This is a genomic window from Histidinibacterium lentulum (assembly GCF_003789055.1).
Taxonomy (GTDB): Bacteria; Pseudomonadota; Alphaproteobacteria; order Rhodobacterales; family Rhodobacteraceae; genus Oceanicola; species Oceanicola lentulus.
This window is the reverse complement of record NZ_ML119084.1, coordinates 111,294-219,024: the sequence shown is the minus strand read 5'-3', so window position 1 is coordinate 219,024 and position 107,731 is coordinate 111,294. Positions and strand designations below refer to the sequence as shown.

The following is a 107,731-nucleotide window of genomic DNA, read 5'->3' as shown; positions in this document are numbered from 1 at the left end:
CCCACGGCGAAGATCGCGGCCTCGGGGGCGCGGTGGGCGCCGCCCGCGGGCTCGCGGATGATGCGGTCGCAGACGCCCAGTTCCTTCAGGTCCTGGGCGGTGAGACGCAGGGCCTCGGCGGCCTCGCGCATCTTCTCGGCGTCCTTCCAGAGGATCGAGGCGCAGCCTTCGGGGGAGATCACGGAATAGATCGCGTGTTCCAGCATCGCCACGCGATTGGCGGTGGCGAAGGCCACGGCCCCGCCCGAACCGCCCTCGCCGATGATGACGCTCACGAGCGGCACCTTGAGCGCGAGGCAGGTTTCGGTCGCGCGGGCGATGGCCTCGGACTGGCCGCGCTCCTCGGCGCCCTTGCCGGGATAGGCACCGGGGGTGTCCACCAGCGTCACCACGGGCAGGCCGAAGCGGTCGGCCATCTGCATCAGGCGGATCGCCTTGCGGTAGCCCTCGGGGCGGGCCATGCCGAAATTGCGTTCGAGCCGGGAGCGGGTGTCGTTGCCCTTTTCGTGGCCGATCACCATGACGGGCCGCCCGTCGAGCCGCGCCAGCCCGCCCATCACCGCCTGGTCGTCTGCGAAGTTGCGATCCCCGGCGAGCGGCGTCCATTCGGTGAAGAGCGCCTCGATGTAGTCCTTGCAATGGGGTCGCTCGGGGTGGCGCGCGACCTGGCATTTGCGCCAGGGGCTGAGCCCGGCATAGAGCGATTTCAGAAGATCCGCGGCCTTGCGGTCGAGCGCCGCGGCCTCGTCCTCCACGTCCATGTCCTCGTTCGCGCGGCCCATGGCGCGCAGTTCCGCGGCCTTGCCCTCGATCTCGGCCAGCGGTTTCTCGAAGTCGAGGTAATGGGTCATGGGAGTCCGGGCGTCTGCTGCTCTGCCGCGCTATATGGCGGGGGCGGGGGGGCGATGCAACATTCGCGGGGCCTCGGCCCGGGTCAGCCGCCCTCGAAGCGCTCCGCGACGAGACGCCCGAATTCCGCGTCGAAGCGGCTGTCGGGAAAACGGTTCATGATGTAATCGACCGGCCCCAGCGGCTCCGGCAGATGCACGGTCATGGTCATCAGGTCGCCCGCACAGCTGTAGGTGGTCAGCGGGGTGAAGTCCTCGCCTCCCATGGGCGCGCCGCTCCATGTTCCGGTCGCTCCGTCCGGAGCCGTGGCCTCGACGGCGATGAGCGGCGGCTGTTCGGTATCGGAGCAGAAGCCGAGGATGCCGTCGTCGCCCCAGACCCGGCCCACGGCGGTGTGGATGCTCAGGTCCATGGCCAGGGTCGTGGTGCCGTCGTCGTCGGTGACCGTCCCGGTCATGCTCGAATGGAAGGGGAGGGTGATGTAGAGACCGCCGTCGTAGATGCTGATGCCGAGGACCGGCGAGACGCCGGGGATCGCGGCGCCGCCCTCGATCTGGCTCATGGCGCGCTCGAAGGCGGCGAAGGCGGTGTTCTCGCCGATCCAGTTGCCCACGAGGCAGGGGTCGAGGTCGGCCATCACCTCCTCGGCCGGACAGGCGCCCTGGGCCGTGGCGGCGGCGGGAAGGCACAGGGCGCTGGCGGCGAGTCTGGCGCGCATGGGGCATCCTCCGGCGCGGGGAGGATAGCACGGATCGTCGGCCGGGGCGCGGATTTTTCGCGGTGAGGCGGCGCCGGCGGGACGTCGCTCGCGCGTGCCGCGCATCGCCCCGCCCGCCGTCCCGCGGGGCGCCTGCCCGTCAGGCAGGGTCGAGGGCGCTGTCGAGGGCGCGCAGGTGGACGAGGCCCTCGGTGCCGCAGGAGAGTTTCGCGGCCAGCCTGTCGCCCGGCCCGATCACCCGCCAGAAGGGGGTCACGGCATCGGGGGTCTGTCCGTCGTCGAGCGCCTTCAGGGCGCATTCGGCCACCACGCGCAGGTAGATCGACGCGGTGACCGGGCACATGGCGTCAGCGCCTGCGCGGCGGGCGAGTTCGGTGCGCATCCGCAGGATCGTCCGGGTCTCGCCGCGGGGAATGGCGTCGATCCAGCGGCCGATCTCTTCGGGCGAGGAGATGAGCATGGTCTGTCCGGCCTTCACGCCGGCGAAATCGTTGGGGAGCGTGACGACATGGGGCGGCTTGGCCTTGCGGTAGCGGGCGGGCCAGTCGGTGGGCTTCCTTGCCATGTCCTTCCCCTGCGTCCGGTCTTTGCCGGAGATAGGACGACAGCGGTCCCGGGGGAAGTATCCCCCGGTTTTCGCAATCATGGCAGCATGTTGCGGGTCAGCGTCCGGCGATCATCTCGGACTGGCGGACGATGACCTCGGCCTGCTTGATCGAGGCGATGTCGACGAGGCGGCCCTTGTAGACCGTCGCCCCCTCGCCGCGGGCCCTGGCCTCCTCCATGGCGGCGAGGATCTCGCGCGCCTCGGCGACGGCGGCCTCGGAGGGGGTGAAGACCTCGTTGGCGAGCGCGACCTGTTTGGGGTGGATCGCCCATTTGCCGACCATGCCGAGCGTGGCGGAGCGCAGCGCCTGGGCCCGGTAGCCCTCGTCGTCGGAGAAGTCGCCGAAGGGGCCGTCCACGGGCAGCACGCCGTGGGTGCGGCAGGCGGCGACGATGGCGGCCTGGGCCCAGTGCCAGGGATCGGACCAGTGCTTCCGGCCCTCGTGGAGCATGTAGTAATTCTCTTGGGTGCCGCCGATGCCGGTGGTGGCCATGCCCATCGAGGCGGCGAAGTCGGCGGCGCCGAGGCTCATGGCCTGCAGGCGCGGCGAGGCCGCGGCGATCTCCTCCACATGGGCGATGCCGGCGGCGGATTCGATGATGACCTCGAAGGCGACGGGTTTCGTGCGGCCTGTCGCGGCCTCGATGGAGGTCACGAGCGCGTCGACGGCGTAGAGATCGGCGGCGCAGCCGACCTTGGGGATCATGATCTGGTCGAGCCGCTCGGACGCCTGTTCCATGAGGTCCACCACGTCGCGGTACCAGAAGGGGGTGTCGAGGCCGTTGATCCGCACCGAGAGCGTCTTGGTGCCCCAGTCCACGGCGCCAATGGCCTCGACGATGTTGGCGCGGGCCTGCGGTTTGTCGGAGGGAGAGACGCTGTCCTCGAGGTCGAGGTTGATCACGTCGGCGGCGGAGGCGGCCATCTTCGGAAAGAGCGCGGGGCGCGAGCCGGGGCCGAAGAGCTGGCAGCGATTCGGGCGGGCGGGCGGCGCGGGCTGGAGGCGGAAGGACATGGGCGGATCTTTCGCGAAAGGAACGGTCGTGGCGATTGGTCTTCGGGTTATATTCTTGCGCATTCGGTCACAAGCTGCTTTTGCGGGTGCAGAATGTCCCTGCCGAAGCGGCCGGGCGCGGCGCGGGTTGCACCGGATCGGGGAGCGTGATGGGGATAGGCGGGGCGCGCCTCGATCCGATCCGGGCGCGCCGGCCCCGGGTGCGGCCGGAAGCGCCCTGTCGCAGCGAGGACGATGGCCATGATCAAGACCCCCTATCTGCTGTTCCTGGGCGATGCGCCCGACCCGCTGGCGGCGAAGGTCGCCCAGGGGATCAGGGACTGGCGGCCCGAGAATGCCGTGGGCCAGCTGCGCCTGCCGGGCTGCAAGGCGGACCTGAAGCTGCCGGACATGACGCTGGAGGAGGCGCGCGGCGCCGGGGCGCAGACGCTGGTGATCGGCGTGGCGAACCGGGGCGGCGTGTTCTCGGAGAGCTGGATGCAGGTGATGGAGGACGCGCTGCAGGCGGGCTTCGACCTTGCCGCCGGGCTGCACACGCTGCTGCGCGACCAGCCGCCGCTGGTGGCGCTGGCCGAGGCGCACGGGCGGTCGCTTCATGACGTGCGGCTGCCCTCGGTGAAGTATCCCATCGCGGACGGAAGGAAGCGGACCGGCAGGCGCTGTCTGGCGGTGGGGACCGATTGTTCGGCGGGGAAGATGTACACGGCGCTGGCCATGGATGCGGAGATGCGGCGGCGCGGGATGAAGAGTTCGTTCCGCGCCACGGGGCAGACCGGCATCCTGATCACCGGCGAGGGCGTGCCGCTCGACGCGGTGGTGGCGGATTTCATGGCCGGGTCGGTGGAATGGCTGACGCCGGACAACGATCCCGACCACTGGGACCACATCGAGGGGCAGGGGAGCCTGTTCCACGTCTCCTATTCCGGGGTGACCATGGCGCTGATCCACGGCGGCCAGCCGGACGCGCTGGTGCTGAGCCACGAGCCGACGCGGACCCACATGCGCGGCCTGCCGGACTACCCGCTGCCGTCGCTGGAGGCGCTGCGGGACACGGCGCTGCCGCTGGCGCGGATCGCGAACCCCGACTGCCAGGTGATCGGCGTGTCGGTGAACACGGCAGCGCTCGGCGAGGCAGAGGCGGTGGCCTGCCTGCGCGAGATCGAGGACCGGATGGGGCTGCCGACGGTCGATCCGTTCCGGCAGGGGGCCGGGCGGCTGGTGGACGCGCTTCCCGCCTGAGGAGGGCGCGGACGCGGGGGGCGGGATCGCCTCCGGCGGGAGTATTTCGGGCCAGATGAGGAGAGGGCGCGGTGCTGACGAGCGAGGCGGGCGCGATGAGGGGCGAGGCGTGTTGCGGGCCATGCTGGACGAGGTGGCGGACCGAGGGTGTCGGTGCGGCGCGGGTCCGGCGCGGTCGGCTTCGGTCCGGGCGGATGGCGGGAGGCGCGCGGTGCTGAGGGTCGAGACCGAGAGTTTCCGGCTGGCGGAGGCCTTCGTGATCGCGCGGGGGGCGCGGACCGAGGCGCGGGTGCTGACCGTCCATGCGGGCGAGGGGCGCGGGGAATGCGTGCCCTACGCCCGCTACGGCGAGACGCCGGAGAGCGTCATGGCCGAGATCGAGAAGCTGGGCGATGTGGACCGGGCCGGGTTGCAGGAGGCTCTGCCCGGGGGCGCGGCGCGGAACGCGGTCGATTGCGCGCTCTGGGATGCGGAGGCCAAGGCGAAGGGCCTCCGGGCCTGGGAGCTGGCGGGGATCGCGGCGCCGGGGCCGGTGACCACGGCCTACTCGCTCTCGCTGGGGGAGCCCGCGGCGATGGAGGCGGCGGCGGCGCGGCACCGGGACAAGCCGCTCCTGAAGATCAAGCTGGGCGGCGAGGGCGACATGGCGCGGCTCGAGGCGGTGCGGCGGGGGGCGCCCGCGGCCCGGATCATCGTCGATGCCAACGAGGGCTGGACCGCGGAGGTCTATGCCGAGCTTGCGCCGCATCTCGTGCGGCTGGGGGTGGAGATGGTGGAGCAGCCCCTGCCCGCGGGCGAGGACGGGATGCTCTCGGAGATCGCGCGGCCCCTGCCTGTCTGTGCCGACGAGAGCTGTCATGACCGGGCCTCTCTGGCGGGGCTGAGGGGCAGGTATGACATGGTCAACATCAAGCTCGACAAGACCGGCGGGCTGACCGAGGCGCTGGCGCTGCGCGACGCGGCGCGCGAGGCGGGGTTCCGGGTCATGGTGGGCTGCATGGTGGGATCGTCGCTCGCCATGGCGCCGGCTGTGCTGGTGGCGCAGGGGGCGGAGGTGGTCGATCTCGACGCGCCGCTGCTGCTGGCGGAGGACCGCGATCCGCCGCTCCGCTACGAGGGGACGCTGGTGCATCCGCCGGAGCGGGAGCTCTGGGGATGAGCCGGGCCGAGGAGCCCAGGCGGGCGGCCGCGTCATGAGCCGGGACTGGGAGGTGCTGGAGACGCGGCTGCTGTCGGACAACTGGGCGGTGCTGAAGACGACGCGGCTGCGGCTGACGGGCCGCGACGGCGCGATGAGCGAGCAGTGGCGCGAGACCTACGACCGGGGCGACGGGGCGGTGATCCTGCCCTATGATCCCGAGCGGCGGCATGTCCTCCTGGTGCGGCAGTTTCGCTGGCCGGCGGCCTACAACGGCGAGACCGATGCCTTTCTGATCGAGGCGGCGGCGGGGCTGCTCGATGCCGACGACCCCGAGGCCTGTATCCGCGCCGAGGCGGAGCAGGAGCTGGGGCTGACGCTGGGTCCGGTGACGCGGCTCTTCGAGCTCTACTCCTCGCCCGGGTCGGTGACCGAGCGGCTGACCTATTTCGTGGCGCCCTACGGCGCCGGCGATGCCGTGGCGCGGTTCGGCGGCCTTGCCGAGGAAGGGGAGGAGACCGAGGTGCTGGACCTGCCGCTCGGGACGGCGCTCGCCATGGTGGCGGCGGGTGAAATCCGGGATTCAAAGACCGTCCTGCTTCTGCAATATGCGGCCCTGCACCTGATGCCCGAGGAGACCTCCTGATGCGCACCGTCTATGTCAACGGCCAGTACCTGCCCGAGCAGGAGGCCACCGTCTCGATCTTCGACCGGGGCTTTCTCTTCGCCGACGGCGTCTATGAGGTCACGAGCGTCCTCGGCGGGAAGCTGGTGGATTTCGACGGCCATGTCGCGCGGCTGGAGCGATCGCTGGGCGAGATGGAGATGGCGGCGCCTGCGGACCGTGACGAGCTTCTGGAGATCCACCGCGAGCTGGTGCGGCTGAACGAGATCGAGGACGGGATGGTCTACCTGCAGGTCACCCGGGGGGCGCCGGGGGACAGGGATTTCGCCTATCCCGCCGAGGAGACGGATCCGACGCTGGTGCTCTTCACCCAGTCGAAGCCGGGGCTGGCGAAAAGCCCTGTGGCGAAGAAGGGCATCCGGGTGGTGACCATCCCCGACGAGCGCTGGGGACGGCGGGACATCAAGACGGTGCAGCTTCTCTACCCGTCGATGGGCAAGATGATGGCGCTGAAGGCGGGGTGCGACGACGCCTGGATGGTCGAGGACGGGCAGGTCACCGAGGGCACGTCGAACAACGCCTACATCGTGAAGGACGGGGTCATCATCACGCGGCACCTGTCGAACGAGATCCTGAGCGGGATCACCCGCGCCGCCGTCCTGCGGTTCGCGCGGGAGGCGCAGATGCGGGTGGAGGAACGGGGGTTCACGCCCGAGGAGGCGAAGGCGGCTGACGAGGCCTTCGTGACCTCGGCCACCACCTTCGTCATGCCGGTGGTGGAGATCGACGGCGTGGCGGTGGGCGACGGCCGGCCGGGATCCGTGGCGACGCGGCTGCGGGAGATCTACCTGGAGGAGAGCCTCAAGACGGCGATCTGACGCGGCATCCGGCGGCCCCATCTCGCGCGGTCCGGAGGCCTTCACGGCCGCAGCCCGGAAGCTGCGGCCGCAGGGCGCCGCCGGGACGGGCGACTGAAGTCACCGGGCCGGCAAATGCGCGAACCGGTGCCGGGACGTCGTGGCGCAGCCTCCTGGGGGACGGCGTCTGCCAGCGATGCACGAGGATGCGTCGCCGCAGCGGGCCGATCAAGTCACGGGGGATCACGAGGTCGGGAACGCCGGGAACGGGGAAGCGTCCGCGCGCGCCGGGGGAGGTCCCGATCCGGCGCGCGCGGGCGGTATCCGGAGCGGTGCGCGGTCCGCCGCGGGATCGGCCGGTGATCCCCCGGATCGTCGTCTGGCGCCCGAGGGGTGAGAGGACCCCGAGGAGGGTGGGCGAAAGACGTCGTCCGGTCGTTGGCTGGGCTGCGCGGCCCGCTGGTCGTCCGGGCGTCAGACTGCCTCGGAACGCCCCCAGAGAGCCGAATTGCGGCGGTCCCGTCAAATTTCGGGGGCGATCGTTTCGTCGCCGGGCACAACGCGGGAGATCCGGTCCGGATTGCCGGAGCCAAGGCCGTCAATCCCGCCACAATCGTGCGAATCGGACGGAAATGACGTAAGGGCCAAAACCGGCCGGCCGTGATCAGTCCCGGGTCGGGTGGCTGGCGTCGAAGGCGGCCTGCTGCTCGGGCGTGGCCTCGGACTGGTGCCGGGCCTTCCAGTCGTCGTAGGGCATGCCGTAGAAGATCTCGCGCGCCTCGTCCTTCGACATCTTTATGCCCCGCTCGGCGGCGGCCTCCTGATACCAGCGGCTGAGGCAGTTGCGGCAGAAGCCGGCGAGGGTCATCAGCTCGATGTTCTGGGCGTCGGGGCGCTCCTCCATCAGGTGATGGCGCAGGCGGCGGAAGGCGGCGGCCTCGAGTTCGGTGCGGGTGGCGTCGTCCATGGCTCTCTCCTTTGACGGGGGCCACGATCTTCGAGAAGATCGTGGCGCGGCAAGGACTTTCTAGAAAGTCCTTGCGCCGGGGGTCTGCTTGCGGTCCGCGGCCTCCATCGCGGCGCGGGCGTCCTCGAGGATCGGGGCAAGGCGCGTGGCCCAGGCGCGCTGGCCCGCCTCGGTGTCGATGAGATCGTGACGCAGCTCGATCAGGGCGTTGGGCCGGCCGTGTTTCAGCGCATGGCGGTCCACCGCGTCGCCGGGCAGGTGCCCGGGATAGGGCTCGTTCTCGCCGGTGATGATGTCGGCCTCCTCGGCCAGGCGGTCGAGGAGCGGCCGGGAGAACCGCTCGTCCCAGGCGTGCAGGATGCCGATGTGCCAGGGCCGGGGGCGGCGGCCGCGCAGGCGCGGCGTGAAGGAGTGGATGGCGACGTAGATCGTGTCCGGGCGGCGGGCGGCGAGTTCCGCCACCGCGCCGTGGTAGGGATCGTAGAGCGCGGCCTTGCGGCGCGTCACCTCGGCGGCGTCCACCGCGCGATTCCCGGGGACGATCGTGCCGTCGTAGAGCTTCATCACCAGCGTCGGGTCGTCCTCGCCCCGGTTCGGATCGATGGCGAGTCGGGTGAAGCGCGACAGCACCGCGGGGCAGCCGAGGGCGGCGGCGAGATGGCGGGTCACGCCGGCGGCGCCGACGTCATAGGCGATGTGGCGCTCCATCTCGCCCGCCGCGAGGCCGAGATCGCCCCCCGACACCCCTGGCGGCACGCGATTGGATGCGTGGTCGCAGGTCAGGAGCCACGGAGAGGTGGCGGCCGCGGTGATGATTTCGTAGGCGTCGTGTGGCATGGAACCAGTCATCGGATCACACCGGCCATAGGCCAGTTGTCCGCGGAAGGGAATTCCGCAATAAGGCGCGGGACCCGGCCGTTAGCGATAACGACCTTCAGCCAGTGACGCAGTCCGCAAGCGTGAGACCCGAAGGAGCGCCAGCCATGAAACGCAATCGCAACGTCAAGATCGTCGCGACCCTCGGGCCCTCGTCGAGCGATGCCGACATGATCCGGGCCCTCTACACCGCCGGAGCCGACGTCTTTCGCCTGAACATGTCCCATGGCGACCATTCCGAGATCCGGGCCCGTCACGAGATCATCCGGCAGATCGAGAAGGAGGTGAACGCCCCCATCGGCATCCTCGCGGACCTTCAGGGGCCGAAGCTGCGGCTCGGGGTCTTTGCGGGCGGCTCGGAGGAGATCGAGGCGGGACAGGCCTTCCGGCTCGATCTGGACGCTACCCCGGGCGACGCGACCCGGGTGCAGCTGCCGCACAAGGAGATCTTCGACGCGCTGGAGCCGGGCGCGCATCTTCTGGTGAACGACGGCAAGATAAGGCTGAAGGTCCGGGACTGCGGCCGCGACTTCGCCGATTGCGAGGTCGAGGTGGGCGGCACGATCTCCAACCGCAAGGGCGTGAACGTGCCCGACGTGGTGCTGCCGCTGGCGGCGCTGAGCGAGAAGGACCGGCGCGACCTCGATTTCGTCATGGAGCTGGGCGTGGACTGGGTGGCGCTGTCCTTCGTGCAGCGTCCCGCCGACGTGGAGGAGGCCCGCGCCATCGTGAAGGGCCGCGCCAAGGTCCTGTCGAAGATCGAGAAGCCCGCGGCGGTCAATTCCTTCGACGACATCCTGGCCGTCTCCGACGGGATCATGGTCGCGCGCGGCGACCTGGGCGTCGAACTGCCCGTCCATGCGGTGCCGCCGATCCAGAAGCGGCTGGTGCGCAAGTGCCGGGCCGCCGCGAAGCCGGTGATCGTCGCCACGCAGATGCTCGAATCGATGATCGAGAGCCCGATGCCGACGCGGGCCGAGGTCTCCGACGTCGCCGCGGCGATCTACGAGGGGGCGGATGCCATCATGCTCTCGGCCGAGAGCGCCGCGGGCGCCTATCCTGTCCAGGCGGTCACGACCATGAACAACGTGGCGGCCGAGGTGGAGCGCGATCCGACCTACCTGCAGATCATGGCCGCGAGCCGGTCGGCCAAGCGCGCCACCGTCGCCGACGGCGTCGTCTCGGCCGCGCGGGAGATCGCCGAGGCAACCAACGTGCTCGCCATCTGCTGTTTCTCCGAAAGCGGCACCACCGCGCTCCTGACCGCGCGGGAGCGGCCGCAGGTGCCGATCATCGCCATGACCACGGTGCCGCTGACGGCGCGGGCGCTCTGCCTGACATGGGGGGTCTACCCGGTGATGACGGGCGACCTCGACCGGTTCAAGACCGCGGTGGTCTACGCGGTGCGCGCCTCGCGGACGATCCTCGGCGCGCAGGCGGAGGACAACATCATCGTCGTGGCAGGCGTGCCGTTCAACACGCCGGGCTCCACCAACATCCTGCGGGTCGCCCCCTGCGAGGAGAAGCTGATCTTCCGGCAGGAGCCGGGCTGACCGGGGGCCGCGGGGCCCTTCGCCACAATCGGCGGGACCGCGCCTTATTGTCGTCGCGATTCGCGGCTATCGTCGCGTCATGAGCAACGACGTGATGATAACCCTGGGCCTCCTCTTCGCGGCGATCTCTTTCCCCGCGATCCTGAGCGCCTTCACCCATGGACGCAGCGTGCGGTTCCCGATGCTGCTCCTGATCGGGGGCCTCGCGCTGATCGCGGTGGGTGCGAACCAGACGCCCGGCGCGTTCCAGATGGCGGACCTTCCCGACATCGTGGCCCGCGCGTTCGCACAGACGTTCAACTGACGCCCGGGGCCCGCGGGTTCGCCCGCAGGGCTTGCCAGGCCCGCTCTCCTCTTCTATACGCGCGCGCTCAGGCTGCGGCCGGCCGGTGTGGCATGCCGAGTCGCGGCGTCGACGGCAAAGGAGACCGAAATGCCCAAGATGAAGACCAAGTCGAGCTGCAAGAAGCGGTTCAAGGTGACGGCCACCGGCCGGATCAAGGCCGGCCAGGCGGGCAAGCGCCACGGCATGATCAAGCGTTCGAACAAGTTCATCCGCGATGCGCGCGGAACCACCATCCTGGCAAAGGCTGATGAGCAGATCATCAAGCCGATGATGCCCTACGCGCGCTGAAGGAGGACTGACAGATGCGAGTCAAAGGCGGAACCGTCACCCATCGTCGCCACAAGAAGGTCACCGACGCCGCGAAGGGCTATTACGGCCGGCGCAAGAATACCTTCAAGGTCGCCCGCCAGGCGGTCGACAAGGCGAACCAGTATGCAACCCGCGACCGGCACAACCGCAAGCGCAACTTCCGCGCGCTGTGGATCCAGCGGATCAACGCCGCCGTGCGCGCCCATGACGAGGCGCTGACCTATTCGCGCTTCATCAACGGGCTGAGCCTTGCCGGGATCGAGGTGGACCGCAAGGTGCTGGCCGATCTCGCCGTGAACGAGCCCGAGGCCTTTGCGGGCATCGTCGACCGCGCGAAGGCCGCGCTGGCCTGAGGGCTGCGTGATTGCCTGAGGAAGGCGCAGGCCGGGCTTCAGCCCGGCCTTTGTCGTTTTCGGGGTCGGGTGGACCGGGCTGAGGCTCGGCCCGCAGGAGTGCGGTGTCGGGGCAGGTTACCGGCGCGCCGCGCGCTCCCGGGCCGACGCCTCGAAGCGTTCCCATACGTCCATCCGGCCCTTCTGGCGTGCATCCGCCAGCCAGAGCTTCTTGCGGGCGTCCGGCGGCTCGAGATCGCGGTAGGCGCCGCCGGAGTGCTTCGGCCAGTCGAGGGCGAGGCCGAGCTTGACCATTTCGGCGGAAAGATCGCGACCGTCTGGCAGGTGGCAGCGGGCCACGGTCCTGCCGTGAACGTCGAGGCCGGTGAACTCCGCCGTGATTCTCTGTCCCCTGCAGAGCGCGATGAGCGCGGATTTCGCCTTGCGACCGTGAGGGTGATTCATCTCGGGCGCGTCGATTCCGAAGAGGCGGATCTCCGTCTTGCGGATCCGTAGGCCGTCGCCGTCGACGACATAGGCGGGTCCGTGCAAGACGGGGTGCGCCGGTGCAGGGCGGGCGGTGACGGCGGGCTGCGGATCGGGCGGGAGGGGCTCCCGCCTGCCTGAGGGGCGGGATGCAACGTGGCGTCTCCGGGCGACCACGAGGACGGCGGCCGCGGCGAGCGCGAAGAGCAGGATCGTTTCCAGAGGACGGGCCTTTCCGATCGGTGCGTCTCAGGGCCGAGGTTAAGGGCGGGGCCGGGACGCTGTCCACATGGTAAAGGGAGCCATGTCGGGAAGGCGGCATCGGGCGCGCGCCGACGGCCCCCCTGTCGCCTGGTGGCCGGATCGGATAGGCAGAGGCAAAGCGACAGTGCCGACCGGGAGAGCGCCATGCTGAAGAACGATCCTCTGGAGCAGTGGGACCGCGAGAATTTCCTGCACCCCTCCACCCATCTTGCCGACTTCGCGCGCGGCAACGTCGCTCAGCGGATCGTCACAGGGGGCGAGGGCAGCCATATCGTGGACCGGAACGGAAACCGGTTTCTCGACGGGTTCGCGGGGCTTTACTGCGTCAACGTGGGCTACGGGCGGCAGGAGATCGCGGAGGCCATCGCCGCCCAGGCGCGGGAGCTGAGCTATTACCACGCCTATGTCGGCCACGGCACGGAGGCGAGCGTGACGCTCGCCAAGATGATCATGGACCGCGCGCCGGATCACATGTCGAAGGTCTATTTCGGCCTCGGCGGCTCGGACGCGAACGAGACCAACGTCAAGCTCGTCTGGTACATGAACAACATCCTCGGCCGGCCGGAGAAGAAGAAGATCATCAGCCGCAAGCGGGGCTATCACGGCTCGGGCCTGATGACCGGCTCGCTGACCGGCCTGCCGATGTGGCACAAGCATTTCGACCTGCCGCTGCCGCAGGTGCTTCATACCGAGGCGCCCTACTATTACCAGCGCCCGCGCGAGGCGATGACGGAGCGGGAGTTCACCGCGTATCTCGTGAGCGAACTCGAGCAGATGATCGAGCGCGAGGGCGCCGAGACCATCGCCGCCTTCTGGGCGGAGCCTGTGCTGGGGACCGGGGGCATCATCATGCCGCCCGAGGGCTACTGGCCCGCGATCCAGGAGGTGCTGGAGAAGCATGACATCCTGCTGGTGGCGGACGAGGTGGTGACGGGCTTCGGACGGCTCGGGACCATGTTCGGCTCGGAGCATTACGGGATGAAGCCGGATCTCATGACCATCGCGAAGGGGCTGACATCCGCCTATGCGCCGCTCTCGGGCTCCATCGTGTCGGAGAAGGTGTGGAAGGTGCTGGAGGAGGCGGCGGATCTCACCGGCGCGCTGGGCCACGGCTGGACCTATTCGGCGCATCCCATCGGCGCCGCTGCGGGTGTGGCGAACCTCAGGCTCATCGACGAGCTGGACCTCGTCGGCAATGCCGGGAGGGTCGGCGCCTATCTCAAAACGCGGATGACCGAGGCGCTGGGGGATTATCCCAATGTCGGCGAGGTGCGCGGCGAGGGGATGCTCTGCGCGGTGGAACTGACCGCCGACCGGTCCACGCGCGCCGCGCCCGACCCGGCGGACAAGGTGACGGCGAAGGTCGTGGGGCACATGATGCAGAACGGCGTGATCGCCAGGGCGATGCCCCATGCGGAGGTGGTGGGCTTCGCCCCGCCGTTCTGCCTGACCGAGGCCGAGGCGGACGAGCTTGTGGAGAAGACCGCGGCGGCCGTCAGGGCGGTGTTCGGCGGGTAGTCCGGGAGGGCGCTGCGCGGCAGGCGCGGCGGGCCGCTGCCCCGGGGCGGGGGTCCGGGTGGGTTGGAAACCCACCCTACGGCGGTGCGGGCGGCAGGTGGGTTGGAAACCCACCCTACGGCGGCGCGGGCCGCCGCATCATCGGTTTCGTGTCAGAGGCTAGCGCAAGTAGCCGATCGCGAATGTCGGGGTGACCTGTTCGGCGGCGAGGAAGGCCGCCAGAGCGTCCGGGTCGGGCTGTCCTTCGGTCTTCGTCTCTTCGGCCGCGATGCCGCCGGTGATGAAGAGGCTGTCGATATCCTCCTGCTGGGCGCCGAGGATATCGGTGCGGATGCCGTCGCCGATGGCGAGGACGCGCGGCTCGGGCAGGGCGCCGGGCAGCTCGGCGTAGCGGCGGCGCGCGAGGTCGTAGATCGGCGGATGGGGCTTGCCGAAATAGAGGCTCTCGCCGCCCATCTCGGTATAGAGCGCGGCCAGCGCCCCGGCGCACCATTCGCGCACGCCTCCGCGGTCCACCACGATGTCGGGATTGGCGCAGAGGAGTTTCAGCCCCCGTTGCTTTGCCACGAGGAACTGCGGGCGGTAGACGGCCGGGTCGGCATGGGGATCGGCGGGGCCGAGGCAGACGATGCCCTCCGCCTCGGCGAGGGGGACCTCGGCGATCTCCACCGGGTCGTCGATCAGGGCCATGGGCGCGAAGAAGCCATGATCGCCCGGACCCTCGATGGTCCAGACCCGGCGGCCCACGGTGCCGCGGAACATCGCGGCGCGTGCGCTGTCGCCGGAGGTGGCGATGGTGTCCCAGCAGTCGGCGGGCACGCCGATCCCGGCGATCTGCCGCTCCACATCCGCTCGGGGGCGGGGGGCGTTGGTCACGAGAACCACGGCACCGCCCCGCGCGCGGAAGCGGCGGCAGGCCTCCACCGCCTCAGGGTAGGGGCGGATGCCGTCATGCAGGCAGCCCCAGAGATCGACCAGCGCGAGGTCGTAATCCCCGGCGATCTCGTCGAGGGAGGAAATCACTCGGCTCACGGGCGGCTCCTTGGTCGGGACGGGGGCCGCGCCGGGGGGCGCGGCACCGGGATCAGGTCCGCAGCGCGGGGATGATCTGCTTCTTGCGGCTCATGATGCCGGGAAGGACCACGGTGTCGCCCTCGACGGTGGTGTCGAAGCTCGCCTCCGCGATCTCCTTGACCCGATCGTTGGGCACCAGCAGCGTCGCCTCCTCGTTGAGGATGTCCACCACGAAGAGCATCACCTCGTCGGCCCCGTCCTCCTCGGCCACGGCGGGCATGGCGGCCATGAGCGCGTCCTTGCGGCCGAGCACCGAGGCGGGGGCGGTGGTTTCCAGCACCGACACGCGCAGTCTGGTGCCGCCGACCTCGTATTCCTTGGAGTCCATCCGCAGCAGTTCCGCCTCGGAGAAGGCGGAAACGTCGGATTTTGCCGCGAACATCTCGCCGGCGTAGTCGGGGATCGAGATGCCCAGCTCGGCGGCGAGCTTCTCGGCCAGGGCGCGGTCCACGGGCGTGGTGGTGGGCGAGCGGAATTCCAGCGTGTCGGACAGGATGCAGGACAGCATCAGGCCCTTGATGCCCTCGGGCATCCCGGCGGCCTTCTCGCCCATCATCTCGTGCATGATGGTGGCGGTGCAGGCGAGCGGGCGGATGGTGATGTCGATGGGGCCTTTCGTCTCGATCCCGCCCGTCAGCTTGTGGTGGTCGATGATCGAGCGCAGGTCGGCGCCGTTGATGTTGGCGGGCAGTTCCGCGGGATTGTTGGTGTCGACGACGACGCAGGGCTGGCCGTCCTCGACGTCGTCCAGCACGGGCGGCAGGTCGAAGCCCCAGCGTTCGGCCACGAAGGCGGCCTCGGTGTTGGGCGCGCCAAGGAGGCGGGCCTCGGCGGGCTCGCCGCGGACCTCGGAGAGGTACCACGCCCAGATCAGCGGGCTGCCGGTGGAATCGGTGTCGGGGGCCTTGTGGCCGAAAACGAGCGTCGTCATGGGAGTCCCTCGGCTTGACGGTTTCGTGAGGTCGCGGGCCTTATATGGTGGCCCCCCGGGCCTGTCACCCCCGGGCGCGTCGCCGCCGCTGGCGTTGCGGCAACGGGCGATGTGGTGTAGTGTCGCGTCGTTCGACCGGAGGACCCAGACAATGGATCAGCGCGTCCATACCGCCCGCCCCTGGCAGTGACGCCCCTCACCGGGGTGCGCATCTCTCCAACGGGGAGTTCCCTGACGATGATCCGGCACCTCTGAGGCCCGGCCTTCCGGGCCTGCGATCCGCCGTGCGGCGCGCCGCACGGATACCTTCTCTCTCGTCGAACGAGGTTCAGTCATGACCGTTACGTTTGTCCTGCCCGCTGTGGGCGGGCTCCTGCCGTCGTCGCCCGCATCCCTGTCGGGCCCCTCCGTCCGTGCCCCCCGGAAGCCGGGGCGCAAGTCCGGCGGAGCGACCGGCAAGCCGCCGAGGACGCTGCCCGGCCCCAAGGGGCGGCCCGCGGCGCCGAAGCCCGCGCCGATTCCACGCAGGCCCGGCCAGCGCTAGGCGGCGGCACGAGGTTCCTTGCCCCCGGCGCAGGCCGGGGCAGGGTTCGGCCCATGCGCGAGGCCGAGCTCTATCCGCCGATCAAGGCGTTTCTCGAACGACAGGGCTACGAGGTGAAGGGCGAGGTCGGCGCCGCCGATGTCGTCGCGCGTCGCGGGCAGGAGCCGCCGGTGGTGGTGGAGCTGAAGACCGGTTTTTCGCTGGCGCTGTTTCACCAGGGGGTGGCGCGGCAGGCAGCGACGGAGACGGTCTACCTGGGAGTGGCGCGGCCCGGGAAGGTTGCGCTGGAGCGCAATGTCGGGCTGGCGCGCAAGCTGGGGCTGGGCGTCCTGACGGTGCGGCCGAGGGACGGGCTGGTGGAGGTCCTCTGCGATCCCGGTCCGTTCCGGCCGAGGAAGGCGCCGAAGGCCGCGGAGCGGCTGCTTCGGGCCTTCGACCGGCTGAGGGGCGATCCCAATGCCGGCGGGGCCACGCGGCACGGGCTGGTGACGGGCTACCGGCAGGACGCGCTGGCCTGCGCGCGGTTCCTTGCCGTGCACGGGCCGAGCCGCGCGGCGAAGGTCGCGGAGTGGGCGGAGGTGCCCGCAGCGCGCCAGATCATGGCGGACAACCATTACGGCTGGTTCGCGCGGGTCGAGCGGGGGGTATACGGCTTGACCGAGGCGGGACGGACGGGGCTCGCGGATTGGGGCGACAGCGCGCCCTGAGTCAGAGCGGGGCGATGTGCCAGCCGCGCTCTTCCAGAAGCCGCAGCAGGCCTTCGTCTCCGGGCAGGTGCAGGGCGCCCACGGCGACGGCGATGCGGGTTTCCGAGGCGGCTTCGAGCCGCTCGATCCAGGCGCGGTTGCGCGAGGCGATCAGCAGCTCCTCGGTGGTGGCCATCAGCGCGTCGGCCTCGGCGGGGTCGAGGCCGGGCGTACGGTATCCGGCGATGCGGGACATCGCCCAGATCTCGGCAATGCGGCCCGCGAAATACCCGTCGAGCATGGCGACGAAGGCCTGGGTCTGAAGCTCCGGCGGACCGGCGGACAGGCGCAGCATGGCGAGCTGGTCCGACTCGGGGCTGTCCGCGAACAGGTCCAGCACGGTCTCCCAGGGTTCGAGGGCGCGGGCCTCGAGGTTCATCGCCGCGGCCTCGTCGAGCAGCATGTGATCGAGCCCGCGCCGCCCCTCGATCATGTCGGTCATGGCGCAGGGCGGGACGGCAAGCGCGATGGTCAGGTACCAGGGCCGCATCTTGGCGGCCATGAAGGCGGGCACCATGCGGGCCTCGGCGGCCTCGGCGAGGGCCTGCCAGTCATCTTCGGACAGGCGCTCGGGCAGGGTCGGGCCGTCAAGGACGAAGATGCGCTGTGGCTCGGCGAGGATGGTGGCCTCCATCTCCGCCTCCTCGGCGCGGGTTGCCTCTACATAGAGCACCTCGGCCCCGGCGAGCAGCGGCAGGGCGCGGTCCCGGAGGGGGGCGAGGCGGGGATCGTGGACATGCATCGTCCCGATCAGGTCGATGCGGCGGTCGCCGAGAGTCGCGGTCCAGAAGATGCCCTCGGGATAGGGGATCGCCGCGGTCTCGACCGCGACGGCGCGCGATTCGGCCTCGGTGAGGGTGTCGGCGAGGCTGAGTCCGTCGCAGGCGGCCAACGCGGGAGCGGCGAGGAGCCAGAGGAGGGCTGCGGCGGCTGGTCTGCTGGGGGGCATGGGCAGTCCTCGGGCGCGGCATGACGGGTCGGCAGGAGGCTAGCGGCCCAAGGCCCGGGGCTCAAGCCGGGGATCGGCGCGGCAGGCGCAGGGGCGGGATCCGCCCGGGCGGGATGGCTCAATGGCCGGGACTGGGGCCGGCGAGGCGGCTGCCGAGACGGATGAGCCACAGGCCGAGCGCGCGGCGCAGGGCCGGGGGCGCGTTGGCGGCCGGGCTCGGGACGGGACGGGCCAGATCGGCGAGCGTCGCCGGGGGCGCGATGGCGCGCGGCGGCGGCTCCGCCGGAGGCACGGGCGCGAATGAGAGCCGGCGTGCGCCGGCGAGGACCGGAACAGAGCGGGCGCGCCGGGGACCGGGCCGCTGCGGGCGTGCCGGGGGCGGGATGTCGAAGAAGGGGGGATGCATGAAAGCCTCCGTGGGTTCGGTTTCGGGATCGAGGTCGAGGGTGCACGGCAGCCGCGAAGGCGGGACGAGTTGCGGCCCCGGCCCGGAACGGGCGGGAGGGCGCAGGGCGGCGCGGTCGTGCGGATATCCTGTGCGGGTCAGGCACCACCGCAGGAGCGGCGGGCCGAGGGCAGGCCGCGTCAGCGGCGGATGGTCAATGTCCCATGGCGCATGCGGGGCCCTCCCCTTGACTCAGGATGTCGGTTCGATAGGCCCGGCGACGGGCTCCGGCAAGGGCCGGTGAGGCCCGGCGCGGGCAGTCCCGGGAACCGTTGCCGGAAGGCCGCGCCCTCGCCTGCGATCGGCGATGATTTTGCCCGTCACAAGGTGTTGACAGGTGCGGCGCGCTTGCCTAATTCCGGCGCATTAGCACTCCAACAAGGTGAGTGCTAACGATCCAACACCCAATGAGGGAGCTACGACAGATGGCTTTCAAACCGCTGCATGACCGGGTCCTGGTGCGCCGCGTCGAGTCCGACGAAACCACCAAGGGCGGCCTGATCATCCCCGACAGCGCCAAGGAAAAGCCCGCCGAGGGCGTGATCGTCTCCGTGGGCGCTGGCGCTCGCGACGAGGATGGCGACCGCATCTCGATGGACGTCAAGGAGGGCGACCGCATTCTCTTCGGCAAGTGGTCCGGCACCGAGGTGCGGGTCGATGGCGAGGATCTCCTGATCATGAAGGAGAGCGACATCCTCGGCATCATCGAGGACAGCGCGCAGGCCGCCGCGGCCTGAACGCCGCCGGCCGCACAGTCTGAAAGGACGGGGCAGGTGCTCCGTTTCCCAGTCAAACCCTGAAGTCAGGAGCAAGTCGAATGGCTGCGAAAGACGTTCGTTTCAATACCGATGCCCGCAACAAGATGCTGCGCGGCGTCAACATCCTCGCCGACGCGGTGAAGGTGACGCTCGGCCCCAAGGGCCGCAACGTGGTTCTGGAGAAGAGCTTCGGCGCCCCCCGCATCACCAAGGACGGCGTGTCTGTCGCCAAGGAGATCGAACTCGAGGACAAGTTCGAGAACATGGGCGCGCAGATGGTCAAGGAAGTGGCCAGCCGCACCAATGACGAGGCCGGCGACGGCACCACCACCGCCACCGTGCTCGCCCAGGCGATCATCAAGGACGGCCTGAAGTCGGTCGCCGCCGGCATGAACCCGATGGACCTCAAGCGCGGCATCGACCTCGCCACGAAGGCCGTCGTCGAGCACATCAAGAACGCCGCCCGGACCGTCGAGAACTCCGACGAGGTCGCCCAGGTCGGCACCGTGTCCGCCAACGGCGAGCGCGAGATCGGCCGGATGATCGCCGACGCGATGCAGAAGGTCGGCAACGACGGCGTGATCACCGTCGAGGAGAACAAGGGCCTCGAGACCGAGACCGACGTGGTCGAGGGGATGCAGTTCGACCGCGGCTACCTGTCGCCCTACTTCGTGACCAACTCCGAGAAGATGGTCGCCGAGCTCGAGGACTGCATGATCCTGCTGCACGAGAAGAAGCTCTCGTCGCTGCAGCCCATGGTCCCGCTGCTCGAGTCGGTGATCCAGAGCCAGAAGCCGCTGCTGATCATCGCCGAGGACGTGGAAGGCGAGGCCCTCGCCACGCTCGTGGTGAACAAGCTGCGCGGCGGCCTGAAGATCGCCGCCGTCAAGGCCCCGGGCTTCGGTGACCGCCGCAAGGCCATGCTGCAGGACATCGCGATCCTGACCGGTGGCCAGGTGATCTCCGAGGATCTCGGCATGAAGCTCGAGAACGTCACCATCGACATGCTGGGCACCGCCAAGAAGGTGTCGATCTCCAAGGACGAGACCACGATCGTCGACGGTCACGGCGAGAAGGCCGAGATCGAGGCGCGCGTGAACCAGATCCGCCAGCAGATCGAGGAGACGACCTCCGACTACGACAAGGAGAAGCTGCAGGAGCGCGTGGCGAAGCTCGCCGGCGGTGTTGCGGTGATCCGCGTGGGCGGCATGACCGAAGTCGAGGTGAAGGAGCGCAAGGACCGCGTCGATGACGCGCTCAACGCGACCCGCGCCGCGGTTCAGGAAGGCATCGTCGTCGGTGGCGGCGTGGCTCTCGTGCAGGGCGCCAAGGCGCTCGACGGCCTGACCGGCGAGAACCCCGACCAGAACGCCGGCATCGCCATCGTGCGCAAGGCTCTCGAGGCGCCGCTGCGCCAGATCGCCGAGAACGCCGGTGTCGACGGTTCGGTCGTCGCGGGCAAGATCCGCGAATCGGACGACCTGAAGTTCGGCTTCAACGCGCAGACCGAGGAATATGGCGACATGTTCAAGTTCGGCGTGATCGACCCGGCGAAGGTCGTGCGCACCGCGCTCGAGGATGCCTCCTCGGTTGCCGGCCTGCTCATCACCACCGAGGCGATGGTGGCCGACAAGCCGAAGAAGGACGAGCCCGCCGGCGGCGGCATGGGCGACATGGGCGGCATGGGCGGCATGATGTAAGCCAGCCTCGCCTTTCGCGAGACAGGGGGGCGCCTTCGGGCGCCCCTTTTTCGTGGCGCGAGGCAGGGGGCGTTGCGCGTCAACCCGGCCTTAAGACCGTTGCCCTAGACAGGCCGTGTCTTGAGGATGTCCGGTGGTCCGATGGTTCTCTATCGCCTGCTTCAACGCCCCTTTCCCCGAAGTTTCGTGGCCAAGGCCTTCGCCGTGGTCGGTGCGGGATTCGTGCTGCCTTTCCTGGGCATTCTCGCCTACGGGTTGCAGGCCGGCGCCGCGGCGGACCGGACGCTGATCGCGGTGGTGCTGGCCTCGGGCACGGCGGGGCTGGTGCTGGCGTTCCTCGGGATACGGGCGCTGCTCGAGCCGGTGTTCGCGGTGACCGGCGCGCTCGATCTCTGGGGCCGCAGCGGGCAGTTGCAGATCCTGCCCGAGGACTTCGGGGACGAGGTGGGTGTGCTGATGGTGCGCACCAACCGGCTGATGGCGCGGGCGCAGCGGTCGCTGGACCAGTCCCGGCGCGAACAGGACACCGATCCGCTGACCGGGGCGCTGAACCGGCGCGGGGCGGAGCGGCTGCTCCGGGATGCGCCGCCGGGCTGGCTCATGCTCATCGACCTCGACAGGTTCCACAAGGTGAACGAGCGCGCCGGCCAGGCGGAGGGGGACCGCATCCTGCGCGAGGTGGTGCAGGTCTGCTCCGACGCGCTGCGTCAGGACGACGTTCTGGCGCGCATCGCCGGAGAGGAATTCCTGGTGTTCCTGCCCGGCGCAACCCGGGAAGTGGCGGCGCGGGTGGCCGAGAGGCTGCGCCGCGAGATCGCGGAGAAGGTCACCACCCGGGGCGTGTCCCTGACCGCCTCGGTGGGTCTGGCGGCCCATCCCGGCGGAGAAGCGATCGAGGGCGCACTGGAAATCGCGGGGGCGGAGCTGGCGCGGGCCAAGGACGAGGGCAGCAACTGCGTGCGCGGCGCGGACCCTGCCCGGGCCGCGTGAGGGAGGGGGAGCTCTTCCGGCGGGTCCGGCGCGCCGGGCATGCCGCGGCTGGCCGGGTCAGGTCAGCGCAGGATCGGCTCCAGCGGATCGTAGAGAAGCTGCGCACCGGATGGCCAGGCCGCGGCGGGCAGGCTGTCGGGCTTGATCCGGAGCGCGCGGGCCTCCGCTTCGGTGACCCACCTGCGGTGGGACACGATGCCCTCGGGATCGGTCCAGGGGCGCAGCTCCGCAGGCCCTGCAAGGGTGCAGCGGAAGTAGATGTCGACCTGGTGAAAGGCGCCCTCCGGGTCGTGGAACTCGTTGACGAGGCAGGGCGCGCCCACGGCGATCTGGAGCCCCGTCTCCTCCCGCACCTCGCGGCGGAGGTTGTCGGGCAGGCTCTGGTGCGGCTCGGCGCCGCCGCCCGGCGCGCACCACAGATCGTCGCGCCCTGCATAGGCGTTGACGAGCAGCAGCCGCGTCCCGTGCATCAGGACCGCCCGGACGGCGAGGCGAACGGGCGCCCGGCTCATGGCCATGTCCGCCGCGTTGCGGGACAGCGCCGGACATCCCGGGCGATCAGGCGGGTCGAGGCTTCGGCGCGGGGGTCCCGGTCCGGTCCGGGCGAAGGGGCGGGCGGGGCCATGCGGCGGTCAGCCCGAACGGGCGACGATGCGGTTGACATGGCCCATCTTGCGGCCCGGCCTGGCCTCCGCCTTGCCGTAGAGATGCAGCGCCGCCCCTTCCGCGGCAAGGGCGGGAACCCGGGCGATGTCGTCGCCGATCAGGTTCTCCATCACCACGTCGGAATGTCGCGACCCGTCGCCGAGCGGCCAGCCGCAGACCGCGCGCACATGCTGCTCGAACTGGCAGATCGTGCATCCCGTCTGGGTCCAGTGCCCCGAATTGTGCACCCGGGGCGCGATCTCGTTGACGACGAGCCCGGCGTCGGTGACGAAGAGTTCGACCCCCAGCACCCCGATGTAATCGAGCGCATTCAGGATGCGGCCCGCGATCAGCACCGCGTCGGTGGCCAGGGCGGCGGGGACCGTCGCGGGGACGCTGGTCCGGCGCAGGATGCCGTCCTCGTGGACATTCTCGCCCGGATCGAAACAGGCCACCGCGCCGTCCGCGCCGCGCCCGCCGATCACCGAAAGTTCCGCCGAAAAGGGCACGAGCCCTTCGAGGATCGAGGGGGCGCCCCCCATGGCGGCCCAGGCCGCAGGGGCCTCGGCGACATCGCGGAGGCGGGCCTGCCCCTTGCCGTCATATCCGAAGCGCCGGGTCTTCAGGATCGCGGGCGTTCCGAGTTCCGCCAGCGCGGACTCGAGCTCTGCGAGGGAGTCCACCGGCGCGAAAGGGGCGGTGGCGAGCCCGAGGTCGCGCAGGAAGCGCTTTTCCGTCAGCCTGTCCTGGGAAACCGCGAGGGCGCGGCGTCCGGGGCGGATCGGCACCAGCGCCTCGATCGCGTCGAGGCTGGCGGTGGGGATGTTCTCGAACTCGTAGGTCACCGCGTCCACCTCGGCGGCGAAGCGGGCGAGCGCGCCGGTGTCGTCCCAGGCCGCCACGGTTTCGGCCGCCGCGACCTGGGCCGCCGGACCACCGGCCGCGGGGTCGTAGACATGGACGCGAATACCCAGCCTCGCCGCGGCGAGGGCCAGCATTCGGCCGAGCTGGCCACCGCCGAGGATGCCGAGAGTCGCGCCGGGCGGCAGTGGCTCAGCCGTCATCGAGCGGCACCTCCGGGATCGAGGCCGAGAGCGCCGCCCGCCAGTCATCGAGCCGGGCGGCCAGCGCCGGATCGGACAGGGCTGCGATCTGCGCCGCCATCAGCCCGCCGTTCATGGCCCCCGCGGGACCGATGGCCATGGTCGCCACGGGATAGCCGCGCGGCATCTGGACGATGGAATAGAGCGAATCGACGCCGCTCAGCGCCTGGGTTCGGATCGGCACGCCGATCACGGGCACCCGCGTCTTGGACGCGAGCATTCCCGGCAGGTGCGCGGCCCCGCCCGCCCCCGCGACGATGGCCAGAAGGCCGCGGCCCGCCGCCTCGGTCCCATATGCCCAGAGCCGGTCCGGGGTCCGGTGCGCCGAGACGATGCGGGTCTCGTGGGGCACCTCGAGTTCGGCGAGGATCTCTGCCGCAAGGCGCATGGTGGGCCAGTCGGACTGGCTGCCCATCACGATCCCCACCACTGGCGCCGGCATCGGACCTCCTGTCCTCCCGGCCGTTCCCGTGCCGAGGACGCGCACTATAGGGGCGAGCGACCGGCGTGCAAGTCGGGGCGACTTCCGGGGATCGGGAGCACAGGGACGTCCCATCGACCCGTGCGCAGGGCGGGACTGCAAGGCGCGAACCGGGAGCGACAGCGGGACGATGCAGGCCCGCGCGTGAGGCCGTGCTCCGGCAGCTGACGGGCGGCAATCCGGAGGTGCGGCGATCGATCGGTTCGCGGCCGGTGCGCCGACTGTCGGGGCCCGCGTCTTGCCGGCGACTGACATGGCGGGGACCGCCGTTGCGGCGACGGGGATCACATCCGGCCGTTGCGGGATTGGGCGTCGGGGCGAGCGTTGCGGACGCGCCTGTACCGGACATGGCGGGCCGGTCGCTGGTGCGGTGTAGGGGCCGCGCGCGGCGGGGACGTCGGGGGGGCGGGCCAGGTGCTGAGGCGAGGTCGCGGGTGGGGGCGCCGCGGCGGGCGATTGCGGCGGCTCCTGCGGTGTCGGGATCGGTCGCCACGACAGCCCCGCCGCGGGGCCGCACCCTTGCAGGCGCTCAGATCTGCGTGCCGGAGGAAGGCCCAGGGGGCCGGGCCCTCAGGCGATGATGTCCGGCGTGATCCTGTCCTCGAGGAGCTGGATCCGGTCCTTCAGGTGCAGCTTCTGCTTTTTCAGGCGGCGGATCGTCAGCATGTCGGACGGGCTGTTGCGCTCCTCCAGCGCCCGGATCGCCTGGTCGAGATCGCGATGCTCCTGGCGCAGGACCGAGAGTTCGACCTTCAGGACCTCGATCTGTTCCATCCGGGCGGAGGTGTTCATGGCGGCGGCGCACTCCTCTGGCGAGGCCCCGAGCATAGCGCCCGGAACGGTCCCGGCATAGCCCCCGCGACACGCGGCGGAGCCCTTGCGGCCCGCCTCGCGAGGCCCCATATTTCGCGGGCGGTCGCCGTTGCGGGGCCGAATGAAGGACAGTCGCTTACACCAAGGACATGTCGCGAATGACGAAACTCACGCTGGGGGCCCACCCGTTCCTGCTCGGCTTCGAGGAGCTCGAGCGCCTTGTCGAGAGGACCGCGAAATCGGCGGACGGCTACCCCCCCTACAACATCGAGCAGACATCGCCGACCTCCTACCGGATCACGCTGGCCGTGGCCGGCTTTTCCGAGCGCGATCTCGCGATCACGCTGGAGGACAACCAGCTGGTGATCCGCGGCCGGCAGCGCGACGACGGCGACGGTCGGGTCTTCCTGCACCGCGGAATCGCGGCGCGCCAGTTCCAGCGCAGTTTCGTGCTGGCGGAGGGCGTGGACGTGGGCGAGGCCTCGATGGAGAACGGCCTTCTGCATGTCGATCTGAACCGGCACGTGCCGGAGAGCGTTGTCCAGACGATAGAGATCCGGAGGAAGTGACCGATGGCCATTCCCAAGAGTTTCGACCAGCTCGACAATCGCATCGTGTATGTAAAACCGGTGGCGGTGGCCGACCTGCCCGACGAGCTGCGCGAGCAGGCGGGCGACCTGGAGCAGATCTTTGCCGTGCATGATGCGCAGGGCCAGCAGCTCGCCCTGGTGGCGGACCGGCGGATGGCCTTTGCGCTGGCCCGGCAGAACCACATGTCGCCGATGACGGTGCACTGACACCCCGATGTCGTGGCGCGGGTCTTGCGCCCGGGCCGCGGCTGTGACGTTCTCGGGGCCTGGCGCAGCGGAGGCGAACGTGTCGGTGCAGGCCCCTTTCGACATTGCCGGTACGCTGGTCCGGCCCGGGTCGCGGGCGCGGGTCGAATTGCCCGTGTCGGTCCTCTCGGATCACACGCCGGTAAGCCTGTCGGTGGAGGTGGTTCACGGCAGGCTGCCCGGCCCCACGGTCTTTGTCAGCGCGGCGGTTCATGGCGACGAGGTGATCGGCGTGGAGATCGCGCGTCGGCTGCTGCGCTCTCCGGTGCTTCGGGGCCTGCGGGGCACGCTGCTGGTGGTGCCGATCGTCAATTCCTTCGGCTTTCTGAACCGGTCCCGGTACCTGCCGGACCGCCGCGACCTGAACCGCTCGTTTCCGGGGAGCCCCACGGGATCGCTTGCGGCGCGGCTGGCGGATCTCTTCCTGAGGGAGATCGTGCTGCGCTGCGATCTGGGCATCGACCTCCATTCCGCCGCGATCCACCGCACGAACCTGCCGCAGATCCGGATCAGCCCGGATGACCCCTCGCTGCCGCCGCTGGCGGAGGCCTTCGGCGCGCCGGTGGTGATCACCTCGCCGGTCCGGCCCGGCACCCTGCGCGGCGAGGCGGAGCGGCGGGGGGTCGATATTCTGCTTTACGAGGCGGGCGAGGGGCTGCGGTTCGACGAGATGGCGGTGCGGACGGGCGTCGCGGGCGTGCTGCGCGTGCTGCATCATCGGGGCATGGTCTCGGCCCGTGGCATCCGGCGCCCGAAGAGCGGGCCCCTGGTGGCCACGGAGACGGTCTGGCTGAGGGCGCCGCGGGGCGGGCTCTTCCGGGCGTTCCGTGCCGATGGCGAGGCGGTGGAGGAGGGCACGCTGCTGGCGGCGGTCAGCGGGCCGTTCGGGGAGACCGAGACCGAGGTCGTGGCGCCCTTCTCGGGGCTGATCGTCGGGCGGGCGGTCATGCCGATCGTCAACGAGGGCGACGCGATCTTTCACCTCGCCAGGGTCTCGCGGCCCGACGGCGCGGGCGCGGCGCTGGAGGAGATCGCCCGCCATCACAGCCGCGATCCGCTGTTCGACGAGGACGAGATCATCTGACGCCCGCGCAGGTTTCCGCGCTCCCCCGCATCGGGCGCGGGACGCAGGCCGCGCGATCGGGTAGGATGCGGAGCACGGACCCCGGGCCGGGGCAGAGGACCACAGTCGACGATGTACGACCCCTATCTTGCCGAGATCCGGTTCGGGACCGGCCTTTCGCCGCGGCGTCAGCCGCCCGCCCGTCTGGACGACATGCTGGAGAAGCTGGCCGGGCCGGACGTCATGGCGGAGGCTTTTCCGATCCCGCGGACGGAGCGGATGCGCCCCGCGGAGGCGGAGCTTCATGCCGCGGTGCAGGCGGTGCGCCGGGCGCCGGCGGCCGGGCTCGAAGCGGCGCGCCGCGCGCGCGAGGCGCTGTTCGAGGAGGCGCGGCGTCAGCGGGACCGCGCCCTTGTCCACACGCTCCTGAGAGGCGCGCGTACGCGGGACGGGATGCGGGAGCGGCTCGTCGCCTTCTGGGCCAATCATTTCACGGTGGTGCCACGCTACGGCTCGACCCGTCACCTTGTCGCCTCTTACGTCGAGGACGTGATCCGGCCCCATGTGACCGGCCGGTTCGGGGACATGCTGCGCGCCGTCGTCCGGCATCCGATGATGCTGCATTACCTCGATCAGCACCGGTCGATCGGACCGAACTCGCAGTACGGGCGCGATACCGGGCGGGGGCTGAACGAGAACCTGGCGCGCGAGTTGCTGGAGCTTCACACCGTCGGGGCCGGAGGGCCCTATGGCCAGAAGGACGTGCGCGAACTGGCGGAGCTCCTGTCCGGGCTTTTCTCCAACACGCGGCGGGGGTTTCACTACCGCGTGATGACCGCGGAACCGGGGGCCGAGGAGGTGCTGGGACGCAGCTACGGCACTCCGGGAGGGCCGGAACGCCTGGAGCATGTCGAGGCGTTCCTCGCGGATGTGGCCGTCCATCCGGCGACGGCGCGGCATCTTGCGGGAAAGCTGGTGCGCCATTTCCTGAGCGATGTGCCCGATCCCGCAGTGGTGGACCGGGTCGCCGGCACCTGGCGCGCGACGGGGGGCGATCTTCTGGCCTGTTACGACGCGCTGCTGTCGCATCCCGCGGCCTGGGCGCCCGAGCGGCGCAAGGTGCGGCTGCCGGTCGAATATCTGCAGGCGGCGCTCCGCGCGCTCGATCCGCCGGACCGCGAGGTGCGCAACCATGAGCGGCGGATCGTCCAGGTGCGCTACCGGAGGCCGCTCCTGCGGATGGGGCAGGAGTGGGAGAACCCGCTCAGCCCGGCGGGCTTCCCCGACCGTGTGTCGGATTGGGTGACGCCGCAGGGCCTTGCCGCGCGCATCGACTGGGCGATGGAGATTCCCTCGCAGCTCGCCGATCCGCTGCCCGATCCGAGACGGCTGGCGGAGGTGGCGCTGGGGCCCTTCGCCACCGAAGAGGTGCTGTTCGCCGCGCGGGCCGCCGAGACCCGGGCCGAGGGCGTGGGGCTGATCCTCGCCTCGGCAGCATTCCAGAGGAGATGACGATGGGCATGGGGCGCAGGCAATTCCTGGTGCGCGGTCTCGCGCTGGGCTGTTCGGCGGCGGCGAGCCCGCTGGTCACGCCCGTGGCGATGGCCGCCGCGCCGTGGGAGCAGCGGCTCGTCGTGATCCTGCTGAGGGGCGCGATGGACGGGCTCGACGTGGTGCGGCCGCTGGGGGACCGGGATTTCGCCGCGTTGCGGCCGGACCTGACGGGGGCGACCGGGCACCGGGACCTCGACGGGTACTTTGCGCTCCATGAGGGGCTCGGCGCGCTGATGCCGCTCTGGCGCGCGGGAGAGCTGTCCTTTGCCCATGCGGTTTCCACGCCCTACCGGGACCGGCGCAGCCATTTCGACGGGCAGGACCTGCTGGAGGCGGGGGTGCCCGACCTCGAAAGCGGGGTGCATGACGGCTGGCTGAACCGGATGCTCGCCACCGTGCCGGGGCTGGAGCCAGAAATCGCCTATGCGGTCGAGGAACGGGCCATGCTGATCCTGTCGGGGGAGGCGCCGGTGTCGAGTTGGGCGCCCGCCGTGCGGATGCGGCTGAGCCCGGCGACGGAGGAGCTCCTGGCCCATGTCTGGCACGACGATCCACTGTTCCGGGAGGCGGGTGGGGCGGCGCTTTCCATCGCGCGCACGGTGCGCGACGGCGACGGGTCGGGCGAGGCGGTGGGGCAGGGACCCCATGTGGAGCTGGCGCGATTCGTGGCCGAGCGGCTGATGGGCGACACGCGGATCGCGTCTTTCTCGATCAACGGCTGGGACACGCACCAGAGCCAGGGGCCGCGGATCAGGCGGGTGCTTGAGGATCTCGGCGAGACGATCCTGACGCTGAAGGCGGGCCTGTCGGCGGAGGCCTGGGCGCGGACGGCGGTGGTCTGCATGACCGAGTTCGGGCGCACCGCGCGGCAGAACGGCAGCAACGGCACCGATCACGGCACGGGCGGCGCGATGGTGCTGGCCGGGGGGGCGGTGCGCGGCGGGCGGGTGCTTAGCGATTGGCCCGGGCTCGGCGAGGCCGATCTCTACAACCGCCGCGACCTGATGCCGACGCGGGACGTGCGCGCCCATGCGGGCTGGCTGCTGCGGGGTCTTTACGGTCTGCCCGGGCAGACGATCGAGGGGGCGGTCTTTCCGGGGCTGGAGCTTGGCGCCGATCCGGGGCTGCTGCTCTGACGACCTGGCTTCTTCTGGGCGCGACCGGCCGGGTCGGGCGGATGCTGCGCCGGCACTGGGCCGGGGCGCCGCCGGAGGGCGTGCACCTCGTGGCGCAGTCGCGGCGGGCGGGCGAGGGCTGTCTCGAGTGGGATCCGCTGGACCCGGACCCGCCGGTCCGGGCGGACGTGGTGCTGGCCTTTGCCGGTGTGGTGCCCGCGCCGGGGGCGGATCTGTCGCTGAACGTCGCGCTGGGGCGCGGGGCGGTGGAGACGGCGCGGCGCATCGGGGCGCGGCGGGTGCTGCTGGCCTCGTCCTCGGCGGTCTACGGGCCGGGCCGCGCGGTGGCGGAGACGGCGCCCTGCCGGCCCGTGAATGCCTATGGCGCGGCGAAGCTGGAGATGGAGGAGGCCGTGGCGGGAGCGGAGGTGGAGACCGTCTGCCTCAGGATCGGCAATGTCGCCTGGGCCGATTCGCTCCTCGGGGGGATGGCGCCGGGGCGTGAGGTGCTTCTCGACCGGTTCACCGATGGGGGCGGACCGATGCGCAGCTACATCGGGCCGCGGGAGCTGGCGCGGGTGCTCGAAAGTCTCGCCCGCGCCGAGGCGCCGCTGCCGCCGCTGCTGAACGTGGCGGCGCCGGAGCCCGTGGCCATGGAGGCGCTGCTCGAGGCGGCGGGCGCGGCGTGGCGCTGGCAGGAGGCGCCGGCCTCGGCGGTGCAATGGGTGACGCTCGACTGTGCCCGGCTTGCGGCGGTGCATCGGTTTACGGGGGGCGAGGGGAGCGCCATGGCCTTGATCGCGGAGGGAGAGGGCGTCAAGGACGCGCCATGACGCCTCTCAAACGCGCTTTCGATCTCGTCGTGGCCCTCGGGCTGGCGGTGCTGCTGGGGCCGGTGATCCTCGGCCTCGCGCTGTGGATCCGGGTGCGGGAGGGCGCGCCGGTGTTCTATGTCTCGGAGCGGATGAAGACGCCGAAGGAGGGGTTTTCCCTGGTGAAGTTCCGCACCATGACCGTGGCGGAGCGCGACAGCGGCGTCTCGGGCGGGGACAAGGCGGCGCGGATCACGCCCATCGGGCGGATCCTGCGGCGCACGCGGCTCGACGAGTTGCCGCAGCTGTGGAACGTGATCCGGGGGGACATCAGCTTCGTCGGGCCGAGGCCGCCGCTGCGGGAGTATGTGGAGCGGTTTCCGGAGCTTTATTCCGAGGTCCTGAAGGCGCGCCCCGGGATCACCGGCCTTGCGACGCTGGTCTACCACGGCCACGAGGAGCGGCTTCTGGCGCGCTGCGCGACGGCCGAGGAGACGGATGCGGTCTATGCCCGTGCCTGCGTGCCGCGGAAGGCGCATCTGGATCTCATCTACCGGGACAACCGCACGCTCTGCTGGGACATCGCGCTGATGTGGCGGACGGTGCGGCCGAAGGGGCGGGCCCGGCGCGGCTAGGCCGGGCTTCGGTTTCGCGGCTGCGGAACCGGAAGGGGCGTCGGCGGACCGCCGGGGGGGTCAGGCTTCCCCGATCGTCTGAGGGAGGCCCTGGTCGGAGGCGAGGGGCCGCGTTTCGGGCAGGGTCGCGGCCAGGACGGCCGTGGACAGCATCACCACGCCCGCGCCGAGCACGATCCAGTCGACGGCCCTGCTGCCCAACTTGTCGTCCCAGTATCTCTCGATCAGCCTGGCCATGGGGAACCTCCGGTTGCGGGGGCGCTCGGGCATCGCGCGCGGGAGCAGGCGACAGGACGACCGTGCCCCGGGAATGCGGCGGCAATGGGCCTGTGATGGGGAGCTTTGTGGCCCTCAGAGCGCGGCGTGCGCGGCAATCCGGTGCTCGAGGAGGGCAGAAAGGGTGGCGAGTTCCGGCGCGCCCGCCTGTCCGGCGGCGCGGCGCGCCATCAGCCGGTCCACGGCATCGCCGAGCGCCCGGTCGCCGGCGCTGTGGGCCAGACCGGCGAGAAAGCGCGCCACATAGTCGACCGTGCCGTCCTCCCGCGGGTCCGACAGGTGGCGGCGGGCGGCGGCGAGGTCGTCGCGCAGGGCGATGCTGTCGGGCGCGACCTCGGCCGAAGGGGCGAGACGCGGGCCGCTGGGGCGCCGGTCCGGCGGCAGCGCGGAGAGGATCGACTGCTGGAAGGCGGCGAGCGAGGTGAGGGGTTTCGGCAGGAAGGCCCGTGCGCCCGCGGCCAGGGCGCGCGGTCCCGCCCCGGGATCGCCACTGGTGGCGAGGATCACGTCGATGGGGGGGCTGGCGGCCGCCACCTCGGCCAGCAGGTCCTCTCCGGACCCGTCGGGCAGGCCCAGATCGACGAGCATGCAGGTCGGTCTGTAGATGCGCAGGTGGCGCCGGGCATTGGCAAGGCTGTCGGCCCGGCGGATGCGGGCACCGGACCGCAGGCACATCAGGCGCACGGCCTCGGAGGCGAAGCGGCTGTCCTCGACCAGAAGGACGGTCACGCCGAGGAGCGGGCGCGCGGCGGTCGGCGCGCGGTGGGGCAGCAGGTCGTCGGCGTCGGTCATGGGTCCATCCAGCGGCTGTCACGAATGCGACTCACTCTGGCGCAGGGTGGTGAATCCCGTGCTAACAGCCCGCGACCTCTGCGCGCGCCCGCTTGTGGGGCCCGCGGGCGGTGCCCATAACACCGGGACAGTCGCCAAGGAGACGCCCATGATCGGCCGCCTGAACCATGTCGCCATCGCCGTGCCCGATCTCGAGGCGGCATCCGAGCAATATCGGGGCACGCTGGGCGCCGAGGTCGGCCTGCCGCAGGACGAACCGGATCACGGCGTCACGGTGGTCTTCATCGCCCTGCCCAATACCAAGATCGAGCTGCTGCATCCGCTGGGCGAGGACAGTCCGATCCGGGGCTTCCTGGACAAGAACCCCGCGGGGGGCATCCATCACATCTGCTACGAGGTGGAGGACATCCTCGCCGCGCGCGACCGGCTGGCGGCGGGCGGCGCGCGGGTGTTGGGCGGAGGCGAGCCGAAGATCGGCGCCCATGGCAAACCGGTTCTGTTCCTGCATCCGAAGGATTTCAACGGCTGCCTGATCGAGCTGGAGCAGGTCTGATGGGGATCACCTCCGCGCTCGTGCTCTATGCCGTGATCTGGTTCATGATCCTGTTCATCGTGCTGCCGCTGCGCCTGACGACCCAGGGCGACGCAGGCGAGGTGGTGCCGGGCACGCACAAGTCGGCGCCGGCGGATTTCCGGCCGAAGCAGAAGGTGCGGGTGGTGACGATCTGGGCCACGCTGGCCTGGGTGATCATCGCGGGCACGATCTGGTCGGGCGCGATCACGGTGCGCGATCTCGACTGGTTCGACCGGATGTCGACGCCCGAGGTGGAGTTGCGCGCGCGCGAGGCGGCCGAGGATTGATCACGGCCGGCGTTGCGCGTTCCCCCTCCCTACCGCCCTTTACCCTGGGCCGATTCGGTTAAGGCTGGATTGATCGCCGATTGACTTTCGTCCGGACGTCTGGGTGTCTGGATGTCTGGGTGTCTGGGTGTCTGGGTGTCTGGGTGTCTGGGTGTCTGGGTGTCTGGGTGTCTGGGTGTCTGGGTGTCATGCATCGGTGTCGGTGACGTGCCAGCCGCCGTCAGTGCAGCGGCAGCACAGCCGCTCCGGGCGATCAGAGCCGAGGCTCCGGCCGCACCCTGATCCACAGTTCCACCAAGGCCAGATAGGGCAGGTAGAAGGCGAAGACCTGTACCCGGTCGAAGGCCCCCGTGAAGGCGTCGTTCGAGGCGGCGCCCCCCGTGGCGATCTCCCAGAGTGCGTAGTGCAGGCGGTAGAGGAACGAGGCCACGGCCAGAACGAAAAGGCGCAGCGCCCAGTTGCGGTGGCGCCGGATGTCGCGGGCCCGGGCGAAGCGGACGGTCTGGACGACGGCGAGGCCCATCAGGAGTCCGAAGAGGGCGAAGCCCGCGCTCATCGGCGGGCCGCCGATGGTACCCCGCAACGCGATGTAGGCGAGCCCGCCCAACGCCGCCACCAGCGCCGCGGCGACGGTGACGCGCCCCGCCCAGCGGTGCCATGCGGGCCAGCGGCGGCGCAGGGCGGGCACCAGCTGGAGGGGCGCGAGGATCGTGATGATCCCGCCCGTGACCATGTGCAGCGCGATGGCGCCGTTGGCGACGGGCGTCTGGCGTCCGAAGAGGCGGCTCTCGATCCAGAGCCGCTCCGTCAGGCCGCGGAGGCCCAGCTCCACCGCGTAGAGGCCGAAGGGCCAGGCCAGAAGGAGCACGAGCACCGGTCCCGCCGCCCGCGCCCATTCCCCGCGAGCGGTCACCGCGCCTTCACCCGGTGGTAGATATGGGTGAAGGTCGCCGCCCCGAGGATCGGGACGAGGAGGTTCACCAGCGGGATCGTCAGGGGCAGCGCCATCAGGCAGCCGGCGATCCAGATCGTGCCCCTGTTCCGGGCGCGCAGCGCCTTGGCGCCTGCCCGTCCCTCGCGGCGCATGGCGGCGATCTGGAAATACTCGCGGCCGAGCAGGAATCCGTTCAGGCCGTAGAAGATGAACGGACCGGCGAAAGGCACCAGCACGTAGAGCACCACCGCCGCCAGATTGGCCCCGACGAGAAGCCCGAGAAAGGCCGCCGTGTCGTTGATCACGTCGGTCCAGGGCGTCCGCGGGGCCGGCGGCAGGTCCGGATAGTGCCGCTCCTCCACCGCCTGGGCGACGTCGTCGAGGAACAGCGAGGTGATGGCCGAGGCGACGGGCACCATCAGGACGACCGACAGGAAGATCATCAGGAAGAACGACCCGACGCTGAGCAGATCGCCGATCCAGGTGATCTCGCGGTCGCCGGGCAGGTAGATCGGGTCGTTGGTCAGCGCCTCGATCGCCCACAGAAGGACCGCGTAGACCGCCACGAGCAGGGCGAAGGTCAGCGCGATCCCGAGCCAGAAGACCTTGCGAAAGCGGGGGTCGGAGAGCTGGCCCACCGCTTTCAGGAAATCGGCGAGGATCATGCCTCGACCCAGGTCGTGATCGTCTCGAGGTCGGGGCGCGGGCGGTCGGGCGGGGCGGAGGTTTCGGTGCCGAGGTGGATGAACCCGGCGATGCTCTCCCGGGGAGCAAGGCCGAGGTGGGCCTCGATGAAGCCACGGTCGTGGGCGGCCCAGCCCGTCAGCCAGTTGGCGCCCCAGCCAGCGGCCAGCCCCGCGTTCAGAAGGGCGAGGCAGACGGCGCCCGCGGAATGGATCTGCTCGATCTCGGGGATCTTCTCCGAAGGTTTCGGAGAGGCGACGACGGCGACGGCGAGATCCGCGTCGGCGAACTGGCGGGCCATCTTCTCGATGCGCTCCTCCTCCTCGCCGATCTCCGCGCCGCGGGCGGGAACGGCGGCGGCGAGGCGGGTGAGCGCCGGCTTCTTCAGCACGATGAAGCGCCAGGGTTCGAGCTTGCCGTGGTCCGGCGTGCGGGCGGCGGCGGTCAGGATCGTGCGCAGCTCGGCGTCATCCGGCACGGGCGCGGTCAGGGTCTTGGCCGGGCGCGACCGGCGGGTGAGAAGAAAGTCGAGGGCGGCGTCGTTGCGGGCGGGCATGGGCAGGGCTCCTGTCTCTTCGTCCGCTTCCAGCTACCCCGGGGAGAGGGACGTTTCCAGACGAAGCCGCGCGGGCGGGCCGTCAGCCGCGGGAGGTCACGCCCGGCGGCCCGGGGGGCTGGCCCGCGCGGCGCAGGCGGTAGACGCCCTCGGGCAGATTCAGTGCCGCGCCGAGATCGCGGACCTGCGCCATGGAGAGGGTGACCGTCACGTCCCGGTCGAGGCGGGAGTCGTACTGGGTGAGCGTCACGCAATCCTCGAAGGCATGGACGATCACGTCTTCCTTGAGGGGCGTCTCTCCCTCGTCCACGAGGGTCACCGTGGTCGCGTCGAAATCGTGCTCGATGGTGAACATGGCGTCAGACTAGCGGGGCCGGTCCCGGGCCGGAAGGGGTCGCGGACTTGCCGATTGCGTGAGGCGGGTCCGAGACCCCGTGGCCGCGGGGAGGCTTCGTGCTAGAGCTCTGGGACAGAGTTCGTTTCCCGTGATCGAGGTCAGGCAGATGCCTCTTCGTCTCTTCCTTGGCGCCGTTGCGGGCGCCGCCCTGCTCGGTCTGGCAGGCTGTGCCGGGCAACCGTTGCCGGTGCCGGAGACGCGCATTCCGGTCCCCGAGAAGGCGCCCGCACCGGTGCGCGACGCCGCCGTCGCGCTGGAGGCCCGGCGGGCCGCCATGACCTTCGTGCAGGTGGTGGAGCGCGTGGAGCCCGTGGCCGAGGCCGAATGCCGCGCGCGGGCGCCGCAGCTCGACTGCGATTTCCTGATCCTCGTCGACGACAGGCCCGGGATCCCGGCCAATGCCTTCCAGACGGTGAACGAGAGGGGGCAGCCCATCGTGGCCTTCACCCTCGGGTTGATCGCCGATGCGCGCAACGCCGACGAGCTCGCGTTCGTGCTGTCCCACGAGGCGGCCCATCACATCGCGGGCCATCTGGACCGCCAGCGCGAGAACGCCTCGGCGGGGGCGGTCGTCTTCGGCCAGCTTGCCGGGGCGCTCGGCGCGCGGACCGCGGCCGAAGTGGCGCGGGCGCAGGAGATCGGGGCGGTCGTGGGCGCGCGGAGCTATTCGCGGGAGTTCGAGCTCGAGGCGGACCGGCTGGGCGCGATCATCACCGCGCGTGCGGGCTATGATCCGCTGCGGGGGGCGGAGTTCTTCTTCCGCATTCCCGACCCGGGCGATGCCTTCCTGTCGACCCATCCGCCGAACGCCCAGAGGCTGGAGGCGGTCCGGCAGACGGTCGCGGCGCTGCAGGCCGGCGGCTGAGCCCTCAGACCGCCTGGACCGCCACGCCCCATGTGATCGCCGCGAAGAAGCAGGCCGAGGCGGCGAGCACGAAGCCGTGCCAGACTGCGTTCTGATAGCGCAGGTTCTCCCAGTGCAGGAACACCGTTCCGGCCGTGTAGAGCAGCCCGCCGGCAAAGACGAGCGTGGTGCCGCCCGCGGGAAGCTCCTGCGCCAGCGGCCAGATCAGGGCAAGGCTCGACCAGCCGAGAACGAGATAGAGGACGGTGTTGAGGCGTCCCGGCGCGCGGGCGATGAAGAGCTTGATCAGCGCCCCCGCGGCGGCCAGCGTCCAGACGATCCCGAGAACCGCCCAGGCGAAGGTAGAGCCGATCAGGGCCACGAGCGGCGTGTAGGTCCCGGCGATCTTGAGAAAGATCGCCGCATGGTCGAGCCGCCGCAAGCCGGGGCGCAGGCGTTCCCATGGGGTCATGTGATAGCAGGCGGAGATCACGAAGCTGAGGGTCATGGCGGCGCCGTAGACCGAGACCGCGGCGACCATGCCGGGCGGCCGCGCACCGGAGGCGAGCACGATCAGCAGGACCGCGCCGGTGATGGCGAAGCCCGTTCCCACAAGGTGCATCACCCCGTCCGCCACCTTCTCCGGGCGGGAATAGACGGGATAGGCGCTGTCGTAGCCGTTCTCGTAATTCCGGTTGTCCATGGGTCGAGCATATCCTTCGGAGGCGGGAATGACACCTCAACGCCGCGTCCCGGCTTGATCCTGCTCAAATCGCGCGGATGTGATCGGCTCTATGCTCTCCCCGACCCATCGGAGGTGACGGCAGATGAAGACACTAGGCGATGCGAGGGCCCATTTCTGGCTTGTGCAGGGCATGGCCCACCGGCTTGGCGCGGATCTGCCCGGGGCCTTTGCCAGCGGCGAGCTCGGCCCCGGCGAATGGGCCGGGATGATCACCCGCTGCAGGGGATGCAGCCAGCCCGGAGCCTGCCGTGACTGGCTGGACCGGACCGAGACCGCCGAGGCGGCGCCCTCCTACTGCCGCAACTCCGACCGGCTGGCGGAGCTTTCCGGCGACTGATCCCGGCGGGCCATGCGCCGCAGGTGCCAGCGATAGATCGCGGGTGCGAGGAGGCGGTCGTAGCCGAACGACGCCGTCTGGCGGACACCCGGAAGCCCGACAACCCGCGCCAGCCAGCGCCAGCGCGGCATCTGCCGCCAGAGCACCAGGAAAGCGTCCACGCCCGAGGTCACTTCGCCCTCGTGAAGCACGTAGAGCCGGCGCGCGGCGGTGTCCGCGTCGAGGCCCCACTGCGCGAGATCGGGACCATTGAGGTCGTGGAACCGGATCGGCAGGTCACGGGAGTTCGCATAGGTCCGGTAATGCCCGATCTCAAAGGAGCAGACCGGGCAGTGGCCGTTGTAGAGCACTTTGGTTTCCTGCGTCATGACCGAGAGCTAGCCCGTCACCCGCTCCCGTCGCCCCGGCGCCGGCGTCACGACCCCGTGATGTCCCCGTCATGGGCGACGCTATCTCCCGGGGCGGTCAGTCAACGGAGAGGCGGCAGGCGCCGGCCCACCAGCCCTCCCGCGATTCTGGCCGTGGGTCTCCCCGGCTTCGCGCTCGCGGTCGGAACGGAGGATGCCGCACACAACGGGGTCACGGGGGAGCGGGGCGAACCTGTCCACGCCGCCGTGCAGCAGCGCGGGACCGAGCTGCGCGGCGGCACTGGCTCCCGGGCCGATGCGAGCCTCTCGGAGCCTGTCCGGACCGGCGTGGCCGCCCGTGGCCCAGGGGCGGTCACACAACCGCGACCGGTTCGTGCGCTGAAACTTCCGGGCGGGGTCCATACGTTCCTTGCAGCAGATGATCGAAAGGAGGCGAAGATGCCCCGACGCAGAACCTTCCTGACCGCCGGCGCGGCCGCGGCCCTTGTCGCAGCGACCGGCGGCCTCGCCTGGCGTGCCGGCCGCGCCGAGGCCGCGCCCGGCGATTTTCCCCTGAGCCTGACCGAAGCGGAATGGCGCACGCGCCTGACCGAGGAGGAATTCCGCGTGCTTCGGGACCATGGCACCGAAAGGCCCTATTCGAGCCCCCTCGACGCCGAGACCCGCGAGGGCCTCTATGCCTGCGCCGGATGCGGTCAGGAGGTCTATTCCTCGGAGGCCAAGTACGACAGCGGCACCGGCTGGCCGAGCTTCTGGGCGCCGCTGAGCGAGGAGGCGATCGGGACCTCCACGGATTACAAGCTGATCTATCCCCGCACCGAGGTGCATTGCTCGAATTGCGGCGGGCACCTCGGGCATATCTTCGACGACGGTCCCCCGCCCACGGGCAAGCGGCACTGTCTCAACGGCGTGGCGCTGGAGTTCCGGCCGGCGGCGGCCTGAGGCTCAGGGGGCGAGGCGGCCCCAGAGGTCGTACTCGCCCGCCTCGTCCACCTCCACCGTGACGATATCGCCGGGAGAGAGCCCGCCCGTGTCCTCGTCGATGAAGAGGTTGCCGTCGATCTCGGGCGCGTCGGCCGTCGTGCGGCAGGTGGCGATGCCGCCCTCGTCGATCTCGTCGACGATGACCTGCTGAAGGCTCCCCACCTTCGCGGCGAGCCTTGCCTCCGAGATGGCTTGCGCCTTCGCCATGAAGCGGTCCCAGCGGTCCTGCTTGATCTCGTCCGGCACATGGTCCGGCAGCGCGTTCGAGCGGGCGCCCGCCACGTTCTCGTACTGAAAGCACCCCACCCGGTCGAGCTGCGCCTCCTCGAGCCAGTCGAGAAGGTAGGCGAACTCGGCCTCGGTCTCGCCGGGATAGCCCACGATGAAGGTGGAGCGCAGGGCGATGTCGGGGCAGACCGCGCGCCAGGCGGCGATCTCCTCCAGCGTCTTCGTCTGGGCCGAGGGACGGGCCATGCGCTTGAGCGTGTCGGGATGGGCGTGCTGGAACGGGATGTCGAGGTAGGGCAGCACCAGCCCCTCGGCCATCAGGGGGATCAGGTTGCGCACCCGGGGATAGGGGTAGACGTAGTGGAGCCGCACCCAGGCGCCGAGGGAGCCGAGGTCGCGGGCGAGGTCCTCGATATGGGCGCGGTGGCCGCGCTCCTCGGCATGGGCGATGTCGGCGCCGTAGGCGGAGGTGTCCTGGGAGATCACCAGGAGTTCCTTAACCCCGGCCTCCACCAGCCGTTCGGCCTCGCGGATCACGGCATGGGCGGGGCGGCTGGTGAGCCGGCCGCGCATGTCGGGGATGATGCAGAACTTGCAGCGGTGGTTACAGCCCTCGGCGATCTTGAGGTAGCTGTAGTGCCGCGGCGTGAGGGTGACGCCGCTCGCGGGCAGAAGATCGACGAAGGGGTCGGGCTGCGGCGGGACGGCGGCGTGGACGGCGTCGAGGACCTGCTCGTATTGATGCGGGCCGGTGACGGCGAGGACGCGGGGATGGGCGCCGGTGATGTAGTCGGGCTCGGCGCCGAGGCAGCCGGTGACGATCACGCGGCCGTTCTCGCGCAGGGCCTCGCCGATGGCCTCGAGGCTTTCGGCCTTGGCGCTGTCGAGAAAGCCGCAGGTGTTGACGATGACGGCCTCGGCGCCCGCGTAGTCGGCGGAGATGGCGTAGCCTTCGGCGCGCAGGCGGGTGAGGATGCGCTCGCTGTCCACCAGCGCCTTGGGGCAGCCGAGGGAGACCATGCCGATGGTGGGCTGGCCGGGGCGGGCCGGGTCCGCCAGCCGGAGCTTCGGCGCGAGATCGGGGCGGAGATCGGGCGGATTCTGCATCGCGGTGCTGTAGCGGGTTCGGGGCGGGTTGGGAAGGGGGCGGGGCGGGGCGTTACACGATGAAACGGGGGGTCAAGTATATGAAAAGAAAACTGAAAACGGCGAATGCGCCTCGTTGCGGGCGAAGCCGCGACGGGGTTTCCCCGGCGTGCGGGCCGGGTTAGCCTTTCCGAAAGCATCCCCGGGGCAGACTGGGGCGGATCGGGGGCACGGGCATGAATCACCTCTATTACGGCGACAACCTGACGGTGCTGCGGGAGAGCATCGCGGATGAGAGCGTCGATCTGATCTATCTCGACCCGCCGTTCAACTCGAACGCCAGTTACAACGTGCTGTTCCGGGGGCCGAAGGGGAACGAGAGCACGGCGCAGATCGAGGCGTTCGACGACACCTGGCACTGGTCGGACAGCGCGGAAGAGGCGTTTCAGGAGGTGCGGCGCAGCAACAACGCCGCGGCGGCGACGATGCTGACGGCGATGCGGCAGTTCCTCGGGGAGAACGACATGATGGCCTATCTGGCCATGATGGCGGTGCGGCTGCTGGAATTGCACCGGGTGCTGAAGCCCACGGGGTCGCTCTATCTGCACTGCGATCCGACGGCGAGCCATTACCTGAAGATCTTGCTGGATGCGGTGTTTGGGGCAAAGCATTTCTCCCAAGAGATTGTTTGGCGGAGGACCAATTCTCATAACTTCAAGGCTAAGAACTTCCATAGTTCCCACGATATAATTCTCTACTATCGAAAGGGGCTGAAGTTCACATATAATCCGCAATATGGACCATACAGTGAGGCACAGCTGTCGAGGTTCAAGAAAGATAGCAACGGCAGACTCTACAAGGCTGAGAATATGACCGTTGTATCTACGTCGGCTTCACGGAAGTTTACCTGGCGCGGAACAACGCCGCCAGACAACAGGGCTTGGGGCGCCTCCTATGAGCAATTGGAAGAATGGTGGTCAGAAGGGCGTATCCTAAAGAGAAAGGATGGAAGCCCCCGGATGGATGGGCTTGTCTACTATCTTGACGACTTGCCGGGGAAAGTTAGTGATAGTGTTTGGGACGATATAGCTCGTGTTGCGAACATAAGCGAAGAACGCCTCGGCTATCCCACGCAGAAACCCGTCGCCCTGCTCGAACGCATCGTCTCCGCCTCCTCCAATCCCGGCGACGTGGTGCTGGACCCGTTCTGCGGCTGCGGCACCACCGTCCATGCCGCCGAGAAGCTGGGGCGCACATGGATCGGGATCGACGTCACCCACCTTGCCATCGGCCTGATCGAGAAACGGCTGCGCGATGCCTTTCCCGCCGTCGCCTTTACCACCCATGGCGTGCCGCAGGATATTTCCGGCGCGCGCGACCTCGCCCGGCGCGGGCGCGAGGACGGCAAGTATTATTTCGAGTTCGAGAAATGGGCGCTCTCCCTCATCGCCGCCCAGCCCGGCAACCTGTCGAAAAAGGGCGCGGACCGGGGCATCGACGGCAATATCTTCTTCGGCAAGACCGGGCGGGCCATCGTCTCGGTCAAGGCGGGCGACAATGTCTCCGTCGCCATGATCCGCGACCTGCGCGGCGTGATCGAGAGGGAGGGGGCGGAGATCGGCATCTTTCTGACCCTGACCGAGCCGAAACGGACCATGCTGGCCGAGGCCGCGGCGGCGGGCCAGTTCGAGATGGAGGGCTTTGCCCCGGTTCCCCGGCTGCAGGTCGTCAGCGTCGAGGAGGCGCTGTCCTTGCGCGACCGCGCCGTGCGCCTGCCCGCCCGCCGCGACGACGCCTTCCGCAAGGCCGCGCGGGAGGAGGACCGGGGCGCTCAGGGGGCGCTCGATCTGTGACGGTCGCGGCAGGGGCGATGGGGGAGGTGCGCGGAGCGCACCCGACGGGCGGGGGACGGTGCGCTTTGAAGGCGGCACCCTGCGGGGTGGTGTGGCGGGGGACGGTGCGCGTTCAAAGCGCACCCTACGGGGTGGGGTGGCAGGGGCAGGTGCGCGGAGCGCACCCGCAGTGGGCCGCGGTATCGGGGGGCGCGCGGTGACGGCGCACCCCCGGAGGGCCCCGGCTCAGAGCGTGAGGATCGTGGCGCCGGTGGTCCGGCGGCCCTCGAGGGCGCGGTGGGCCTCGGCGATCTCCTCGAGGGGGAAGGTCTGGCCGATCCGGGGGACGACGGCGCCGGTGAGGACCTTGTCGAAGAGGTCGGCGGCCATCTTCTGGCAGGTCGCATAGTCGGAGATGTGGCTGAAGATCGTCTGCCGGGTCAGGAGGAGCGAGCCCATGGCGGCCAGACGGGAGATGTCGAAGGGCGGCACCGGGCCCGAGGCATTGCCGAAGGAGATCATGCAGCCCACGGGCCGCAGGCACTGGAGCGAGCCCTCGAACGTGTCCTTGCCCACGCCGTCCATCACCGCGTCGACGCCGCGGCCCTGGGTCAGCTCCTTCACCCGGGCGACGAAATCCTCTGTGCGGTAGTTGATCGTGTGGGGCGCGCCGTGCTCGGCCGCGAGAGCGCATTTGTCATCCGAGCCCGCGGTGGCGATCAGGGTGATGCCGTCGGATTTCGCCCATTGGCAGGCGATCAGCCCCACGCCCCCGGCGGCGGCGTGAAAGAGCACGGTGTCGCCCGCCGAAAGCGGCACGATCCGGCGGAAGAGGTAATGCACCGTCAGGCCCTTGAGCATGATCGCGGCGGCCTGCTCGAAGGAGATCCCGTCCGGGAGCGGGCAGACCTGGGCCGCGGGCATGACCCGCGCCTCGGAATAGGCGCCGGGGGGCACGGCGGCATAGGCGGCGCGGTCGCCCGGCTTCAGGTGCGTGACGCCCTCGCCCACGGCCTCCACCACGCCCGCGGCCTCCATGCCGAGGGGCACGGGCAGGTCGAGCTTGTAGAGCCCGGTGCGCTGGTAGACGTCGATGAAGTTGAGCCCGACCGCGTGGTGACGGATGCGGATCTGGCCCGGTCCCGGCTCTCCGACCTCTCGGTCGGTGAGTGTGAGCACCTCGGGTCCGCCGGTCTCGCTGATGATGACGGTGCGCGCCATGGTCTGTCCCTCCCTCTTTGCGCGGCGGAGCCTAGCCGCGCGCGGGCCGGCGTCCAGCGAAACCCGACGGGACGCGGGCGCAGGGAGGGTGTGCGCCGCCGGGGACGGCGGCCCGGGTCGCGCCGGTCAGCCCCTCAGCGGGGGCCGCCGGTTTCCAGCGCCGGCACGAAGACCGGCGAGATGTGGTTGCGACTGGAGATGACATCCCCAGATGTGGCACAGGCGGCCAGGAACAGGAGGCCGCACAGGGCGGCGACGATCGGGCGGGACATGCTGCTCATCCTCGTATGTGCCCCGGTTGGCCGGGGTCGATGAAGGAAGGCTAGCAGAAAAAGGACTGTGCCGCAAAGGGTTGAAGTCCCGCGCGGCGGGACTGGTGCAAGGTTGCCTCAGGGGCAGCCGTCAGCGGTAGACCTCGTCCTCGGTGGGGAAGGCGCGGGTGCGGACATCCGCCGCGTAGGCCTCGACCGCCTGTTCGATCATCGGGCCGAGCTGGCCGTAGACCTTCACGAACTTCGGCGTCCAGGGGTTGAGGCCCAGCATGTCCTCGAGCACGAGGATCTGCCCGTCGCACTCCACGCTCGCGCCGATGCCGATGGTGGGGATCGCGATGTCCTTCGTGATCTTCGCGGCGAGCGGCTCCACCATGCCTTCGAGCACCACGGCGAAGGCGCCGGCCTCGGCCACGGCGCGGGCGTCGTCGATGTGGCTGGCCCATGTTTCCTCGTTGCGGCCCTGGGTCTTGAAGCCGCCCATGACGTGGGAGCTTTGCGGGGTGAGGCCGGTATGGGCCATCACCGGGATGCCGCGTTCGGTGAGGAAGCGGATCGTCTCGGCCATGCGCGCCCCGCCCTCGAGCTTCACCGCGCCGCAGCCGGTCTCCTTCATGACCTTCGCGGCGTTGCGGAAGGCCATGTTGGGGCTTTCCTCGTAGGTGCCGAAGGGCATGTCCACGACGATCAGCGCCTTCTTCGTGCCGCGCACGACGGCGCGGCCATGCATGATCATCAGCTCGAGCGGCACGCCCACGGTGGTTTCCATCCCGTGCATCACCATGCCGAGGCTGTCGCCCACGAGGATGAAATCCGCGTGGCGGTCCACGATGGCGGCGGTATGGGCGTGGTAGGAGGTGAGCGAGACGATGGGCTCGCCGCCCTTGCGGGCCGCGATCTGGGGGACGGTGGTGCGGCGGATGCGGGTTTCCTGGCTCAAGGCGTGATCTCCGTCTGGTCGATGAGAAGGACGGCGCTGTCCCCCTGCCCGAAGCGGGCGGAGAGCATGATGCCGATGGGCTGTGTCAGGGGGCCTGTGGCCGGAAGGAAGCTGCCCGGGTTCACGATGTCGAGGCCCTCGAGGCGGGCGCGGGGTTCGGCCGCCACGGTCTCGCGGATCGTCTGCGCGATGTCGGCGATGGCCACGCCGGGAAGGGCGATGGCGGCCCCTGCGTCGAGCGCGCGTTTCAGGACGGGCGCGGCGGCCCGGTCCTCGGGCGTGAGCCGGGCGTTGCGGGAGGAGAGGGCGAGGCCGTCGGGCGCGCGGACGGTGGGCACGCCGTGGATTGCCACGGGAAAGTGCAGGTCGCGGGTCATGCGGCGGATCACGGCGAGCTGCTGGTAGTCCTTCTCGCCGAACCAGGCCGCGTCGGGCTGGCAGATGTTGAAGAGCCGGGCCACGACGGTGGTCACGCCGCGGAAATGGCCGGGACGGACGGCGCCGTGGAGCATGCCCGCAAGGCGCGTGGTCTCGACTATGGTCTCGTCGCCGGGGGGGTAGATGTCGGAGGCGTCGGGGATCAGGACGGCATCGACGCCGGCGGCCTCGAGCATCGCGATGTCGGCGCTTTCGGTGCGGGGGTAGGCGGCAAGGTCCGACGCCTCGCCGAATTGCGAGGGGTTGACGAAGATCGTGGCGATCACGCGGTCCGAGCCTGCCCGGGCGGCGCGGACGAGGGCCATGTGCCCCTCGTGCAGCGCGCCCATGGTGGGCACGAGGCCGACCCGTTCGTCCGCCGCGCGGAAGCGGGCGTGGGCGGCGCGAAGGTCGGGGAGGTCGCGGCAGATCTGCACGGAGGGCCTCGGGTCTTGCGGTCTGTGCGCGGGGATAGCGTGCGGGGGGCAGGGGAGCAATCGCCGGGACTGCGAGGGCAGGCTGGCCATGCTGCGCGGTTCGGACCATTGTCCGGGCGCGCAACGAGGGAGAGACGGGATGGACGGAGCGACGGCGCTGGTGAGGACCTTTCTCGGGGCGGGGGTGGACACGGTCTTTGCCAACCCCGGGACGTCGGAGATGCACCTCGTGGCGGCGCTCGACGATCATCCGGACATGCGCTGTGTTCTCGCGCTGTTCGAGGGGGGCGCGACGGGCGCGGCGGACGGCCACGCGCGGATGACGGGGGGCGTGGGGGCGGTGCTCCTGCATCTGGGGCCGGGCTTCGGGAACGGCTGGGCGAACCTGCACAATGCGAGAAAGGCCGGGGTGGGGCTGGTGGCCGTGGTGGGGGATCATGCGCGGCGGCATCTGGCGTATGACGCGCCGCTGAAGGCGGATCTGGAAGGTGTCGCGCGGTCGGTGTCGCACTGGGTGCGGGTCGCGGCGCGGGGTACCGTGGGCACGGACGGGGCGGCGGCCGTGAGGGCCGCTGCGCCGGGGCGGATCGCGACGCTGGTGCTGCCGGCGGATGCGGCCTGGTCGGAGGGGGATGCGCCCGCGGAGGGCCTGGCGCCCCCGGAGGAGGAGCCCGCGGATCGCGCGCGGGCGGCGGCGGCGGCGGAGCTTCTGGCGCGGCCGGGGGCGGCGCTGATGCTCGACGGGCGGATGCTCTGGGGGGAGGCCGCAGAGACGGCGGGGCGGATCGCGGCGCGGACGGGCTGCCGTCTGATGGCGCCGCATTTCTGCGCGCGCATCCGGCGCGGGGCGGGGGCGGTGGCGATCGAGACGCTGGCCTACCGTCATGCGGGCGCGCGGGAGGCGCTCGAGGACGTGGCGGAGCTGGTGCTTCTGGGGGCGCGGCATCCGGTGAACTTCTTCGCCTATCCGGATCTGCCCTCGACCCCGCTGCCGGCCGCCACGCGGGTGACGGAGCTTTGCCCCTGGGGCGGCGCGGCGGAAGTCTGGCTGGCCGCGCTGGCCGAGGCCGTGGGCGTGACCGGGCAGGAGGAGCCGCCGCGGGTGCTTGCGCGCAGGCCCGAGGCGCCGAGGGGCGCGCTGACGGCGGAGGCGGTCGGCGCGGCGGTCGCGCGCGCCTTGCCGGAGGAGGCGATCTTCGTGAACGAGGCGATCTCGCTCTCGGCGCCGATCCTGGCCGCCGTGGAGGGCGCCGCGCCACATGACCGGCTCGACCTCACGGGAGGCGCCATCGGAGACGGCCTGCCCGTGGCGGTGGGGGCGGCGGTGGCCTGCCCCGGGCGGCGGGTGGTGGCGGTCGTGGGCGACGGATCGGCCATGTACACGATCCAGTGTCTCTGGACCATGGCGCGGGAGCGTCTGGACGTGACGGTCGTGATCCTCGCCAATCGCGGCTACCGCATCCTGCAACTGGAGATGGAGGCCATGGGCAAGACCGGGATCGGGCGCAACGCGCGGGCGATGATGGACGTCGCGGACCCGGAGCTCGATTTCGTGGCGCTTGCCCGGGGTCACGGCGTGGAGGCCCTGCGCGTGGAGACGGGCGAGGCGCTGGAGGCGGCGCTGGCGGGGGCGCTGGCCGTTCAGGGGCCGCGGCTGATCGAGGCGGTGCTCTGATGGAGTGCCGGATGGACCGCGAGGCGCTGACGGCCTTTCTGGCGGCGGAGTTTCCGCAGGCCGCCAGGCAGTTCACCGTGCTCGAAGCCGGGCCGGGAACGGCGGTGCTGCGGCTCGATGTCGCCGAGGAGCACCTGCGGCCCGGGGGCACGGTGTCTGGTCCGGCGATGTTCGCGCTGGCGGATGTGGCCTTTTACGCCGCGGTCCTGTCGGCCCTGGGACCCGAGGCGCTGGCGGTGACCACCGGCTGCAGCATTGATTTCATGAGAAAACCCCCCGCGGGCATGGCGTTGCGGGCCGAGGCGCGGCTCTTGAAGCTGGGCCGGAGCCTTGCCGTGGGGGATGTGTTCCTGATGTCGGGGGACGAGCCGGCACCCGTGGCGCGGGCCTCGATGACCTATGCGATTCCGCCCCGGCGCGCCGGGGCAACTTGATCTGGATCAAGTCCTGACCTTCCGAAAATATGTAGACAATGGCATACATTGGATCGGGAGGACGAGATGAGCCTGAACAGACGACAGGCGCTTGCCACGCTGATGGCCGGCGCCGCTCTGGCGGGGGCCGCAGGGGGGGAGGCGCGTGCGCAGAGGATTGAGACGAGCGCGAGGATCGTGATTCTCGGTGCGGGGGCCGCGGGGGCCGCCTTGGCGAACCGGCTGTCCGAAAGGCTGGACGGGGCGGTGATCACGGTGATCGACCCGCGGGTGGAGCACTGGTACCAGCCCGGCTTCACGCTGATCGCGGCCGGGCTCAAGCCCGCCTCCTATTCCGTGAGCCGCACGACGGACTGGCTGCCGCGGGGCGCGACCCTGCTGGCCGAGGCGGTGGCGGAGATCGATCCGGAGGCGAAGACCGTCACCACCGAGAGCGGGGTCTCCGTGGGCTACGACTATCTCGTCGTGGCGACGGGGCTGGTGCTCGACTGGGGCGCGATCGAGGGATTTTCGCTCGACCTCGTGGGGCAGGGCAACGGCATCGGCGCGGTCTATGCGAGCCCCGAACATGCCGCGAAGACCTGGGCCGAGATGGACCGCTTCACCGAGACCGGCGGGCGGGCCGTGTTCCTGCGCCCTGCGACGGAGATGAAATGCGCGGGGGCGCCGCTGAAATACGCCTTCCTGACCGACGATTATGCCCGCCGGAAGGGCACGCGGGGGCGCAGCGAGTTCATCTATGCGGCGAACAACCAGAGCCTCTTCGGCGTGCCCATCGTGAACGAGAAGCTGCGGATGCTGTTCGAGCGGCAGGAGATCGGCGTGGTGCACGACCATGTGCTGAAGGCCATCGACCCGGGCGCGAAGACGCTGACCTTCGACACGCCGGGCGGCGAGGAGACACTGGAGTTCGATTTCACCAACGTCATCCCGCCGATGCGGGCGCCGGAGGCGGTTCGGAACAACTCGCCGCTCGGCTGGCAGGAGGGGCCCTGGTCGGCCGACGGCTGGCTCGAGGTCGACCGCGCCACGCTGCGGCATGTGCGCTATCCCGAGGTCTGGGCCGCGGGCGACATCGCGGGCGTGCCGAAGGGCAAGACCGCGGCGAGCGCGAAATGGCAGGTGCCGGTGGTGGAAGACGGCATCGTCTCGGCCATCGCGGGGACCGAGGCGACGGAGACCTACGACGGCTACACCTCCTGCCCGCTGATCACGCGGGTGGGCCGGGCGATGCTGATCGAGTTCGACTATCACAACAACCTCGTGCCGAGCTTCCCGGGCGTGATCGCGCCGCTGGAGGAGCTGTGGATCAGCTGGCTGATGAAGGAGGTGGCGCTGAAGGCCACCTACAACGCCATGCTGCGCGGCCGGGCCTGAGAGGAGGATCTGACCATGGAAGAACTGACACTGGGCACGATGATCGCGGTCTTCGAGGAGATCTTCGGGCGCGCGCTGTTCTGGGTGATGGTCGCGGCGGCGGTCGCGATCACGGCGGGCTATCTCTACGTCCTGATCCGGGACCGGAGGGTGAGCTGGCGCAAGTACCTCGTGGCGCAGATCGCCATGATCCCGGGCGCCATCGCGGCGGTTCTCTTCGTGCAGCAGGTGACGAATTCGGGCTTCCGCGACCTTGGCGGGCCGGTGGACCTTCTGGTGCTGCTCGGCGTGGCGGCGATGGGTGCCGTGGGCGCGGCGATTCTCGTCTACACGGTGCAGTCGCTGATCTGGCGGCCGGAGGAGGACCAGGCGCTGCGGTGACGGCGGGCGGATGGGGTAAATTGATACCGTTATTGCAAGTCGCTGAAAAGGCTGTTGAAACTCGGCGCATGTGCGCTTGACGCGGACGGACGCATCGCTATAACCCCGCCATCGTCTCCATGCCGCGCGTCCCCTGAGGGGCGCGCGGTCGCCGTATCAGGAACCGAATGATGAAAACCTTCTCCGCGACACCGGCGGATATCGACAAGAAATGGATCGTGATCGACGCCGAGGGCGTCGTTCTCGGCCGTCTTGCCTCGATCATCGCCATGCGCCTTCGGGGCAAGCACAAGCCCACCTTCACGCCGCACATGGACATGGGCGACAACGTGATCGTCATCAACGCCGACAAGGTGCAGCTGACGGGCAACAAGCGCGACAAGCCCAACTACTGGCACACGGGCTACCCGGGCGGCATCAAGTCGCGCACCACGGGCCAGATCCTCGAGGGCGCCTATCCCGAGCGGGTCGTGATGCAGGCCGTGAAGCGGATGCTGCCGTCCAACCGCCTGTCGCGCAAGCAGATGACCCACCTGCGCGTCTTCGCCGGCGCCGAGCATGGCATGGACGCCCAGAAGCCCGAGGTTCTGGACGTGAAGTCCATGAATTCCAAGAACACGAGGACCGCGAAATAATGGCCGAGCAAGTCACTTCCCTGGGCGAGCTGGACCGCGCCGTTTCCGGCGATCTCGCGCCCCAGCCCGACGCCCCCCGCGAGCCCGTGCGCGACGCGCTGGGCCGCTCCTATGCCACCGGCAAGCGCAAGGACGCGGTCGCCCGCGTCTGGATCAAGCCGGGATCGGGCAAGGTCACCGTCAACGGCCGCGAGCTCAATGCCTATTTCGCCCGGCCGGTGCTTCAGATGATCCTGCGCCAGCCCTTCACCGTCGCCGGTGTCGACGGGCAGTTCGACGTCATGGCCACGGTCAAGGGCGGCGGTCTGTCGGGCCAGGCGGGCGCCGTGAAGCACGGCATCTCGAAGGCGCTGCAGCTCTACGATCCGTCCCTGCGCGCGCCGCTGAAGGCCGCGGGCTTCCTGACCCGCGACAGCCGCGTGGTGGAGCGCAAGAAGTACGGCCGCGCGAAGGCCCGGAAGAGCTTCCAGTTCTCGAAGCGCTGAGGTCTGTCATCGGATCATGGGAGGGGGCGGTCTTCGGGCCGCCCTTTTTCGTGGCAGGGACCGGTTTGCGGTGCGGCCTGCGGCCGCGCCGGTTGCGCCCTCCGCCGCCTTTGGCGGCGCAGGGCAGGAGGGGGGCCTTGCCCCCCACCGGCGAAAGCCGGGGGCTTTCGCCGGTCCCCCCCAGGATACTTCCGGCCAGAAAATGCGGGGGGCGGGGCGCTGGTGCGGGGCGGAGGCGTGTCGCTTTCGGGCGGCGTTCGGTCGAATGCACCGGAGGGGGGCGGAGCGATCCCTGCGATGGAGGGGCAACTGTCCGCTTTGGGAGCTGCCCGCGAGATGAAGACCCAGGTCCGTGCCCTCGTCGTCGGTGGGGGTGCCGTCGGCACCTCGATCGCCTATCACCTCGCCCGCGCGGGCTGGTCCGACGTGATGCTGCTGGAACGGGACGAGCTGACCTCGGGCTCGACCTGGCATGCGGCGGGGCTCCTGCCCTATTTCAACATGTCCTATGCGACGACCCATATCCACGACTACTCGATCCGCTTCTACAAGGGGCTCGAGGAGGAGACCGGGCTGAACCCGGGCTTCTTCGTCGTGGGCAACCTGCGCATGGCGCAGACCCGCGAGCGCATGGACGAATACATGCTCTATGCCACGACCGCCGAGACCTGCGGCGTGCCCTACGAGTGGCTGACGCCGAAGGAGATCGGCGCGCGCTGGCCGCTGGTGCGCACGGACGATCTCGTCGGCGCGCTCCATCATCCGACGGACGGCTACATAAACCCGGCCGATGTCACCATGGCCATGGCGCGCGGCGCCCGGCAGAGGGGTGTCGCGATCGAGCGCAAGTGGCAGGTGGACGGCTACGAGTGGACGGGTGCCGCCTGGCGGGTGACCGCGACGAAGATGGTGGAGAAGGGCGGCAATCTCGTGCCCTCGGACGAGCGGGTGGTGATCGAGGCCGAGCATGTGGTGACGGCCACGGGCAACCATGCCCAGCGCACGGCGCGGCTTCTGGGGATCAGGATCCCGGCGATCCCGGTGGAGCACCAGTTCATCGTCACCGAGCCGGACCCGGCGCTGGTGGAGTGGCGGAAGACCAACGAGCAGCACCCGGTGCTGCGGGATGCGGACGCCAAGTGGTATGTCCGGGAGGAACGGGGCGGCTGGATCCTCGGCCCCTACGAGAGGGGCGCGCCGGCGCGGTTCCTCTACGATGTGCCCGAGAGTTTCCGCGCCGATCTCTTTCCGCTCGATCTCGAGCGGATCGAGGCGGAGTACATGTCGATGATCCACCGGATCCCGTCCTCGGAGGAGGTGGGGCTGAAGGACGATTACAACGGGCCGATCTGCTACACGCCCGACGGCAACCCGCTGCTCGGCCCCGCGCCGGGGCTGCGCAACATGTGGCTCGCCGAGGGGTTTTCCTTCGGGATCACGGCGGCGGGGGGCGCGGGGAAGTACCTCGCCGATCTCATCGTCGAGGGCGAGGCCGAGATCGACATGGCCTCGCTCGATCCGCGGCGCTACGGGCCGTGGATGACGACCGAGTATGCCGCCCGCAAGAACGAGGAGGCCTACGAACACGTCTACATCCTGCACCATCCCGACGAGGAGCGGCCGGCCTGCCGGCCCCTGCGCACCTCGCCGGCCTACGACCGGCAGAAGGCGCGGGGCGCGCAGTTCGGACAGGTGAACGGATGGGAGCGGCCGAACTACTATGGCCCGGTGGATGCGCCCGAGGGGTTCGATCACGACGCGCGCTCGTTCCGGAGGGGCGGCTGGTGGCCCCATGCGGTCGAGGAGGCGAGGGCGATCCGCGAGGGGGTGGGGCTGATCGACGCCACCGCCTTTGCCAAGCATGTGGTGAAGGGGCCCGGCGCCACGGACTTCCTCGACCGGTTCACCTGCAACCGCCTGCCCAAGGTGGGACGGATCAGCCTGACCTACGCGCTGACCTCCCATGGCACGGTGCGGACGGAATACACGGTTCTGCGGACCGGGGAGCAGAGCTATTACCTCGTCTCCGCCGGGGCCTGGGCGGCCTATGACGGCGATGCCCTGATCCGGGCCGCGGAGGACTGGGTCGCCGCGGGCAACCCGGGGGTGATGGTCTCCGATGTCACCACGCAATACGGGGTCTTCGCCATCGCCGGGCCGCGGTCGCGGGCGGTCCTGGGCCGGCTGATCCGCGATGCGGACCCGGGGACGGCGCTGTCGAACAAGCGGTTCCCGTGGCTTTCGGCGCGCAACATCGAGCTGGGCATGGTGCCGGTGACGGCGATCCGGGTGGCCTATACGGGCGAGCTCGGCTGGGAGCTGCATCATCCGATCGAGATGCAGAACCACCTCTGGGACCGGCTGATGGAGGCGGGCGAGGCGGAGGGGCTGAGGCTTGTCGGCGCGCGGGCGCAGAACTGGCTGAGGCAGGAGAAGAGCTATCGCGCCTTCGGCAGCGAGCTGGGACGGGACGCGACGCCGCTCGAGGCGGATCTGCCGCGGTTCGTGGACCTGTCGAAGGAGTTCCACGGAAAGGCGGCGATGGAGGCGACGGGTATCCGGTCGACCTGCGTGACCGTGCTGATCGACGGGCCCGAGGATGCCGATCCCTGGGGAAGGGAGGCGCTCTATGCGGGCGGTGAGCGGGTCGGGCGGCTGACCTCGGGCGGGTATTCCGTGGCCTTCGGCACGTCCATCGGGATGGGCTATGTACGGCCCGATCTGGCCGCGCCGGGCACGCGGCTCGAGGTGAAGATGCTGGACCGGCTGTGGTCCGCCGAGGTGCAGCGGGACAGCCCCTACGATCCGGAGAACGCGCGGTTGCGCGCGGACGGCTGAGGCGGCGGCGGGACGGCGCTCCCGGCCCGGTGGGCCGGATCGCCCCGCCCGCCGTCCCGCGGGGCGGTCCGATCGCGGGCCGCGCGCGGCGTGTGGCGCGCGGGCGTCCCTCCGGCGGGGAGAGCCTCCATCCCGGCGCGGAGGCCATCGCGGCGCCGGACGGCGAGGCCCGGGCGGAGCTTTACGCCCTGATTCCAGAGCTCGGGGCCGGGCGGAAGCGGATGACCTGTCGCTGAGACGCCGGGAGTTCCGCGCCGCGGTCGCCTGAGGGTCTCTCAGGCAACGCTCCGGGCGGTGCGCCATTCGGCGAAGGTCTGGGGGGATCCGTTGAAGGTGTTGAGATCGGTGCGGGTCGCGAAGCCCGGCACCCGGCCGGTGCCGGAATACTGCCAGACCCGCCAGGGCGTGCCGGGATAGCGTTCGGACGGGTGCGCGGCGGTGGACCGGAGCCACCATTCGTAGCCGGTGAAGCTGGCGAGGCCCACGTCGTCGAAGAAGTCGGGCACAACGTAGATCAGCGGACGCTGGCCGTAGTGATCGCCCACGATCCGCAGCCATGTCTGCATCTCGCGGCGGATCTCGGCGGCGGGGGCGCGGCGGGTGCAGGTGGGGGAGAACGGTGTCCATTCCATGTCGAGCACCGGGGGCAGCATCCCGGGCTGGCGCGGCACGTTCCGGATGAACCAGCGTGCCTGGCTCTCGCCGTCGCGGCAGTGATACCAGAAATGGAACGCGCCGTGGGGGATGCCCGCCGCGGCGCTGCGGTTCCAGTGCTCGGCGAAGAGCGGGTCGAGGAGGTCGCCGCCCTCGGTGGCCTTGATGAAGGCGAAGGAGACTCCGGCCCCTGCTGCGGTCTGCCAGTCCGAGGACCCGTTCCAGCGGCTGACATTGATGCCGTGGACCGGATAGCCGTAGGGATCGCGGCCGATCCAGTCGTGGGGGTTGTCGTCGCCCCAGCCCGAGGGGCGGCCCGCGAAGGCGCGGGGTGTCGTTGCGGCGGCGCTGGCGCCGCGGGCGGGCGCGGCGGTCCGGGAGCCGCAGGCGGCGAGGGCGAGGCTGCCCGCGCTTGCGGCCAGGAAGGCGCGGCGGTTCAGCGGCATGGCGGGGCGGGCGTCCCGGCGCGGGTCCGGGGCGACCGAAGCGGCGCCGGGGGGATCGCGGGACGGACGGCGGAGGAGGGACGGATCAGCATGGCGCGGAGGCTGCCACGTCCCCGCTCCGGGCGGAAGAGGGGATGCGAGGCGCGCGTGCACAGGCCCGTGATCCGCTCGGCCCGATGCCCGCCCGGGGTCAGGTCAGCTCCTGGTCGGAGGCGGGGGCCCGGCGCCTGCGCGGGATCGGGCGCTGGCCCATTGCGGCGTCGCATTCCGCGTCGAGCGCGTCGAGCGCGGCCTCGATCCGGGCGCGGACCGTTTCGCGCGTGGCCGGGTCCATGCCCTTGGGGACCGGGATCGCCGCGCCCATCCGGATGGTGCCGCGGCCGAACGGCAGCGGCAGCACGAACCTGTCCCAGCTTCGCGCCACGATCCGGGGACGGGCGGAAAAGGAGATCGGCACCACCGGGGCGCCGGTCAGCGCGGCGATGTCGATGACCCCGGCCTTTGCCTCGAAGGCGGGTCCGGCCGGGCCGTCGGGCGTGAGGCCGAGGCATCGCCCGGCCCGCACCGCGGCGATGGCCGCCGTTACCGCGGGCCGCCGCGAGCCGCGCTTCGGGACCTCGACCACCTCGATGCCGAGGCGCGGCAGGCCATGGGACACGAGGCGCGCCGCGGGATGCTCGAATGCGAGGACCGTGAACGGCAACCGGCGCCAGTCGAACACATAGGGGACCATGGACAGCCGCCCGTGCCAGGACGCCAGGACGAAGGGGGATCCGCCGCGCAGCGCCTCCTCCCACGGGGCGAGGCCCTGCCTGTCCCAGCGGATCGTCCGCCAGGCGAATGCCATCCAGGCGCCGTAGACACGGACCGCGAGGCGGTGAAGGACGTCCTCCGCCCGGCGTCGCGTCCGTTTCGCGAATCTGTCCTGACGAGCTGCCATGCCGTCGCTCTGACCGATGGTCCGCCGGAGAACAAGGGCGGTTGCGCGGCCCGCAGCCGGATACGGCAAGGGCAGGCCCGGGGGCCTGCCCTTCGAGCGGTCGTCCGCGCGACCGGCGGCGGCTTACTGCGGGATGTCGCCCGTCAGGCCCTCGACGTAGAAGTCCATGCCGAGGAGCGTGCCATCGTCCGCGATCTCGCCCTCGGCGAGCCAGGGCGTGCCGTCCTGCCGGTTCAGCGGGCCGGTGAAGGGGTGGTATTCGCCCGAGGCGATGGCGTCCTTCATGGCGAGCGCCGAGGTGCGGACCTCCTCGGGCACTGCGTCGGTGATCTCGCCGATGCCGACCATGCCGGGGCCGATGCCGTCCCAGGTGTCGGTCGATTCCCAGGTGCCGTCGATCACGGCCTGCACGCGGTCGATGTAGTAGGGCGCCCAGTCGTCGATGATCGAGGACACCCGCGGCATCGGTGCGAATTCCGCCATGTCCGAGGCCTGGCCGAAGGTGTAGACACCGCCCGCCTCGGCCGCCGCGGCCTGGGGCGCGGTCGAGTCGGTGTGCTGCAGGATCACGTCTGCGCCCTGGTCGATGAGGGCGCGGGCGGCCTCGGCCTCTTTCGCGGGATCGAACCAGGTGTAGACCCAGACGATGCGGAACTCGACGTCGGGGTTCACCTCGCGGGCGTGGATCCACGCCGAGTTGATGCCGCGGACCACCTCGGGGATCGGGTAGGAGCCGATGTAGCCGATGATGTTCGATTCCGTGATCTGGCCCGCGATATGGCCCTGGATCGCCCGGCCCTCGTAGAAGCGCGCGGAATAGGTCGACACGTTGTCGGCGCGCTTGTAGCCGGTCGCGTGCTCGAACTTCACGTCCGGGAACTGCTCGGCGACCTCGATGGTCTGGTCCATGTAGCCGAAGGAGGTGGTGAAGATCAGGTCCGCGCCGTTGAGCGCCATCTGGGTCATCACCCGCACGGCGTCGGGGCCTTCGGGCACGCTTTCCTGGTAGACCGTTTCCACCGCGTCGCCGAAATGCTCCTCGACGGCGAGGCGGGCGCGGTCGTGCTCGTAGGTCCAGCCGCCGTCGCCGATCGGGCCGACGTAGACGAAGCCGACGGTCACGGGATCGTCCTGTGCCGCGGCCATGGTGCCGAGCGCCATCGCGGCCCCGGCGAGCAGATGCTTGAGTGTCATGGGCAGTCCCCCTGTTGGTTGGTGTGAGGCCTCAGTGCGAGGCGTGGAAGGTCCGGCCGAGCGAGCCGGGCGCGCGGCCCGCGTTCATCACGACGAGGACGAGGATGGTGACGATGTAGGGGCTCATGCTGAGATACTGGACGGGGATGGCGAAGCCCCCCGCCTGCAGGTTCAGCTGCAGCACCGTGACGCCGCCGAAGAGATAGGCGCCGAGCAGGAGCCGCCACGGCCGCCAGGAGGCGAAGACGACGATGGCGAGCGCGATCCAGCCCGCGCCAGCGGTCATGCCGTCGGTCCATTGCGGCACGCGCACGAGGCTGAGATAGGCGCCGCCCAGCCCCGCGCAGGCACCGCCGAAAGCGATGGCGCAGGTCCGCACGAGGCGCACGTTGTAGCCGAGGGCATGGGCGGCGTCGTGGTTCTCGCCCACTGCGCGCAGGATCAGCCCGGCGCGGCTGAAGCGCAGGAAGGCCCAGGTGCCCGCCACGATCAGGAGCGAGATGTAGACCATCGGGTCCTGCCCGAAGAGCAGACGGCCCACGACGGGCAGGTCGGTCAGGGCGCCGAGGTCGATGCGCTGCAGCGAGGGCGCGCGGATCTGGCTGTAGCTCTGGCCGATGAGCGCCGAGAGGCCCAGGCCGAAGAGCGTGAGCGCGAGGCCCGTGGCGACCTGGTTCGACATCAGCACCTGCGTGAGGAGGGCGAAGAGCAGCGACAGGAGCGCCCCGCCCACGGCCGCGGCGAGGAACCCGGCCCAGGGGGTCTCGGCCCAGAGCGCCGCGGCGATGCCGCAGATGGCGCCGGTGATCATCATGCCCTCGACGCCGAGGTTCAGCACGCCCGAGCGTTCCACCACGAGCTCGCCGATGGCGGCAAGGAGGATGGGCGTCGAGGCGACCATGAGGGACGCGATCAGGAGGGCGGGGTCGATCATGGCGCGGGCCTCAAGGCTGCCGGTCGTCGCTCGCTGGCGCATCGCCCCGCCCGCCATCCCGTGAGGCGCGCGGCATTCATTCGGCGGCCTCCGGGGCTGGCGCGGGACGCGGCGCCGGGGCGGGGGCCTTGCGGCCGAGGCGCAGGCGGTAGTGGGTGAGCACATCCACCGCGAGAAGGAAGAACAGCAGCATCCCCTGGAAGACCTGGATCGCCGCGGCGGGGGTGCCGAGCTGGTTCTGGGCGATCTCGCCGCCGATGTAGGTCAGCGCCATGATCCCGCCCGCCAGCAGGATGCCCACGGGATGGAGCCGCCCGAGGAAGGCCACGATGATCGCGGTGAAGCCGTAGCCCACGTTGAAGTCGATGGTGATCTGTCCCGCCGGCCCCGTCACCTCGAACATGCCCGCGAGGCCCGCGAGCGCGCCGGCGAGGCCGAGGCAGACGAGGATCAGCCGGTTCGGCCGCACCCCGGCGAAGGCCGCGGCGCGGGGGCTCTGCCCGGTCAGCCGGATCTGGAAGCCCAGGACGTGCCGCGCCATCAGCGCATAAGCCGCCACCACCGCGCCGAGCGCGAAGAGCACGCCCCAGTGCAGCCCGGCACTACGGTCGATCCAGCTGACGGAGCTGTCCCACTGGGCGAGGTTGCGGCTTCCGGGAAAGCCCATGCCCTCGGGGTTCTTCAGCGCGCCGAGGGCCATGGCCGCCAGAAGCTGCTCGGCCACATAGACGAGCATGAGCGAGACGAGGATCTCGTTGGCGTTGAAGCGCACCTTCAGGAGGCCCGGGATCATCGCCCAGAGAAACCCGCCCAGGGCGCCGCCCGCGATCATCAGGGGGAAGATCAGCCAGCGCGCCTCGGAGGGGTAGAGGGCGAGGCCCACGGCGGCCCCGCAGATCGCGCCGAGGATGTACTGCCCCTCGGCCCCGATGTTCCAGATCCCCGCCCGGAAGCCGAAGCTGAGGCCGATGGCGATGAGCACGAGGGGCGCGCCCTTCACCAGAAGCTGCGGTCGGTAGAAGGAGGCGAACTCGCCGAAGAGCGGGTCCCAGAAGATGGTGCGGATGGCGACGAGCGGGTCCTTGCCGAGCGCGGCGAAGAGGAGCCCGCCGAAGATCATCGTCAGGACCACGGCCATCAGGGGGGCGGCCCAGGTCCAGGCCGTCGAGGCCTGGGGGCGGCGCTCGAGGGCGATCATGGGGCGGGGCTTTCGGGGCGGCGGTGCTTGCGATCAGCCCGTGACGGGGCCGCCCCTGGGTGGGCGCTTTGCACCGGTCGAGCGGGGCGCTTTATCGTGACGTCCCGCCGAACGGCCGTTCGGAGCGGGACGTCGGCCATGCGCCCGCCCCCGGGGAGGGGCGGCCGCGGCGCGGGCTGGTCGCCCGCGCCCCCTCCGGAATTCAGGTAGGGCGGGTTTCCAACCCGCGACGCCCCGCGCGCCATCCCGCCGTAGGGCGGGTTTCCAACCCACCTCCCGCTCGACACACCGCGCCGCGCCTCACACATGGGCCACGTCCATGTCATGGGCCCCGCCCAGCATCAGCCCGATCTCCTCCACCGTCAGCCCGGCGGCAGGCCGCGGCGGCGACAGGCGGCCCTCGTTCAGCGCCGCGAAGCGGTCGGAGATCTCCATCAGCTCGTCGAGGTCCTGGCTGATCGCCACCACCGCCGCGCCCCGCTCCGCGATGTCGAGCAGCGCCTGCCGGATCGCGGCGGCCGCCGAGGCATCGACGCCCCAGGTGGGCTGGTTCACCACCAGGACCTCGGGCCGCTGCAGGATCTCCCGCCCGATCACGAATTTCTGCAGGTTCCCGCCCGACAGCGCCCCGGCGGCGGTCTCGGTCCCGGGCGTGCGCACGTCGAAGGTCTCGATCACCGAGGCCGCGAAGCCCCGGGCCCGCCCCCAGTCGAGAAAGCCGCGCCGGGTCAGCCCTTCGCGCACGCGCCCCGTGAGGGCGGCGTTCTCCGTCAGGCTCATCCCCGGGGCGGCGGCATGGCCGTTCCTCTCTTCGGGAGCGGCGAGCAGCCCCAGCGCGCGGCGCGCGTCGGGCCCCATGGGGCCGACGTCGTGATCCTCGAAGAAGATCAGCCCCCGCGGCGCGGTCATCTCGCCGGAGAGGGCGGCCAGAAGCTCGTCCTGCCCGTTGCCTGCGACGCCGCCGATGCCCAGCACCTCTCCGCGGCGGACCTCGAGACGGACGTCCTTGAGCGACGTCCCGAAAGCCCTGGGCGAGGCCGCGGAAAGTCCCTCGATCCGCAGCACCACCGCGCCGGGTTCGGCCCTGTCGCGCGCGGGCACATGGAGGCTGCCGCCCACCATCATCTCGGCCATGGCGCGGGCCGAGGTTTCGCGCGGGTCGCAGGTCGCCACGACCCGGCCCAGCCGCAGGATCGTGGCGCTTTCGCAGAGCGCGCGGATCTCCTCGAGCTTGTGGGAGATGTAGAGGATCGCCGTGCCCTCGGCGGAGAGCTTGCGCAGGGTCTCGAACAGGATCGCCACCTCCTGCGGAGTGAGCACGCTGGTGGGCTCGTCCATGATCAGGAGCTTCGGGTCCTGCAGGAGGCAGCGCACGATCTCCACCCGCTGGCGTTCCCCCGCCGAGAGATCGCCCACGGTGCGGAACGGGTCGAGCGGCAGGCCGTAGGTCTCGCTGACCTCCCGGATGCGGGCCGCGAGGGTGCGGAAGGGCGGCGGATCCTCCATGCCGAGGGCCACGTTCTCGGCCACGGTGAGCGCGTCGAAGAGCGAGAAATGCTGGAAGACCATGGCCACCCCGGCGGCGCGCGCGGCATGGGGATCGTGGGGCGCGTAGGGCCGTCCCATGAGGGTCATGCGGCCCCGGTCGGGCGTGACGAGGCCGTAGATCGCCTTGACCAGCGTCGACTTGCCGGCGCCGTTCTCTCCCAGCAGGGCGTGGATTTCGCCGGGGCGGATGGTCATGGAGACATCGGCATTGGCGACGACGCCCGGATAGGCCTTTGTCACCCCGTCGAGGCGCAGCAGCGCGTCGCTCATCCGGTCCGGTCCCCTACCTGATCCCGCGTGGCCGTCAGTAGCGCCGCCGCGACGCCCACCGCAATGGCCTGGGGATGTTTCCCGAGGGCAGGATCGCCTATCGGGCAGGCAATGCGCAAGATTTGAGCGCGTTCATGGCCGAGCGCGGCGAGGCGCGACCGGAAGCGCGCCCATTTCGTGGCCGATCCGATGAGGCCCGCGCCGGCGAACCCGCGCGTGAGAAGCGCGTGGCAGAGGGCGAGGTCGATCTCGTGGGAATAGGTCAGGATCAGGTGATGGGCCTCGCGCGGCGCGCGCGCGGCGAGGCGGGGCATGTCCGCGGCAGGGACGACGGTAACGCCATGGGTCTCCTGCGGAAAGCGATCTGTCGCGGCGTCGATCCAGGTGATGTCGAAGGCGGGCAGGGGCGCCATGGTGGCGACAATGGCCCGGCCCACATGGCCTGCGCCCCAGACCCAGAGGGGCGCGCCCGTCGCCCGTTCGAGGCTCTCGGCCCGCTCGAAGCTCAGGGTCACGGACCCGCCGCAGCACTGGCCCAGCGCCGGGCCGAGGGGCCATGTCCGTTCCATCCGGGTCCGGCCGTCCGCCAGCATGGCGCGGGCCTCGGCCATGGCCTGCCATTCGAGGGCGCCGCCGCCGATGGTGCCTTCCGTGCCTTCCGCGGTCACCAGCATCTCGGCCCCGGCCTCGCGCGGGACAGATCCCGCGGTGCGCGCGACGCGGATCCGGATGCCGGTCATCCCCGCGCCCGGCCCACCGCGGCCAGCACCTCCTCGGCGGTGGCGGGGGCGTTCAGCATCGGGTCATGGGGTCCGCAGGCGGCACAGGCATCGGCCAGCGCCAGCCAGGCGGAGATGCCAAGCATGAAGGGCGGCTCGCCCACGGCCTTGGAGCGGTAGACCGTCTCCGAGCGGTTCTCGCCGTCCCAGAGCGCGACCTCGAAGACCTGGGGCCGGTCGGAACAGGCGGGGATCTTATATGTGGAGGGGGCGTGGGTCCGCAGGCGGCCTTTCGCGTCCCACACGAGTTCCTCGGTCGTGAGCCAGCCCGCGCCCTGGACATATCCGCCCTCGATCTGACCGCGGTCGAGGGCGGGGTTCAGGGACCGCCCGCAATCGTGCAGGATATCGGCGCGCAGGATGCGGTTCTCGCCCGTCAGCGTGTCGATCACCACCTCTGTCACCGCGCAGCCATAGGCGAAGTAGTAGAACGGCCGGCCCTGGCCCCGCAGGCGGTCCCAGGTGATCTCCGGCGTGCGGTAATAGCCGGCGGCGGAGAGGCTGACGCGATTCATGTAGCAGATCCGCGCGGCCTCGGCGAAGGGCATCCGCTCTTCGCCCACGACCACCTCGCCGTCTTCGAAACGGACGGCAGCGGGCTCGGCCTGGTAGAGCGGCGCGAGACAGGCGGCCATGCGGTCGCGGATCTGGTCCGCGGCGTTCTGTGCCGCCATCCCGTTGAGATCCGAGCCCGAGGAGGCGGCGGTGGCGGAGGTGTTGGGGACCTTGGCGGTGTCGGTGGCGGTGATCTTCACGCTCTCCACCGGCAGGCCGAACCGCTCGGCCGTCACCTGCGCCACTTTCTGGAACAGCCCCTGTCCCATCTCGGTGCCGCCGTGGTTCAGGTGGATCGAGCCGTCCTGGTAGACATGGACCAGCGCGCCCGCCTGGTTGAGATGGGTGAGGGTGAAGGAGATGCCGAACTTGACCGGCGCATAGGCGAGGCCGCGTTTCAGGACCGGGCTGCCTGCGTTCCAGTCCGCGATGGCGGTGCGGCGGGCGGCATAGTCGCTCGTCTCGAGGAGGCGGTCGGTCATGGCGTGGAGCTCGAAATCCGTCACCTCCATGCCGTAATGGGTGACGTTGGCTCCGCCCGGCGGGGGCGGCGAATGGGCGCCGCCGAACCTCTGTGCGGCGCCCGTGCCCGAGCTGATCTTCGTAGCGCCGCGGGAGGTGAGGTCCGCCTCGCCCTGCTTCTTCCGGCCGGAAACATCCTCGGGGGAAGGGGGAGCGCCCCGGCTTTCCCCCGAGGGGGCAGACGGCCCCCTTGCCCGGGCGGCCTCGTAGAAATTCCGCCGGCGGAGCGCGACCCCGTCCATGCCGAGATGCCGGGCGATGCGGTCCATCACCGCCTCGACTCCGGCCATCCCCTGGGGCCCGCCGAAGCCGCGGAAGGCGGTGGCGGACTGGGTGTTGGTCTTCAGCCGGTGCGAGGCCACGCGCAGGGCGCCGATGCGGTAGGCATTGTCCGAATGAAGCATCGCCCGGTCGGCCACGGCGAGCGACAGGTCCTGCGCCCAGCCGCAGCGGCAGAGCTGGGTGAAATCGAGCGCATGGACCCGCCCCTCGCGGTCGAAGCCCGCGCGGTAGTCGATGCGGAAATCGTGGCGCTTGCCGGTGACGATGAAATCGTCGTCGCGATCGTAGCGCATCTTGGCGGGCCGTCCCGTGGCGCGGGCGGCGACGGCGCAGGCGACGGCAAGCGCGTTGCCCTGGCTTTCCTTGCCGCCGAAGCCGCCGCCCATGCGGCGGCATTCCACGCGGACGGCATGCATGGGCAGGCCGAGAGCCTCGGCCACCTTGTGCTGGATTTCCGTGGGATGCTGGGTGGAGGAGACGACATGCATGTCGCCCCCTTCCTGCGGCAGGGCGAGCGCGGCCTGGCCCTCGAGGTAGAAATGCTCCTGCCCGCCCAGGCGCAGCGTGCCCGACAGACGCTCGGGCGCGGAGGCCAGCGCCGCCTCCACGTCGCCCTTGGCCCAGATCACCGGCCCGCCCTCGAAGCGGCTGTCGGCGGCGAGGGCCTCCTCCACGGTGAGGATCGGTGTTTCCTCGTCGCAGGCGACGACACCGAGACGCGCCGCTGCGCGGGCGGCGAGGTGGCTCTCGGCGATCACGAGAAACACCGGCTGGCCGGCATGGTGGATCGTCCCGTCCGCCAGCAGGGGCTCGTCGTGGATCGAGGGGGAGACGTCGTTGGCGAAGGGCAGGTCGTCTGCGGTCATCACCGCGATCACGCCGGGGGCGGCGCGGACGGCGGACAGGTCCATTCCGGTGATCCGGCCCCGCGCGATCTGCGACAGGCCGAAGGCGAGGTGCACCGTGTCCGCGGGCAGGGGGATGTCGTCCACATAGCGGGCCTGGCCCGTGACATGGAGCGCGGCGGCGTCGTGGGGCAGGGGTTTCGCGACGGTCACGGGCGCAGCTCCAGCACAGAGACGGGCGTTCCGGTCGTCTCGAGATGGTAGCGTTGCAAGAGGCCCTTCGCGGCCGCCATCCGGTAGGCCGCCGAGCCGCGCATGTCCGAAAGCGGCTGGAAATCCTCCTCCATGGCGGGGAGGGCCGCGGCGACGGTCTCTTCTGTCCAGGGCTGGCCGGTTACGGCGGCCTCGACAGCCGCCGCGCGTTTCGGGATGCCCGCCATCCCGCCGAAGGCGATGCGGGCGGCGGTGACGCGGCCGTCCTCGACCGTCACGTTGAAACAGCCGCAGACGGCGGAGATGTCCTGGTCGAAGCGCTTGGAGATCTTGTAGCAGCGCAGGGCCTCGGCCTGCGGCACGGTCACAGCCTCGACGAATTCGCCGGGCCGGCGGTCCTGCTTGCCGTAGTCGAGAAAGAACGCCTCGAGCGGCAGGTCGCGGCGGTCGTCGCCCCGACGCAGGTGCAGCGTGGCGCCGAGGGCGATCAGCGCGGGCGGGTTGTCGCCGATGGGAGAGCCGTTCGCGATGTTGCCGCCGATGGTGGCGGCGTTGCGGACCTGGTCCGAGCCGTAGCGGCGGATCAGCTCGGCATAGGAGGGCTGGCGAGTCTTCATGGCCTGCCAGACATCGGTCATCGACACGGCGGCGCCGATGCGGAGGCCCTCCTCGGTCTCCTCGATCCGTTTCAGATCGGCGCAGCGGCCAAGGAAGGCCACCTCTCCGAGGTCGCGAAAGCCCTTGGTGACCCAGAGCCCCACGTCCGTGGCCCCGGCGATCAGCGTGCCTCCGGGATGGGCGAGGCACCATGCGGCGAGCTCGTCCGCGCTTTCGGGCTGGGCGACGGCGGGGGAAACGGCAATCGTCTCCGCCACCAGCGCCGCGTCCTGCCGCATCCACTCGGGCACCGGCGCCGCCTCGGCGGCTCGGGCGGCGCGGATGATGGGGGCGTAGCCGGTGCAGCGGCAGAGGTTGCCCGCGAGCACGTCGTCATGGTCGCGCCGGGCGTTGAGATGGCCCACAGCCATGGAGACGGCGAACCCCGGCGTGCAGAACCCGCACTGGCTGCCATGGTGGGCCACCAGCCCCTCCTGCACGGGGTGCATCCGGCCGTCCGGGCCGGCGAGGCCCTCGACGGTGCGCACCGCCTTGCCCTGAAGCTGCGGCAGGAAGAGGATGCAGGCATTGAGCGCGCGGGCGCCCGCCGCATCGGTCACCATGACCGTGCAGGCGCCGCAGTCGCCCTCGTTGCAGCCCTCCTTGGTGCCTGTGAGGCCGCGCGTCTCGCGCAGCCAGTCGAGAAGCGTGCGCGTGGGCAGGGCCTCCGCGCGCATCTCTTGGCCGTTCAGCCAGAATGTAACGGTCATCGTGCATGACCCGGCCGCCTTACTCGCGTTTCCGGAGGGCCTGTCGCGCGGTCGATGCGGCGTAGAGCGCGCGCCCCCTATTGAACCTCGCGGATCAAATCGGGCGCGCGCGGGATTTGCAAGCCTCAGAGCGACGCGGCCAAACGGCCCAGCTGGTCGGCGACAACGCCCCAGCCCTCGGAGAAGCCCATGGTCTCGTGGCGCTGTGCCGCTTCCTCGGTGCCGTGCCGCGCGATCACGCGGTAGAGGCAGCCGCCATCCTGCGCCGTGAAGGTGATGTCGGCGGAGAAGAAGCTTTCCGGGTTGGGCCGGAACCGGGGTCCCAGCGCATCGGTCCAGGCGAAGCGGCGGCCGGGCTCGGCGATCAGCACGCAGCCGGGCGCGCCCTCCATGCGGCCGTGCTCGTCGAATTCCATCACGACGTGGAAGATGCCGCCGGGCCAGGGCTCGACCAGCGCCTCGGGCACGCGGCCCGGGGCGGGGGCGAAGAAGCGCCTGATGAGGTCGGGCTCGGTCCAGCAGCGGTAGACGGTCTCCGGCGCGGCGGGCAGGTGCCGTTCCAGCAGGAGGTCGGTGGGGCCGAGGTCGTCGTCGGTCATTGGAGGTGTCCTTGGGTAAGTGCGGTTTCCAGTGCGTCGAGCAGCACGCCGGTGCCGTGCCTGCGTCCGGCCGGGCCATCGCTGTCCTCGAACCAAGCACCGTCCTCGCGGATCGCGAGGCGCGTGGCGTCGCCGTCGTTGCTGAAGCGGATCGTGGCAAGGGAGGCGGAGTGGATGCGCCCGTCCCAGGCCATGGTGTAGGCTGTCACGAGCAGTTCCTTCTCGCGGACGACGAGGTAGGTCGTTGCATTCTCGTGGACGCCCTTTCCCGGACCGTCGGCCATGGTGAAGCGGCCGTATTCCGTGCCGCCCTCGCGGCAGTCCATGCGGTAGTCGTCGGTCGTCATCGCGTCCGCGGCGAACCAGCGGCGCTTGAGCGCGGGGTCGGTCCACGCGGCCCAGACGTGATCGAGGCAGCCATTGATGCGGCGCTCGATCTCGAAGCTCTCGTGGGTCACGGTCATGCAGGTGCCCCGGTGGCGAGGGCGGCCACGTAGCGGTCGAGATTTGCCAGACCGCCCTCCCAGCCCAGTCGGAAGTCGGCCGTGGCCTCGGGGCCGGAGAAGGAGGAGAGCGAGACGGCGAGGTCCAGCGCGGTGCCGCCGTCTTGCGGTGTCAGGGCGTAGGTCACGAGGCTGGTGCCCACGGTCATCCCCTCGAAGCGCAGCGTCTCGGTGAAGACCGCGAGGCTGGGCGGGTCGAGCCGGTACCAGCGCGTGTCCACGATGAAGTCCGGCGCCTCGGCAGGGCCGCAGCGGTGCCGTTCCAGCCCGCCCTCGCGCAGGTCTGTCACCTCCACGCTCAGCACCATTCCCTCGGTCGGGGCGCCCCAGTGCTCGCGGGCGCGGGCGTCCGTCAGGACCTGCCAGAGCCGGTCGGGTGGCAGGGGCAGGTGGCGGGACAGGGTGAAGTGGTCCGTGTCCGTTGTCATGTCTTGGGTCCTTTCTCCATGTCGCGCACCAGCGCCTCCAGCCGGTCGAGCCGGCGTTCCCAGAGCCGGCGCTGCCGCGCCAGCCAGTTCTCCGCCTCCGCCACGGCGGCGGCCTCGATATGGACCGTTCGCACGCGGCCCCGCTTCTCCGAGCGGACGAGGCCCGAGGCCTCGAGCACCTTCAGGTGCCGCAGGAAGGTCGGCAGGGCGATGTCGTGCGGCTCGTGCAGCGTCGAGACGGGCGCGGGCCCGCCTTCGATGAGCCGCTCGATCACCGCCCGCCGGGTGGGGTCGGCCATTGCCGAGAAAACCTGATCGAGATTGTTAGCCATGGAGCTAGCTGTTCACGATTCCGGGAGGGCTGTCAAGACAGTTAGCGAATGCGCTAACTTTTCGACTTGATCGGGGTCAAGGCATGGCGGACCCTCCAGGCGGTATCCGGCGCGGGCAGAGAGGGGCCGGGAGGACCCTGGACCATGAGACTGCTGTTCGGACTGGCCATCGTGATCGCCCTCGGTGCGCTGGGCCTCGTCGTGGCGGGGCTGGTGCAGGCCGCGCGGGACCGGGCCGCGCTCGCGGCGGTCGTGACGGGCGCGGCGCCCGACCCGCGCGTCGACCTGCCGCCCGCGGTGGCGGCCTTCGCCCGGCGCGGGCTTGCCGGGGCGGAGGCGCCGGCGGCCGGTGCGACGCTGACCCAGGAGGTGGAGATGATCCTGCGCGAGGGCGCGCCCTGGCAGCCGATGAACGCCGCGCAGGCGATCTCCGCGGGCCGGCCGGCCTTTGCCTGGGTGGCGCGGGTGCCCGCGGGGCCGGTGCCGCGCTTCACGGTGATCGACCGCTACGATCCCTCGGGCGGAGGGCTTCTTGCGGTGCGGCTGCTCGGCGCGGTGCGGATCATGCGGCAGGACGGCCCGGCCACCGATCTCGGCGAGGCGATGCGCTATCTTGCGGAACTGCCCTGGGCACCGGATGCGATCCTCGGAAACCCCGCGCTGGACTGGGAGGCGCTCGACGGGGACCGGGTCCGGGTGTCCATGGAGACCGGGTCCGGGCGGGCCACGGTGGAGCTGATCTTCGACGGGGCGGGGGACATCGTCGCGATGGAGGCGGAGCGGCCCGATCCGCAGAGCGCCACGCCGCGCATCTGGGTGGGGCGCTTCGGCGACTATGGCGAGATCGGCGGACGGCGGGTGCCCCTGAGCGGGGAGGTGGGCTACCGGACGGAGGGGGTGACGGCGCCCTACTGGCGCGGGCGGATCACGGGCTATGCCACGGTGAACGGCTAGCCGACCGCGACGCCGCGCAGCACGGAGGCATACCACCACTTGACGAAGTCGCGGTGCTGTTCCGGCGTGGCGTCGCCGTTGAGAAAATGCGCGGTCTCGGTATGGACGATCCGGCATCCCGCGGTGCGTTGCGGCAGGATCGCGACCCGGATCAGGGCGGAGATCGCGAGCCGGCCCTCGTAGCAGACTTCCACGGCCGCCGACATCGCCGGTTTGTCGAGGCGAAGGTATCTGACCTTCGTCTGGATCGGGCCGCCGCCCCCGATCCGGAACCCGTAGGTCAGGTGACCGCCCTCCCGGATGTCGGCGTCGAACTCCCCGCTCTCGAAGCCGTCCATGCCTTCGATCCAGTCCTTGTGGACATCGGGCCGCATCAGGAGGTCCCAGAGCTCCTCGACCGAACAGGCCAGTTCGTGCGTGATCGAGAAGGATGAAAGGGTGATCGACATCCCAATTGCCTCTTTCGGTTGTGCCGCAGAGTGAAGCACAGCCCTAGGTGCAAAAAAAGTCCGGAGTACGCTGTTCTTGCGTGACGCAGCGGCGCCGGGGCCGTGACGCATATGCGGGGGTTTCGCGGGTCGCGGCCCCGACATATGGTTCGGGCCATGGCCGAGCCGCGATTCATCCACCTGCGCACCCATACAGAATACTCGCTGCTCGAGGGCGCGGTTCCGGTGAAAGAGCTGCCGAAGCTGGTGGCCGCGGCGGGGATGCCCGCGGTCGCCGTGACCGACAGCAACAACATGTTCTGCGCGCTCGAGTTCTCCGTGGGCGCGGTGAAGGCGGGGGTGCAGCCGATCCTCGGCTGCCAGCTCGACCTCGCGTATCTGCCGCCCGAGCCGGGCAAGCGGGCGGAGCCTCCCGCCCCGGTGGTGCTGCTGGCGCAGAACGAGGCGGGCTACGGCAACCTGATGAAGCTCAACTCCTGCGCCTATCTGGGCGAGGGGGCGGACCGGGCGCAGGTGACGCCCGAGGATCTCGCCGCCCATGCGGAGGGGGTGATCTGCCTGACAGGCGGGCCGGACGGGCCGGTGGGGCGGCTCCTGCGCGCGGGGCAGAGGCCGAAGGCGCAGGCGCTGATGGAGCGGCTTGCGGCGATCCTTGGCGACCGGCTCTACGTGGAGCTGCAGCGCCATCCGGGTGAGGACGGCGCGCCCGAAGCGGAGCGGCTGAGCGAGCGCGGGCATGTGGAGATGGCCTATGACATGGGCCTGCCGCTCGTGGCCACGAACGATGTCTATTTCCCGAAGCCCCAGCTCTACGAGGCCCATGACGCGCTGATCTGTATCGCCGAGGGCGCCTATGTGGACCAGAACGAGCCGCGCCGCCGCCTGACGCCGCAGCATTACCTCAAGACGCCGCAGGAGATGGCGACGCTGTTTGCCGACCTTCCCGAGGCGCTGGAGAACACCGTCGAAATCGCCCGCCGCTGCGCCTTTCGCGCCGAGACCCGCGACCCGATCCTGCCGCGCTTTGCCGATGACGAGGTGGACGAACTGCGGCGCCAGGCGAAGGAGGGGCTGGCGGCGCGGCTGGCCGTCATTCCCCATGCCGCGCCGGTGGCGGACTACGAGGCGCGGCTCGAGTTCGAGCTGAAGATCATCGAGGGGATGGGCTTTCCGGGCTATTTCCTGATCGTCGCCGACTTCATCAAGTGGGCCAAGGAGCGGGACATCCCCGTGGGGCCCGGCCGGGGGTCGGGCGCGGGCTCGCTCGTGGCCTATGCGCTGACGATCACCGACCTCGATCCGCTGCGCTACCAGCTTCTCTTCGAGCGGTTCCTGAACCCCGAGCGGGTGTCGATGCCCGATTTCGACATCGACTTCTGCATGGACCGGCGCGAGGAGGTGATCCGCTACGTCCAGGAGAAGTACGGGCGCGACCGGGTGGGGCAGATCATCACCTTCGGCGCGCTTCTGTCCAAGGCCGCGGTGCGCGACGTGGGCCGCGTGCTGCAACTGCCTTATGGCCAGGTGGACAAGCTGTCGAAGATGATCCCCGTCGAGGGGGTCAAGCCGGTGTCGATCGAGAAGGCGCTGGCCGACGAGCCGCGCCTGCGCGAGGCGGCGAAGGCCGAGGAGGTGGTGGACCGGCTCCTGACCTATGCCCAGCAGGTGGAGGGATTGCTGCGCAACGCCTCCACCCATGCCGCGGGGGTGGTGATCGGGGACCGGCCGCTCGACGAGCTGGTGCCGCTCTACCGCGATCCGCGCTCGGACATGCCCGCGACCCAGTTCAACATGAAATGGGTGGAACAGGCGGGGCTGGTGAAGTTCGACTTCCTGGGCCTGAAGACCCTGACGGTGATCCAGATCGCGGTGAACCTGATCCTGAAATCGGGCCGGCAGCTCCACGAGGCGGCGGACGGCGCGCGGCTCTACGATCCGCCCGAGGGAGGGGAGAACCAGATCAACCTGATCCCGCTCGACGACGAGAAAAGTTACGAGCTCTATGCCCGCGCGCAGACGGTCGCGGTGTTCCAGGTGGAAAGCTCGGGCATGATGGAGGCGCTGCGCCAGATGCGCCCCACCTGCATCGAGGACATCGTGGCGCTGGTGGCGCTCTACCGGCCCGGCCCCATGGAGAACATCCCGAAATATTGCGAGGTCAAGAACGGCAAGTCCGAGCGCGACCGCCTGCACCCGTCGATCGACCATATCCTCGACGAGACCCAGGGCATCATCGTCTACCAGGAACAGGTGATGCAGATCGCCCAGGAGATGGCGGGCTACAGTCTGGGCGGCGCCGACCTGCTGCGCCGCGCCATGGGCAAGAAGATCAAGGAGCTGATGGACGCCGAACGGCCGAAGTTCCTGTCGGGCGCGGCCGAACGGGGCGTCGACAAGAAGACGGCGCAGGAGGTCTGGGACCTCCTGGAGAAGTTCGCCAACTACGGCTTCAACAAGTCCCACGCCGCGGCCTATGCCGTGGTCAGCTACCAGACCGCGTGGCTCAAGGCGAACCATCCGGTGGAGTTCATGGCCGGCGTCATGAACTGCGACATCCACCTGACGGACAAGCTCGGCGTCTATTTCGAGGAGGTGAAGAAGGGGCTGGCCCTGCCATGGGAGCCGCCCTGCGTGAACCGCTCCGAGGCGGTGTTCGACGTGCGGGACGGCAAGCTGATCTATGCACTGGGCGCCTTGAAGAACGTGGGCGTGGAGGCGATGCGGCTGATCGTGGAGGCGCGCAGCGAGGGGGGCCGGGAGCGGCCCTTCGCGACGATCTTCGATTTCGCGCGGCGCGTGGACCTCAAGCGCGTGGGCAAGCGCAGCCTCGAGATGCTGGCGCGCGCGGGGGCCTTCGACGAGCTCGATCCGAACCGGCGGCGGGTGTTCGAGAGCCTCGACGCGCTGACCGTCTGGTCGGCGGCGGTCCACGAGGCGCGCGCCTCCTCCCAGACCTCGCTCTTCGGCGAGGCGGGGGAGGACCTGCCCGAGCCGCGCCTGCCCAACGTGCCCGACTGGCTGCCCGCCGAACGGCTGGCGGAGGAATTCACCGCCGTGGGCTTCTACCTTTCGGGGCATCCGCTCGACGACTACCTCGGCGCGCTGAGGCGCAAGAACGTGCTGACGCTGGACGAGGTGCAGGCGCGCGCGGCGCAGGGTCCGGCCATCGTCAAGATGGCGGGCACCGTCGCCAGCCGGCAGGAGCGCAAGTCCGCGCGCGGCAACCGTTTTGCCTTCGTGCAGCTGTCGGATCCGACGGGGCAGTACGAGGTGACGATGTTCTCCGATGCGCTCGAGGCTGCGCGGGAGCACTTGGAGAGCGGGTCCCGGGTGGTGCTCCAGGTCGAGGCGACCATGGAGTCGGACCAGCTGAAGCTGCTCGCGCGGTCCGCGGCGCCCGTCGACGTGGCGGTTGCCGATGCGGGGCGCATCGGGCTCCGGGTCTTCGTCCAGGGCGGCGAGGCGGTGAGCGCCGTGGCGCAGGTTCTCGAGGGCGCGCGGGGCGGCGCGGGCCGGGGGCCGATCCGTTTCTGCCTGATGGACCCGGGCCTGCCGGGGGAGGTGGAGCTCGACCTCGGCGGAGACTTTCCGGTGACGCCGCAGATCAAGGGCGCGCTGCGCTCTCTGCCCGGCGTGGTCGAGGTGCAGGAGTTCTGACGGCCGGATCGCGCCGGCCCGAGACGCAGAGATTGTCCCGGAGCAACCGATTCGCTAGGGTCCCGATCAAAATCCGGGGGCGGGGCTTTCCATGAGACATTTCTGGCTGATCGGCGCGTGCCTGACGCTCGCGGCCTGCGGCGACCCGTTCGGCGGCATGGGGCGGCTGAGCGACAGCGGATTGGGCGGAGGTCCCTCCGCCACCGTCATCGCGACCGGCGACGCGCCGCTACTGTCCGAGGCGGCGGCCGGTCCGCTGGAACGCGAAGTGCTCGCCGGCCTCGACGCGCAGGAGCCGCGGCCGCCGAGGGGGCTTCTCGCCATGCTGGGCCTCGACGGGGGCGGCGCCGACGAGGACGGGGGCGCGCCCGTCTCCCCGGCGGCCGCGGCGTCTGAGGGCACGGGCGGCGGCTTTCTGTCGGGGCCGCGGCGGACCGGGCCGGACGCGGCGGACGTCGCGCCGGGCACCGTGCTGCCCTTCGGCGAGATCGCGCGGGTCTGCGATGTCGCGCCCGCCCGGCGCGGGACGCTGGTCGCCGATGTCTCGGGCTACCAGATCTTCGACACGATCCCCAATTCCAACGCCGCGCGTCCCTTCTACATCAGCGGCTTCCGGGACCGCTGCGCGCGCACGTTCACCGGGGTCCTGGCGATCCCGGGGGACGTGGGGACCCATGAGGTGATCCGCTACCAGCCCTCCAACAACCGCATCGCCTACAGCGCGACGGACGAGGAATACGAGCGCATCAAGGCCCGGATCTGCAGCGCCCCGCGCGGCCAGCCCTGCGGCCGCAGGCTGGACGCGCTGGCCCGGACCACGCATTTCGTGACGGTCTACGACCGCTTCGGCGGCAGCGAGCGCTGGGTGGAGATCCTGCTCCACAGCGGCGAGGTGGCGGCGATCGGCTTCAAGGGTTGAGGCGACCCCGCCCGCGCTCAGTAATGGGGCGGCGGGCGGTCGGCCAACAGAACCCCGCCGCCGCCCTCGCTCTCGCGCTCGGCCTCCCGGTCGAGCAGCAGGCCGAGGCGCCGCGTCAGCGTCCCGATCTCCGCCTGCTGGCGCGCCACCTGCTCGGACAGGTCGGAGAGATCGCGCTCCAGATGGGCGATGCGTTCCTCGTGGCGATGATCCGTGCTGTCGGTCATGGCGGTCTCCTTTCGGGTTCCTCCCCGCCACATAGGAGGCCGCGTGCGCCCCTGAAAGGGTCGCGTTGCCCTCGGGCGGCGGGCGGGGTATCTGGCCCGCGAAACCGGACCGGCGCGAGTATCCCATGGCCAAGGTGAAGAAGACCCCGCGCCCCAGGGCGGAGACGCCGAAGGGGTTCCGAGACTATTTCGGCGCCGAGGTCACCGAGCGCGCGGAAATGCTGTCGCGGATCGCGGAGGTCTATCACGCCTGGGGCTTCGACGCGCTGGAATCCTCGGCCGTGGAGACGGTGGAGGCGCTGGGCAAGTTCCTGCCGGACGTGGACCGCCCGAACGAGGGCGTGTTCGCCTGGCAGGAGGACGAGGACGCCGACTGGCTGGCGCTGCGCTATGACCTGACGGCGCCGCTCGCGCGGGTCTATGCCCAGCACCGCAACGACCTGCCGACGCCCTATCGGCGCTATGCCATGGGGCCGGTCTGGCGCAACGAGAAGCCGGGGCCGGGGCGGTTCCGGCAGTTCTACCAGTGCGATGCCGACACGGTGGGCGCGGCGACGGTCGCCGCCGATGCCGAGGTCTGCGCCATGCTGGCCACGGCGCTGGAGGCCGTGGGCATCCCGCGCGGCGACTATGTGGTGCGGATCAACAACCGCAAGGTTCTGAACGGCGTGCTCGAGGCCATGGGCCTTGAGGACGAGGGCATGCGCGCCGCCGTCCTGCGCACGATCGACAAGTTCGACAAGGTCGGCGAGGCCGGGGTGCGGGAGCTTCTTGGCAAGGGGCGGCGCGACGCCTCGGGGGCCTATATCGACGGTGTGGGGTTGAGCGCGGCGCAGGCGGACCCCGTGCTGGCCTTCCTCACCGCGCGGTCGGACACGACGGCGGCAACGCTGGCGCGGCTGCGCGACGCGGTCGGCGGATCGGTCGTCGGGGCCGAGGGTGTGAGCGAGCTGGAAGATATGGCAGCGCTCCTCGAAGCGCAGGGCTTCGGTCCCGACCGCATCGTCATCGACCCTTCGGTGGTCCGGGGCCTCGGCTATTACACCGGGCCGGTGTTCGAGGCGGAGCTGACCTTCGAGATCACCGATGAGGACGGGCGGCCCCGGCAGTTCGGTTCGGTCGCGGGGGGCGGGCGCTATGACGATCTCGTCAGGCGCTTCACCGGGCAGGAGATGCCCGCGACGGGCGTCTCCATCGGGGTGGACCGGCTGCTGGCCGCGCTGCGCGCCAAGGGACGGGTAACCGGAGAGGCGCTGGGGCCGGTGGTGGTCACCGTGATGGACCGGGACCGGATGGCCGATTACCAGCAGATGGTCGCGGAGCTGCGCGCGGCGGGCATCCGGGCGGAGGCCTATCTGGGCAGCCCGAAGAATTTCGGCAACCAGATGAAATATGCCGACCGGCGCGGCAGCCCCGTCGCGGTGATCGAGGGCACCGAGGAGAAGGCCCGGGGCGTGGTGCAGATCAAGGACCTGATCCTGGGCGCGCGGATCGCGGAAAGCGCGAGCCTCGAGGAATGGAAGGACCGTCCCTCGCAATACGAGGTGCCGCGCGGCGATCTCGTGTCGAAGGTGCGCGAGATCCTGGACCGGCCCGGATGACCGACGCTCAGGCGAAGCGGGCGGCCCGCGCGCGGGCGGCGCAGCTCATGGCGCTGTTCGAGACGGCGGGGGCGACGGCGGTGGAGACGGCGCTGCTCCAGCCCGCGGAGACGCTGCTCGACCTCTACGGCGAGGATATCCGGGCCCGGGCCTTCGTGACCTCCGACCCCATCAGGGGGGAGATGATGCTGCGCCCCGACTTCACCGTGCCGGTGGTCGAGATGCACATGGCGGGCGGGGCGAGTCCCGCAGCCTATGCCTACGCCGGCGAGGTGTTCCGCAGGCAGGAGAGCGATCCGGAGCGGCCCGTGGAGTTCCTGCAGGTGGGCTACGAGCTCTTCGGCGGCGAGGATCCGGCGCGGGACGATGCGGCGGTCTTCGCGCTGGTGGCCGAGGCGGTGGCGCCCGCGCGGCTCAGGGCCGCGACGGGCGATATCGGCATCCTGATCGCGGCGGTGGCGGGGCTGTCGACGACGCCCGCGCGGAAGGCTGCGCTGACCCGGCATATCTGGCGGCCTCGGCGGTTCCGGGCATTGCTCGACCGGTTCGGCGGGCGGACCCCGGTGCCGCGCGGGCGCGAGGCGCTTCTGGCCCAGACCGATCCGCTGGCGGAGGCGCCGCCGCTCTGGGGCAAACGCGGCGAGGCCGAGGTCGCGGCCCGGATCGCCGCCCTGCGGGAGGATGCGGCGGCCGCGCCCATCGGGGCGGAGGAGATCGCGCTGCTCGACACGATCCTCGGCCTAAGGGAGACCGCGCCCAACGTGCTCGTGGCGCTGCGCGACATCTCCGCCGACCTGCCGGCCATCGGCCCCGCGGTGGACCGGCTCTCCGCGCGGCTCGAGGCGCTGGCAGCGCGGGGGATCGAGGTGGACGAGCTGGCCTTCGAGGGCTCCTTCGGGCGGACCTCGATGGAGTATTACGACGGTTTCGTCTTCGGCTTCTCCTTTCCGGACCGGCCGGACCTGCCGCCGGTGGCCTCTGGCGGGCGCTATGACGCGCTGACCCGGGCGCTGGGAGGCGGAACGGGCGTGCCGGCCGTGGGCGGCGTGATCCGGCCCGAGGTGCTGCTGGCGGGGGAGGGGCCATGAGCGTGAAGCTGGGCGTGCCCTCCAAGGGCCGACTGATGGAGAAGACCGTGGACTGGTTCGCCGCCCGCGGCATCCGCCTGCGGCGTTCGGGCTCGGAACGGGACTATGCGGGCGTGGTCGAGGGGATCGACGGCGTGGAGCTGGTCCTGCTGTCGGCGGGCGAGATGCCGCGGGAGCTGGGCGCAGGGCGCATTCACCTCGGCGTCACGGGCTCGGACGTGGTGCGCGAGAAGCTGGTGCACTGGGACCAGCGGGTCGAGGCCCTGGCGGAGATGGGCTTTGGCGGGGCGGACCTGGTGATCGCGGTGCCCGCGGGCTGGGTCGACGTGGACACGCTCGACGATCTCGACGCGGTGGCGGCGCAGTTCCGCGCGCGCCACGGGCATCGCCTGCGGGTCGCGACGAAGTATCACCGTCTGGTGCGGGAGTTCCTGCGCGAGGCGGGCGTGGCGGATTACGCGCTGGTGGACAGCCAGGGCGCGACGGAAGGCACGGTGAAGGCGGAGACGGCGGAGGCGGTGGCGGACATCACCTCCACCGGCGAGACGCTGCGGGCGAACGGGCTGAAGATCCTGTCGGACGGGCTGATCCATTCGAGCCAGGCGACGCTGTTCCGCTCGCGGCAGGCGGTCTGGGGGGACGAGGAGCGCGCGGTGCTGCGCGAGTTCGAGGCGCGGATCGGGCTTTGAGGGCGCGCTCGTCCGGCCCGTGCGGGCCGGCCTCGCGGGGGCGGGGGCTCTGCCCCCGTCCGGCTGCGCGTCCGGCTGCGCCGGACCCCCCGGGATAGTTCGGGCCAGAGAAGCGAGGGCGTCAGAGCAGGCCGATCTCGGCCAGTTCGGCGGCGAGTTTCGGCGGCAGCGTGTCCTCCTCGGCGCGGCCCGGCGCGAGGTCGCGGGGCGCGTCGGCGGGGTCGAGGTAGCGCCAGCCCTGGAAGGCGCGGCGCGGGGTGGCGGCGACACGGGTCAGCCCGGGATCGAGCACGATGGCGCAGCGGGCGATGCCGTCCGCGCCCTCGTAAGGATCGAGGCGCAGGATGGGCTGGCGGCAGAGGATCACGCCCCGGATCACCCAGTAGATGGAGCCGCCGGACAGCAGCAGCTCTGCCTTCTTCGGCCACATCCGCGTCACATGGCGCGGCAGGCCGTCCGGGGTCTGCGCGCGGCGGGTGGCCTGCCAGGCGGCCAGGTCCTCGACGCTCTCGGTGCCGACCGAGAGCTTTTGCAGGTGCAGCATGTTCGCCATGTGTTCCTTTCCCGCTTTCCTGCCCCAGATGTAGTGGTTAAGTTAGATTTCCCACCCCGATTCTGCTAGCCTTCCCCGCCGACCCCTGCCCCGAGGTGCCCCATGAGCCGTTTCGCCGCCCCCATCGCCGAACAGATCTGGGACATGAAATACCGCCTGAAGGCGGCGGACGGGGCGGCGCTCGACGCCGGGGTGGAGGACACCTGGGCCCGCATCGCGAAGGCGCTGGCCGAGGTCGAGAAGGAGCCCGAGGCCTGGGAGGGACGGTTCTACGCCGCGCTCGAGGATTTCCGGTTCCTGCCCGCGGGGCGGATCGTGGCGGGGGCGGGCACGGGGCGGACGGTCACGCTCTTCAACTGCTTCGTCATGGGCACGATCCCCGACACCATGGCGGGAATCTTCGACGCGCTGAAGGAGGCCGCGCTGACGATGCAGCAGGGTGGCGGGATCGGCTACGATTTCTCCACCATCCGGCCCAAGGGCGCGCCGGTGGCCGGCGTGGCCGCGGATGCCTCGGGGCCGCTCAGCTTCATGGACGTCTGGGACGCCATGTGCCGCACGATCATGTCGGCAGGCTCGCGCAGGGGCGCGATGATGGCCACCATGCGCTGCGATCACCCGGACATCGAGGCCTTCATCGCCGCCAAGGCGGACCCCGCGCGGCTGCGGATGTTCAACATGTCGGTGCTGGCGACCGATCCCTTCATGGAGGCGGTGAAGGCGGATGCGGCCTGGGACCTGACCTTCGGCGGGACGGTCTTCCGCACGGTGCGGGCGCGTGATCTCTGGGACCGGATCATGGCGAGCACCTATGACTATGCCGAGCCGGGGGTGATCTTCATCGACCGGATCAACGCGAAGAACAACCTCTGGTATGCCGAGGAGATCGCCGCGACGAACCCCTGCGGCGAGCAGCCCCTGCCGCCCTACGGCGCCTGCCTGCTGGGATCGGTGAACCTGGCGCGGCTGGTGACGGACCCCTTCGGCGAGGACGCCGCGCTCGACGAGGACGCGCTCGACGAGCTGGTGCGCGTCGCCGTGCGGATGATGGACAACGTGGTGGACGCCTCGCGCTTTCCGTTGCCGCAGCAGGCGGAGGAGGCGCGCGCCAAGCGGCGGATCGGGCTGGGCGTCACGGGGCTGGCCGATGCGCTGATGATGGTGGGGGAGCGTTACGGCTCCGAGGAGGCGGCGGCGCTGACGGGGCGCTGGATGAAGCGCGTGGCGGAGGCGGCCTATCTCGCCTCCTGCGATCTCGCCGAGGAGAAGGGCGCCTTTCCATTGTTCGACAAGGACAAGTTCCTGGCCTCGGGCAGCGTGGCGGGCCTGTCGGACGATGTGAAGACTGCAATCGCGGAGAAGGGCATCCGGAACGCGCTGCTGACCTCCATCGCGCCCACGGGGACGATCTCGCTCTATGCGGGGAACGTGTCCTCGGGGATCGAGCCGGTCTTCGCCCATGGCTACACCCGCAAGGTTCTGCAGAAGGACGGGACGCGCACCGAGGAGGAGGTGGTGGACTATGCCGTCAGCCTCTGGCGGGAGAAGAAGGGGGAGGACGCGCCCTTTCCCGACTGGTTCGTGACCGCCCAGGACCTCGCCCCGCTCGATCATGTGCGGATGCAGGCGGCGGCGCAGGAATGGGTGGATTCGTCCATCTCCAAGACGATCAACGTGCCGGCGGACATCGGGTTCGAGGCGTTCAAGGACGTGTATCTCGAGGCCTACGAGACGGGGTGCAAGGGCTGCACGACCTACAGGCCGAACGAGGTGACGGGGTCGGTTCTGTCGGTCCACGACACCACCTCCCTGACCGGACCCGATACGCCGGCCAACGACGCCCCGGCGGAGGCGAGGCCGCGCCGCGACGTGTCGGGTGACGTCGTCTACATGTCCGAACCCCTCGACCGGCCCGCGGCGCTGGAGGGGCAGACCTACAAGCTGAAATGGCCGATGAGCGAGCATGCGCTCTACATCACGCTCAACGACGTGATCGTGAACGGGCAGCGGCGGCCCTTCGAGATCTTCATCAATTCGAAGAACATGGAGCATTACGCCTGGATCGTGGCGCTGACGCGGATGATCTCGGCGGTGTTCCGGCGCGGGGGGGACGTGTCCTTCGTGGTGGAGGAACTGAAGGCGGTGTTCGATCCGCGCGGCGGGGCGTGGATGGGGGGGAAATACATCCCCTCGATCCTCGCGGCCATCGGCGGGGTGATCGAGACGCATCTCGTGGCCATCGGCTTTCTCGCCGGCGAGGGGCTGGGCCTGAAGTCGGACCCTCAGGCCGAGGCCCTTGCGGTGGGCGAACGGCCCGGGACCTCCTGTTCCTCCTGCGGCTCCTATGACGTGCGGATGATCGAGGGTTGCGTCACCTGCGGCAACTGCGGCTATTCGAAATGCGGGTAGGAGCCGGTCCTATCTCCTGAAACTGAAAGCAATCAAGGTCCACTCCGGCCCTCGAATTGTCCATCTAGACAGCACCAGAAGTCCATCGGGGCTTTTCGACCGAGATGGGCCCTGAGGCGTGCTTCAGCGAAACCGGTGGCCCTGGCTTTCGATGAAGGCCGTCCGGATCTCGGAGACCGAGGCAGGTGTCCGGGAAACGAGGGGCACCTCAGCCGGGACAAGGGCGATGGTCCGCGTCTCGCTGCGGGCACAAGGCCATTCGGATGACACATGACGCCGCGCTCTGCGCGGGATGAGGGATGAACAACTTCATCTTCCGCAGGTTGTTCGGGCTGCGTCAGAACGCGCGATCCTGACGACGCTCGCGGGGGCGACGCGGGTGAGGCGTCGCCCGCTCACCGGCACCTGGCTCACTCTGGCGCCGCCCGCAGGTCCGCATGCGTCTCGGGATCGCCATCGAGCGCGGCCTCGATCATCGGCACGAGCCGTTCCACCGCGTAGGGGATCGACAGCAGGCTGGCGTGGGAGAAGGCGCTGGACAGGATCTCGTCGAGGAAGATCTCGCGGCCTTCCCGGCTCGCCTCGAGAAATCGGCGCGCTGGCAGATCGAGGATCGGAGAGATGTCGCCGCCCTCTGGCGGCAGCCAGATCAGGAGGTCGGTGTCGATGGGCGAGAGGTCCTCGGGCGAGAAGGTCACCGCGAACTCGTTGCCGGCGATCAGGGCATCGATCTCCTCCGGCGGGACGAAGCCCAGCTGCGACAGGAGCTGCGGCCGCACGTCATGGGAGGTGTAGGCGCCGGGCTCGGCGTTCCAGAGATAGGCGACGGCGACGGTCCGGTCGTGCCAGGACGGGTGGGCCTCGGCAACGGCGGCAAGTTCCCCTCGAACAGCATCCACGAGATCCACGGCCTCGTCCTCCCGGCCCACGGCCCGGCCGGTGAGGAGCGCGCGCTCGTCCCAGGGCAGGGCATAGTCGCCGACGCCCTCGGGCACCGCGACGACGGGCGCGATGAGGCTCAGGCGCTCGTATTCCTCTGCGGTGATGCCGGACCAGAGGGCCACGATCACGTCCGGGTCCTCGGCTGCGATCGCCTCGAAGTCGAGCTGCCCGCGCAGGATCGTCGGGTCCTCCTCCTCGAGCAGCGGATCGGCCCAGGGCCAGACGGAGCGCGGATGGTCGCCATACCAGTGCCGGATCGTGACCGGCTGGATGCCGAGCGCGAGGAGGTCGTCGGCGCCTGCGAAATCGACCGAGGCGACGCGTTCGGGCGCCTCCTCGATCACGGTCGTGCCGAACTTGTGCGCGATGGTCAGGGGATAGTCCTGCGCGAACGCGGGCGCGGCGAGAAACGTCGCGGCGAGGGCGAAGGGGGCGATCTGCATGTCTGGTCCTTCCTTGGGGAGTATTCGTGCGGCTCAGGCGGCGGCGCCGAGCTGGGTCCGGGCGAGCGCGGCATAGGCGCCACTGCGGGCCATGAGGGTGGCGTGGTCGCCGGCCTCAACGATCCGGCCGGCGTCGAGCACGAGGATGCGGTCGGCGCGGCGCACGGTGGAGAGCCGGTGCGCGATCACCAGCGCCGTGCGGCCGGCCATCAGCCGGTCCAGCGTGGCCTGGAGCCGCGCCTCTGTGGCGGCGTCGATGGCCGAGGTCGCCTCGTCGAGGATCAGCACCGGCGCGTCCTTGAGGATCGCGCGGGCGATGGAAAGGCGTTGCTTTTGTCCGCCGGAGAGACGCACGCCGCGCTTGCCCACGCGGGTCGCGTAGCCCTGCGGCAGGGCGGCGATGAAGTCGTGCGCCTCGGCGGCGCGGGCGGCGGCCTCTATTTCGGCGTCGGTCGCGTCTGGCCGGCCCATGGCGATGACCTCGCGCACGGTCGCGTTGAAGAGGAACACGTCCTGGCTGACCCGCGCCACGCTCTCGCGCAGGGGGCCGAGCGCGAGGTCGCGCAGGTCGTGCCCGTCGAGCGTGATGCGCCCCCCGGTCACGTCGTGAAAGCGCGACAGGAGCGCCGCGATCGTGCTCTTGCCCGCGCCCGTGGCGCCCACCAGCGCCACCGTCTCGCCCGGCGCGACCGCGAAGCTCACGTCGTGCAGCACCGGGGTCCGGTCGCCATAGGCGAAGCCCACGCCCTCGAAGGCGATGGCGCCCCGCACCGGGCGCGGATCGATGGCGCCGGGCCGGTCCGCGATCTCGGGCCGGATCGCCAGCAGGGCGTCGATCCGGCGCAGCGCGGTCAGGCCCTCCTGCGCGCTCTCGGCAGCACCCACGAGAACGTAGAGCGGCTGGTAGACCGCCGCGATGTAGAGCAGCACCGCGATCAGGTCCTCCACCCCCACCGCGCCCGAGGCCATGCGCAGGCCGCCCGCCCAGATCACCAGAGCGATGGAGATGCCCGTCGCGCCGTCTACCGCCGGGTCGAACCGCGCGATCAGCGTGCGGTTGGCGATCTGCCGCCGCGCCAGCGCCCGCGAGCGCCGCGCCAGCGCTGCCAGCACGCCGCGCTCGCGGGCGAAGCCCTGGATCTCGACCATGCCGCCCACGTTGTCCTGCACTTCCGCCTGCACCTCGGCGAACTGCGTGGCCTCGGCCTCGAAGGCGGGCTGCACGCGCCGGCCCTGCCAGACAATGAAGGCGACCGCGGCGGGCAGCGGCAGCAGCGCCACTGTCGCCAGCACCGGGTCGAGCCAGAAGAGGACGAAGAGAACCCCCACCGCGACCACCGCCGCGGCCACGAAGCCGTAGACGGCGTCCGCAAGCAGCGGCTCGATCTCGTCGGTGTCCTTGACGACGCGGCTGACGACCTCGCCCGAGGGGCGGTCCGCGAACCACGCCGGCGGCAGGCGCTGGACATGGGCATAGGCCGCGCGGCGGAGATCGTGGCAGGTGCGGAAGGCGACGATGTGGGAATAGTGGTTGACGGCGAAGGCGGCCGCCGAGCGCACCGCGTAGACCGCGATCAGGAGCAGCGACAGCCCGCCGATGGCCGAAGCCGCGCCGGGCTCGACGAGGCCGACGATCTGCCGGACCACGAGCGGCCCGGCGAGCGCAGCGGCGGTCTGCACCAGCACGCAGGCGACGACCAGCGCGATCAGGCCCCGGTAGCGCCTGAGCCCGCCCAGCGAGGCGAGGCCGAAGAGAGGTCTGTTGCGCGTCATGCCACCAGCAGCCCGTTCTTGCGGCGGAGATGCTCCCGCAGCCGCGCGTCACGGCTCTTTTTGTCGCGCAGCACGCAGGTGGTGCAGTACTCGCTGCCCTCGGCCGTGTAGTAGCGGCAGCAGCCGCCGCGGGCGCGGAACCACTCCGCGATCTCCGGCCGCTCTGGTAGGTCGATGCGGACGAAGCCGGTCTGCCGGGAGAAGAGCGGCGTGCGCCGGTCGGCGAGGACCGCCCGCGCCATGTCCATCGCCCGGTCCTCGCACCCCGCCTCTTTGCCCAGCGCCAGAAGCGTCGCCGATAGCCCGTCGCCGACCAGCCGCCAGAGCGCGCCCCGGGACAGCCCCGAGCGGCGGGACACTGCCGCGACGAGCGGCGCGAAGAGTCCCGCCACGAGGGCGCCGAGTGCGTCGGCCGTCTCCATCCCGGGTGCGGGCCGGATCAAGGCAGGATCGAGAACGAGATCGTAGGCGACGGCGACACCGCTCTCGCCGTCCTCCTCCCATTGCTCACGCCGCGCAGTGACCGCCACTGCCTCGGGTGGAATGTCGGGCAGCGCCACGCCGTCGAGTGCGACCCACGCCAGCGGCTCGGGCACCGCCCAGCTCAGGCTGTTCATCAGATAGGCCGCGGCGAGCTTGTCATCCGGCGTCGTGACCTCCGCGACCTCCGCTGCCAGCCAGTCGGTCAGCGGTCCCCGCTCCGGCTCTGCGAGCGGAAGCGCGTCCGCCGGCGCGACCCCGAAGGACGCACCGGCCGTGAACGCCTCGCGCGTCGGCGGCCGACGGGCCAGCGATGCCGCGAGGTCCGGGATGCCCTCAGGCGCGTTCATTCCTCACTCGACCGGCGCGGGGAGCCGTTGCCCCTCGGCGCAGCCCTGGGCGAGAGCCGCCGTGGCGGATGCCGCAAGTGCGGCGGCGGTCAGGAGTATCTTCATGGTCGAGGTTCCCTTTGGGCAATGGCCGGCGGGCCCGCTCGGGTGCGCGGCCGAGCAGGTCATTCGGTCACGAGGTCCCGGTTCAGGTCCTCGCGGGTCAGGACGTCGGCGATCTGGTCGAGGCCGTTCATCACCTTGCCCCAGGCCGAGCCGACCATCCGCGAGCCGTCGAGCGGGTAGATCTGCCCGGCTTGCGCGACCGGCGTCGCGGCGACGAGCGGGTGCGACGTGAAGGCGCCGAATTCGTCGCTGTCGCCCCTCTCGTCCGCGTCGAAGACGAGCTGGAACATCACGTCGCCGCTGTGATCGCCGATGGTCTCGATGGAGCGGTATTCGCGGTCGGAGCCGAGGTCGCTCTCGGCCTGCGGCCGGATCGGATCGAGCTCCCGCAGGATCAACCCGAGGGCCTGGGTCGGATCGGCGGGATAGAACTGGCCGTCCTCGATGCTGGAGGTCAGGACGGAGACGGTGGTGGTCTCAAGCGCCGTCCCGAGCCTGTCGCGAACCTCCTCGGCCCGCGCGAGGAACTCCGCCTCCAGCTCTGCCGCGCGGTCGGTCCGTCCGACGAGATCGGCGAACTGGTAGAGCGCGGCGTCGAGCGGCTGCTCGAACATGTCGATCACGACGACCGGCGCGATCTCGCCGTAGAGCTCGGGCGCCTCCGGCGGCCAGGGCGACGCCACGATGAGATCGGGCTCCATCGCCGCGACGGCCTCGGCCTCCGGCGGGCCGCCGTAGGTGCCGATCCATTCGATGCCGGAGGTGTCGTAGCCCTCCATCCGGCGGAAGATGCGCTCGCCTTCGCTGGTGATGTGCCCCGCGGAGCCGACGGGCCTGACGCCCAGCTCCATCAGCGGCAGAAGACCGTTCTGGTCCTGGAGCGTGACGATGCGCTGCGGGTTCTCGGGGATGCAGGTCTCGCCCGCGTAGTGCTGGAACAGGCGCTGCCCCTCGGGGCAGTCCTGGGCGGCGGCGGGGGTCGCGACGAGCAGAAGGGCAATCGTCTTGTGCAGGGTCTTCATCTCTTGTCTCCGTATGATCTTGGTCCGGCAGGACGTCGGCGGGCGAGAGTCAGTCGGGCATCGGCTCGAACGTGCGGCCGGCGACGATGGACTGGATGGCGTAGGCGGTGGCGAGCAGGGCGTCGTAGGTGGTGGCCGAGGCCTCCTCGCGCGGGATGATGAACATCTGCCCCGTGCGGCAGGCGTGCAGCAGGTCGCAGGACCCGGGCACCAGCGTCTCGAAATAGCCGCGCACGTCCTCGGGTGTGTCGGCCGTCGATCCGTTGAAGGTGGTGATGATGAAGTCGCCGTCGAATTGCGGCAGCGTCTCGGCGCTGAACTCGGACCAGTCGTTGAGCGGCACGTCAAGGATGGCCTGAGGCTGCCGGAACCCCGCATCGTAGAGGACCCGGCCGATATTGCCGTAGGGGTTGTAGGCGAAGAGGCTTGAATCGTGGGCGTGGATCGTGCTGATCGTGACATTCTCGGTATCGATCCGCTCGCGGATCTGGTCGATGGCAGCGGCGTAGCGCGTCTCCATCGCCGCGATCCGGTCGGTCTCGCCCACGAGGTCGGCGACGGTCGCATAGGTCTCCCAGTCGCCGCGGGCGGAATAGTCGATCTGCACCGTGGGCGCGATCTGGCGCAGCTGGTCGAGCGGCGCTTCCTGCCATTGCGTGGTCAGGATGAGGTCCGGCGACAGCGCCGCGATCGCCTCGAGATCGACGGGGAAGGCGCCCACGAACTCGATATCGGAATTGTCGAAGTCGACGCCCGTCAGGGTCTTGGCCGAGCGGATGAAGGGCACGCCGTCGTCGGTCAGCCGTCCGTGGCTGCCGACGGGCATGACGCCCAGTTCCAGCAGCGACACGGTAAGGACGCTGTCGTGCAGCGACACGATCCGCTGGGGATCGGCGGGGATGCAGTCGGCGCCTGCGTCGTGCTCGAACAGGCGCTGCCCGTCGGGGCACTCCTGGGCCACGGTGGGCGATGCGACGATGGCCAAGATGAAGCTGAAGGCATATCGCATGTCTCGGGTCTCCTGATGCAGGTTTCGGGCCATCAATCGAAATCGCGGCCGGCGGCGATGAGCGTCAGGCCGTCGAGGACATTGTCGAGCGAGGCGAAGGAATAGCCGACCCAGACATCGCGCTCGTACCAGTAGAGTTCGCCCTCCTTGACCGCGGAGAGGTCGCGCCAGAACGGGGCGACGGTGTCCCATTGGTCGGTCAGCATCGGGATGGACTGGCCGAAGCGGGGGGCGCGGCTGGCGATGAGGATGTCGCCGTCGAAATCCGGCAGGCGCTCCACGCTCAGGCCGAAGATGTTCTCGGTCGCCTCGGCCTGGATCGCGGGCCGGGCGAAGCCGAGATCGTCGATCACCTGGTCCACGGCGCCCCAGTTCGGATAGAACCAGAGCCCGTCCTCCCAGAGGTCGAAGCGCGACAGCGTGATGGCCGAGGGATCGCCGATCGCCTCGCGCGCCTTCGCCAGGCGTGCGCGATAGCGGTCGAGCCTTTCGTCGTAGCTTTCGGTGACCCCCGCGACGTCCGCGAGCCATGCGAGATGTTCGAGATAGGGCATGTTGTCCGGCACAACGACGGTCGGTGCGATGGCTGAAAGCTGCTCCAGCGCCTCGGACTGGTAGCCACGGATCATGATCAGGTCCGGCGCCGCGGCGGCCACGGCCTCGAGGTCGGGCGGGTTGTGCCCGCCGAGGTCGATCAGCCCGGCCGCATCGACGACGTCCTGCCCGAAGATGTCCGACGCGCCGCGCACGTAGGCGCTGCCGTCCTCCATCCGCCCCATCTCGGTGGCGATCACCGGCGCGCCGATGTCGAGGAGCGGCGTCGTGATCTGGTCAGCGCGCAGCGACGCGATGCGCTGCGGGTCTGCCGGGATGCAGGTTTCGCCCGCCGCATGGTCGAAGGCGCGCTGCCCTTGCGCGCAGTCCTGTGCAACGGCGGGTGCGGCGCCAAGCGCCAGCAGGGTGACGAGGGTCGGGCGGATCATCGGTCTTCCTTTCGGACTGGGGATCGGGATGGGATGCATCGGGTCTGCCGGTGCCCGGCGAGGTCGATCCCGCGAGAGTGCCGCGCCAGACCGTCGTCGGCTCGAGCGGCTTCCGGGCGTGAAGATCGGTGCAGGCGCCATAGGAAAAGGTCTCGCCAGGCTCGACGCGGATCTCGGCCACTGCGCCCCTGACCGTCACCGCGTAGAGGGCGGGGCCGGTTTCCTGCACCAGGGCCGTGCCGCGGATGCCTTCGGCGGCGAGGTGGCGCAGGCCCGTGACCTCGGCCACCTGCGCGGGCGGCGGCAGGTGGCTCGCGCCTCGGTAGCAGGGAAGGTAGGGCAGACCGCGCCGTTCGGTGTCGAGCAGCGCCGGCGCGTCGGACGGGCAGACACGGCCATACTTGCGCATTGCCGGCAGCACGAGGACGCCGGCCGAGAGCCGGCATCCGCCCAGGTGCGTGACCTCCCAGATGTCGAAATCCCCTGCCTCGGGCGACTTCGCGAGCGCCTGGTAGACGGCGAAGCCCCACTTCGCGCAGCAGCGGTCGTGCTTTCCATGGGTGCAGCAGAGGACCAGCGGCCGCGACGCGGGCCGAGGCCGGAAACGGGCGAGCGCCGCGACGCCCCCGGTCACCGCGCCCAGAAACGCGGGCAGGTCGTCCGGCGCGAGGTCGAAGGCCAGGGCGCCGGGAAAGACGAAGGCCCCGATGCGGTCCGTGCCCGCGCCCTTGCGGTCGATGAGGTTGACGCGCCAGCCGGCCTCGACGACGCGGCCGATGGCGGCCTCTGTCGCTTCGTCCATGTCCGCGGCGATGCGCAGGGAATGCCGCCACTTCGCCTTGGGCCAGCGGATCAGCACGTTGCGGGCCTGGTGCGCGCCCCAGCCGGCCAGCGGCTCGCCCGCGGCAAGGCTATGTTCTGTGCAGAACCGGGCCGCCATGCTCACAGCTGCGTCCTCGCCTGGGTGCGCAGGATCAGCCAGACGAAGACCGGCACGCCGATCACCGCCGTGACGATGCCCGCCGGGATCTGCACCGGCGCGAAGAGCGCCCGGCCCGCGAGGTCCGCGGCGCCCACCAGCACCGCGCCCGCCGCCGCCGACAGCGCGAGGTGCAGGCCCACGCCAGACCGCGCCAGCCGGTGCGCCATGTGCGGCGCGACCAGGCCGACGAAGCCGAGGGGCCCGACCATCGCCACCGCGGCCGCCGCCAGCGCCACCGACAGGGTGATCAGCGCCACGCGGGTCCGGCCGACCCGCACACCGAGGCCTGCCGCCATCTCGGTCCCCAGCCGCATCGCCGCCATGGGACGCGACGCGGCGAAGAGCAGCGGGACCAGCGCCGCGAGCGCCCCGCTCAGGATCGCTACGTCCGTCCAGCCCGCCGCATGGACCGATCCCGCGAGCCAGCCAAGGGCCGACATCGCCCGGTCGAGCTGGCCGTAAGTCAGCAGCGCCGAGGTTGCCGCCGAGATGAAGGCCGCCACCCCGATGCCGGTCAGGATGAAGCGCATCGTCGCGCCCCCCGCCCGGCCCATGGCGATCCACTGGATCAGCGCGGCCACCGCCAGCGCACCCGCGAAGGCCATCAGCGGCCGCAGGGCCGGCGCGAGGTCGGGGTAGATCACGATGGCCGCGACGACGGCGAGGCCCGCGCCCTGGCTCACCCCCACCAGCGACGGGTCCGCCAGCGGGTTGCGGGTGACGTTCTGGAGCGTCGCGCCCGACAGGGCCAGCAGCGCCCCGGCGAGGAAGGCCGCGAGCGTGCGGGGAAAGCGGAACTGCCAGACCACCGTCGCGGCCGTGTCCGACGGCGGAGCCCCTGCCAGCGTGGCCAGCACGCCCCGCACGTCGAGAGGATAGCTGCCGGTCATCAGGCTCAGCACCAAGAGCCCCGCCACCAACGCGACGAGGAGGCCGAAAACGGCGAGCGCCCGCGCCCGTAGACGGAACGTCACCGGGCCGTCGAGGCGGGAGAAGGTCGCGTCGCTCACAGCCGCGCCCTCACCAGCCAGACGAAGATCGGCGCGCCGAGGAGCGCCGTGACGAGCCCCGTGGAAATCTCGATCGGCGCCAGGACCAGACGCGCCGCGATGTCCACGACCAGCAGGTAGATGGCCCCCGCCAGCGCCGACCACGGCACCACGAGCCGGTAGTCCTGCCCCACGAAGAGCCGCACGGCGTGGGGCACCACCAGCCCGACGAAGCCCATGGGCCCCGCGATGGCCACGGCCGAGGCGGTCAGAGCGACGACCGCCAGCAACACCAGAGCCTTCAGCCGCCCGACCCGCATCCCGAGGCCGACCGCCGTCTCGTCGCCCATGGCGAGCGCCGTCACCTGCCGCGCCACGCCGAAGGCGATGACGAGGCCCACCGTCAGCCACGGCAGCGTCCAGACCAGGATATCGCCGCGACGGCCGGCCAGCGAGCCGGTCAGCCAGACGCGCAGCTCCTCGAAGGTCTGTTCGTCCAGCAGCGTCGCCACTGTCACCAGCGCGCCAAGGAAGGCGGTGATCGCGGCACCCGACAGCACCAGCGTCAGCGGCGTCGCGCCGCCCGGCGCCGCCGTCGCGATGCCCCAGACCGCCATGGCGGCGGCAAGCGCGCCGAGCGCGGCCACCAGCGGGATCAGAGCCGGTGAAGCAAGGTCGAAGACGCCGACGAAGACGACGACCGCGAACGAAGCCCCGATCAGCAGCCCGAGGATGCCCGGCTCGGCCAGCGGATTGCGCGTTACCCCCTGCATCAGCGCGCCCGCCACGGCGAGCGAGGCACCCACCAGCACCGCCAGAACCGCTCGCGGCAGCCGCAGATCCACGATCACCACATGGTCGAAGACGCCCGCGTCATAGGCGAGCAGCGCCTCGGCCACGGTGCCGAGGGGGATTGTCTTGGCCCCGACCGCGATATGCCAGCCGAAGGCGAGGCACAGGACGACGAGTCCCCCGAGTGGCGCGACCCAGGCGGCCACGCCGTGACGCGGAAGTGCGGCGGCGGTCATTGCGCGGCGAGGGCGAAGCCCCGTGCCACCCGCGGCACGCAGACCGGGCGTCCGCTTTCCGGGTCGGTCAGAATGCTGGCCTCGAGGCCGAAGACATCGGACAGCGCCTCCGCGGTGAAGGCCAGACCCACCGGCCCCTCGGCCACGATCCGCCCGCCCTTCATCATCACGAGGAGGTCGGCGAAGGCCGCGGCGACGTTGAGCTCGTGCAGCACCACGACAAGCGTCCGCCCCTCGTCGTGGGCGATCCGGCGCAACAGGCCCATCAGGTCGATCTGCACCTTGAGGTCCAGGAACGTCGTCGGCTCGTCGAGCAGGATCACGTCCGTTTCCTGCGCCAGCACCATGGCGATCCAGCAGCGCTGACGCTGCCCGCCCGACAGGTCCGACACCGGCCGGTCGGCGAACTGCGCCACGTCCGCCGCGGCCATCGCGGCCTCGACCGCCCGCGCATCCTCGCGCGACCACTGCCGCAGCAGCGACTGGTGCGGAAACCGCCCCTGCGCCACCAGCTCGCGCACCCGAAGCCCCTCCGGCGCCACGGGCCCCTGGGGCAGCATCGCCAGCCTCCGGGCCACGTCGCGCGTGGGCGTCTCGTGGACCGGCGCACCGTCGAGCAGGACGCGGCCGGCCGAGACCGGAAGCACCCGCGCCATCGCCTTGAGCAACGTGGACTTTCCGCAGCCGTTCGGCCCCACCAGGACCGTCAGAGCCCCGTCGGGGACGTCCAGCGACACGTCCTGGACGATGGCCGCGCCGCCGTATCCGGCGGAGACGCCCTGGGCCGAGAGGCGGCATCCGTCAGGCAGGGTCGCGGTGGTCGTGACGTACAGATGGCTGGCCATGGGACACCCGGGACTACATCTCTATTCCGACTCTTCTTGTCAGGTTCGCCCGCGAAGACCAAGCCTTTTTGTCGGACATTCTTCGGTCGATGGAAGCGGATTGCCCGAGCGCGCGCCTGTTGCAGTTCGTTCTGCCGGGGAACAGGACCCGCACCGTTCCCGGAGCGCGCGGCCACCCGCTCCGGGAACAGCCCTCTGTCCCGCCCGTTGATCCTCCGACCCCGCCGCGCGGCCGTCGCTTCGGGGAAGCAGAGGAGGCCACCATGTCCTACTGGCGGTTCGCAGCGATGATCGCGACCTCGACGGTCGTCATGTTCATCCTGATGTATCTCAACACCTATGCGCTCGAGCACCTCTTCTGGAGCGAGACGCGGGTCTACATGGCGATCCTGATGGGGGCGGCCATGGCGGTGATCATGTTGGGCTACATGCTGTCGATGTATGCCAGCACGGCGATCAACGCGGTGATCTTCGGCGGCGCGATCGTCGTCTTCGGCCTGTCCCTCTGGCTGGTGCGGAGCCAGGCGACGGTGCAGGACCGCGCGTTCATGAGCGCGATGATCCCGCACCATTCCATCGCCATCATGACCTCGACTCGCGCCGAGCTGACCGACGCGCGGGTCGAGAAGCTGGCCCGCGAGATCGTTCTGGCGCAGAACCGCGAGATCGCGGAGATGCGTTATCTGCTGGCGGATATCGGTGCCTCCGGCGAGACCGCCGAGATCTACGAGGACCCGCCTGCCGAGGTGGGGACACTCGAAGAGGCGCTGAACGCCACGCTGCGCGCGACGCTCGATCCCGCTCCTCTGGCGCCCCGCGACATGCCCGCGGCGCTCTCCGCCGACGCCTATGGCTGCGGGTTCCGCCGGGTGGAGGGCGAAGACCCGGTCCTGTGGACCGGTGACGGCGGGGGGCTGATCCGGCTGAACGGTGTCATCATTCCGCTGGACGCCTCGGGCGGGAGCACCTGGAGCGCCCCCGGCGTGACCATGACGCTGCGGCAGACCGACGGGGCCGGCTGGCGCGGCAGTGCGGACCTGATCTTCACGCTCGATCAGGGGCCGACCGTCGGTTACCGGGGGTTCTACGAATGCGGTCTCTGAGAGCCCGCGGAGTTCAGTAGCCGTTCGCGGCGAGCCAGTCGCGCATCCAGGCGATCTCGGCCTCCTGCGCGGCGATGATGTCCTCCGCAAGCGCGCGCACCTCGGCGTTGTCGCCGTGGTCGAGCACGATCCGGGCCATGGCCACCGCGCCCTCGTGGTGCGGGATCATGCCGAGGATGAAATCGGCGTCGGCGTCGCCGGTATAGGGTATCTCCATGCCGGAATGCATCGCCGCGTTCGCCGCGCGGAAGGCGTCCTCCGCCGGGCCGGTGGAGGTCTCCGCCGCGCCGTGCCCGGCATGGTCGGAATGAGCCTCCTGGGCGAGGGCCGGGGCCCCGGCGAGGACCAGTGCGGAGAAGAGCAGGGCGGGCGGGTTCGGGATCATCGGCATGAACGGACTCCTTGCCTTTCGCGAGGCTGACCGGACCGGACGGTGCGGAGATTGGCAAGACACGAGGCCGTGAAACGGCAGGCGCAGGTTCGGGAGACCGTGCTCCCGGCGCTGCCGAGATGATGGGAGGTTCCTCCCTCGGACCTCGCGGGCTCATGGCGACACCCTGGGGTGCTGATCGGCCTAGGCCACCCGGTTGCCGGCGCACCAGACGGCGGCGGGGCGGGCGATGGCGCCCACGGAATGGAGCCGCACCACGTCCGCCCGCAGCCCCGGCGCCAGAGCGCCGCGATCGGTGAGGCCCACGGCACGGGCCGGTCCGTGGGTGACACAGGCAAAGGCGGCCGGCAGGTCGCCGGTGATCTCGGCAAGCTGCATGGTCGCCAGAAGGAGCGCCGCCGGAATGTAATCCGACGACAGGATGTCGAGGAGCCCCTCTCGCGCGAGGTCGGCCGCCGCGACATTGCCCGAATGGGACCCGCCGCGCACGATGTTGGGCGCGCCCATCATCACCGCGATGCCATGGGCGCGGCAGGCCTCGGCGGCGGCATGGGTGGTCGGGAACTCGGCCACGCCCACGCCCTGGGCGCGGCTTTCCTCCACATGGGCCACGGTCGTGTCGTCATGGCTCGCCAGGGTGGCGCCAAGGCGCGCGGCCGCCGAGAGCGCGGCGGCGAGATGCGTCGCGCGCCGCTCCGCCGAAAGCGCCTGAAGCGCCGTGCAATGGCTTTCGAACTCGGCGTCGGTCATCTTGTGATGCTTCGTCATGTACTGCCGGTAGCGCCCGAGGTCGGTGAACTGGCGGTCCCCGGGCGTGTGGTCCATCAGGCTCAGGAAGCCCACCCGGTCCTCGGCGTGGAACGCCTCGAGCTCGTCCAGAAGAGTGTGCGAGCAGAGCTCCGCGCGCAGGTGGATGTGGTGGCTGATCTTCAGGTGTCCCGCCGCGCGCATGGCGAGGATCTCGGTGGCCACGCCGCGCGCATAGGGCGTCTCGCTGTAGACGCTGTCCGAGGTCAGGTTGCCGACCCGCAGAGCGTCGAAGACGGTGGTGATCCCGCAGCCCGCCAGCTCGGCGTCATGGGCGAGGATGCCCGCGTCGTGGCGCCAGTCGACGCCAGGGCGCGGCTCGAGGTGCCGTTCGAGATTGTCCGTATGCAGCTCCACAAGGCCGGGCACCACCAGATCGCCCTCGCAGTCGAGCGCTCCACGGGGCACCTGCGCGCCCTGGTCCATCGCCCGGATCACGCCTCCCGAGAGGTGGAGGCTTCCGGTGACGACCTCGCTCTCGAGGACGAGGCGGGCATTGGCGAGGACGATGTCGTCTGTCATGTCTGGGCGGCTTTCGGACGGAGGGAACGATGGGCTGGTCGCGCTACGCTGTCTACTGGGTGCCCGGGGGCGACCTGGGCGAGGCGGGGGCCGACTGGCTGGGCTGGGACATCCGCCGGGGTGCGGCAAGGCCGGGGCTGGTCGAGGCGCCTTCGGCGCGGCGCTACGGCTTTCACGCCACGCTGAGGGCCCCGTTCCGCCTGCTCGAGGGCGTCGGGGAGTCGGAGGCAAGGGGTCTCGCGCGGCGCGTGGCGGACGACCTCGCGCCGGTCTCGCTTGGGCGGCTGAGGGTCGCGCGGCTGGGAACCTTCCTGGCACTGCTGCCAGAGGTGACGGAGGGGATCGGCGAGGTTGCGGACGCCTTCGTCGACCGGATGGAGTTCGCCCGCGCGCCGCTGTCCGAGGCAGAGGAAGAGAGGCGCCGGGCCGGGGGGCTGACCGGGCGCCAGGAGCAGCTTCTGGAGCGGTGGGGATATCCTTATGTCTTCGACGAGTTCCAGGCCCATCTGACGCTCTCGGGCCCCGGTGCAACGGACAATCTTCAAGCGCAGGTCGAGGCGCATTTCAGCCACTTCCTTGGCGGGGAAACCCGACTCACCCATGTCTCGCTGGTAGGTGAGGGGGAGGACGGGCTCTTTCGCGTGATCGAGGACCTGCCGCTCGGTCATGATGCGGCCTCCGGCGACAGGGCCGCGAGCGCCTGAGCGACGGCGTCCTCGATCCGTCCCCCGTTGTCGACCGGCGCGGCGCGGACGCCGGGCGGAAGGGGCGGTGCGGGCCGGGCGAGCCGGCGGGCGATCTCCGCGGCCGCCTCCCGGCCGCGCGCGCCCAGACGGTGGGCAAGCACCTCGGCGGGGGCGGTGACCGACAGGATGAGGACGGCGGGATAGCCCCGGGCCGCCTCGGTCAGCACGCCGCGGGACAGGTTCGCGATCACCTCGGCGCCCTCCCGGACCTCCGCCAGCGTCTGCCGGGGGATGCCGTAGCCGAGGCCGTGGGCGCGCCAGTGGAGGGCAAAGCCGCCCGCAGCGCGCCTCCGCTCGAACTCGGCCTCGCTCACCGCCTCGAAGGGCTCTGAGGCCGCGGGCGGGCGGGTGATGACCCGCCGCGCGCGGACGAGGCCGGGACGTGCGACGCAGAGGGCCGCGATCAGGCTGTCCTTGCCCACGCCCGAGGGGCCGACGACGGCGATCAGCCGGCCGGTCATGGCGCCTCCGGGGCGAAGTCCGAGACGTCGACCTCCCGGTCGGCCACGGCGACGCGGGCCTCGGCATCGTGGAAGATGCCCACGAGGGCCGCGCCGCGCGCCTTGGCCTCCAGGATCAGACCGATCACCACGGTACGGTTGGCGGCGTCGAGCGAGGCGGTCGGCTCGTCCAGCAGGAGCACCGGGTAGGGATGCACGAAGCCGCGCGCGATGTTCACGCGCTGCTGCTCGCCGCCCGAGAAGGTGGTCGGGGAGAGCGGCCAGAGCCGTTCGGGCAGGTTGAGCCGGGTCAGCAGGGCGGCGGCGCGGGCCCGTGCCTCCGCCGCGGGCACGCCGAGGGCGCGCAGGGGTTCGGCCACCACCTCGAGCGCGGGCACCCGGGGGACGACGCGCAGGAACTGGCTGACATAACCCAGCCGGTCGCGGCGCAGGGCGGCGATCTCGCGCGGGGAGGCGGTCACGAGGTCGAGCCCCGCCACCTCGATCCGACCGCCGCGGGCGAGGTAATTGCCCTGGATCAGCCGCAGCAGCGTGGACTTGCCCGAGCCCGACGCCCCGGTGAGCGCCACGCATTCGCCCGCATGGACCACCAGCCCGGCCCGCTCGAGCACGGGGATCACGACACCGTTTTGGGCGTGGAGCGTGAAGTCCTTGTCGACATCCGAGAGGGAGACGAGAACGGTCACGCGGGCAGCACCGAGCTGACGAGAAGCTGGGTATAGGGCGCCTGCGGATCGTCCAGCACCCTGTCCGTCAGGCCTGCCTCCACCACCCGGCCATGACGCATCACCATGAGCCGGTCCGCCAGCAGCCGCACCACGCCGATGTCATGGGTGACGAGCACCACGGCGAGACCCATTTCCCGCACGAGCCCGCGCAGAAGGTCCAGAAGCCGCGCCTGCACGCTGACGTCGAGCCCGCCCGTGGGCTCGTCCATCAGCACGATCCGCGGCTGCGTGACCAGCCCGCGCGCGATCTGGAGGCGCTGTTGCATGCCCCCCGAAAAGGCGCTGGGCCGCTCGTCTAACCGGGCGGGGTCGATCTCCACCTTCGCGAGCCAGGCCGCGGCCTCGGCGCGGATCTTTCCGTAATGGCGCACCCCCCGGCCCATGAGCCTTTCGCCCACGTTGCCGCCCGCGCTGACGTTCATCCGCAGCCCGTCGCGGGCGTGCTGGTGGACGAAGGCCCAGTCGCCGCGCATCAGCCGGCGCCGCTCCGGCTCCGGCAGGGTCAGCACGTCGCGGCCGTCATAGAGCACGCGGCCTTCGTCCGCCGCGAGATGCCCGGCGAGGCAGGCCAGCAGCGTGGACTTGCCCGACCCGCTTTCGCCGACGATGCCCAGCACCTCGCCGGGCCAGAGGTCGAGGTCCACGGCCTCGCAGCCGATGCGGGCGCCGTAGCGCCGGGTGAGGCCACGGACCGACAGGAGCGGGCTCATGGGTGGCTCTCCAGGAAGGCGCGCATGAGGGGGTTTACCTCGTCCGGGGCATCGAAGGGCAGCATGTGGCCGGTGTCGAAGGTTCGCGTCTCGGCCCCGATCCGTCCGAAGGCCTCCGTCTCCCGTCGCCCGGTCAGAAGGCTCCGTCGCCCTAGAAGGCAGAGCACGGGCGCGGTCAGCCGGTTCAGAAGCGGCCTGCCGTCGAAGCGGGTGCAGGCGATGAGCGCATCCGACAGTCCCGCGGGCCGGGTCGCGGAAATCGAGGCGACCACGGCCGGGCGCATCTCCCGGTTTTCTGTCCTGTGCGCGACGATGCGGGCGAGGATCGGGGGTCCGGGCACCCGCACGAGGACCGGAACCGTGCGCGTGCCCGCGCGCGGCAGGAGCCAGCGCGGCAAGCTCAGCGGGGTATCGAGCAGGATCAGCGCGCGGCACCGCTCCCTCAGTCGCGCGGCGAGGACGAGCGCCACCATGCCGCCCAGCGAATGGCCGGCGAGCGCGACCCGGTCCGGAAGCCCGGGCAGGATCGCGTCCGCATAGGCCGCGACGCTGGGTGTGGTGCGTGGCGCGTCGAGATGGCCCGGCAGGACCGGCCAGAGCGCCTCGTCGAACGGACCCCACCGGAGCGAAGCCAGCGCCGCACCATGCAGGCAGACGACAGCGCTCATGCGGCCCCCGCCCGCCGTTCGGCGCAGAAATCCGTGTCGGAACACTGGAACCGCCGGGTGCCCCGGTCGTCGGCCACGATCTCGTCGAGGTAGCTCTCGGTCGCTCCGCAGAGCGCGCAGGCGCCCTCCGCCTTCGACGCCTCGAAGGGGTGATCGTCGAAATCGAGGCTCTGCACGCGGGTGTAGGGCGGCAGCGCGTAGATGCGCTGTTCCCGCCCCGCGCCGAAGAGCTGGATCGCGGGGCTTTCGAGCTTCGGGTTGTCGAAGCGCGGGATCGGCGAGGGATCGAAGACATGGCGTCCGTTCACCAGCGCGGGATAGGCATAGGAGGTCGCGATGGCGCCGTGCCGCGCGATGTCCTCGTAGAGCTTGACGTGCATCAGCCCGTACTCTTCGAGCGCGTGCATCCGCCGGGTCTCGGTCTCGCGCGGCTCAAGGAACCGCAACGGCTCGGGGATCGGCACCTGGTAGACGAGGATCTGGCCCTCTGTCAGGGGCGTCTCGGGGATGCGGTGGCGTGTCTGGATGATCGTCGCCTCCCGTGTCCGCGTGGTGGTGGCGACGCCGGCCACTTTGCGGAAGAACGACCGGATCGAGACCGCGTTGGTGGTGTCGTCGGCGCCCTGGTCGATGACCTTCAGCCGGTCCTCGGGCGTCAGGACGGCGGCGGTGACCTGCACGCCGCCCGTGCCCCAGCCATAGGGCATGGGCATCTCGCGGCTGGCGAAGGGCACCTGGTAGCCGGGGATCGCAAGGCCCTTGAGGATCGCGCGGCGGATCATCTTCTTCGTGGGCTCGTCGAGATAGGCGAAATTGTAGCCGCTCATTCGGCGGCCTCCCCCGCGCCGCCCGCCTCGCGGCGCAGGCGGCGGATCAGCTCCAGCTCGGCCTGGAAGTCGACGTAATGCGGCAGCTTGATGTGCTCGAGAAAGCCGGTCGCCTGCACGTTGTCGCAATGCATGAGCACGAATTCCTCGTCCTGGGCGGGGGCGCCCGCATAATCCTCGCCCAGCTCGCGCCATTGCAGCGCGCGGTCCACCAGCGACATGGAAATCGCCTTTCTCTCGCAGCGGCCCAGCGTCAGCCCGTAGCCCCGGGTGAACTGCGGCGGCTCGCGCCGCGATCCGGTGAACTGGTTCACGGTCTCGCATTCGGTCACGACAATCTCGGCGAAGGCGACGGACAGGCCCAGCTCCGGGATCTCCACCTCCACCTCCACCGCGCCGATCCGGAGTTCGCCCACGAACGCATGGGTGCGACCGTAGCCGCGCTGGGTCGAATAGGCGAGGCTCAGCAGGAAGCCCTCGTCGGCCCGCGCCAGCGCCTGAAGGCGCAGGGGCCGGTCCGCGGGCAGCTCCAGCGGGGTCCGCGTGAGGTCGGTCGGCTCGGCGTTTTGGCGCGGCTCGTCCCGCAGGAGGCCCTCGCGGCCCAGCACCTCGGACACCCGGGGGCGCGTCGGCGCGGGGGCGGCGGCGATGCGGGCGGCGGCGGCCTCGTCCCCTGCCTCGAGGGCGAAATCGAGCAGGCGGTGTGTATAGTCGAAGGTGGGTCCCAGGATCTGCCCGCCGGGGATGTCCTTGAAGGTGGCCGACACCCGCCGCTCCACGACCATGCGCCCGGTGTCCAGCGGCCGCGAGGCGGCGAGGCGGGGCAGCGTGGTGCGGTAGGCGCGCAGGAGGAACACCGCCTCGACCAGATCGCCGCGCGACTGCTGCACCGCCAGCGCCGCCAGAGCCTCGTCGTAGAGAGAGCCTTCGGCCATCACCCGCGCCGTGGCGAGCGCCAGTTGCGAGGCGATCTGGCGAAGAGACAGGGCAGGGTCGCGCCGGTCGCCGCGCCGTTCCTCGGCGAGCCAGGCGTGGGCCGCCGCGATCGCCTGCTCCCCGCCCTTGGCCGCCACGTACATCAGCGCGCCTCCACGGCGGTGGAGCGGGGCAGGGCCGCAAGGGCGCTGCCGCAGGTGAAGTAGAAGTCGAGACCCAGCGGATAGAGCCCGGCGTTCCGGGCGAAGGCCGCGCGGTCGGGCAGGGGCAACCGCGCCTCCGTCTCGATTCCCGGGCCGGTGAGCCGCGCGTCGCCGCCTCTCAGGGCCGACGTCTCGACGATCAGCGTGGCGGAGCGGTCGGGGTAATCGGGCGTCCCGACGGGGTAGGGGTCGAGCGGGGCGAGGTCCTCCCAGGCGCCCAGGGCGAACATGGCGGCGCTCTTTTCCGCCGCGGGCGCGCCGGTGTGGAATGTCAGCCAGTCGCGTGCGCGGGCGGCCGCTCGGCCGAGGTAGACCGGCGTCGACGGGTCCGTCAGCGTCAGGAGCAGCACCGCCGCGGCGGGCGAAAGGCCGGGTACCTCCGGCCCTGTCACCGCATATGCCGTGCCGGGGCGGGCCATGGCCTCCATCGCCGCGCGAAAGACGCGGGCGCTGTCTCGGGGCGGATCGGCGAAGCCCGGCGCGCGCATCAGTCGTCCCCCCTCACCATGGTCTCGAACTCCACCCGCGTGGCCTCGGCCTTGCCCGCGCGTTCGGCCCGGCGAGCGGCCTCCTCGGCGGCGAGCGGGTCCAGCACGCCTGCGCGCATCTCGGCGGCGCGGGGACCCTGCATCAGCGCATCCACCAGCGCCGCGCGCGTCGCATGGGCCGCGTCGCGCCCCTGCACGAAGGCATGGCCCTCGGTCCCGTCCCCGAGCCTCAGCGTGCAGCGCGTGGCGGTGACCTCGCCGAGGTTGAACGGCGCGCCGGTGCCGCCCGTGCGGCCGCGCACCATCACCGTTCCGGTCTCAGGCGCGCGCAGCCAGTCATGGGGCGGCAGCTCCAGCCCGTCGAGCCGGGCCTCGAGCGCCTCGGGTATGCTTCGGGCCAGGAGGCCAATCCAGTCCGCGCGGATCATGTTTTCGACAACTAGACAAATCTTAACTCGACAACTAGACAAGTCTTCATGGATTGGCCAGTGAAACTTCGATGACGGACCAGACGCTCTGGCAAAGCATCGCCGGGACCCTTCGCGCCGAGATCGCGGGGGGGGTGCGGGGCACGGGCGACCGGCTGCCGACCGAGGCGCAGCTCTCGGCGCGGTTCGGCGTGAACCGGCACACGGTGCGGCGGGCGCTGGCGGCGCTGGCCGAAGAGGGTCTGGTCCATGCCCGGCGCGGGGCGGGGGTGTTCGTGGCGCCCGCGCGGGCGGAATACCCGATCGGGGCGCGGGTGCGGTTCCGTCAATCCATGGAGGCCGCGGGCCGGGTGCCGGGCAAGCGCATCCTCGCCAGCGAAAGCCGCCCCGCGAGCGAGGGCGAGGCGCGGGTCCTGCGGCTGTCGCCGGGCGAGACGGTCCATGTCACGGACGGGATCGCGCTGGCCGATGGCGCACCCATGGCGCTCTTTCATGCGGTCTATCCGCTGGGCCGTCTTCCGGGCCTGCCGAAGGCGCTGGCGGAGCATGGGTCGGTAACCCGGGCGCTCATGGCCTGCGGGGTTCCGGATTACGTCCGGGTCTCGACGCGGATCTCGGCGGTGCTCGCCTCGCCCGTGGAGGCGGGGCATCTGAAGGTCGCGCCGGGCGCACCGCTGCTGCTGTCGGAAGCGGTGAACGCAACGCCGGAAGGTGTTCCTGTGGAACTCGGGTTCACGCGGTTTGCAGGCGAGCGGATCGCGCTGACGCTCGATCATTCGTAGCGGTCGAGGAAGTCCTCGGCGGAGAGGCTGCGGAAATCGTCGAGGCGGAGGCGGAGCGTCTCGTGATCCCAGAGCCACCATTCGAGCCGCATCAGCCGCTCGGCGGTCGCTTCGGGCAGGCGGGGGCGGACGGGCCGCGCGGGCACGCCGGCGACGATCCAGTAGGGCGGCACGTCCTTGGTGACCACCGCGCCGGCGGCGGCGACGGCGCCGTGGCCGAGGGTGACCTCGGGCATGACCATGGCCTGCGCGCCGATCCAGGTATCGTGGCCGATATGGGCGAGGCGGCCGCGGCGGTGGGCGAACCAGGTGTGGTCGGGGCCGGCGTCGTCCCAGTAGTCGTCGCTGCGGTAGTGGAAATGGTGGAGCGAGGCCTTGTCCATCGGGTGGTCCGTGGCGCCGATGCGGGCATGGGCGGCGATGTTCGAGAAGAGGCCGATCCGGGCGTTGGCGATGTCGGCGAAGCGGTCGCAGTAGGAATAGTCGCCGATATGGCTGTGGGCGATGCGGGAGCCTCGGCCGATCTCGACATAGCGCCCGAAGGTGCTGTCGGGCGTGATCTCGCAGTCCGGGTGCAGGAAGGGGGTTTCGGGGCTCAGTCTGGGCATCGGGGAACGGGTCTCGGGTTGGGACCGGGGGTCATGTTTATGAAAAGGTGGAATAATTCGTGAGTTCCGGGTTTCCGCCCGTCTCGGGGGAGGGGACGGGGGCGCCGGCGCCGGACCGTCCTGGCGGGGCGGGGGACGGCCGGGGGGTGGCGGAGTTTGGCGCATTCCTCTCGGGAAGGCCGCGCCGGCCCGGAACAGACCATGGCATCCGCGCCATTCCCCGAAGCGGCACCGCTGCCGCGCATGCTTGTTCTTGGAGAGACACATGACCTACGACCTTGCGAAACTCGCCGGCACCACCGCGCTGCTTGCCGCCCTCGCCGCAGCCCCGGCCCATGCCCAGGGCATGAGCGACATGGACACCGACCAGGATTCCGCCGTCAGCCAGGAGGAGTTCACGACCGGCTACGGCACCGGCGGCGGCATGTCCGACTGGGACCAGGACATGAGCGGCACTGTGAGCGAGGAAGAATTCACCTCCGGCATGTCGCGCGCCTCGAGCGCCACCGCCAACCCCGCCTGGAGCGATCAGGACTTCGCCACCGCGGACACCGACCAGAGCGGCGATCTGAGCCTCGATGAACTGGCCGCCGTCATCTTCCTCATCTACGACGCGGACCAGAGCGGTGATCTGACCGCGGACGAATTCGCGTCCTACGAGGCGGATCGCCAGATGATGGACGACGCCGCCATGTCCGGCGACGGCTCCGACACCGGGATGACCGGAGACGGCATGTCCGGGGATGACACCTCCGGCGACGGCATGTCGGATGACGACAGCTCCGAAGACGACGAGTCCTGAGTTCAGGCCAGTCGCCCGTCCCCGACGGGTCCGGCCGCCGGTCCTTGCGTCCGGCGGCCACTCGCTGACCGGGCGGTTCCGCTCCGTGCGGACTGCCCGGTCGGTCCCCGCCATCCTATGACCCCTTGATCAGCTTCCGCCGCGCCCAGCCCGAGAGGGCGTCCATGGCGAAGACCATGAGGACGGTGAGGATGATGTAATAGGTCACCTCCTCCCAGTCCTTCTGGGTGATGATCGCCTGGGTCAGCAGGAGGCCGATGCCGCCGCCGGTGATGGCGCCGATCACCGTGGCCGACCGGGTGTTCGATTCGAAGGAATAGAGGATCTGGCTGAGAAAGACCGGCATGACCTGCGGGATCACGCCGAAGCGCGCGCGGGTCAGCGCCCCGGCTCCGGTCGAGCGGACACCCTCGATCTGCTTCTGGTCCACGTTTTCCAGCGTCTCGGAGAAGAGTTTGCCGAAGGTGCCGATCTCGGTGAGCATCATGGCGAGCGCGCCGGTCAGCGGCCCCGGCCCGTAGGCGCGGGACAGGACCACGGTCCAGATCAGCCCGTCCACCCCGCGCAGGAAATCGTGCAGCCGGCGGAACACCTGCCGAACCAGCGCGAACCGGGTGAAGGTGCGCGCGGCGAAGAAGGCGGTGACGAGGGCGATCAGCGCCGCGCCGAAGGTGCCGATGAAGGCCATCAAGATGGTCTCGAAGATCGCCCAGGCGACCTCGCGATGGCGCCACATGTCGTTGCGCCAGAAACCCTGCCAGATCGCTGCGGCCTCTCCGCCGGCGGCGCGGGACAGAAGCTCCCCGGGCCCGAGGCCTTGATAGGGGCTGTCGAGGGTGAAGAAGAAGAGCTCCCAGCCCGGGAAATAGCGCATCACCGTTGTGGCAGAGCGGGTGATGATCAGGCGGCCTGCGTCGGTGGTGATCGACACGCGGTTGCCCGACGCGTTGATCCAGTCGGGCAGGGGGCCTTCGGGATAGGTAGTCTCCACCCCGCCCGAGCGGCTGGCGATGGCGGTGATCGTGCCGTAGCCCGGAACCTCGAACCGGGTCTCGGCCTCGCCGATCAGGGTGACGACATGGCCGTCGCGCAGCTGCACCACGGTCTCGCCCGGCGAAAGGCTGACCCAGTCGGGTGCCTCTCCCTCGGGGTAGCGGCCCTTGCGCTCCCCCTCCATGGCGATCTCGACGCTGCCGTCGCGGTGGTCGCGGGTGACATGGACCTTGTAGCTGACCATGTCGGCCAGGAGGATGCGGCCGTTCTCGCCATCGGCCTCGGCGATGAGGCGCGGGCCCTCGAAGGCGAAGAAGACGTAAACGAGATAGGCGAGAATGAGCGCGGGGATGCCGAAGATCCAGAGGCGCAGGCGCGCGAAGCGGCGCAGCGTCTCGGCGGCGGGATCGCGGGCGGGGGCGAGGGCAGCGTCGGTCACAGGGCGGCCCCCCTCGTCAGACGCTGGCGGATCGCGCCGCCGATCTGGTCGACGGTCACGATGGTCGCGAAGAGCAGCAGGAAGATCGCCGCCGCCTCGTCGAACCGGCCCGGCCCCCAGGACATGGCGTTCCGGAGGTCATAGCCGATGCCGCCCGCGCCGACGAAGCCGAGGATCGCGGAGGCGCGGATGTTGATCTCGAACCGCAGGAGGCCGTAGCTGACCCAGTTCGGGGCGACCTGCGGGATCACGCCGAGGATCATGCGCTGGCTCCAGGTCGCGCCCACGGAGCGCAGGCCCTCCACCGGGCCGAGCGAGGCGTTCTCGGCCACCTCGGAGAAGAGCTTGCCCATGGCGCCCACGGTGTGGAGCGCGATGGCGATCATCGCGGGCACCGGGCCGCCGCCGATCACGAAGATCAGGACGAGCGCGATCACCACGTCGGGGACCGCGCGCAGGATGTCGAGGAGGCGGCGGATGACGCCCACGGCCCGGGGCGCGGGGGCAAGGCCGCGGGTGACGAGCAGCGCCAGCACCGCGCCGACGAGCGCGCCGATCAGCGTGGCGGCAGCGGCGATGTTCACCGTCTCGATCAGCGAGGGCAGGAACTGCCAGAGGAGGCCGGGAAGGAGGGCGGCCTTGTCCCAGGCCTCGCTCACCACGTCGGCGGGAAAGTCGAAGACGTTCGGCAGGCCGTTCCAGAATCCGCCCGCATTGCGGCCGTTGGCGGTGAGGAAGGCCGAGACCATGAAGATGGCGAAGAGAAGCACGCCCACGCCGTTCCAGAGCCGGCGCGTGCGCACCAGCTCGAGATAGCCCTCGGCCGGATCGGCGGTCCGGGCCGCGGGGGAGAGGGGAATGTCGGCCATGGCTGTCCCGCAGGGTGGGGCGGGCCGCTCCGGCCCGCCCGGTGTCTCGGGTCCGGCGCCGCAGGGGCGCCGGGGCGGCTCAGCCGCCGATCTCGGCGAGGCGGACGGCGATGATCGTCTCGTAGGCGTCGTGGCCGATGGGCTCGAAGCCCGCGGTCTCGCCGGCGGCGACGCCGTAGGCGCAGTCCTGGTCGGTCTCGTGCAGGTTGGCGACGAGTTCGGTCATGGTGGCCTTCACGTCGTCGGGCAGGGCCGAGCGCAGCACGATCGGGCCTTCCGGGATCGGCTTCGAGCGCCAGATCTCGACGAGGTCGTTCATGTCGACGATGCCGGCGTCCGAGGCGCGGCGCAGGGCGCCCGAGTTGTAGCCGTCTTCCCAGTCGCCCAGTCCATCGGCCCAGGTCACGCCCGCATCCACGTCGCCGTTGGCCACCGCGACGATGGTCTGCTCATGGCCGCCGGTGAAGACGACCTCGGCGAAATAGTCGCCGTCTTCCATCGTGGCGCCGGTGATCTGCGGGATTTCCACGGAGGGGATCAGGTAGCCCGAGGTGGAGTTCGGGTCGCCGAAGCCGAAGACCTTGCCCTGCATGTCCTCGAGCGAGGTGATGCCCGAATCGGCGCGGGCGAAGCCGATGGAGTGGTAGGAGAACGAGCCGTCGAGGTTGGTCTTCACGAGGATCGGCTCCACCGCGGTCTCGTCCTGGGTGTAGACGGCGGCATAGGCCGAGGCGCCGAGCCAGGCCATGTCGATGGTGCCGCCGAGCAGGCCCTGGATCACGCCGTTGTAGTCGGCGGGGGTGAAGATGTTCACCTGCACGCCGCCCAGCGCCTCGGAGGCATAGTCGGCGAGGCACTGGTTCGCGGTCATGCGGTCCTGGGCGTTCTCGCCGCCGAGCACGCCGATGTTGAACTGGTCGATGCTCTGGGCGAGGCCGGCGGTCGACAGGGCGGTGGTGGCGAGGGCCGCCAGGGTCAGGGTCTTGAAGGTCACGTCGGATACTCCTTCGGGTAGGGGCGCCGTCCGCTGTCCCGCGGTCCGGACGCGGGGAACGGTCAGATGCGGGCCTCCGCCTCCCGGGCGAGGGCCGCCATGGCGGCGGGGCGGGAGCCGTCGGCGTCGCGGATCTCGGTGGAGGTCGCGGCCTCGGAGAAGCTCGCGTCCGCGCCGTAGATCTCGCGCGCCATGGCGGTGGTCAGCTGCGCGGGCGTGCCGTCGAAGACGACGCGGCCGAGGCGCATCCCGATGATCCGGTCGCAGTAGCGCCGCGCGGTGTCGAGCGTGTGCAGGTTGCAGATCACCGTGCGGCCGTCCTCGTCGTGGATGCGGCGGAGGGCGTCCATCACGATCTGCGCGTTCATCGGGTCGAGCGAGGCGATGGGCTCGTCCGCGAGGATCATCTTGGGGTCCTGCATCAGCGCCCGCGCGATGGCGACGCGCTGCTGCTGGCCGCCCGAGAGGGCTTCGGCGCGCTTGCCGGCGTGATCGGCGATCCCCAGCCGCTCGAGGATGGCGATGGCGCGACGGATGTCGGCCTCGGACCAGAGCGCGGTCAGGGCGCGGAGAGTGCCGGTGCGGAAGAGCGTGCCATGCAGCACGTTCGACACCACGTCCATCCGGGGCACGAGGTTGAACTGCTGGAAGATCATGGCGCAATCGGCCTGCCAGCCGCGCGCGTCGCGCCCGGTGAGCGCGGTGATCTCCCGCCCCTCGAAACTGATGCTCCCCGAGGTCGGGCGCTCGAGCAGGTTGAGCATCCGCAGGAGGGTCGACTTGCCGGCGCCGGAGGCGCCGATCACGCCGACCATCATCGGTTTCGGGACCTCGATGGCGACGTTGTTCACGGCGGTCGCCGGGCCGAACGTCTTTGTCAGCTTCTCGATACGAAGCATGCATCCCCCGTCACATCACGCGGGAGGGCTACAGGGGCCCGGTTACCGGAATGCGACAGGCATGTAACGGAAACGCGAAACCGGCACCGGTGGTCAGGACGCTGCGTCACCCTATTTCAAGCATCGGCGCCGGGGAGGAAGCGGCGCAGGGGAGGACATCATGAAACATGACCGGATCGCCGCGGCCGCCTGTGCGCTCGCGGCCCTTTTCGCCTCGGCGGCCGTCGCCGACGGCCACCGCAGCGCCGCGCCCGAAGGGGCGCGGGCCTGGATCGTGCTGCCGGAGAACGGCGCCACGGTGAGCAATCCCGTGACCATCGTCTTCGGTCTCGAGGGCATGGGCATCGCCCCCGCCAATGTCGAGCAGGACGGCACGGGCCATCATCACCTGCTGATCAACACCGATCCCGCGACGCTGGACATGGAGCAGGGCCTGCCCGCCACGGACCAGATCGTCCATTTCGGCGGCGGCCAGACCCAGGTGACGAAGGAGCTGCCCGCGGGGACCCACACGCTTCAGCTGTTGCTGGGCGACTGGCTCCATGTGCCCCACGATCCGCCGGTGCTGAGCGAGGTGGTGACGATCACCGTGGAATAGGGACCGGGGCGCCCTGGCCGGGACGAGGAGATGGGTTGCAAACCCATCCTACGGCTGTGCGTGTGAGGCCGGGGCGCGGGGGCGGCAGGTGGGTTGGAAACCCACCCTACGGGGCGGGCCTTATGCGGAGGTCGGCCCAGACCGGCAGGTGATCGGACCCGTGGCGGGCGGCGGGGGAGGTGTCGACGCCCGAGGCCAGCACCTCGATCGCCTCGCCATGGGCGATGCGGTCGAGCGGCGCCACGGGACGCCCGGCGGGAAAGGACCGGCCCGGGATCACGACGCTGTGGCTTTCGGCGAGGGTCTCGAGCCCCCGGCTCCAGGACCATTCGTTGAAATCCCCGGCGATCACGCTGGTGGCGCCGCCGCCCGGGCGCAGGTCGTCGAGGTGGTCGAGGATCGCGCGCTGCTGCCGCCTGCGCCAGCCCCGCAGCAGCCCCAGATGCGCGCCCACCACCAGAAGCGGCCCCTCGGGCGTGTCGAGATCGGCGAGCACGGCGCCCCGCGGCTCCAGCCCCGGCAGCGGCAGCCGCTCCGTCCCCCGGACGGAGATGCCCTTGCGGGCGAGGATGGCGTTCCCGTGCCAGCCGAGGCTGACCTCGGTTTCCGCGAGCGGCACCACGCCGAAATCGGTCTCGCGCTCGATCAGCGCATGGGGCAGGGCCGTGGGCCGGGGGCCGAGGCGCTTGTCGGCCTCCTGCAGCACCACGATGTCCGCCTCGAGCCGGGCGATGAGGTCGAGGATGCGGTGCGGCGCGCGGCGCATGTCGCTGCCCACGGCCTTGCGGATGTTGTAGCTGACGAGGCGGAGCGGCATGGCTTCAGCGGGCGCCGGGACGGGCGCTCACTCCTCGCGCTCGGTGGTGAAGGTGAGGGGATAGCCGCGCGCCGCGCCCGCGTCGGTGCCGAGCCGGGCCTTCGTCTCGGCGATCTCCTTCGTGTAGACGGCGACGACGCAGGCGCCCTTGCGGTGGGCGGTCATCATCACGCCCAGCGCCTCTCCTTCGGTCATCCGGAAGACGCGCATCAGCACCGCGGTGACGAAGTCGCGCGGGGTGAAGTCGTCGTTGAGGAGGATGACCTTCCAGAGTCTCGGCTTCTCGGTCTTCGGTTTCGCGCGGGTCTTGGGGAGCAGGTCGGTGTCGGGCATCGGCTGATCCGGGGCAGGGCCTCACGAGCGCGCAATATAGAGCGTGTCCGCGACCGCGCCAACGCCGACCTCGTTCGTCCTCGCGGGCGGTCTCGGCAGGGCGGGAGAGCGGACGGTCACACCGCCAGCGCGTCCCGCACCTCGTGATAGGTGCAGTTCACCAGCACGCCTCCCTCCCGGTCCATCCGGTCGCGGCCCGGCTCGGCGCAGTCCGGCTGCGCCTTGGGGCAGCGGGTGCGGAAGACACAGCCCGAGGGCGGATTGAGCGGCGAGGGCAGCTCGCCCTCGAGGATCGGGCGGGGCCGCGCCTTTTCCAGCACCGGGTCGGGGATCGGCACCGAGGAGATCAGCGCCTGGGTATAGGGGTGCCGCGGGCGGCGGGTGATCTCCTGCGCGGGGCCGGCCTCCATGATCCGGCCGAGATACATCACCACGATCCGGGTCGAGATGTGCTTCACCACCGACAGGTCGTGCGCGATGAAGATCATGCTGAGGCCCATGTCGGCCTGGATCTCCTTCAGGAGGTTCACCACCTGCGCCTGCA

The 107,731-nt window shown here is 70.6% G+C and carries 117 protein-coding genes (2 of these 117 only partly in view); 45 read left to right on the top strand and 72 right to left on the bottom strand.

The genetic code is table 11. The features are described 5' to 3' along the window. The 4 genes from EAT49_RS09335 to EAT49_RS09320 all read right to left on the bottom strand — a co-directional run. A protein-coding gene (locus tag EAT49_RS09335) for an acetyl-CoA carboxylase carboxyltransferase subunit alpha (protein ID WP_123642054.1) crosses the window boundary here: on the bottom strand, window positions 1–851 show its 5' portion. The gene continues 112 nt to the left of window position 1, outside the view; only the first 851 of its 963 coding nucleotides appear in the window; the start codon lies at window positions 849–851; the stop codon falls past the left edge of the window. A gap of 83 nt (window positions 852–934) precedes the next feature. Then, window positions 935–1,567: a hypothetical protein gene (locus EAT49_RS09330; protein ID WP_123642053.1), complete on the bottom strand. Its 633-nt coding sequence runs from the start codon at window positions 1,565–1,567 to the stop codon at window positions 935–937. Window positions 1,568–1,706: 139 nt separating this feature from the next. Continuing rightward, entirely contained in the window at window positions 1,707–2,132 is a 426-nt protein-coding gene (locus EAT49_RS09325) for a hypothetical protein (protein WP_123642052.1), read from the bottom strand. A 97-nt stretch (window positions 2,133–2,229) separates the two neighbouring features. After that, on the bottom strand, window positions 2,230–3,189 hold the full coding sequence (locus EAT49_RS09320) for an L-malyl-CoA/beta-methylmalyl-CoA lyase (protein ID WP_123642051.1): 960 nt from the start codon (window positions 3,187–3,189) through the stop codon (window positions 2,230–2,232). A 240-nt stretch (window positions 3,190–3,429) separates the two neighbouring features. On the opposite strand from EAT49_RS09320, the gene dgcN reads away from it, so the two are divergent. The 4 genes from dgcN (at window position 3,430) to EAT49_RS09300 (ending at window position 7,069) form a co-directional block, all read left to right on the top strand. Then, window positions 3,430–4,428: an N-acetyltransferase DgcN gene (dgcN, locus tag EAT49_RS09315; protein ID WP_123642050.1), complete on the top strand. Its 999-nt coding sequence runs from the start codon at window positions 3,430–3,432 to the stop codon at window positions 4,426–4,428. 211 nt (window positions 4,429–4,639) lie between these two features. Next, the gene (dgcA, locus tag EAT49_RS09310; RefSeq protein WP_123642049.1) at window positions 4,640–5,587 is read left to right on the top strand and encodes an N-acetyl-D-Glu racemase DgcA; all 948 of its coding nucleotides are present in this window, start codon (window positions 4,640–4,642) and stop codon (window positions 5,585–5,587) included. Window positions 5,588–5,621: 34 nt separating this feature from the next. Further along, window positions 5,622–6,212, top strand: coding sequence for an NUDIX domain-containing protein (locus EAT49_RS09305; RefSeq protein ID WP_123642048.1), 591 nt, complete (start codon window positions 5,622–5,624; stop codon window positions 6,210–6,212). Then, window positions 6,212–7,069 (top strand): D-amino-acid transaminase, encoded by an 858-nt coding sequence (locus tag EAT49_RS09300; protein ID WP_123642047.1) that lies wholly within the window; start codon window positions 6,212–6,214, stop codon window positions 7,067–7,069. The genes EAT49_RS09305 and EAT49_RS09300 overlap by 1 nt, the downstream gene beginning before the upstream one ends. 643 nt (window positions 7,070–7,712) lie before the next feature. Here the strand turns inward: EAT49_RS09300 and EAT49_RS09295 are convergent. Together EAT49_RS09295 and EAT49_RS09290 are read right to left on the bottom strand one after the other, a co-directional pair. Then, window positions 7,713–8,015, bottom strand: coding sequence for a DUF1244 domain-containing protein (locus EAT49_RS09295; RefSeq protein WP_123642046.1), 303 nt, complete (start codon window positions 8,013–8,015; stop codon window positions 7,713–7,715). Window positions 8,016–8,075: 60 nt separating this feature from the next. After that, the gene (locus tag EAT49_RS09290; protein ID WP_123642045.1) at window positions 8,076–8,852 is read right to left on the bottom strand and encodes an N-formylglutamate amidohydrolase; all 777 of its coding nucleotides are present in this window, start codon (window positions 8,850–8,852) and stop codon (window positions 8,076–8,078) included. 146 nt (window positions 8,853–8,998) lie between these two features. On the opposite strand from EAT49_RS09290, the gene pyk reads away from it, so the two are divergent. The 4 genes from pyk (at window position 8,999) to rplT (ending at window position 11,452) form a co-directional block, all read left to right on the top strand. After that, window positions 8,999–10,444, top strand: a complete 1,446-nt coding sequence (gene pyk / locus EAT49_RS09285) for a pyruvate kinase (protein WP_123642044.1) — start codon at window positions 8,999–9,001, stop codon at window positions 10,442–10,444. Between the two features lie 91 nt (window positions 10,445–10,535). Beyond that, a complete protein-coding gene (locus tag EAT49_RS09280) occupies window positions 10,536–10,748 on the top strand; it encodes a hypothetical protein (protein ID WP_148078735.1) in 213 nt (70 codons plus the stop codon). Between the two features lie 129 nt (window positions 10,749–10,877). Further along, a complete protein-coding gene (rpmI, locus tag EAT49_RS09275; RefSeq protein WP_123642042.1) occupies window positions 10,878–11,078 on the top strand; it encodes a 50S ribosomal protein L35 in 201 nt (66 codons plus the stop codon). A gap of 14 nt (window positions 11,079–11,092) precedes the next feature. Then, complete coding sequence (gene rplT, locus EAT49_RS09270) at window positions 11,093–11,452, top strand: 50S ribosomal protein L20 (protein WP_123642041.1); 360 nt, start codon at window positions 11,093–11,095, stop codon at window positions 11,450–11,452. 117 nt (window positions 11,453–11,569) lie between these two features. Here the strand turns inward: rplT and EAT49_RS09265 are convergent, their stop codons facing one another. Then, window positions 11,570–11,983 carry a thermonuclease family protein gene (locus EAT49_RS09265; RefSeq protein ID WP_246003806.1) on the bottom strand — a complete coding sequence of 138 codons (414 nt, stop codon included), beginning with the start codon at window positions 11,981–11,983 and terminating at the stop codon, window positions 11,570–11,572. A gap of 342 nt (window positions 11,984–12,325) precedes the next feature. On the opposite strand from EAT49_RS09265, the gene EAT49_RS09260 reads away from it, so the two are divergent. Next, window positions 12,326–13,699: an aminotransferase gene (locus EAT49_RS09260; protein ID WP_123642040.1), complete on the top strand. Its 1,374-nt coding sequence runs from the start codon at window positions 12,326–12,328 to the stop codon at window positions 13,697–13,699. Between the two features lie 159 nt (window positions 13,700–13,858). Here the strand turns inward: EAT49_RS09260 and EAT49_RS09255 are convergent, their stop codons facing one another. After that, window positions 13,859–14,731, bottom strand: a complete 873-nt coding sequence (locus tag EAT49_RS09255) for a TIGR01459 family HAD-type hydrolase (protein WP_123642039.1) — start codon at window positions 14,729–14,731, stop codon at window positions 13,859–13,861. Between the two features lie 52 nt (window positions 14,732–14,783). Next, window positions 14,784–15,704 carry a manganese-dependent inorganic pyrophosphatase gene (locus EAT49_RS09250; RefSeq protein WP_123642038.1) on the bottom strand — a complete coding sequence of 307 codons (921 nt, stop codon included), beginning with the start codon at window positions 15,702–15,704 and terminating at the stop codon, window positions 14,784–14,786. A 597-nt stretch (window positions 15,705–16,301) separates the two neighbouring features. Between EAT49_RS09250 and EAT49_RS09245 the strand changes: the two genes are divergently transcribed. After that, the gene (locus tag EAT49_RS09245) at window positions 16,302–16,955 is read left to right on the top strand and encodes a DUF2161 domain-containing phosphodiesterase (protein WP_123642037.1); all 654 of its coding nucleotides are present in this window, start codon (window positions 16,302–16,304) and stop codon (window positions 16,953–16,955) included. A 1-nt stretch (window position 16,956) separates the two neighbouring features. On the opposite strand, the gene EAT49_RS09240 is transcribed toward EAT49_RS09245, so the two are convergent. Together EAT49_RS09240 and EAT49_RS09235 are read right to left on the bottom strand one after the other, a co-directional pair. Then, entirely contained in the window at window positions 16,957–17,943 is a 987-nt protein-coding gene (locus tag EAT49_RS09240; RefSeq protein WP_123642036.1) for a TraB/GumN family protein, read from the bottom strand. A gap of 118 nt (window positions 17,944–18,061) precedes the next feature. Continuing rightward, window positions 18,062–18,349 (bottom strand): hypothetical protein, encoded by a 288-nt coding sequence (locus EAT49_RS09235; RefSeq protein WP_123642035.1) that lies wholly within the window; start codon window positions 18,347–18,349, stop codon window positions 18,062–18,064. Between the two features lie 464 nt (window positions 18,350–18,813). On the opposite strand from EAT49_RS09235, the gene EAT49_RS09230 reads away from it, so the two are divergent. The 3 genes from EAT49_RS09230 to EAT49_RS09220 all read left to right on the top strand — a co-directional run bounded on the left by EAT49_RS09230 (window position 18,814) and on the right by EAT49_RS09220 (window position 21,836). After that, window positions 18,814–19,125, top strand: a complete 312-nt coding sequence (locus tag EAT49_RS09230; RefSeq protein WP_123642034.1) for a co-chaperone GroES — start codon at window positions 18,814–18,816, stop codon at window positions 19,123–19,125. Between the two features lie 80 nt (window positions 19,126–19,205). Then, window positions 19,206–20,846 carry a chaperonin GroEL gene (groL, locus tag EAT49_RS09225; RefSeq protein ID WP_123642033.1) on the top strand — a complete coding sequence of 547 codons (1,641 nt, stop codon included), beginning with the start codon at window positions 19,206–19,208 and terminating at the stop codon, window positions 20,844–20,846. 141 nt (window positions 20,847–20,987) lie between these two features. Next, window positions 20,988–21,836 carry a GGDEF domain-containing protein gene (locus EAT49_RS09220; RefSeq protein ID WP_185020710.1) on the top strand — a complete coding sequence of 283 codons (849 nt, stop codon included), beginning with the start codon at window positions 20,988–20,990 and terminating at the stop codon, window positions 21,834–21,836. 62 nt (window positions 21,837–21,898) lie between these two features. Here EAT49_RS09220 and EAT49_RS09215 read toward each other — a convergent pair whose 3' ends face one another. The 4 genes from EAT49_RS09215 to EAT49_RS09200 form a co-directional block, all read right to left on the bottom strand. Beyond that, window positions 21,899–22,348: an NUDIX domain-containing protein gene (locus EAT49_RS09215; RefSeq protein ID WP_123642031.1), complete on the bottom strand. Its 450-nt coding sequence runs from the start codon at window positions 22,346–22,348 to the stop codon at window positions 21,899–21,901. Between the two features lie 120 nt (window positions 22,349–22,468). Further along, window positions 22,469–23,545 carry a 5-(carboxyamino)imidazole ribonucleotide synthase gene (locus EAT49_RS09210; RefSeq protein ID WP_123642030.1) on the bottom strand — a complete coding sequence of 359 codons (1,077 nt, stop codon included), beginning with the start codon at window positions 23,543–23,545 and terminating at the stop codon, window positions 22,469–22,471. Continuing rightward, window positions 23,535–24,026, bottom strand: coding sequence for a 5-(carboxyamino)imidazole ribonucleotide mutase (gene purE / locus EAT49_RS09205; protein WP_123642029.1), 492 nt, complete (start codon window positions 24,024–24,026; stop codon window positions 23,535–23,537). Before purE ends, EAT49_RS09210 begins: the two co-directional genes overlap by 11 nt. A 609-nt stretch (window positions 24,027–24,635) precedes the next feature. Further along, entirely contained in the window at window positions 24,636–24,857 is a 222-nt protein-coding gene (locus EAT49_RS09200; protein ID WP_123642028.1) for a YdcH family protein, read from the bottom strand. Between the two features lie 179 nt (window positions 24,858–25,036). On the opposite strand from EAT49_RS09200, the gene EAT49_RS09195 reads away from it, so the two are divergent. From EAT49_RS09195 to EAT49_RS09165, 7 genes are all read left to right on the top strand, one after another. Next, window positions 25,037–25,447, top strand: a complete 411-nt coding sequence (locus EAT49_RS09195; protein WP_123642027.1) for an Hsp20 family protein — start codon at window positions 25,037–25,039, stop codon at window positions 25,445–25,447. Between the two features lie 3 nt (window positions 25,448–25,450). Continuing rightward, complete coding sequence (locus EAT49_RS09190) at window positions 25,451–25,675, top strand: DUF1150 family protein (protein WP_123642026.1); 225 nt, start codon at window positions 25,451–25,453, stop codon at window positions 25,673–25,675. A gap of 79 nt (window positions 25,676–25,754) precedes the next feature. Further along, window positions 25,755–26,798 (top strand): succinylglutamate desuccinylase/aspartoacylase family protein, encoded by a 1,044-nt coding sequence (locus tag EAT49_RS09185; protein ID WP_123642025.1) that lies wholly within the window; start codon window positions 25,755–25,757, stop codon window positions 26,796–26,798. A 111-nt stretch (window positions 26,799–26,909) separates the two neighbouring features. Further along, window positions 26,910–28,289 (top strand): DUF1800 domain-containing protein, encoded by a 1,380-nt coding sequence (locus EAT49_RS09180; RefSeq protein WP_123642024.1) that lies wholly within the window; start codon window positions 26,910–26,912, stop codon window positions 28,287–28,289. 8 nt (window positions 28,290–28,297) lie between these two features. Then, a complete protein-coding gene (locus EAT49_RS09175; protein WP_123642316.1) occupies window positions 28,298–29,467 on the top strand; it encodes a DUF1501 domain-containing protein in 1,170 nt (389 codons plus the stop codon). After that, window positions 29,464–30,279, top strand: coding sequence for an NAD-dependent epimerase/dehydratase family protein (locus EAT49_RS09170; protein ID WP_425459522.1), 816 nt, complete (start codon window positions 29,464–29,466; stop codon window positions 30,277–30,279). Before EAT49_RS09175 ends, EAT49_RS09170 begins: the two co-directional genes overlap by 4 nt. Continuing rightward, on the top strand, window positions 30,276–30,893 hold the full coding sequence (locus EAT49_RS09165) for a sugar transferase (RefSeq protein ID WP_123642022.1): 618 nt from the start codon (window positions 30,276–30,278) through the stop codon (window positions 30,891–30,893). The genes EAT49_RS09170 and EAT49_RS09165 overlap by 4 nt, the downstream gene beginning before the upstream one ends. A 60-nt stretch (window positions 30,894–30,953) precedes the next feature. Here EAT49_RS09165 and EAT49_RS21115 read toward each other — a convergent pair whose 3' ends face one another. Beyond that, window positions 30,954–31,130 carry a hypothetical protein gene (locus tag EAT49_RS21115; protein WP_185020708.1) on the bottom strand — a complete coding sequence of 59 codons (177 nt, stop codon included), beginning with the start codon at window positions 31,128–31,130 and terminating at the stop codon, window positions 30,954–30,956. 114 nt (window positions 31,131–31,244) lie between these two features. Beyond that, window positions 31,245–31,961, bottom strand: a complete 717-nt coding sequence (locus EAT49_RS09160) for a response regulator (protein WP_123642021.1) — start codon at window positions 31,959–31,961, stop codon at window positions 31,245–31,247. Window positions 31,962–32,109: 148 nt separating this feature from the next. Here EAT49_RS09160 and mce point away from each other — a divergent pair, with 148 nt between their 5' ends. Continuing rightward, on the top strand, window positions 32,110–32,514 hold the full coding sequence (gene mce / locus EAT49_RS09155) for a methylmalonyl-CoA epimerase (RefSeq protein WP_123642020.1): 405 nt from the start codon (window positions 32,110–32,112) through the stop codon (window positions 32,512–32,514). Beyond that, the gene (locus tag EAT49_RS09150; protein WP_123642019.1) at window positions 32,514–32,822 is read left to right on the top strand and encodes a DUF1467 family protein; all 309 of its coding nucleotides are present in this window, start codon (window positions 32,514–32,516) and stop codon (window positions 32,820–32,822) included. The genes mce and EAT49_RS09150 overlap by 1 nt, the downstream gene beginning before the upstream one ends. Window positions 32,823–33,075: 253 nt before the next feature. Here EAT49_RS09150 and EAT49_RS09145 read toward each other — a convergent pair whose 3' ends face one another. The 4 genes from EAT49_RS09145 to EAT49_RS09130 all read right to left on the bottom strand — a co-directional run bounded on the left by EAT49_RS09145 (window position 33,076) and on the right by EAT49_RS09130 (window position 35,351). Then, a complete protein-coding gene (locus EAT49_RS09145; protein WP_123642018.1) occupies window positions 33,076–33,735 on the bottom strand; it encodes a DUF2306 domain-containing protein in 660 nt (219 codons plus the stop codon). Beyond that, the gene (locus EAT49_RS09140; RefSeq protein ID WP_123642017.1) at window positions 33,732–34,421 is read right to left on the bottom strand and encodes an EI24 domain-containing protein; all 690 of its coding nucleotides are present in this window, start codon (window positions 34,419–34,421) and stop codon (window positions 33,732–33,734) included. The genes EAT49_RS09145 and EAT49_RS09140 overlap by 4 nt, the downstream gene beginning before the upstream one ends. Then, entirely contained in the window at window positions 34,418–34,996 is a 579-nt protein-coding gene (locus EAT49_RS09135) for a nitroreductase family protein (protein WP_123642016.1), read from the bottom strand. The genes EAT49_RS09140 and EAT49_RS09135 overlap by 4 nt, the downstream gene beginning before the upstream one ends. Before the next feature lie 82 nt (window positions 34,997–35,078). Continuing rightward, a complete protein-coding gene (locus tag EAT49_RS09130; RefSeq protein ID WP_123642015.1) occupies window positions 35,079–35,351 on the bottom strand; it encodes a hypothetical protein in 273 nt (90 codons plus the stop codon). Window positions 35,352–35,499: 148 nt separating this feature from the next. On the opposite strand from EAT49_RS09130, the gene EAT49_RS09125 reads away from it, so the two are divergent. Continuing rightward, a complete protein-coding gene (locus EAT49_RS09125) occupies window positions 35,500–36,258 on the top strand; it encodes a M48 family metallopeptidase (RefSeq protein ID WP_123642014.1) in 759 nt (252 codons plus the stop codon). Between the two features lie 4 nt (window positions 36,259–36,262). Here the strand turns inward: EAT49_RS09125 and trhA are convergent, their stop codons facing one another. Further along, window positions 36,263–36,940 carry a PAQR family membrane homeostasis protein TrhA gene (gene trhA, locus EAT49_RS09120; RefSeq protein WP_123642013.1) on the bottom strand — a complete coding sequence of 226 codons (678 nt, stop codon included), beginning with the start codon at window positions 36,938–36,940 and terminating at the stop codon, window positions 36,263–36,265. Window positions 36,941–37,064: 124 nt separating this feature from the next. Here trhA and EAT49_RS09115 point away from each other — a divergent pair, with 124 nt between their 5' ends. Continuing rightward, a complete protein-coding gene (locus tag EAT49_RS09115) occupies window positions 37,065–37,319 on the top strand; it encodes a DUF6455 family protein (RefSeq protein WP_123642012.1) in 255 nt (84 codons plus the stop codon). Here the strand turns inward: EAT49_RS09115 and EAT49_RS09110 are convergent. Then, complete coding sequence (locus EAT49_RS09110) at window positions 37,274–37,687, bottom strand: thiol-disulfide oxidoreductase DCC family protein (RefSeq protein WP_123642011.1); 414 nt, start codon at window positions 37,685–37,687, stop codon at window positions 37,274–37,276. The genes EAT49_RS09115 and EAT49_RS09110 overlap by 46 nt on opposite strands. Window positions 37,688–38,125: 438 nt before the next feature. On the opposite strand from EAT49_RS09110, the gene msrB reads away from it, so the two are divergent. Beyond that, window positions 38,126–38,629: a peptide-methionine (R)-S-oxide reductase MsrB gene (gene msrB, locus EAT49_RS09105; RefSeq protein WP_123642010.1), complete on the top strand. Its 504-nt coding sequence runs from the start codon at window positions 38,126–38,128 to the stop codon at window positions 38,627–38,629. 3 nt (window positions 38,630–38,632) lie between these two features. Here msrB and rimO read toward each other — a convergent pair whose 3' ends face one another. After that, window positions 38,633–40,006, bottom strand: coding sequence for a 30S ribosomal protein S12 methylthiotransferase RimO (rimO, locus tag EAT49_RS09100; protein ID WP_123642009.1), 1,374 nt, complete (start codon window positions 40,004–40,006; stop codon window positions 38,633–38,635). A gap of 215 nt (window positions 40,007–40,221) precedes the next feature. Here rimO and EAT49_RS09095 point away from each other — a divergent pair, with 215 nt between their 5' ends. Continuing rightward, the gene (locus tag EAT49_RS09095; RefSeq protein ID WP_123642008.1) at window positions 40,222–41,838 is read left to right on the top strand and encodes a site-specific DNA-methyltransferase; all 1,617 of its coding nucleotides are present in this window, start codon (window positions 40,222–40,224) and stop codon (window positions 41,836–41,838) included. Between the two features lie 225 nt (window positions 41,839–42,063). On the opposite strand, the gene EAT49_RS09090 is transcribed toward EAT49_RS09095, so the two are convergent. The 4 genes from EAT49_RS09090 to panC form a co-directional block, all read right to left on the bottom strand. Further along, window positions 42,064–43,038: a quinone oxidoreductase family protein gene (locus EAT49_RS09090; protein ID WP_123642007.1), complete on the bottom strand. Its 975-nt coding sequence runs from the start codon at window positions 43,036–43,038 to the stop codon at window positions 42,064–42,066. Window positions 43,039–43,172: 134 nt separating this feature from the next. Continuing rightward, on the bottom strand, window positions 43,173–43,310 hold the full coding sequence (locus tag EAT49_RS21110) for a hypothetical protein (RefSeq protein WP_185020707.1): 138 nt from the start codon (window positions 43,308–43,310) through the stop codon (window positions 43,173–43,175). Between the two features lie 130 nt (window positions 43,311–43,440). Beyond that, on the bottom strand, window positions 43,441–44,250 hold the full coding sequence (panB, locus tag EAT49_RS09085; protein WP_123642006.1) for a 3-methyl-2-oxobutanoate hydroxymethyltransferase: 810 nt from the start codon (window positions 44,248–44,250) through the stop codon (window positions 43,441–43,443). Beyond that, window positions 44,247–45,104 (bottom strand): pantoate--beta-alanine ligase, encoded by an 858-nt coding sequence (gene panC, locus EAT49_RS09080; protein WP_123642005.1) that lies wholly within the window; start codon window positions 45,102–45,104, stop codon window positions 44,247–44,249. The genes panB and panC overlap by 4 nt, the downstream gene beginning before the upstream one ends. 139 nt (window positions 45,105–45,243) lie before the next feature. Here panC and EAT49_RS09075 point away from each other — a divergent pair, with 139 nt between their 5' ends. The 7 genes from EAT49_RS09075 (at window position 45,244) to EAT49_RS09045 (ending at window position 52,929) form a co-directional block, all read left to right on the top strand. After that, window positions 45,244–46,779 (top strand): acetolactate synthase large subunit, encoded by a 1,536-nt coding sequence (locus tag EAT49_RS09075; protein ID WP_123642004.1) that lies wholly within the window; start codon window positions 45,244–45,246, stop codon window positions 46,777–46,779. Then, the gene (locus EAT49_RS09070; protein ID WP_123642003.1) at window positions 46,779–47,213 is read left to right on the top strand and encodes a PaaI family thioesterase; all 435 of its coding nucleotides are present in this window, start codon (window positions 46,779–46,781) and stop codon (window positions 47,211–47,213) included. The genes EAT49_RS09075 and EAT49_RS09070 overlap by 1 nt, the downstream gene beginning before the upstream one ends. Window positions 47,214–47,279: 66 nt before the next feature. Then, window positions 47,280–48,590: an NAD(P)/FAD-dependent oxidoreductase gene (locus EAT49_RS09065; protein ID WP_123642002.1), complete on the top strand. Its 1,311-nt coding sequence runs from the start codon at window positions 47,280–47,282 to the stop codon at window positions 48,588–48,590. Between the two features lie 15 nt (window positions 48,591–48,605). Then, window positions 48,606–48,971, top strand: coding sequence for a DUF5368 domain-containing protein (locus EAT49_RS09060; RefSeq protein WP_123642001.1), 366 nt, complete (start codon window positions 48,606–48,608; stop codon window positions 48,969–48,971). A gap of 170 nt (window positions 48,972–49,141) precedes the next feature. Further along, the gene (gene rplM / locus EAT49_RS09055) at window positions 49,142–49,606 is read left to right on the top strand and encodes a 50S ribosomal protein L13 (RefSeq protein WP_123642000.1); all 465 of its coding nucleotides are present in this window, start codon (window positions 49,142–49,144) and stop codon (window positions 49,604–49,606) included. Next, complete coding sequence (gene rpsI, locus EAT49_RS09050) at window positions 49,606–50,091, top strand: 30S ribosomal protein S9 (protein WP_123641999.1); 486 nt, start codon at window positions 49,606–49,608, stop codon at window positions 50,089–50,091. The genes rplM and rpsI overlap by 1 nt, the downstream gene beginning before the upstream one ends. A 336-nt stretch (window positions 50,092–50,427) precedes the next feature. After that, on the top strand, window positions 50,428–52,929 hold the full coding sequence (locus EAT49_RS09045; protein ID WP_123641998.1) for a GcvT family protein: 2,502 nt from the start codon (window positions 50,428–50,430) through the stop codon (window positions 52,927–52,929). Window positions 52,930–53,204: 275 nt separating this feature from the next. Here the strand turns inward: EAT49_RS09045 and EAT49_RS09040 are convergent, their stop codons facing one another. The 13 genes from EAT49_RS09040 to EAT49_RS08980 all read right to left on the bottom strand — a co-directional run bounded on the left by EAT49_RS09040 (window position 53,205) and on the right by EAT49_RS08980 (window position 66,538). Continuing rightward, complete coding sequence (locus EAT49_RS09040) at window positions 53,205–54,029, bottom strand: glycoside hydrolase family 25 protein (protein ID WP_123641997.1); 825 nt, start codon at window positions 54,027–54,029, stop codon at window positions 53,205–53,207. 190 nt (window positions 54,030–54,219) lie between these two features. Then, complete coding sequence (locus tag EAT49_RS09035) at window positions 54,220–54,969, bottom strand: lysophospholipid acyltransferase family protein (protein ID WP_123641996.1); 750 nt, start codon at window positions 54,967–54,969, stop codon at window positions 54,220–54,222. A 123-nt stretch (window positions 54,970–55,092) separates the two neighbouring features. After that, window positions 55,093–56,163, bottom strand: coding sequence for a BMP family ABC transporter substrate-binding protein (locus EAT49_RS09030; RefSeq protein WP_123641995.1), 1,071 nt, complete (start codon window positions 56,161–56,163; stop codon window positions 55,093–55,095). Window positions 56,164–56,194: 31 nt separating this feature from the next. Further along, window positions 56,195–57,097, bottom strand: a complete 903-nt coding sequence (locus EAT49_RS09025) for an ABC transporter permease (RefSeq protein ID WP_123641994.1) — start codon at window positions 57,095–57,097, stop codon at window positions 56,195–56,197. 76 nt (window positions 57,098–57,173) lie between these two features. After that, complete coding sequence (locus EAT49_RS09020) at window positions 57,174–58,295, bottom strand: ABC transporter permease (protein ID WP_123641993.1); 1,122 nt, start codon at window positions 58,293–58,295, stop codon at window positions 57,174–57,176. A gap of 300 nt (window positions 58,296–58,595) precedes the next feature. Then, the gene (locus EAT49_RS09015; protein WP_123641992.1) at window positions 58,596–60,113 is read right to left on the bottom strand and encodes an ABC transporter ATP-binding protein; all 1,518 of its coding nucleotides are present in this window, start codon (window positions 60,111–60,113) and stop codon (window positions 58,596–58,598) included. Next, the gene (xdhC, locus tag EAT49_RS09010) at window positions 60,110–60,853 is read right to left on the bottom strand and encodes a xanthine dehydrogenase accessory protein XdhC (protein ID WP_123641991.1); all 744 of its coding nucleotides are present in this window, start codon (window positions 60,851–60,853) and stop codon (window positions 60,110–60,112) included. The genes EAT49_RS09015 and xdhC overlap by 4 nt, the downstream gene beginning before the upstream one ends. Next, window positions 60,850–63,309: a xanthine dehydrogenase molybdopterin binding subunit gene (locus EAT49_RS09005; RefSeq protein ID WP_123641990.1), complete on the bottom strand. Its 2,460-nt coding sequence runs from the start codon at window positions 63,307–63,309 to the stop codon at window positions 60,850–60,852. Before EAT49_RS09005 ends, xdhC begins: the two co-directional genes overlap by 4 nt. Then, window positions 63,306–64,676, bottom strand: coding sequence for a xanthine dehydrogenase small subunit (gene xdhA, locus EAT49_RS09000; RefSeq protein WP_123641989.1), 1,371 nt, complete (start codon window positions 64,674–64,676; stop codon window positions 63,306–63,308). The genes EAT49_RS09005 and xdhA overlap by 4 nt, the downstream gene beginning before the upstream one ends. A gap of 125 nt (window positions 64,677–64,801) precedes the next feature. Then, the gene (locus EAT49_RS08995) at window positions 64,802–65,275 is read right to left on the bottom strand and encodes an SRPBCC domain-containing protein (protein WP_123641988.1); all 474 of its coding nucleotides are present in this window, start codon (window positions 65,273–65,275) and stop codon (window positions 64,802–64,804) included. Then, window positions 65,272–65,739, bottom strand: a complete 468-nt coding sequence (locus tag EAT49_RS08990) for an SRPBCC domain-containing protein (RefSeq protein WP_123641987.1) — start codon at window positions 65,737–65,739, stop codon at window positions 65,272–65,274. Before EAT49_RS08990 ends, EAT49_RS08995 begins: the two co-directional genes overlap by 4 nt. Beyond that, window positions 65,736–66,206, bottom strand: a complete 471-nt coding sequence (locus EAT49_RS08985) for an SRPBCC domain-containing protein (RefSeq protein WP_123641986.1) — start codon at window positions 66,204–66,206, stop codon at window positions 65,736–65,738. Before EAT49_RS08985 ends, EAT49_RS08990 begins: the two co-directional genes overlap by 4 nt. Next, the gene (locus EAT49_RS08980) at window positions 66,203–66,538 is read right to left on the bottom strand and encodes an ArsR/SmtB family transcription factor (protein ID WP_123641985.1); all 336 of its coding nucleotides are present in this window, start codon (window positions 66,536–66,538) and stop codon (window positions 66,203–66,205) included. Before EAT49_RS08980 ends, EAT49_RS08985 begins: the two co-directional genes overlap by 4 nt. Window positions 66,539–66,682: 144 nt before the next feature. Between EAT49_RS08980 and EAT49_RS08975 the strand changes: the two genes are divergently transcribed. Next, window positions 66,683–67,492 carry a DUF6544 family protein gene (locus EAT49_RS08975; protein ID WP_123641984.1) on the top strand — a complete coding sequence of 270 codons (810 nt, stop codon included), beginning with the start codon at window positions 66,683–66,685 and terminating at the stop codon, window positions 67,490–67,492. On the opposite strand, the gene EAT49_RS08970 is transcribed toward EAT49_RS08975, so the two are convergent. Next, window positions 67,489–67,941 (bottom strand): SRPBCC family protein, encoded by a 453-nt coding sequence (locus EAT49_RS08970; protein WP_123641983.1) that lies wholly within the window; start codon window positions 67,939–67,941, stop codon window positions 67,489–67,491. The two genes, EAT49_RS08975 and EAT49_RS08970, sit on opposite strands and share 4 nt — an antisense overlap. 156 nt (window positions 67,942–68,097) lie before the next feature. On the opposite strand from EAT49_RS08970, the gene dnaE reads away from it, so the two are divergent. Both dnaE and EAT49_RS08960 read left to right on the top strand, forming a co-directional pair. Continuing rightward, window positions 68,098–71,598 carry a DNA polymerase III subunit alpha gene (dnaE, locus tag EAT49_RS08965; protein ID WP_123641982.1) on the top strand — a complete coding sequence of 1,167 codons (3,501 nt, stop codon included), beginning with the start codon at window positions 68,098–68,100 and terminating at the stop codon, window positions 71,596–71,598. A 91-nt stretch (window positions 71,599–71,689) separates the two neighbouring features. Continuing rightward, window positions 71,690–72,517 (top strand): hypothetical protein, encoded by an 828-nt coding sequence (locus EAT49_RS08960; protein WP_123641981.1) that lies wholly within the window; start codon window positions 71,690–71,692, stop codon window positions 72,515–72,517. A gap of 17 nt (window positions 72,518–72,534) precedes the next feature. Here EAT49_RS08960 and EAT49_RS08955 read toward each other — a convergent pair whose 3' ends face one another. Next, window positions 72,535–72,744 (bottom strand): SlyX family protein, encoded by a 210-nt coding sequence (locus tag EAT49_RS08955; protein ID WP_123641980.1) that lies wholly within the window; start codon window positions 72,742–72,744, stop codon window positions 72,535–72,537. A 125-nt stretch (window positions 72,745–72,869) separates the two neighbouring features. On the opposite strand from EAT49_RS08955, the gene hisS reads away from it, so the two are divergent. Genes hisS through hisG form a run of 3 tightly spaced genes read left to right on the top strand, consistent with a single transcriptional unit; the run spans window position 72,870 to window position 76,122 of the window. Further along, a complete protein-coding gene (gene hisS, locus EAT49_RS08950) occupies window positions 72,870–74,345 on the top strand; it encodes a histidine--tRNA ligase (protein ID WP_123641979.1) in 1,476 nt (491 codons plus the stop codon). After that, window positions 74,342–75,433, top strand: coding sequence for an ATP phosphoribosyltransferase regulatory subunit (locus tag EAT49_RS08945; protein WP_123641978.1), 1,092 nt, complete (start codon window positions 74,342–74,344; stop codon window positions 75,431–75,433). Before hisS ends, EAT49_RS08945 begins: the two co-directional genes overlap by 4 nt. Then, a complete protein-coding gene (gene hisG, locus EAT49_RS08940; protein WP_123641977.1) occupies window positions 75,430–76,122 on the top strand; it encodes an ATP phosphoribosyltransferase in 693 nt (230 codons plus the stop codon). Before EAT49_RS08945 ends, hisG begins: the two co-directional genes overlap by 4 nt. Window positions 76,123–76,243: 121 nt before the next feature. Here hisG and EAT49_RS08935 read toward each other — a convergent pair whose 3' ends face one another. Further along, complete coding sequence (locus tag EAT49_RS08935) at window positions 76,244–76,675, bottom strand: DUF1489 family protein (protein WP_123641976.1); 432 nt, start codon at window positions 76,673–76,675, stop codon at window positions 76,244–76,246. Window positions 76,676–76,777: 102 nt separating this feature from the next. Between EAT49_RS08935 and EAT49_RS08930 the strand changes: the two genes are divergently transcribed. Beyond that, window positions 76,778–79,084, top strand: coding sequence for an adenosylcobalamin-dependent ribonucleoside-diphosphate reductase (locus EAT49_RS08930; RefSeq protein ID WP_123641975.1), 2,307 nt, complete (start codon window positions 76,778–76,780; stop codon window positions 79,082–79,084). A 410-nt stretch (window positions 79,085–79,494) separates the two neighbouring features. Here the strand turns inward: EAT49_RS08930 and EAT49_RS08925 are convergent, their stop codons facing one another. The 10 genes from EAT49_RS08925 to EAT49_RS08880 all read right to left on the bottom strand — a co-directional run bounded on the left by EAT49_RS08925 (window position 79,495) and on the right by EAT49_RS08880 (window position 90,035). After that, window positions 79,495–80,469, bottom strand: coding sequence for an ABC transporter substrate-binding protein (locus EAT49_RS08925; protein ID WP_123641974.1), 975 nt, complete (start codon window positions 80,467–80,469; stop codon window positions 79,495–79,497). 33 nt (window positions 80,470–80,502) lie between these two features. After that, complete coding sequence (locus tag EAT49_RS08920; protein ID WP_123641973.1) at window positions 80,503–82,242, bottom strand: ABC transporter ATP-binding protein; 1,740 nt, start codon at window positions 82,240–82,242, stop codon at window positions 80,503–80,505. Then, complete coding sequence (locus EAT49_RS08915; protein ID WP_123641972.1) at window positions 82,239–83,072, bottom strand: (2Fe-2S)-binding protein; 834 nt, start codon at window positions 83,070–83,072, stop codon at window positions 82,239–82,241. The genes EAT49_RS08920 and EAT49_RS08915 overlap by 4 nt, the downstream gene beginning before the upstream one ends. A gap of 164 nt (window positions 83,073–83,236) precedes the next feature. Further along, window positions 83,237–84,199: an ABC transporter substrate-binding protein gene (locus EAT49_RS08910; protein ID WP_185020706.1), complete on the bottom strand. Its 963-nt coding sequence runs from the start codon at window positions 84,197–84,199 to the stop codon at window positions 83,237–83,239. Between the two features lie 49 nt (window positions 84,200–84,248). Beyond that, window positions 84,249–85,208, bottom strand: a complete 960-nt coding sequence (locus tag EAT49_RS08905) for an ABC transporter substrate-binding protein (RefSeq protein ID WP_185020705.1) — start codon at window positions 85,206–85,208, stop codon at window positions 84,249–84,251. Between the two features lie 32 nt (window positions 85,209–85,240). Further along, window positions 85,241–85,978, bottom strand: coding sequence for an ABC transporter substrate-binding protein (locus EAT49_RS21530; RefSeq protein ID WP_246003823.1), 738 nt, complete (start codon window positions 85,976–85,978; stop codon window positions 85,241–85,243). A gap of 61 nt (window positions 85,979–86,039) precedes the next feature. Next, on the bottom strand, window positions 86,040–87,131 hold the full coding sequence (locus tag EAT49_RS08895) for a sucrase ferredoxin (RefSeq protein WP_246003822.1): 1,092 nt from the start codon (window positions 87,129–87,131) through the stop codon (window positions 86,040–86,042). A gap of 2 nt (window positions 87,132–87,133) precedes the next feature. Further along, window positions 87,134–88,183, bottom strand: coding sequence for a FecCD family ABC transporter permease (locus EAT49_RS08890; protein ID WP_123641967.1), 1,050 nt, complete (start codon window positions 88,181–88,183; stop codon window positions 87,134–87,136). Then, complete coding sequence (locus EAT49_RS08885) at window positions 88,180–89,190, bottom strand: FecCD family ABC transporter permease (RefSeq protein WP_123641966.1); 1,011 nt, start codon at window positions 89,188–89,190, stop codon at window positions 88,180–88,182. Before EAT49_RS08885 ends, EAT49_RS08890 begins: the two co-directional genes overlap by 4 nt. Continuing rightward, window positions 89,187–90,035, bottom strand: a complete 849-nt coding sequence (locus EAT49_RS08880; protein ID WP_123641965.1) for an ABC transporter ATP-binding protein — start codon at window positions 90,033–90,035, stop codon at window positions 89,187–89,189. The genes EAT49_RS08885 and EAT49_RS08880 overlap by 4 nt, the downstream gene beginning before the upstream one ends. A 263-nt stretch (window positions 90,036–90,298) precedes the next feature. Between EAT49_RS08880 and EAT49_RS08875 the strand changes: the two genes are divergently transcribed. Then, window positions 90,299–91,138, top strand: coding sequence for a DUF6692 family protein (locus tag EAT49_RS08875; RefSeq protein WP_123641964.1), 840 nt, complete (start codon window positions 90,299–90,301; stop codon window positions 91,136–91,138). A 13-nt stretch (window positions 91,139–91,151) separates the two neighbouring features. On the opposite strand, the gene copM is transcribed toward EAT49_RS08875, so the two are convergent. Together copM and EAT49_RS08865 are read right to left on the bottom strand one after the other, a co-directional pair. After that, window positions 91,152–91,529: a CopM family metallochaperone gene (copM, locus tag EAT49_RS08870; RefSeq protein ID WP_246003805.1), complete on the bottom strand. Its 378-nt coding sequence runs from the start codon at window positions 91,527–91,529 to the stop codon at window positions 91,152–91,154. Window positions 91,530–91,712: 183 nt separating this feature from the next. Then, the gene (locus tag EAT49_RS08865; protein WP_123641963.1) at window positions 91,713–92,858 is read right to left on the bottom strand and encodes an alpha-D-ribose 1-methylphosphonate 5-triphosphate diphosphatase; all 1,146 of its coding nucleotides are present in this window, start codon (window positions 92,856–92,858) and stop codon (window positions 91,713–91,715) included. Between the two features lie 29 nt (window positions 92,859–92,887). Here EAT49_RS08865 and EAT49_RS08860 point away from each other — a divergent pair, with 29 nt between their 5' ends. Continuing rightward, window positions 92,888–93,562: a DUF1045 domain-containing protein gene (locus EAT49_RS08860; RefSeq protein ID WP_123641962.1), complete on the top strand. Its 675-nt coding sequence runs from the start codon at window positions 92,888–92,890 to the stop codon at window positions 93,560–93,562. Here EAT49_RS08860 and phnN read toward each other — a convergent pair. From phnN to phnG, 8 genes are read right to left on the bottom strand one after another with little or no spacing between them, the layout of a single operon-like run. Next, window positions 93,523–94,065, bottom strand: coding sequence for a phosphonate metabolism protein/1,5-bisphosphokinase (PRPP-forming) PhnN (gene phnN, locus EAT49_RS08855; RefSeq protein ID WP_123641961.1), 543 nt, complete (start codon window positions 94,063–94,065; stop codon window positions 93,523–93,525). The genes EAT49_RS08860 and phnN overlap by 40 nt on opposite strands. Next, a complete protein-coding gene (gene phnL / locus EAT49_RS08850; protein WP_123641960.1) occupies window positions 94,062–94,751 on the bottom strand; it encodes a phosphonate C-P lyase system protein PhnL in 690 nt (229 codons plus the stop codon). The genes phnN and phnL overlap by 4 nt, the downstream gene beginning before the upstream one ends. After that, on the bottom strand, window positions 94,748–95,503 hold the full coding sequence (phnK, locus tag EAT49_RS08845; RefSeq protein WP_123641959.1) for a phosphonate C-P lyase system protein PhnK: 756 nt from the start codon (window positions 95,501–95,503) through the stop codon (window positions 94,748–94,750). The genes phnL and phnK overlap by 4 nt, the downstream gene beginning before the upstream one ends. Beyond that, window positions 95,500–96,171, bottom strand: coding sequence for an alpha/beta fold hydrolase (locus EAT49_RS08840; RefSeq protein WP_123641958.1), 672 nt, complete (start codon window positions 96,169–96,171; stop codon window positions 95,500–95,502). Before EAT49_RS08840 ends, phnK begins: the two co-directional genes overlap by 4 nt. After that, the gene (locus EAT49_RS08835; RefSeq protein WP_123641957.1) at window positions 96,168–96,998 is read right to left on the bottom strand and encodes an alpha-D-ribose 1-methylphosphonate 5-phosphate C-P-lyase PhnJ; all 831 of its coding nucleotides are present in this window, start codon (window positions 96,996–96,998) and stop codon (window positions 96,168–96,170) included. The genes EAT49_RS08840 and EAT49_RS08835 overlap by 4 nt, the downstream gene beginning before the upstream one ends. Beyond that, the gene (locus EAT49_RS08830) at window positions 96,995–98,077 is read right to left on the bottom strand and encodes a carbon-phosphorus lyase complex subunit (protein ID WP_123641956.1); all 1,083 of its coding nucleotides are present in this window, start codon (window positions 98,075–98,077) and stop codon (window positions 96,995–96,997) included. Before EAT49_RS08830 ends, EAT49_RS08835 begins: the two co-directional genes overlap by 4 nt. Further along, the gene (phnH, locus tag EAT49_RS08825) at window positions 98,077–98,625 is read right to left on the bottom strand and encodes a phosphonate C-P lyase system protein PhnH (protein WP_123641955.1); all 549 of its coding nucleotides are present in this window, start codon (window positions 98,623–98,625) and stop codon (window positions 98,077–98,079) included. Before phnH ends, EAT49_RS08830 begins: the two co-directional genes overlap by 1 nt. Next, window positions 98,625–99,053 carry a phosphonate C-P lyase system protein PhnG gene (gene phnG / locus EAT49_RS08820; RefSeq protein ID WP_123641954.1) on the bottom strand — a complete coding sequence of 143 codons (429 nt, stop codon included), beginning with the start codon at window positions 99,051–99,053 and terminating at the stop codon, window positions 98,625–98,627. The genes phnH and phnG overlap by 1 nt, the downstream gene beginning before the upstream one ends. Before the next feature lie 71 nt (window positions 99,054–99,124). Here phnG and phnF point away from each other — a divergent pair, with 71 nt between their 5' ends. Continuing rightward, on the top strand, window positions 99,125–99,835 hold the full coding sequence (gene phnF / locus EAT49_RS08815) for a phosphonate metabolism transcriptional regulator PhnF (RefSeq protein WP_123641953.1): 711 nt from the start codon (window positions 99,125–99,127) through the stop codon (window positions 99,833–99,835). Here the strand turns inward: phnF and EAT49_RS08810 are convergent. Beyond that, window positions 99,826–100,443, bottom strand: a complete 618-nt coding sequence (locus tag EAT49_RS08810; RefSeq protein ID WP_123641952.1) for an LbetaH domain-containing protein — start codon at window positions 100,441–100,443, stop codon at window positions 99,826–99,828. The genes phnF and EAT49_RS08810 overlap by 10 nt on opposite strands. A gap of 265 nt (window positions 100,444–100,708) precedes the next feature. Between EAT49_RS08810 and EAT49_RS08805 the strand changes: the two genes are divergently transcribed. Continuing rightward, window positions 100,709–101,245 (top strand): EF-hand domain-containing protein, encoded by a 537-nt coding sequence (locus EAT49_RS08805; protein WP_123641951.1) that lies wholly within the window; start codon window positions 100,709–100,711, stop codon window positions 101,243–101,245. A 115-nt stretch (window positions 101,246–101,360) separates the two neighbouring features. Here the strand turns inward: EAT49_RS08805 and phnE (EAT49_RS08800) are convergent, their stop codons facing one another. The 4 genes from phnE (EAT49_RS08800) to phnC all read right to left on the bottom strand — a co-directional run bounded on the left by phnE (EAT49_RS08800) (window position 101,361) and on the right by phnC (window position 105,439). Then, window positions 101,361–102,677 (bottom strand): phosphonate ABC transporter, permease protein PhnE, encoded by a 1,317-nt coding sequence (phnE, locus tag EAT49_RS08800; RefSeq protein WP_123641950.1) that lies wholly within the window; start codon window positions 102,675–102,677, stop codon window positions 101,361–101,363. Further along, window positions 102,674–103,546: a phosphonate ABC transporter, permease protein PhnE gene (phnE, locus tag EAT49_RS08795; protein ID WP_123641949.1), complete on the bottom strand. Its 873-nt coding sequence runs from the start codon at window positions 103,544–103,546 to the stop codon at window positions 102,674–102,676. Before phnE (EAT49_RS08795) ends, phnE (EAT49_RS08800) begins: the two co-directional genes overlap by 4 nt. 79 nt (window positions 103,547–103,625) lie before the next feature. Beyond that, entirely contained in the window at window positions 103,626–104,540 is a 915-nt protein-coding gene (phnD, locus tag EAT49_RS08790) for a phosphonate ABC transporter substrate-binding protein (RefSeq protein WP_185020704.1), read from the bottom strand. Between the two features lie 62 nt (window positions 104,541–104,602). Then, window positions 104,603–105,439, bottom strand: a complete 837-nt coding sequence (gene phnC / locus EAT49_RS08785) for a phosphonate ABC transporter ATP-binding protein (RefSeq protein ID WP_123641948.1) — start codon at window positions 105,437–105,439, stop codon at window positions 104,603–104,605. 160 nt (window positions 105,440–105,599) lie between these two features. Between phnC and EAT49_RS08780 the strand changes: the two genes are divergently transcribed. Beyond that, window positions 105,600–106,037, top strand: coding sequence for a DUF4399 domain-containing protein (locus EAT49_RS08780; protein ID WP_123641947.1), 438 nt, complete (start codon window positions 105,600–105,602; stop codon window positions 106,035–106,037). Window positions 106,038–106,143: 106 nt separating this feature from the next. Here EAT49_RS08780 and EAT49_RS08775 read toward each other — a convergent pair whose 3' ends face one another. From EAT49_RS08775 to EAT49_RS08765, 3 genes are all read right to left on the bottom strand, one after another. Then, a complete protein-coding gene (locus EAT49_RS08775; RefSeq protein WP_123641946.1) occupies window positions 106,144–106,854 on the bottom strand; it encodes an endonuclease/exonuclease/phosphatase family protein in 711 nt (236 codons plus the stop codon). A gap of 27 nt (window positions 106,855–106,881) precedes the next feature. Beyond that, window positions 106,882–107,187 carry an ATP-dependent Clp protease adapter ClpS gene (gene clpS, locus EAT49_RS08770; protein ID WP_123641945.1) on the bottom strand — a complete coding sequence of 102 codons (306 nt, stop codon included), beginning with the start codon at window positions 107,185–107,187 and terminating at the stop codon, window positions 106,882–106,884. A 116-nt stretch (window positions 107,188–107,303) separates the two neighbouring features. Beyond that, window positions 107,304–107,731, bottom strand: partial view of an oligopeptide/dipeptide ABC transporter ATP-binding protein gene (locus tag EAT49_RS08765; RefSeq protein ID WP_123641944.1) — the final stretch only. It continues 574 nt past the right edge of the window; the window shows 428 of its 1,002 coding nt (coding positions 575–1,002); its start codon lies beyond the right edge, outside the window; it ends in the stop codon at window positions 107,304–107,306.

Coding starts and splice junctions, on each gene's coding strand:
- EAT49_RS09045 (WP_123641998.1), top strand. CDS start 50,428: ATGAAGACCCAGGTCCGTGCCCTCGTCGTCGGTGGGGGTGCCGTCGGC.
- EAT49_RS09035 (WP_123641996.1), bottom strand. CDS start 54,969: ATGGCAGCTCGTCAGGACAGATTCGCGAAACGGACGCGACGCCGGGCG.
- EAT49_RS09175 (WP_123642316.1), top strand. CDS start 28,298: ATGGGGCGCAGGCAATTCCTGGTGCGCGGTCTCGCGCTGGGCTGTTCG.
- EAT49_RS08915 (WP_123641972.1), bottom strand. CDS start 83,072: ATGAACGCGCCTGAGGGCATCCCGGACCTCGCGGCATCGCTGGCCCGT.
- EAT49_RS21110 (WP_185020707.1), bottom strand. CDS start 43,310: ATGTCCCGCCCGATCGTCGCCGCCCTGTGCGGCCTCCTGTTCCTGGCC.
- EAT49_RS08775 (WP_123641946.1), bottom strand. CDS start 106,854: ATGCCGCTCCGCCTCGTCAGCTACAACATCCGCAAGGCCGTGGGCAGC.
- EAT49_RS08980 (WP_123641985.1), bottom strand. CDS start 66,538: ATGGCTAACAATCTCGATCAGGTTTTCTCGGCAATGGCCGACCCCACC.
- phnE (WP_123641949.1), bottom strand. CDS start 103,546: ATGGCCGACATTCCCCTCTCCCCCGCGGCCCGGACCGCCGATCCGGCC.
- hisG (WP_123641977.1), top strand. CDS start 75,430: ATGAGCGTGAAGCTGGGCGTGCCCTCCAAGGGCCGACTGATGGAGAAG.
- rplM (WP_123642000.1), top strand. CDS start 49,142: ATGAAAACCTTCTCCGCGACACCGGCGGATATCGACAAGAAATGGATC.
- EAT49_RS08960 (WP_123641981.1), top strand. CDS start 71,690: ATGAGACATTTCTGGCTGATCGGCGCGTGCCTGACGCTCGCGGCCTGC.
- EAT49_RS09320 (WP_123642051.1), bottom strand. CDS start 3,189: ATGTCCTTCCGCCTCCAGCCCGCGCCGCCCGCCCGCCCGAATCGCTGC.
- trhA (WP_123642013.1), bottom strand. CDS start 36,940: ATGGACAACCGGAATTACGAGAACGGCTACGACAGCGCCTATCCCGTC.
- EAT49_RS09300 (WP_123642047.1), top strand. CDS start 6,212: ATGCGCACCGTCTATGTCAACGGCCAGTACCTGCCCGAGCAGGAGGCC.
- EAT49_RS09250 (WP_123642038.1), bottom strand. CDS start 15,704: ATGACGACGCTCGTTTTCGGCCACAAGGCCCCCGACACCGATTCCACC.
- EAT49_RS08805 (WP_123641951.1), top strand. CDS start 100,709: ATGACCTACGACCTTGCGAAACTCGCCGGCACCACCGCGCTGCTTGCC.
- EAT49_RS09030 (WP_123641995.1), bottom strand. CDS start 56,163: ATGACACTCAAGCATCTGCTCGCCGGGGCCGCGATGGCGCTCGGCACC.
- EAT49_RS21530 (WP_246003823.1), bottom strand. CDS start 85,978: ATGGAGGACGGCAGCGCCTACGTGCGCGGCGCGTCGGACATCTTCGGG.
- mce (WP_123642020.1), top strand. CDS start 32,110: ATGATCGGCCGCCTGAACCATGTCGCCATCGCCGTGCCCGATCTCGAG.
- EAT49_RS09305 (WP_123642048.1), top strand. CDS start 5,622: ATGAGCCGGGACTGGGAGGTGCTGGAGACGCGGCTGCTGTCGGACAAC.
- EAT49_RS08905 (WP_185020705.1), bottom strand. CDS start 85,208: ATGCGATATGCCTTCAGCTTCATCTTGGCCATCGTCGCATCGCCCACC.
- EAT49_RS09260 (WP_123642040.1), top strand. CDS start 12,326: ATGCTGAAGAACGATCCTCTGGAGCAGTGGGACCGCGAGAATTTCCTG.
- EAT49_RS08925 (WP_123641974.1), bottom strand. CDS start 80,469: ATGCAGATCGCCCCCTTCGCCCTCGCCGCGACGTTTCTCGCCGCGCCC.
- groL (WP_123642033.1), top strand. CDS start 19,206: ATGGCTGCGAAAGACGTTCGTTTCAATACCGATGCCCGCAACAAGATG.
- EAT49_RS09240 (WP_123642036.1), bottom strand. CDS start 17,943: ATGCCCCCCAGCAGACCAGCCGCCGCAGCCCTCCTCTGGCTCCTCGCC.
- EAT49_RS09025 (WP_123641994.1), bottom strand. CDS start 57,097: ATGATCGACCCCGCCCTCCTGATCGCGTCCCTCATGGTCGCCTCGACG.
- EAT49_RS09135 (WP_123642016.1), bottom strand. CDS start 34,996: ATGCCCGCCCGCAACGACGCCGCCCTCGACTTTCTTCTCACCCGCCGG.
- EAT49_RS09020 (WP_123641993.1), bottom strand. CDS start 58,295: ATGATCGCCCTCGAGCGCCGCCCCCAGGCCTCGACGGCCTGGACCTGG.
- EAT49_RS08985 (WP_123641986.1), bottom strand. CDS start 66,206: ATGACAACGGACACGGACCACTTCACCCTGTCCCGCCACCTGCCCCTG.
- EAT49_RS08975 (WP_123641984.1), top strand. CDS start 66,683: ATGAGACTGCTGTTCGGACTGGCCATCGTGATCGCCCTCGGTGCGCTG.
- EAT49_RS08865 (WP_123641963.1), bottom strand. CDS start 92,858: ATGACAGACGACATCGTCCTCGCCAATGCCCGCCTCGTCCTCGAGAGC.
- EAT49_RS08935 (WP_123641976.1), bottom strand. CDS start 76,675: ATGGCGAACATGCTGCACCTGCAAAAGCTCTCGGTCGGCACCGAGAGC.
- rpmI (WP_123642042.1), top strand. CDS start 10,878: ATGCCCAAGATGAAGACCAAGTCGAGCTGCAAGAAGCGGTTCAAGGTG.
- EAT49_RS09040 (WP_123641997.1), bottom strand. CDS start 54,029: ATGCCGCTGAACCGCCGCGCCTTCCTGGCCGCAAGCGCGGGCAGCCTC.
- purE (WP_123642029.1), bottom strand. CDS start 24,026: ATGCCGGCGCCAGTGGTGGGGATCGTGATGGGCAGCCAGTCCGACTGG.
- EAT49_RS09230 (WP_123642034.1), top strand. CDS start 18,814: ATGGCTTTCAAACCGCTGCATGACCGGGTCCTGGTGCGCCGCGTCGAG.
- EAT49_RS09295 (WP_123642046.1), bottom strand. CDS start 8,015: ATGGACGACGCCACCCGCACCGAACTCGAGGCCGCCGCCTTCCGCCGC.
- EAT49_RS09325 (WP_123642052.1), bottom strand. CDS start 2,132: ATGGCAAGGAAGCCCACCGACTGGCCCGCCCGCTACCGCAAGGCCAAG.
- EAT49_RS09015 (WP_123641992.1), bottom strand. CDS start 60,113: ATGAGCGACGCGCTGCTGCGCCTCGACGGGGTGACAAAGGCCTATCCG.
- xdhA (WP_123641989.1), bottom strand. CDS start 64,676: ATGACCGTTACATTCTGGCTGAACGGCCAAGAGATGCGCGCGGAGGCC.
- EAT49_RS09200 (WP_123642028.1), bottom strand. CDS start 24,857: ATGAACACCTCCGCCCGGATGGAACAGATCGAGGTCCTGAAGGTCGAA.
- EAT49_RS09070 (WP_123642003.1), top strand. CDS start 46,779: ATGGAGTGCCGGATGGACCGCGAGGCGCTGACGGCCTTTCTGGCGGCG.
- EAT49_RS08955 (WP_123641980.1), bottom strand. CDS start 72,744: ATGACCGACAGCACGGATCATCGCCACGAGGAACGCATCGCCCATCTG.
- xdhC (WP_123641991.1), bottom strand. CDS start 60,853: ATGACCGGCATCCGGATCCGCGTCGCGCGCACCGCGGGATCTGTCCCG.
- EAT49_RS09150 (WP_123642019.1), top strand. CDS start 32,514: ATGGGGATCACCTCCGCGCTCGTGCTCTATGCCGTGATCTGGTTCATG.
- EAT49_RS09140 (WP_123642017.1), bottom strand. CDS start 34,421: ATGATCCTCGCCGATTTCCTGAAAGCGGTGGGCCAGCTCTCCGACCCC.
- EAT49_RS09210 (WP_123642030.1), bottom strand. CDS start 23,545: ATGACGGCTGAGCCACTGCCGCCCGGCGCGACTCTCGGCATCCTCGGC.
- EAT49_RS08840 (WP_123641958.1), bottom strand. CDS start 96,171: ATGAGCGCTGTCGTCTGCCTGCATGGTGCGGCGCTGGCTTCGCTCCGG.
- EAT49_RS09065 (WP_123642002.1), top strand. CDS start 47,280: ATGAGCCTGAACAGACGACAGGCGCTTGCCACGCTGATGGCCGGCGCC.
- EAT49_RS09075 (WP_123642004.1), top strand. CDS start 45,244: ATGGACGGAGCGACGGCGCTGGTGAGGACCTTTCTCGGGGCGGGGGTG.
- EAT49_RS09060 (WP_123642001.1), top strand. CDS start 48,606: ATGGAAGAACTGACACTGGGCACGATGATCGCGGTCTTCGAGGAGATC.
- pyk (WP_123642044.1), top strand. CDS start 8,999: ATGAAACGCAATCGCAACGTCAAGATCGTCGCGACCCTCGGGCCCTCG.
- EAT49_RS09330 (WP_123642053.1), bottom strand. CDS start 1,567: ATGCGCGCCAGACTCGCCGCCAGCGCCCTGTGCCTTCCCGCCGCCGCC.
- phnN (WP_123641961.1), bottom strand. CDS start 94,065: ATGACCGGCCGGCTGATCGCCGTCGTCGGCCCCTCGGGCGTGGGCAAG.
- EAT49_RS08990 (WP_123641987.1), bottom strand. CDS start 65,739: ATGACCGTGACCCACGAGAGCTTCGAGATCGAGCGCCGCATCAATGGC.
- EAT49_RS08780 (WP_123641947.1), top strand. CDS start 105,600: ATGAAACATGACCGGATCGCCGCGGCCGCCTGTGCGCTCGCGGCCCTT.
- EAT49_RS21115 (WP_185020708.1), bottom strand. CDS start 31,130: ATGGCCAGGCTGATCGAGAGATACTGGGACGACAAGTTGGGCAGCAGG.
- EAT49_RS08880 (WP_123641965.1), bottom strand. CDS start 90,035: ATGGCCAGCCATCTGTACGTCACGACCACCGCGACCCTGCCTGACGGA.
- phnC (WP_123641948.1), bottom strand. CDS start 105,439: ATGCTTCGTATCGAGAAGCTGACAAAGACGTTCGGCCCGGCGACCGCC.
- dnaE (WP_123641982.1), top strand. CDS start 68,098: ATGGCCGAGCCGCGATTCATCCACCTGCGCACCCATACAGAATACTCG.
- EAT49_RS09095 (WP_123642008.1), top strand. CDS start 40,222: ATGAATCACCTCTATTACGGCGACAACCTGACGGTGCTGCGGGAGAGC.
- phnG (WP_123641954.1), bottom strand. CDS start 99,053: ATGATCCGCGCGGACTGGATTGGCCTCCTGGCCCGAAGCATACCCGAG.
- EAT49_RS09220 (WP_185020710.1), top strand. CDS start 20,988: ATGGTTCTCTATCGCCTGCTTCAACGCCCCTTTCCCCGAAGTTTCGTG.
- phnF (WP_123641953.1), top strand. CDS start 99,125: ATGACGGACCAGACGCTCTGGCAAAGCATCGCCGGGACCCTTCGCGCC.
- EAT49_RS09125 (WP_123642014.1), top strand. CDS start 35,500: ATGCCTCTTCGTCTCTTCCTTGGCGCCGTTGCGGGCGCCGCCCTGCTC.
- EAT49_RS09160 (WP_123642021.1), bottom strand. CDS start 31,961: ATGACCGACGCCGACGACCTGCTGCCCCACCGCGCGCCGACCGCCGCG.
- EAT49_RS09190 (WP_123642026.1), top strand. CDS start 25,451: ATGGCCATTCCCAAGAGTTTCGACCAGCTCGACAATCGCATCGTGTAT.
- EAT49_RS08970 (WP_123641983.1), bottom strand. CDS start 67,941: ATGTCGATCACCCTTTCATCCTTCTCGATCACGCACGAACTGGCCTGT.
- rpsI (WP_123641999.1), top strand. CDS start 49,606: ATGGCCGAGCAAGTCACTTCCCTGGGCGAGCTGGACCGCGCCGTTTCC.
- phnK (WP_123641959.1), bottom strand. CDS start 95,503: ATGAGCCCGCTCCTGTCGGTCCGTGGCCTCACCCGGCGCTACGGCGCC.
- hisS (WP_123641979.1), top strand. CDS start 72,870: ATGGCCAAGGTGAAGAAGACCCCGCGCCCCAGGGCGGAGACGCCGAAG.
- EAT49_RS08830 (WP_123641956.1), bottom strand. CDS start 98,077: ATGTACGTGGCGGCCAAGGGCGGGGAGCAGGCGATCGCGGCGGCCCAC.
- phnH (WP_123641955.1), bottom strand. CDS start 98,625: ATGCGCGCGCCGGGCTTCGCCGATCCGCCCCGAGACAGCGCCCGCGTC.
- EAT49_RS08895 (WP_246003822.1), bottom strand. CDS start 87,131: ATGGCGGCCCGGTTCTGCACAGAACATAGCCTTGCCGCGGGCGAGCCG.
- EAT49_RS08860 (WP_123641962.1), top strand. CDS start 92,888: ATGGGCTGGTCGCGCTACGCTGTCTACTGGGTGCCCGGGGGCGACCTG.
- clpS (WP_123641945.1), bottom strand. CDS start 107,187: ATGCCCGACACCGACCTGCTCCCCAAGACCCGCGCGAAACCGAAGACC.
- EAT49_RS09110 (WP_123642011.1), bottom strand. CDS start 37,687: ATGACGCAGGAAACCAAAGTGCTCTACAACGGCCACTGCCCGGTCTGC.
- EAT49_RS09130 (WP_123642015.1), bottom strand. CDS start 35,351: ATGTTCACCATCGAGCACGATTTCGACGCGACCACGGTGACCCTCGTG.
- EAT49_RS09195 (WP_123642027.1), top strand. CDS start 25,037: ATGACGAAACTCACGCTGGGGGCCCACCCGTTCCTGCTCGGCTTCGAG.
- rplT (WP_123642041.1), top strand. CDS start 11,093: ATGCGAGTCAAAGGCGGAACCGTCACCCATCGTCGCCACAAGAAGGTC.
- EAT49_RS08920 (WP_123641973.1), bottom strand. CDS start 82,242: ATGACGCGCAACAGACCTCTCTTCGGCCTCGCCTCGCTGGGCGGGCTC.
- EAT49_RS08930 (WP_123641975.1), top strand. CDS start 76,778: ATGAGCCGTTTCGCCGCCCCCATCGCCGAACAGATCTGGGACATGAAA.
- EAT49_RS08835 (WP_123641957.1), bottom strand. CDS start 96,998: ATGAGCGGCTACAATTTCGCCTATCTCGACGAGCCCACGAAGAAGATG.
- msrB (WP_123642010.1), top strand. CDS start 38,126: ATGCCCCGACGCAGAACCTTCCTGACCGCCGGCGCGGCCGCGGCCCTT.
- rimO (WP_123642009.1), bottom strand. CDS start 40,006: ATGCAGAATCCGCCCGATCTCCGCCCCGATCTCGCGCCGAAGCTCCGG.
- EAT49_RS08910 (WP_185020706.1), bottom strand. CDS start 84,199: ATGAAGACCCTGCACAAGACGATTGCCCTTCTGCTCGTCGCGACCCCC.
- EAT49_RS09165 (WP_123642022.1), top strand. CDS start 30,276: ATGACGCCTCTCAAACGCGCTTTCGATCTCGTCGTGGCCCTCGGGCTG.
- EAT49_RS08875 (WP_123641964.1), top strand. CDS start 90,299: ATGTCCTACTGGCGGTTCGCAGCGATGATCGCGACCTCGACGGTCGTC.
- EAT49_RS08995 (WP_123641988.1), bottom strand. CDS start 65,275: ATGACCGACGACGACCTCGGCCCCACCGACCTCCTGCTGGAACGGCAC.
- EAT49_RS09180 (WP_123642024.1), top strand. CDS start 26,910: ATGTACGACCCCTATCTTGCCGAGATCCGGTTCGGGACCGGCCTTTCG.
- EAT49_RS09215 (WP_123642031.1), bottom strand. CDS start 22,348: ATGAGCCGGGCGCCCGTTCGCCTCGCCGTCCGGGCGGTCCTGATGCAC.
- EAT49_RS08810 (WP_123641952.1), bottom strand. CDS start 100,443: ATGCCCAGACTGAGCCCCGAAACCCCCTTCCTGCACCCGGACTGCGAG.
- dgcN (WP_123642050.1), top strand. CDS start 3,430: ATGATCAAGACCCCCTATCTGCTGTTCCTGGGCGATGCGCCCGACCCG.
- copM (WP_246003805.1), bottom strand. CDS start 91,529: ATGCCGATGATCCCGAACCCGCCCGCCCTGCTCTTCTCCGCACTGGTC.
- EAT49_RS09290 (WP_123642045.1), bottom strand. CDS start 8,852: ATGCCACACGACGCCTACGAAATCATCACCGCGGCCGCCACCTCTCCG.
- EAT49_RS08885 (WP_123641966.1), bottom strand. CDS start 89,190: ATGACCGCCGCCGCACTTCCGCGTCACGGCGTGGCCGCCTGGGTCGCG.
- EAT49_RS08945 (WP_123641978.1), top strand. CDS start 74,342: ATGACCGACGCTCAGGCGAAGCGGGCGGCCCGCGCGCGGGCGGCGCAG.
- EAT49_RS09235 (WP_123642035.1), bottom strand. CDS start 18,349: ATGCATCCCCCCTTCTTCGACATCCCGCCCCCGGCACGCCCGCAGCGG.
- EAT49_RS09115 (WP_123642012.1), top strand. CDS start 37,065: ATGAAGACACTAGGCGATGCGAGGGCCCATTTCTGGCTTGTGCAGGGC.
- EAT49_RS09245 (WP_123642037.1), top strand. CDS start 16,302: ATGCGCGAGGCCGAGCTCTATCCGCCGATCAAGGCGTTTCTCGAACGA.
- EAT49_RS09090 (WP_123642007.1), bottom strand. CDS start 43,038: ATGGCGCGCACCGTCATCATCAGCGAGACCGGCGGACCCGAGGTGCTC.